Origin of the sequence: Methanobrevibacter thaueri (assembly GCF_003111625.1) — an archaeon.
Taxonomy (GTDB): Archaea; Methanobacteriota; Methanobacteria; order Methanobacteriales; family Methanobacteriaceae; genus Methanocatella; species Methanocatella thaueri.
In genome coordinates this window covers 1-101,776 of the sequence record NZ_MZGS01000006.1, presented here as the reverse complement: position 1 = coordinate 101,776, position 101,776 = coordinate 1, and the positions used below count along the sequence as shown (strand labels likewise).

The window sequence follows — 101,776 nt, the reverse complement described above, 5'->3', positions numbered from 1 at the left end:
ATAAATGAAATTTGCATAATTGATGTTTTACTCCTATTTCATCTGCTACGTTACGATACATTGGGAATAAGTCTGTTGTTAAGCAAATAAATGGTTTATTTGCCGTTGAATCTAGAATAAATTTTTTCGTGTTTTTCGGTATTCTGTGACGTACAATTCGTTCTGAGACTGGAATATTGAGTATTGCATCATATAAAGTTAATCTGTAGTGTCTGACTCCATTTAGCCTTAAAAATTGCTCATCATATAAATAATAGCCAGAATATTCGAATTCTTTGTTGATGATTGTTTCTTCGTGATTTTGATTTGACCAATTCTTGATTGTTTGGTGAGATATTCGAATTCCAAGGAATATTTCAAAGTATTTGCTTATTTTACGAAGTGATTGATATCCAATTTTCATTATTCCAGGAATTTTATCCATGATTTCTTGTAAATATTGTTTATTTTTACCAATTAATGGATTATTAGATATTCCGAATTTTTTATTGCATTTTTTGCATTGATATTGCTGTTCTCTAAATTCTGTGGTTTTTCCATTGATATTTTGTTTGTTTTTTGTTATTGTGCCTTTTTTAATTATTTTATGGCTTCCACAAACTGGACAAATTGGATTATCATATTTAAAAGTGTTATTTTCATCTAAAAATAGTTTTGAATTAGTATTTTCAAAATTTGGTACTTTATTTAATCTTTCTGAAATGATTTTTTCTTGATCAATTTTTTCATCAGAAAAATCGTAAAGTTTAAGTTGTATGAAGTTTAAATTACTATTGAGGACAGATTTATTTATATTAGGCATAAAATATTATTTGTCCTCACTTATTTAAGTAATTTACTATTTTTTAATTGTTTATTTTGAAATTAAAGAAAAATTAGAACGAATTTTTATCGAAGTGAAATTTCAAGTGTAAAAAAAATAAAATTTGAAAGAATCCTATAAAATTTTACAGACTCTATTTTTTTAAAAATGATTATGAACAAGTGTTAATTAAGTTATAATTCTCTGCATAGTATTCTTGTTTTAAATAAATTTTGTATAGGAATAATATTAAATTTTACACTTGTTGTAAAGGAAAAATCTTATTGGTTGGGGGGATTGTATAAATACTATAATTTAATAACATATAACTAACTAGGTGAAAACAATGCCGATTCCAAAATTTGATGAATTATTCAATGATGTATTAGAGTTTTTATCTGATAAAAAAGAATATAAAACTCGTGATGTTAAAGAAGAACTTTCTAAGAAATTAGACTTAACTGATGAAGAACGCCATGAATTATTACCTTCAGGTTCTGAACCAATAATTAATAATAGAATTGGTTGGTCAATAACAACTCTTAAAAAAGCAGGTTATGTTGAATCTCAAAAGTGGGGATCAATCAACATCACTGAAGAAGGTTTTAAACAACATAATAAAAACCCTGATATTACTATTGATGATTTAATGGAAATAGATGATGTTTATAATTGGTTTAATCCAGGAAAACTTAAAGGACCAGATGGTGAATCAACTCCTGAAGAAGAAATTGAAAAATCTCTAAAACAAATTAATGATTCACTAGCGGATTCAATTATTGAAAATATTTTAAACAATGATCCATTCTTTTTTGAAAAATTGGTGGTTGATTTACTTCTAAAAATGGGTTATGGTGAATTTGGTAGAGTTACCTCACCCACAAATGATGGGGGAATTGATGGAATCATTAATGAAGATAGATTAGGAATTAATAAAATTGCAATTCAAGCAAAAAGATTTGCTAAAGGAAATGTGATTGGAAGACCTGAAATTCATAAATTTGCAGGAGCATTAAATGAAAAAGGTTTATCAAAAGGAGTGTTCATTACAACTTCTTCTTTTACACGTGAAGCAATCAGCTCTGCAAAACATCAATCAATTGTATTAATTGATGGTGAAAAATTAGCTAATTTGATGATTGAATATAATGTTGGAACTTTTACAAGCCATATCTATGAGATAAAACGTATTGATAGTGATTATTTTAATAGTGGTGAATAAAGGATTATATTAACATTATAGTTTTGGTGAAAAAATGACAAATATGTGGATGGTAAGAGCTGGAGAAAATGCATTTTTAATAGATGATTTTGAAAGATTAAATGTTGTAGCTATTGGTTGGGGTTTGGGAGATTTAACAAATAAAAGTCCTAATGAAATTAGAGAGTTAGTTGATGAAAATTATCCAAATAATCCGAAGATAAGAAATGGGAAAATTGCTTCTAATGAAACTAAATTTCTTTATGAGATTAAAGTAGGAGATTATGTTTTATCATATGGTCCTTTCACCCGAAGTTATCTTTTTGGAAAGATTACTTCAGATTATATTTATTCAGATATTATATCTAAAGATTTAGAGAATGATGATTATTCAGATGTAAGAAAGGTTGAATGGTTAGGGAAAATTTCCAGAGATGACCTTAAAAAATCTACTCAGGATGTATTAAATAAGCGTCTTACAGTTTTTGATATTAATGAAAATGCTCAAAGAGATATTTTAAGTTTCTATCAAAATGATGATATAAAACAAATTAGGACTGTTACTTTAGCTAACACCAATTCTGACTGCTTAACATATGATGATGCAATTAATTTCCTATCAAATGTGTTGATTAACGAAAGGGATGGTCATTACCATTATATTAGAAAAAATATTAATTTGATTGGAAGAACATTGGTTTTATTTAAATATGAAGGAAAATTGATTGGTAAGGGGATTTTCTGTGATGAATTTGAAAAACAAGTTGTAATAAATAGTGAACATTATAATGGGTATTATTTGACTGAAAAAGATTCAATAGGTATTTTTAAAGAACCTGTTGGTTTAGATGATTTAAGAAAATATGTTCCGGATGTAAAAAGTTTGAATAGAGATCAAAAAATTGATTTAAAATATTTAGATAATGTTAATCAAATGATAAATGAGTATATTGAGGATGATTCGATGATTGTTGAATATGATGAATCCGCAAAAATCATTAGAGATTATTTAGATGAAAATAGTTTAGGAAACTTTGAAAATGAAGAATATGAACATAATTATATTAAATTTAAGGAAGATTTTGCACCAAACATTTTAGAAAATTTAAAAGGTATTGATATTTTAAATACAATTTTTATTCATGATGGTGATAAAAACACTTTATGTTCTCAATTAGAGTTTTTTGATGATTATAAGTTTGCAGGAAGTATTTCAGGAGGTTCAGCACATAAATATTCTTTATTTAAACATAGTGTAACACAAGAATGGACTGCAGGCCCAGCAAGAAATTCAGAGAATGTAAGTGAAAATGAAGCTATTGAAATAGCTAAAAAAATACGTGATGCATTAGTTGATGGAGCTCGTTTAATTGAGCAAAGTGTGTTAACTAATGTAGATGATTATATTCAATTAGAGAATGATTTAGGAGATATTTTTTCTAATTGCAGTGCGTCACATACTAATATGTGGATTCATAAATATTATGCATTGATTTTTCCAGACAAATTCCCTGTTGTTCATTGGGATAAAATGAAAAAAGAATTTCTAGAAACTTTTAATATTGTTCCTGAAGAGTGGTATTATGCTCTTGATGGACAATTGGTGTTATTAGCTAGAAAAGCAGGTATTAAAAGTTACTCTTTATATAATGAAGAAATTTTAAATTTATTTGAAGATAAACCTCCTTTAGAAAGTAATCTAAAAAGAAACATAATCTACTTTGGAGCTCCTGGAACCGGTAAAAGTTACAATTTGAATCAAGATAAATATGATTTATTAGAAGATAATGAAGAAAATTATGAAAGAGTAACATTCCATCCAGATTACTCTTATGCAAACTTTGTTGGAACTTATAAACCTGTGCCGGAAGGTAATTCAATAACATACAAGTATGTTCCAGGACCATTTATGAGAATACTTAAAAAAGCAATTAATAATCCAAGTGAACCTTATCTTTTAATCATTGAAGAAATCAACCGTGCCAATGTAGCAGCTGTTTTTGGTGATGTATTCCAATTATTGGATAGAACTGAAGAATTTGAATCTGAATATCCAATTGAAGCTTCTGAAGACATGAAGACATATCTAAATGAAACTAAAATTAAACTCCCTCAAAACTTATTTATTTGGGCAAGCATGAACTCAGCAGATCAAGGTGTTTTTCCAATGGACACTGCATTCAAACGTAGATGGGATTTTAAATATTTCAGCATAAATCACAATGAAGATTTAATCAAAGACACTCATTTTATCATCAATCAAAAACCACTCAATTGGAACGACCTCAGAAAACGCATAAACGATGAATTATTGTCATACAACATCAATGAAGATAAACTTATTGGTCCGTTCTTTGCATTTACTGAATACATGAATCAAGAAATTGAAATAAAAACTTTTAAAGATATATTCAAAAACAAAATTATCATGTATTTGTTTGAAGATGCAGCTCGCTCAAGAAGAAATCAGCTTTTCAGTGGTGCATGCAACATTAAAGATACAAAAAACATTACCTACTTTGAAATCTGTGAGTTAATAGATGATAATAAAATAACTGAAATATTCTCCAATGACTTTCTAGATGATGAGGAAGAGGATAATGAATGAAATTTACATTAAAGAGTTAAAGGAATATTCAAGAGAGAATATTTTAAAACTAATGAATAAGGATTCATTCTATAAACTCATGGAAAATGATTATATCAAAAAAGTGGATAGCAATCATTTTAAGTTTAACTTTGTAGGTGTGATAATAGTTGATAATTTCATTATCAAGTGCTATCCCAAATATATTCCCAACAAGGACAATATCAAAAGTGATTTTGCCCAAGTCATGAAGGTCATTAAGAAATATAAAAATCTTTATGAGGATTTCAGCTTTGAAAATGAAAATATAGAGGATATTTCATTCAATAAACTGTCCATGATGATTTATTTTCTGGAAGATTATTATGAAAATGGTGTTTACACTAAAATCCAGAAAACTCATGAAATTAACGGAAACGGTGAGATTGATTGGGACAGGACAATCAACAATTTCGATCCTATCATAAAAGATAATAAACCTTATTATGGCGAATTATACACTAAATATAAGATAAATGATTTATATGATTATTTCAGATTGCTTCATGAATATATAATCACTGAATGCTCAAAGTTTTTGGAAAAAAATGAGATACTTGAACTGTTTGACTTGACTCCTGTTGAATTGTCAGATAAGACTCGATTTGACTTTGGAGAAGATGATTATATTTTAGAGAGATTGAAAAAGCAGTTACGTGTTGAGTTTAACTCACACAAGCAAAAATTACTAAAAGCAATGCATACATTTGTCTCAGAGATTAATTCGTTTACCCAGGAAGATTATTTGACACTTTATGGGACTGGCAGTTATCATGTGATTTGGGAAGATATCTGTTCACAGGTATTTTCAAACAAGTTGAATAGAGTAAAGCATGTCATTAATAAGCCAAAATGGATTACTCGTGATGGATTTACTCATTATACTTCAAAAACCTTTGAACCTGATATTGTTACTTCTTTTGGAGATACTTTCATTATTTTAGATGCAAAATATTATAATTTGACTTTTAATAATGATAAATTGGAAGGGGAGCCTGGATTAGGAGATATTACTAAACAATATTTGTATCAACGTTCATTAGAAGAGTATAGGAAAGATAAATTTGATTGTGTTAAAAATTCATTGTTGTTTCCGAAATATAATGGCGAAATTGAAAATTTGGGATATGTTGATTTAGAGATATTATCTAGTTTAGATCTTGAAAAGATTCAAATTATTAAGATTCCTGCAGGGGATATGAATGAATATTATTTGAATAATCAAAATAAATTAAATTTACTGGTTGATTTATTATAGAAATCATTGGTGAATACTATGAGTAACAAATCGTTATGGGCACTATTTTTTATTTTACTTCTTGCGATAGGCGGTTTTGTGTATTATATGAATATACCTTCAATTGATGGGGATAGTCTCTATGTTGAAAAACACGTGGAAACTATTAAATATACAAGTGGCAAAGTAGAAAAGGATTATATTATTGATTACAGTTGTATTGAGTAATATAAATATTGAATCAGAGAGAATTTGGGCAGTAATCTATAAGTAAATTATATGAGGATTAATGAGTGTTGATAACTATAAAATAAAAATTTTATACAGGTCAGAAGTTTACTCTATGAATCTTTGTTTTTTAAGAGAAAAATATTTTTCAAAAGCGATTTAATCAAGCATTCGTGGTGATAATTATTAAGTCATGATATAATCATTGTATTAATAGTAAGATTATAATTTATAATTAACTTTTATTTTTTTGGATTTTTGTGGCAACCTCCATTATTTTTTAGATTTTAAAATTTTCAAAATTTTAATAACTTAAAGTAATAAAAAATTATTTGGATTTTTATCTGAAGTTATATGTTTTATTTTGTTTTCATCCATTTAAATCAAGTATTAAGAGTTATTTTTCTGTTTAGATTTTATATAAAATTCAAATCTTTTAAAAAATTATTTATATTAAATGTGTGAATCTTTATATATGGAGGATTAAATTTTAGATTCCCACATCAACGTTGTAAATCACAGGCTTTTGAGCAAGTTATAGTGTAAAATAAGAAAATTTTTCCGCTATTGCAAAGGAGTTTCCACTAAAACAAGGATTGTGACATTATGCAAGTTAAATAATGAAATACTTTTAAAATCATTGCAAAGGAGTTTCCACTAAAACAAGGATTGTGACTCCTCCCATACAGCCATAATATATTTTTTATTAGGATTGCAAAGGAGTTTCCACTAAAACAAGGATTGTGACACTTTTTCCGACCATTTCTTCTGCTAAATCAATGATATTGCAAAGGAGTTTCCACTAAAACAAGGATTGTGACATTTCAAAATCATCACTATCAATATATTTCCTTATGATTGCAAAGGAGTTTCCACTAAAACAAGGATTGTGACTGATATAAAAAGCTCATGTTGTATTTGTTTGCTTTCATTGCAAAGGAGTTTCCACTAAAACAAGGATTGTGACCTTTCTTTAGGGAAATACGCATTTTTCATTAAGTTTATTGCAAAGGAGTTTCCACTAAAACAAGGATTGTGACTCCAACTGTGGATTGAGTGGATCTACCATCTCTTTTATTGCAAAGGAGTTTCCACTAAAACAAGGATTGTGACTGATTACTGGAAACAGATTGTATTGAAATGTTTAGATTGCAAAGGAGTTTCTACTAAAACAAGGATTGTGACCGATAAACAAGCATTCATCGTGGATTTCATCAAAATATTGCAAAGGAGTTTCCACTAAAACAAGGATTGTGACTGATGGTGACTTTTCCTAAAGAAATCATTTGTTCTAATTGCAAAGGAGTTTCCACTAAAACAAGGATTGTGACTTAATGTTTTGCTTTTTCATAATATCACATCTTATATTGCAAAGGAGTTTCCACTAAAACAAGGATTGTGACTCAATCTCTGTTTCGCTGTATACTTTTACTTTTTGCATTGCAAAGGAGTTTCCACTAAAACAAGGATTGTGACTCATTACCAACCATATCTTTTAAAGGTTGACATTCTATTGCAAAGGAGTTTCCACTAAAACAAGGATTGTGACCATTGATTCTCATCTCATAACGAAATGGCTTATTAGATTGCAAAGGAGTTTCCACTAAAACAAGGATTGTGACTGGTATTTGCCGCCTCTTTGGTTACTACATATTAAATTGCAAAGGAGTTTCCACTAAAACAAGGATTTTGACATTTATATGATTTTCAATTTCAGAATACATTTTTAAATTGCAAAGGAGTTTCCACTAAAACAAGGATTGTGACTTTGTCTGTTACTTCTGAGTTTAACCATGACTTTCTATTGCAAAGGAGTTTCCACTAAAACAAGGATTGTGACACAGATGAGATGCTACCATAGTCATAACCAAATGAATTGCAAAGGAGTTTCCACTAAAACAAGGATTGTGACTCTTGTATGTCGTAGTGACTGCAAGCGGCTATATAGATTGCAAAGGAGTTTCCACTAAAACAAGGATTGTGACGACGGCAGGAGATTACTACTTCACCGATTATTTTTATTGCAAAGGAGTTTCCACTAAAACAAGGATTGTGACTTGAACTCCACTGATTTATAAGCACTGAAACACTGGATTGCAAAGGAGTTTCCACTAAAACAAGGATTGTGACACCACCTGTGCAGTGGTGCTAAATTCTGTGTATGCATTGCAAAGGAGTTTCCACTAAAACAAGGATTGTGACCAATCAACAACAATACAACAATAAGGAATAATATTATTGCAAAGGAGTTTCCACTAAAACAAGGATTGTGACAATATTCCTGAAAATTCGACTTCAATGAAGTACTTTTATTGTAAAGGAGTTTCCACTAAAACAAGGATTGTGACCAATCAACAACAATACAACAATAAGGAATAATATTATTGCAAAGGAGTTTCCACTAAAACAAGGATTGTGACTTGTATAAAATCCTGTTACTTTTGCAAGTGTAACTGGATTGCAAAGGAGTTTCCACTAAAACAAGGATTGTGACACTTGATTTAACTTAGTCTTAGTAATTGGTATTTGAATTGCAAAGGAGTTTCCATTAAAACAAGGATTGTGACGTTTTTATTTTAGTTTCTATTTGATTGTAAATATCAATTGCAAAGGAGTTTCACTAAAATAAGGATTGAAACTTCCAAACATACCACATGCCAGTGAAGTTTCCTTCAATTGCAAAACGATTCTATTAAAACAGGGATTTAATGTACATATTTAGGTAACTTTAAATATTTTTTAAACACAATGTATTATTATCAATATAATGGAGGTTACCTCTAAATGGATGATTATACTAATTTGAAATTTGCTAGTCTATTCCACGATATTGGTAAATTTTACCAAAGAGCGGACAATCTGGGTAAATCTAATCATGCATATGATTCAAAATATGAGAAATTGGATGCAAGTGATTACGGTTCCTCAGGGGCTCATTCTAAATGGTCAGCAGATTTTGTAAAGGATTATTTTGATGATATGGTTGAGGATTTAGTTTTATACCATCACAATCCTTCAAAGTCCAGTTTTCCGGATTTATGTAAGATCCTTAAGAAGGCTGACGAGCATTCATCAAAGGAACGTATAGACGCTGATGAGAAAGGTGACGTTCTAGCCACTCCATTGACTTCTGTCTTTTCAAGGATTTCCTTAAGTGACGAGGACCATGATGAATATTATGTTCCTTTAGTTGAGCTGGATTTTACAAAAGGATTACATCCTCAGGATAAAAAGACAATGAGCGGTTGGAATCTTGTTCCTGAATATCAGCAGTTATGGGCTAAATTTGTAAATGAATTCAAGATTTTAAGTAATATAAACATTGAAAGTGTTCTTGCAATATTGAAGAAATACTCTTCAACTGTGCCGTCAGCGGCGTATTACTCCGAAAGTGACATTTCCCTATATGACCACTTGAAGACAACGCTTGCTATTGCAAATTGCAGATATTTATTCTCAAAAGAGGATAATTTAAAACAGACTGATGACCAACCGGTTTACAGGATTATTAATGGGGACATTTCAGGCATCCAAAATTTCATTTATCGTGTTCAAACACCTGAAGATGCTCAAAGCGGTATGAGTAAGCGACTGCGTGGACGTTCACTTTACTTAACACTTTTATGCGAGGCAATCGCATCGAAAATCATCAATGATTTGGATCTTGACTCTTCAAACATTCTTTTCTGTGGCGGTGGCCGATTTACAATTATTGCACCGGATACTGCGGGAACTAATGAAATAATTAAAAAAATTGACCTGGAAGTTAATCAAACTTTTATAGATAAATTCAATGCTGAATTATTCTTAAATATTGTTTCAACCCCTGCTTGCGGTGATGATTTAGCTAATTTTGATAAGGTTTTAGCCAATCTTGCCTTATTGTTAAATGAAAATAAAAAACATAAATTCATTAATCACTTAGAGGATATTTTTGAAAGTGATTCAAGGGCAGTCTATGATTTATGTCCGGTATGTGGAAATGAATCTAAGGGAGATTTATGTGATGATTGCCATGAGCATGAAAAGTTGGGAGGAGCTGTTGCAAACGCAAAATATCTAATTAAGTATATTTCACAGGATAAAATAACTGATGCATTGTACTTTGATAGCTTAAATATTGGTTATATCTTTAAAAAATCTAAAAAAGATGTTATTGATTTAGTCAATGAAAATGCTGATGTTAACTTCACAGTTTATAGATTAAATGATGCTGATTTTTTAGATTTTGTCGGTGAAATTGATAACGAAAACGTTTCATTTGACTTTAAGGTTCTTGGAAACAGCATTCCAAATATTCATGGAAAACCATTATACTTCAATCATCTTGCCGAAATCTCAAAAGGAGCTAATAAGCTTGGAGTATTAAAAATGGATGTTGATAATCTCGGTTTGATATTTTCACAAGGGTTTAAACACTTAAACGATGGTGAAGGTGGCGCAAGTATTTCTAGGATTTCCTCGTTAAGTTTCTATTTGGATTTATTCTTCTCCGGTCGTATTAATCAAATTGTTGATAAATTCTCATTTACAACAGGCCTTGTTGATGATGTAGAGTCTGCAATGGTTGAACTTGATTTTGAAGATAAAAAAGAAATTGTTTACAAGCCAAGAAGCGAAATTCCAAAAGGAACAGGCACTTCAACAATCCATATTAACTATTCCGGTGGAGATGACTTATTAGTTGTTGGTCCTTATGATGATATAATTGAATTTGCACAGGAATTTAGGAGTAGATTTAAAAAATGGACAGCAAATAATAAGGATATAAATATATCAGCAGGCATATCAATTGTTTCACCGAAATTTCCGATAGGAAAAGCTGCAGTTATGGCTGATGATGAACTTGAAAAATCAAAAGACTGCGGAAGAGATAAAATCACGGTATTTGGTGAAACTCTCAATTGGGAAAGTAATGGACTTGAAAAGGGTTTTGATGAAATATTTGATTTTGCTAAATATTTAGAGGAGAAGAATGAATCAAAAGAAATTTCTAGAGGTTTTACTCACTCATTACTAAATATTTGGAAGAATAATTTCACAAAAAACAATAATATTTCTAATGAAACAGAATGGAACAGGGATATTCAAAAAAGACTATCAACAAAATCATATATTCCATTATTTAAATATAAATTAAGATTAATTCATAATCGTGAAATACGAGACGAAATTGATAAAAACGGAATTAAATTCATGCCATGGATAAAAACTCCTGTGTCATGGGTTAGTTTAAGATTAAGGTGATTAAATGTCAGATATTAATGATGTAATAGGAAAAATTAATGCTTGTGGTACATTAAGTGAAATCCCAACAAAGGATTTCCTTGATGCGGAAACAGGTTATGCGCATATTGTTGCAAAAAATTCTAAAAAATTAAACACAACTCAACTTAGAAAATTCTTTGCGGCATTAAAAAAATTAGAACAAAAGGACACTTGGGATGAAATTGAAACAGAATTTTATTTATTAAAACCAAGAATGGCAGTTTCAGTCGGTCGTAAAAACTTGCCGAAACCATTTTATGATGTAATTTTAGCAGCAATGGCTAAAGTAGATAATGTAAGTGATGAAGAGGTCATAGTGAAAAATTTTGATATTTTTGTTAAATTTTTCGAAGCAATCGTTGCATATCATAAATATGAAGAAGAAGTATCTAAAAGTCAAAGAAGGAGGTATTAGGGATGTTTCGTGAAAATTATATAATTCAAGGTAAAATTGTTTGTAAAACTGGTCTTCACATTGGTGGATCAAGTGATGCAATAGATATTGGTGGAAGTGACAATGTTGTTATTAGGGATTCAGTAACAGGAAACCCATTCATCCCTGGTTCATCTTTAAAAGGTAAACTTAGATTCTTAACAGAATTAAATGATAAAGATTCCGCTCAAAGTGTCATTGATAATGATGGTAAACCTGCTGATGATCCTAACTGTATTGCTTCTAAATTATTTGGTGTTTCAGCTGATGAAAGTCAAAATGAATTAAAATTCCCAACAAGAACCATTGTAAGGGATTCATATCCTGATGAGGAAACCTTGGAATTGTGGAATAATGAATCATTAATCAGTGGTGCTGAATTAAAATATGAAAACACCATTAATAGAATTAACTCCTCTGCAAATCCAAGAAACATTGAAAGAATCCCGAAAGGGTCCAAATTTGATTTTGAGATTATATTCTCTGTATATGAAGATGATGACGAAAACATTTCCTATCTTTTAGATGCAATGAGACTATTAGAAGATAACTATCTTGGAGGAAGTGGTTCAAGAGGTTTTGGTCAAATTAAATTTGAAAATATTAAATTATCAAAAAGAACAAGTGACTATTACAAAGAAAACAACGATGAAGAAGTAATTGTCGAATCAGATGATATAACTGAAGTAATCAATGCATTAAAATAGGTGGTAAATAATGTTGATTTATATTAAACCTTTATCAACATTTCCAAAATTACACTCTGATACTTTATTTGGAGCGTTAACATATGCAATAAGCGAGTTATATCCTAATTTAGTTGATGAGATGATTAATGAATTTGAAGAGAATAAACCACCATTTTTAATATCTTCAACATTTCCTGTAATTTTCAATGAAGGGGATAAAGTTAAATTTTATCCAAAATTAATTATTGGAAGTGATTTATCAGGTATTGATTCACAAATAATTAAAGATTATAAGAAAGTTGATTATATTGAAGAGAAACTTTTTTATGCCCTAATTAATGGAGAATTATCTGAAAAAGATATTTTAAATAATTATGATGATTATTACAGGTTTTCAAATTTATTAATGGGTGAAAAAATAGATGTTGACATTGGTTTTGGTGAAAATATACTTCCAAACAACAGCGTAAACAGATTAATCCACGAAACCAAGATATTTTATACACAAGGAGACAGTTATAAGAACTTGGGTTTATTTTTCCTTGTTCAAATATTTAATGAGGATTATTCAAGTATTCTCAAATCTGCAATTAAATTCTTAAAAGATCGTGGTTTTGGAAGGGATATCTCAACTGGAAAAGGTCATTTTGATTTTGAAATTGATGAAACGGTCACATTCGATGATGGTTCTGATAAAAACATGTTCGTTACACTTTCAAGATTCATTCCAACTGAGGATGATTTAAAAAGAATCAATGAATATTCTTACTATGAAATAGGCTCTAAAAGAGGTAGGGATAAAACCGGTGAAATTAGAAAGCAGGTAAGATTTTTCAAAGAAGGTTCAATATTCCCTAATTATCAAATGAATTATGGTAATATTGTTAAATCTGGTGAAATCAATCCTGCAGTTGAATATGGTTATGCTTTTCCATTAAGATTTAATAAGGAGATGAAATAATGAATTCAAGTTATAAATGCAATCTTAAAGTTTTATCTCCGGTTCATGTGGGCTCTGGTGAAAAATACACCGCTTCTGAATATGTGAAATCAAAAGCTAAAACTAAAAAAGGCAATGTTTTAAATATTATTAAAAGGATGGATGTTTCTAATTACTTTTTATCTCTTGATGATGATAAAAAAGAAGAATTTTTAAGAGATTTATCAAATCCTAACTTCAATTTAAAAGATTTTGATAGTAAAATTCCTAATACTTATATGAAGTATAGGGCAATTAACAAATCTAAAAAAGAAATCTCTCCAACACAAGAAATTAGTGAAGCTATTAAAACCTTAAATGAATTATATATTCCGGGGACATCTATTAAAGGCGCAATTAAATCTGCAATTTTATATTATGAAATTGATGATGATTTAATTCAAGACATTTCTAATAATGTTTTAAGAAATAACGGTAGAGTTGATAACAGAAGTTACACTAATTTCATGAATAGGATTTTCTCATCCAGAAAAGCTCCAACTCCTGCCCAAGGGGATATAATGAAATTTTTACAAGTTTCTGATTCAAGCACTATTAAATCACCAACTATTTATGATGTTGCCACAGTTATGGCCTCTTTCAGATTGGGACATAATGAGTTTTATACTAGAAATAAGCATTCTCGTGAACCGACTTTAAGTTTCCTTGAGTGTATTGCCAGAGGCAATAATCTTTCTTTTGAAATTAAGAACAATTATGATTATGATATTTTCAAAAGATTAGGTTTGGACGGTAAAAAGCATCTAATTGATATGGATAATATTAAAAAAGCAATTTATGTCTTTTCAAGGGCTTTAATTAATTTTGAAAAGGAATTTGCTGAGGATTATAATATTGATTATTTGTATAAATTCTACTCTAATTTAGAAAAACAAAACTCCTTAGACAATCCTGTTTTAAAATTGGGTGCAGGTTCTGGATTTTTATCTACAACCATTGGTTTAAAAATTAAAAAATACGACGAAAACTTATTTGATAAAATTAAAAATGGAACTAGAGGAAAAACATATGATTATTCATTCCCTAAATCCAGGAAAATCACTCAAGTTGGTGGTCTTCCTTTAGGTTGGGTCCAATTTTCATTTGAAGAGGTTTAGATATGAAAGCTTTAATCTTAAGTTGCGGTGGTTCTCCCGAACCACTTATTTTTTGTATTGAAAATTTCAATCCTGACTTCACATACTTTTTGTGCTCAAATGATTCAATTGGTATAGCTCAAGACATTGCAATAGTTTCCGGTTTAAGTGAGGATCAATTTAAATTAAAAATCGTACAAAATCATGAAAGCTTAGAGGATGCTTTTGCAAAATCTAGGGAGATAATTCTTGAATTACGTAAGGAATATGATGAGATTCATGTTGATTTCACTGGCGGAACAAAACCTATGGTTTCAGGATTGGTCTTAGCTGCTATAGGTGAAGAATGCACATACTCTTATGTGGGAACTGAAAATTTAGCGGGCCGTGACAAAAACGGATTGGGCATCGTCCAAACGGGTTTTGAAAAAATAAAAGACCAAAGGGATCCCTATGATGTTTTTGCGGTAATGGAATTTAATCGTGGAATGGATTTCTTCAATAAGTATCAATTTGAGGCGGCTAAAACAAATTTTATGAAAGCAATTGAAAAGCTTGAATCAGAAAATCTTAAAGAGTTAGTGGAAATTTATTTGGAAATAGTCAATGTTTATGATTTATGGGATAAATTTAAAAATGTAGGAGAAGAAAAAAAGACACTAAATAGTATCTTATCAAAAATTATAGATGAAATTAATTCTTCTCAATATGTTAAGGAGTATTTAAATGAAAATTTTCCTGAATTTATACCGCAAATTCAAGAAAATATTGAATTTCTAAAGTTAAAGATTTCAAGGCGTGGTGTTCTTAAGTTGACTGATGTTCCATATTATTTGCCTGATTTATTGAATAATTCCTATAGAAGAATTGAGGAAGGCAAATATGATGATGCAGTTGCAAGATTATATCGCTGTATTGAGTTAATAGCTCAGGTAACATTAACCGAAGAAAAAATCATTGATGAAAATATTTTAAAATCGAATGCTGAATTTAAAATTAATAAAAATGATTTAAAAGCCAAATACAATGCTGATGCCGATTTTCTTGTTCAGGATTGGAATGAATATGTTAACTCTGGAAAAACATTTGGTGTTGGTCTGAAGAAAAGTTATGAACTTTTATCAGCATTAGGGTCCCAGTATGCAAAAAATTATTTAGCCGATGAAGATATAAAGAACAATCTCAGTTCAAGAAATAGGTCTATACTGGCGCATGGTCTTCAACCAATTGATAAGGAAAAAGCAGAAAAGTTATATTCTCAGGTTGTAACTTATGCAAAAAGGGCATTTCCTGATTTAATAAAATATATGGATATGGCCGAATTCCCAAAATTTGAATGATATTATGAAATACAATATGGTAAATTTAATATTAAAAACAGATTTAAAGTTAACTGCAAGTCCAACAAAGGTAAGAGGATTTATTGGAAATAATTTCAAGGAATACCCAATTCTCCATAACCATTATGCTAATGATAAATTCTTATATTCATATCCTTATGTGCAGTATAAAATTATCAATGGAGACATCGTCATTGTTGGAATTGATGAGGGGGCGGATTTAATTAAAAAGATCGCTCCTGAATTATCTACTTTGAGTTTAGATAAGGAATATAAAATCACGGAAAAACTTATTCATGAAAAGGAAGTTGATATCAAGCCAAGCTCAGAGGAAAAGCACTATAAATTCATAACTCCATGGTTAGGTCTCAACCAAAACAATTATCAAAAATACACTAATGTTAAAGACTGGAAAGAAAAAAAGGAAATTCTAAACAGGGTTCTCGTTGGCAATTTGCTTTCAATGTCAAAGGGTCTCGGAATAATAGTAAATAAACGTTTATATGCTAAAACTCACTTTGAAGAAAAGATTGTTGAATACAAGGGGGTTAAAATGAATGCGTTTATAGGAGAGTTTAAAGTTCACTATGACATTCCGGATTACTTTGGACTTGGTAAAGGGGTTTCACAGGGTTTTGGTTGCGTTAAGCAAATCTTTGATGAGGAATAAATGTTAACATTAGTTGTTTATGATATATCAGATACTGCTTCAAGGTCTAATCTAATTAAAAGACTCCAATACTATGGACTTAAGAGGATTCAAAAATCGGTTTTCATTGGATACCTTGAATTAAATGAAAGGTTAGATTTGGCGGAGGAGATTGAAGTCTATTTATCTAATGAAACTGACAGCATTATAATTTTTCCAATGTGTGGAAGTTGCAAAGAATCGATTTTAATTTCTGGCGATGCAGATATTCCACAAGATGACTTAACTTATAGATTTTTATGAGATTAATAATTGATGGATTTAATAAGACAATTAATAAACGTGATAATCAGATTGTTATTAAAGAAGATGGTCAAGAAATTGATTACTTTTTGCCAAAGGATTTAAAACAAATTGTTATTTTAGGCAAGGGGGCAATAACATTTGATGCAATTGCACTACTTGCGGAAGCTAATGTTGATTTGATAGCAGTTAATTGGAGAGGTGAAATCAAATACAGATTGGCTTCAAAGGAACATAACAATGTTCAGATTAGAAAACAGCAGTACCAATCGTTAAACGATTCAAGAAGTGGTTATTTAGCTAAAAAATTCATTGAATCCAAAATCAAAAATCAAAAATCCCTTTTAGGCGCATTATCCAGAAATAGAGGAGGAGTTAATTTTTTAGATTTTCAGAAAAATAAGTTAGATAATCTATCAAAGGCTTTGGCTGAAATAAAAAATAGACCCTCCGATAAAATACGTTCCGAAATATTTGGCATAGAGGGTATGGCTTCGCAGGTGTACTGGCAGGGAATTAGATACGTCATTGCTGATGACTTCAATTTTACTCATCGAAGCGGTAAGGGAGCACAGGATTTATTTAATTCAATGTTAAATTACTCATATGCAATTTTAGCATCTGAAGTTTTAAAATCGCTTCATATGTCTGGTCTTGATCCTTATGCTGGATTTTTACATGCTGATTTGTATGGAAGAACAAGTCTGGTTTTTGATGTCATGGAAGAGTTCAGGCAACAGGTCGTTGATCGGTCATTACTTCGACTGTTAAATTTGGGTCAAGTTGATAAGGATGATTTTGATGTGAAAGATGGTTTCGTATACATTGGTGAAGAGTGTAGAAAATTACTTGTCAAAACGGTCTTGGATAAATTAAATGGTAACGTTACATTTGATGGAATTCAAAAAACTTATTCTGATTTTATTGAAGTTGAATCTAAAAATATTGTGAACTTTTTGATGTATCAAACCCCTTATAAAACATTTTATATTAGATGGTAAAATGTGGCAACCTCCACTTTTTTGACTATTTTTAGATAATAACCTAATTTTTGTTAAAAATTTATTTTAATTTATTTTTGGATAAACCTAAAATAAAGATAAGGAAAGTGCTTTAATTTTAAGATTTAGTAACTCAGCTGTTCTTATCCTTTTTTAATTATTATTCATTTGAGGATTAATTAATAAAGTATTTATATTAAGTGTGCGAATCTTTATATATGATGGTTTAAATTTTAGATTCCCACATTAAGGTTGAAAATCACAGGCTTCTGAGCAAGTTATAGTGTAAAATAAGAAAATTTTTCCGCTATTGCAAAGGAGTTTCCACTAAAACAAGGATTGTGACTTATTTTGATTACACTAAAAGAACTATTTTTTTAAAATTGCAAAGGAGTTTCCACTAAAACAAGGATTGTGACTTATTTTGATTACACTAAAAGAACTATTTTTTTAAAATTGCAAAGGAGTTTCCACTAAAACAAGGATTGTGACAATTTTTCCAGAACTCATAATACATATCGAATTCAATTGCAAAGGAGTTTCCACTAAAACAAGGATTGTGACTTTTTAGCCTTGTAATCAATAGCCTCAATCTTGAAGATTGCAAAGGAGTTTCCACTAAAACAAGGATTGTGACTTAATTCCACTCATAATAATCACCTTATCATCTCTTATTGCAAAGGAGTTTCCACTAAAACAAGGATTGTGACGTTACTTTTATGTTTATGCAGTTGCTCATTTTTTTATTGCAAAGGAGTTTCCACTAAAACAAGGATTGTGACTTGTAGTCATACCATATTTCACCATTGCTTATAAAATTGCAAAGGAGTTTCCACTAAAACAAGGATTGTGACTCCGCCAGCCTGTCAGCTGTGTATTCGTATGCATGGATTGCAAAGGAGTTTCCACTAAAACAAGGATTGTGACTCTATTTCCTCTATTACACCGTCTGAGACACCCATATTGCAAAGGAGTTTCCACTAAAACAAGGATTGTGACGTATCCCATTCCACAATCTGGGGTCACAAATTCGTCTATTGCAAAGGAGTTTCCACTAAAACAAGGATTGTGACCATACTAAGTTCTCCGTTCTTATTTTTTAATAATATTGCAAAGGAGTTTCCACTAAAACAAGGATTGTGACTCGGTGAAAGAATCGTCAACGATTTTGTTTTGCAAATTGCAAAGGAGTTTCCACTAAAACAAGGATTGTGACTATATAAAGGTTTTGGTAAATTACTACAAAAAAATATTGCAAAGGAGTTTCCACTAAAACAAGGATTGTGACCAAGTTTAGCAACAGATTTATTCAAGAATACTTGGAATTGCAAAGGAGTTTCCACTAAAACAAGGATTGTGACTTTAAAAAGTCATTGTTGTATCCTTTATTTATATTGTCATTGCAAAGGAGTTTCCACTAAAACAAGGATTGTGACACCAAAACATTGCTTTTTTATTGTCTTTTTCAATTCATTGCAAAGGAGTTTCCACTAAAACAAGGATTGTGACCTAATTCCAACTACTTTGTTATGTCTTTCGCTCCAACTTATTGCAAAGGAGTTTCCACTAAAACAAGGATTGTGACCCCTTCTTTCTTTCATTGCAGGGGTAACTGTTGCATCAATTGCAAAGGAGTTTCCACTAAAACAAGGATTGTGACATTAGTTAAAACAGTATCTCCATGTTGTTTTTCTTTAAATTGCAAAGGAGTTTCCACTAAAACAAGGATTGTGACTTAAGCAGATACTATTCTTTCCAATTCCTACAACTTCTATTGCAAAGGAGTTTCCACTAAAACAAGGATTGTGACTCGAAATCAACATCGTGTTGCGCTTCGTATTCTAACTGCAATTGCAAAGGAGTTTCCACTAAAACAAGGATTGTGACATTTTAGTTTTATTATTCATAAATACCACATCTTATATTGCAAAGGAGTTTCCACTAAAACAAGGATTGTGACCTTTTTTAAGTCAAAACGGGACACGTACGCTATTTTAAATTGCAAAGGAGTTTCCACTAAAACAAGGATTGTGACTTTTCAATATTCTCAAATAATTTATCCATAGTTTGTATTGCAAAGGAGTTTCCACTAAAACAAGGATTGTGACATTGTTTAACTGTTTTGTTTACAAATTTTTTATTGTATTGCAAAGGAGTTTCCACTAAAACAAGGATTGTGACTCTTCACGAAACTTGGCTTTTGCCTCATTCTCCTTAAATTGCAAAGGAGTTTCCACTAAAACAAGGATTGTGACTCTCTCCATGTCGTTTTTATAGTCGTGCCAAATTTCCATTGCAAAGGAGTTTCCACTAAAACAAGGATTGTGACTCTTTCGATTCTTGCTAATTTTCTGTAGGAGATTTTAACTATTGCAAAGGAGTTTCCACTAAAACAAGGATTGTGACTTAGAACGCTTATTTCACTTTTTAGCGCTTTTTTAGCATTGCAAAGGAGTTTCCACTAAAACAAGGATTGTGACAAATTTTCCCCCCTACAAATTCTTTTTCTTTTTTTTATTGCAAAGGAGTTTCCACTAAAACAAGGATTGTGACCTTTTTCTTCTTTCAACTGAAACATTGAGACATACTTCCATTGCAAAGGAGTTTCCACTAAAACAAGGATTGTGACTGCATTTGCTCTTGTAGCAACTCTTTTTCTAATGAGATTGCAAAGGAGTTTCCACTAAAACATGGATTATGGCCTTTGAACAGTCAAGATATAGATTAAAATGGATATTCCAAAAGATTTTCCACTAAACTATTGAAAAATTTATAATATATTAAAACATAAATAAACACAAGTTATATTTCTGGTGATAAAATGGATGATAAAGAGCTATACACTACTATTGTTGGATTAAAAAACTATGAAGGTAATAAGGTTTTTAAAATTGGGTCTATTGTAAGATTAGTTAAAGAACCTGATAATGATTATGACCTTGAGGCTATTGCATGTGAGAATAAATATATTGGTAAAACCGGATACATTGCTAATAGTGCTAACACAGTGACTAAGGGGACTATGAGCGCCGGCAGAATTTATGACAAAATAGGTGATGTCAGCTACTGTGAGGTTAAGTTTGTCTCTAAGGATTCAGTTATTGCTAAAGTTTTAAGCGATGATAAAATCGAGGAACTTAAAAAAGAAAATGTTGAGGATACATTTTTCAATCCGCAACTTGATTAATAGTGTTTTAAGTGAAATTACATTTTTCATATTGCTTATGCTTTTTATAAACATTCAAAGGAGTTAATATGTCATATATAATCAAAAAACAAAAGTTATTCGGATCATACAAACAGATTAAAGAGACTTGCGCCAGAAATGGATATGAATTGCCCTCCCTATTAAAGAATTACCCGATTCCTAATGAACTCGACATAACAATTGAGGATTATTCGCCAAAAACTAAATTCAATGGCAATACTGATCAGGAAGAGCTCAAGGAATTCCTAAAAATGTATCCGGAGTTCTCGGATATTGCCATTGATTTGAATGATGAGCAACTGGAAGTTGTAACATATGACGGAGATAAATTTTTAAGTGTTGAGGCAGGTCCTGGTGCAGGTAAAACCAGAGTATTGATTGAAAAAGTCAATTACATGGTAAATGAACTTGGAGTTGATCCAGAAACATTATTAATCATTACTTTTTCAACCAAAGCTGCTGAAGAGCTTCAGGAAAGATTGGCCGAAGGAGATTTGCTTAAAAGTGATGTTCAAAAAATGCACATCTCAACAATTCATGCATTCTGTGGTAGGATCTTAGAGGAAAATGGTAAAGTTGGTTTAAATTTAATTTCAGATGATGCGGGTGAGAAAAACCTTCTATTTATTGGAAAACACATGGAAGAATTAGGCTTTGTCAAGGAAGCTTACATGTCAAACAGTGAAATTCCAAATATTGCTGATAAATATAACGAGTATTGTTCTTTTGATGTTGATATTGATAAATTAATTGATTATATTGAAAAAACAAGACCAATCAGTGAGGAATATGTAACATTTGTAAGAGATTATATGGAGAAAAACGACGGAAAATATCCATATGATGAAGTTAAAGAAAATGATGAGTTTAAAAAATCAAAATATAATGCTAAATATCTGCAAATTGCAAAATCCTATCCAATTTATGAGGAAATTCTAAAACGTGAAAAAGCAATTGATTTTGCCCATATGCAAAAGAATGCCCTGGAAATTGCTCAACAGGAAGATTTTAAAACACAATTTACTAATATTTTAATTGACGAGTTTCAAGACACTGATCCAATGCAGATGGCATTGTTTGAAGAGTTAATGAAAACTGCTGAAACATTTACTGTTGTGGGAGACATCAACCAGAGTATTTATGGTTTTAGAGGTTCAAATACAAATCCATTCACTTATCTAGCAAAAAAATACGATGATAAGTTTGAATTTAAAAGTTTACCGACTAATTACCGTTCAACTCATGAAATCATTGATATTTCAGAAGACTTTATCAAACATCAAAGACCAGAGGAATCTGCATTAGGTAAAGCCAAATGTGGCCGCCAAATCCATAATAACACTTATTATATGGTGAATAATTTTAATACTGCTAGAGGTAAGGGTAAAGAGTCAGTTGCAGTTGAAGCGGAAAATATTTTAAGAATTATCAAATATTTAATAGATAAAAAGAAAATTAATAAGTTATCTGACATTGGTATTCTGTTCCGTTCAGTTAAACCAAGCAGCTCAAAATGTGTTGGGCCTTTGCTTGAAAAATTAGAGGAAAACAATATTGATGTTGAAATAAAAACTAATGATTTACTTGACAAAGATGAAATCAAATCCGTTTTAACATTGTTCTATCATTTAGTTTCCGATGATGATCCTCACAAAATCTTCTTTAATAGCTGGGAAAGGGATTGGTTGAATTTAAGAGCATATGCTGACCAAATCCTATTTAAATTATCCGAGGAGACTAAAGAAATCTTATATAATTTACAGAGTAAATTTGAAGAGGAAGTCGTTAAAACCGAAAATCAGATATGGTTAAGAGATCATAAATCTGGAGGCAAGCAATCATTTGAAAAAGTTGTACAGGACCGTCCTGAGGAAATGTTAATTGAGATATTTGACTCAGTGACAAGGCCGATTTTATCAAATGAAAACCTACTTGAATATGGAATTACAAATGAAGATGATTTGGAATTCTTTAGAAAGTTAAATGATTTAAAAGATTCATTATATGCTGAGGATGTTAAGTATTATGAAAGACCAACAGTTTCAGAAGTCTATTTAAAATTGTTAACTGATGTTACTGGATTTTTAACAGAAGATGAGGTTTTAAGTAATGAGGAGGAGATAAATAATCTCTCACAAATCACCAGTTCTCTTCAGACTTTTGTTGATGTAAGATATGAACGTGATATTAGGGGAGCATTCTGGTTTATTTACCGTGTGATCGGCAATCATTCGGCATTTAAAGAGGATAAAAAGGATGCAATTCAGATAATGACAATTCATGGTTCAAAAGGTCTGGAATTTCCGGTGGTTATCATCCCATCATTTAAAAAAGATACTTTCCCTAAAAAATTCATTAATCCTGAAGAAAAAGATTGGATTAATATGGGTCCGGTTTATTTCACACCATATGACTGTTTATCTTATCCTAAATATGATGAGGAATTTGGTCTGGAGTTATCTCATGATATGGAAGAGGAAAGGGTTATTTATGTTGGAATGACTCGTGCTGAGGATGTTTTAATCTTATCTTCACTGGTTGATAATGTTAATCCTGAATTAGTCTCAGCACTTGAAAGTGGAGAATTTGAAAACCTTCCAAAAGGACCTGCAAGAATAGAAAGCGCAATTAATGAAAACCTGGATGCTTGCAGATTCATTGATATAGATGACATTCATATTGATGCAATACCAAGAAAGCCTGATGAGGAAGATAATTCCTACTGTATTGATTTAAGCTTTACTGCACTAGAAAACTATAATAACTGTCCGTTTAGGTATAAATTAGCAAATCAGATTGGTTTTAGCATCACCGAAAAGCAAGAAATCGATGAAGGAATATTTGTTCACAAAGCATTGGAAATAATTAACAAGGAAATCATAAACAATGATAATGTATTCATCGGCAATGATACAGTTGTAGAAATCATAACTGACTTATTTGAAAAATCAAATGAGGAATTGCATGAAGAAGACCCAGTTGAATATGAAAAACAGCTAAATGAAATCATAGAAAATGTAGTTTATTACTATGATAATTATGGTAGAGATTTAAAAATACTTGACAGTGAATATCCATTCTACCTTAAAGATAAAAATTATGCTCTTAAAGGTGTGGTTGATTTAATCTATGAAATAGATGGCAATTTGGGAATAATAGATTATAAAAACACACGCTTAGAAGATAAATATGAAGACAAGTTTAAAAAACAATTGCATTTGTATGTTTTAGCTCTAAGAGATCAAAATCAGGAATATGAAGGAAAAGAAATTTCTAAACTTCAGGTATATGCAATTAAATCTCAAAAAATGAAAGATATTGATATTGATGAGGCATACATTGAAGAGTTAAAATGTGAATTGGAACGTGTTGCCAAAAATATTCATGATGATAATTTCGAATCTTGCAAATGTGATGATTGCAAGTACTGTAAATACAAAAATATCTGTAAACAACAATTCTAATAGGGGATTATATGGATTTGGAAATAAATGATTTTAGACAAATAAATAATGCTAAAATCAATATTAAACGGATAAATGTTGTTGGTGGAGTCAACTCCAGTGGCAAATCAACAGTATCTAAAATATTATACTGTTATCTGAAATCAGAAATCAACGATGAATCAATAGATTATCTGCTTGACAGTGAAGAACTATCAGATTTAAATGATTCAAATATTAAATTCGAAACTGATTTTATCCCATCTGATATTTTCTATATTGATAATATTTCTGTTTTCGATTTAAAGGATTTGGAAATACTGAGATTGGACCATATAGTTCATATTAAGGAAGCTTTAGAAGAAGATATTTTAAATAATGACTCTGTCATTCTATCAAAAATCCAGAACATTATTAAAAGCGATTGTCTGATGTCACAGGAAAATTCATCAGGAATCAAAGAAATTGGAATTATACAACTTTTACTTCAAAACAATAAATTAAAAGAAGACGCATTTTTAATCATAGATGAACCTGAATCCAGCCTTCATCCTGAATGGGAAATCAAATATGCGGAAGTATTAGTTTTACTTGCAAAAGAGTTAAACATTCATATATATCTAAACTCTCATAGTCCAATGTTTATTGAAGCAATTTCACTTTACTCACAATATTATGATCTGTTAAATGAAACAAATTTTTACCTAACTGAAAAACAAAGCAATGGCAAGTACAACTTCAAGAAAATCAACCCAAAAAACATGGGGGAAGTCTATGAGAATCTGACCAGGCCATATGATGAACTTGACAAGCTCAAAGCCAAAATACTGTTCAAGGAGTAAAAATGACATTAACAGCTGATGAAACTAAATTTGTGGAATTCTTGGATTCATTCCCCCAGTTTTACAAAAAGGCTCATGAAATAGCCAAAAATACAAAGGGAATTTCAATCCTGCCTATGGAAGACGGCAAAAACGAGTTTAAAATGTATGCGTTAGATGACATCTGCCATTCCTGTAAAATATTCAGGGAAGGAAATTTGATGATTACTCCAAAGACAACAGATGCCATATGGTACAAAAAAGTCGGAGAGAACTTCTTCATTTTCCTGATAGAGTTTAAGGGAGACCTGTTATGCAGAAACTCAAGCAAGTGCACATTGGTGGAAGTCATTGACAATTTAAACAATAAAAACTATAATGACGAGCTTGAACATGAACTGTTCTTATTAGATAAGATTCTATTAAAATACTCAGATAGAATGCTCAATGGTCTTGCAGCTAAACCTTTAGAGACAGTAACAATAGCATTACCGTTAATCTATGAGGAATATTATGAGAAAAATAAGGGTGATGTTGAATACTTAGATATTCGTAACTTTTTAAAGAATTGCAGAATCGTTTATCGTGTGGTTTCAATTTCAGAGGATTATGAGCCTAACCGCCAAAGGACACGCTCAAGATCTTATAGATGTTCTAATATCATTCCCTCAGTCTGCAAAAAACTTGCACGTGAAAAACACGACCGTGAACTGGATTCATCCTATGAATCAAGCCTTCAGACTTATCACAGAAGATATGAAAGAGCGGGTATTGTTTATAGTGCAGGTTTTGTAGATAATATGGCTTTTAATAATTTCATTGAGAATTATTTGAAATAATAATTGATGTTTATTCATTAGTATTACACTTCACATTCAACGATTTTTATTTCCGATTTAATTTCTCTCCAATGTAATAAATACCTTATATATAAAGCATTTCGTTTATTTGAGTTATATCCCATTAAAGAAATAAAATAGTATAGAGAATTCTTGAATTCTTAAAAGATTTAAAGGTGATATCATTTCATTAAGGGATGACATAGAGGACTACAGTGAGAAGCTGCTTTATGCGGGAAGGTGGATTCTATCCCCTATTTACATTATCCTGGTTTTCGTGCTCTTCCTGATTCTCTGCAAGTTCGTCATGAACGTCGTTGACTTTGTCATGATAATGTCAACGCTGGACTATGACGAGTGGATCATTCAGATTCTGGAGCTGCTTGACCTGTCCCTGCTTGCCAATCTTGTTCTTCTCGTTGCCTTTTCAGGCTATGAGAACTTCGTTTCCAAGATTGATGTTGCGCAGGACCATGTTGACCGTCCTTCATGGATGGGAAGCCTTGACTTTTCAGGTCTTAAGCTGAAAATCATCGGTTCAATCGTTGCAATCTCTCTGGTGGAGCTTTTGCAGGACTTTCTGCATGCGGGTTCGCTGGATCCTCATATGGAATTTTGGAGAATCGCCCTTCACTTGACATTTGTCTTTACGGGCCTTGTCTTTGCCGGAATGGAGGTTTTGGCAGATAAGCGTCATGAGGGCGGGGATTTGGATTAAATTTTTTTAATCCTTTTTTCTTTTTTTACGTATATTATGTAAGGGAATAAACGTTCTTTTTGCTTATTTTTTATAATATTCAATTTAAATAACTTATTTTTATTATTTTAAATAGTAAAATTTATATATGATGTTTTAATCGTAACAATTTTTCACAATGGCTTCAATAAGCTTTAAATAGAAATAAAACCAATATTTAACTATCTAAAACCATCGAATAAATCAATGGAGTGATAAAATATGAATTATTTTATTTTTCATATTTTTTTATTTCTACCACTGTTTGAAATAAATGTTGTAAATCTATAAATAGTTAAATATATTATCAAAAAATAGTTAAATATATTATCAAAAAATAGTTAAATATATTATCAAAAAATAGTTAAATGGGTGCTTCTATGAAATATATAGCCAGATATTTGGATGATGAATTAAATCAATGGATGAATGTTATTGGTGCAGTACTTATTGTTGGCCCTAAATGGAGTGGTAAGACAACTACTGCGGAACGATACTCAAAAAGTGTTTTAAAACTTCAGGATATTGATAAACAAGAGCAATATCAAATGTGGTTAGATATTAGGCCTTCTAAATTATTGGAAGGTGAGAAGCCTAGATTGATTGATGAATGGCAAATGGCACCAATTTTATGGGATGGGGTTAGGAATGCTGTTGATGAACTTCAAGGTGAGGGATTATATATATTAACTGGCTCTACTGTAGTTGATGAATCAAAAATTATGCATTCAGGAACTGGTAGAATTCACAGGCTACTTATGAGGCCTATGAGTTTATATGAAAGCGGTGAATCAAATGGGAAAATTTCTATTGAGGAATTATTTGACAATCCTAAAATGGAAATTGATGGTATTGAATCTGATTTAACAATGGATGATTTAATTTTTGCAGCATGTCGTGGAGGTTGGCCCGATTCTATAAACAAAAAGAACGATAAAGATAAATTATTAATTGCATATAATTATTTAGATAACATATCTGAAAGTGATATTTCTAAAATTGATGGTGTTAAACGTGATTCAGATAGAGTTAAACTCATTTTAAAAGCTATTGCTAGAAATAATTCCACTTTAGCTAAAGACACAACAATTATGGCAGATATTTCCGCAAACTTTGGGGATATTAGCAAACCTACATATTATTCATATGTCGATTCTTTGAAACGTTTATTTGTTATTGAGGATTTAAGCGGATGGGCTCCAAACATTAGGTCAAAATCATCAATGAGGTCTGGAAATAAAAAAGTATTTATTGACCCTTCTATTGCGGTAGCTGCATTAAATATGAGTCCAAAAGCTTTTAATACAATTGATGGTTTAAAAACTTTCGGTTTTATTTTTGAAAATCTATGCATTCGCGATTTAAGTGTATACACTTCTAAATTTGGAGGTTCAATATCCTATTATCATGACAATTCAGATACTGAGGTTGATTGTGTTGTACACCTCAATGATGGAAGATATGCTTTAATAGAATGTAAATTAGGAAAAACTAAAATAGAAGAAGGCGCTCAAAATCTACTAAAGGTAAATAAATTAATCGAAGCTAATGATGAAATTAGAAATCCTAGTTTTTTAGCTGTTTTGACTGGGGGAGAAATAGCGTATACTAGAAAAGATGGAGTTAAAGTTATTCCAATTGGATGTTTAAAATAAAGTTCTCTACTCGACAAAAAATTTTCACCAAATATCAAAACCTTAATATACTACCTAATAACAACTTGTGTATAACAGGTAGTGATAACATGATTACATGCAACGTATGCGGACACTTGAACAGCCCCGAAAGGGCAACATGTGAAAATTGCGGCTCTGACTTGTCAGACAGCCCGGACTGGGATATATTTGAGATTGACGATTTCGGTGATGACATGCTTGATTTTGACGATGCGGAAGAGCTGGGATATGTGGATCCCGACGACTATGAGTGAGGTGAGAAGATGTGGGAATGCGATTACTGCGGCGAGATGAACGACGACGACACCGATGTCTGCGAGTACTGCGGAGCCGTGAACGGCGTCAACATGGGTTGGGTCGGCGAGACCTACGGATGATTTTTCAAAGCAATGTAAATTATACATTGCATCTTTTTTTCATTTTCTAAATATTTATAAATTTCAAAGTCATAGATATTAGTGTATGGAACTTAAGAACTTTTTCAGGAATTCCTCAAATGAAATCTATAATCAGAATATGGATTTGCTGGAAGACTATGATTTGATAACACCATTAGGTTCCCCTAACAAACTCTTTTTAAAATTTCTGAACTCCAAAAGCCTTGAAATAAAAAATGATGAAATCACCGCTGAGCTGATTGAGGAGTTTGAAAGCTCGCTTGATTCAATAAACCTCCGTCTTGCCAAAAACCAGAGGGAAAAGGAGAACATCTTCAGGCAGGAAAGGGTCTGGATCAACATACTCCAGAACGGCGAATGGATCGGAACAGACCTGCTTTTAGAGCATGACGGCGTGGTGATTGAAAAGACCAAGGAGAAGTTATTGTACTCTGAAATGTCTGAAATCAACATTTCCGAAGGTGGATGGTCCAAAAACAAGATCACAATTGACACCTATGATGATGAGTTCACCTTTGAAATCAATGAAAGCAAGGCCGTGCCCCTAATGGAGATTCTTGAGGACAACATCGAGAATCAGAACCGTGACGAGATTGATGATCTGATGGATTTGTACGCACTCTTTGAGGAGGGAAAGATTTCCGAGGAGGAGCTTGAAATCAGAAAGGCCTTGATTTACAGTGATGACAGGTACTGCACCAATTGCGGTGAGAAACTGGATGCGGATGCGCAATTCTGCTCCAATTGCGGTCAGGCTGTTGAGGACTAGGCTTGAGTGACGGTCGGTTCACTTTTCAAGAATCTTTAGGACGGCAGAGCCCAGTTCGGTGTTCTGATATATCCTGCCCTTGCTTGCTTCCTCGTTTTTGCATTCGACAAGATTCTTTTCCTTCAGGTCATGAAGTGAGTTTGATATTTGGGTGACCCTGATGTTTGTCTTCTTGGCGATTTCGCTCGGTATCAGGAAATTGTCTTCAAGTGCCTTCAATGTGGCGTATCTGGTTTGTGAGACCTTGATAAAGCCTATTATGGCCCACATTTCATCTTCATTAAGTTTTTCCATGTTATTATCATTTCTATTAGGTTAAATAATAGGTTTTTTACAGTATTGTTAACAGTTTTTAATGAGATTGTATAAATATTGCCCTTATTGCTAACAATTTATATATATAATAAATACCTTACATTTTATCAAGTGATAATTATGCAGAGAAGTTACGTGACTAACAATCATTTGGTAAGCAAGTTCAATGAAATCGGAGGCTACTTCGAGGATGGAAATGAAGTGCCTGAATATCTTTTTATCCAATTCGTGCAGGAGTTGGGCGTTTCTAATTTACTTATTCCGGGAATAATTGAGGATGATACACTGAGTTTTGATATATTGACATCTGATGATGAATCAATCGACGTCCTGCCGCTTTTCAGCGATGATGAGGCATTCATCGAATGCTACGGTGAGGACAGCGAATTCAGCCCCATTGCAAATGACATCAGGATCTACATTGACCTTTTAAACGACAGCGAGCTTGACGGAATACTCTTCAATCCCGATAGCGTTGATTTCCTTCTGGAAAGGGACATATTGGTGAACCTGCCGCTGCCTCCGGTTATTGAGACAGACGATGAGTTTGAAGGATACGATGGCGAAAGGCTCCTGAACATAGCCCAAGAAGCCTCAAACGATTCATTGATTGAGTTTTTAAAAAGCGATGACGACAGCTTTGAGGCGCTTATGCTTGAGCTTCAGAAATCCACACTGCTCAATGCCGTCGTAAGCGAGGAGGACCTATCAGTCTATGCCAAAAACGGAGTGATATCCAGTGAGGATGCGGGGGAATTTCTCCTGTGCACAACAGGCGATGAGGAAACCCAATTTGGAGTTCTTTTCACAAGCGCAGACGCAATAAGGCAAGGTCTCGATGAGGAATCCGAGATGAACTGCTACTGCCAGGTTGCATTGCTTGGCGAGTTTCTTGAATTTGTCCTCAAAAGTGACATGGACGGCATAATAATTAATCCAGGTTCCGATGACTATTTAATAGGCAGAGAGGCATTGCTTGAGGCATATGGCGGATTGGCACTTGACAATCCCGCATTCAAAAATGCGAGGGATTATGCTTTCATGCTGTGAATACCCACAAATTTATAACTTATTCTAAATATACTATTGTACATGTTAGAGTGGACAGTTTGCAACAATTGTGGAAAAATCCTTGACAACTCACAGACCGCATGCCCGACATGCGGTTCTCAAGTCGACAAGATAGACATAGGCTATCTGAGCAATGAACTAGCCAAATTGAAGTTTCTGGTGAACACCTTAAACGTTTTCAGGCCATACTGCGAATCCTTGAATGACCTGGACGTATCCCTGGAAAGCGTCATCCTTGACGATCTCTTCCAGTGGTTTGCCTATCTCGGATTGGGCGATGAGGTGATTACCGACAACGAGCTTGAGTTCATAAACACCCTGCTTGGCTCCACATATACGAAGGATGATATTTATAACCTCTCAGATTTGAAACTGGACTCCACTCAACTGCTGTCATTCAAGTGCCTGAGCGAACTGGATTCATTCGGCCAGGGCTTTGACATGCATAACCTAAACTCAGCAAACGAGCTCTACGAGTGCTTCAAGCTTTTCGGCAAGTTCTTCATAACCGTGGACAACCGGCTGGATGAGAAGGTGCTTGGCGACTACAATGAATGCATAGGATTTTTAAAGGACAAGTACGCAAACATCACCGAAAGGCCAATCACTCTGAATATCCCTGACGCTGAGGAGGAAATCGAAGAGGAAGAGGAGTCACTTGAGGACTATCTGGCCGAACTGAACAAGCTGATAGGTCTTGAAAACGTTAAAAAGGATGTAAATTCACTGATCAATCTAGTCCAAATAAGGAAAATACGCGAATCCCGTGGAATAAAGCAGCCCGCCATGAGCCTGCATCTGGTGTTCAGCGGAAACCCTGGAACCGGAAAGACCACTGTTGCACGCCTTCTTGCCAAAATCTACAGGCAGATTGGCGTTTTGAGCAAGGGACATCTGGTTGAAACCGACAGGTCAGGTCTTGTTGGAGGATATGTCGGCCAGACCGCCATAAAGACACAGGAGGTAATCCAGTCAGCGTTGGGCGGAATACTCTTTATAGATGAGGCATACAGCCTTGCATCCACCAGCGAGAACGACTACGGAAGGGAAGCGATTGACACGATTCTCAAGGCCATGGAGGACAACAGGGACGATTTCATAGTGATTGTCGCCGGATATACTGAACTGATGGACAGGTTCCTACACTCAAATCCCGGCCTCGAGTCACGTTTCAACAAGTTCCTGGAGTTCAGGGACTACACTGCCGAAGAGCTCTACGACATATTCATACTCATGGCCGATGAGGCCAACCTGTGGGTCGATAAGGCCGGCTGCAAGTATCTTGAGGAATACTTTGACAGGCTGGTTGAAAACAAGCCCGCCAACTTTGCAAACGGCCGTGCCGTGCGCAACCTCTTCGAGGAGGTGCTGACCGCACAGGCAAACAGGCTCGCTCCTCAAAAGGAGATTACCGATGAAGAACTTAACACATTAACATTTGAGGATTTCCTGGTTGATGAAAATGAAGACTAAAACTTGTAAGAAATGCGGAAACACAGTGGAAGTCACTGCAAAATACTGTCAGAAATGCGGCAGCAACGAATTCATACAGAAAGCGGAGGTCGTGGTGCAAAGGTCACAGCCTTCAACAGTGCATAAACTGTTCTATTGGGATTATGACGGCCAATACATCTTGTCCAAGTCAAAACTGGCCGGAATTTCAGCTTTCCTTCTCTTGGCATCAATGTGTGTACTTTCAAACGCTCCGGTTGCGATAATCATCATTGGAGCAATAATCGGCGCCCTGATATTTTTCCTGGGTTTTGCCATTCATAACCTGAGGTCAAATCCATCAAAAAGCAAACTGGACTATAACGATTATGGAGTTCTGCAGGACTTATACCATTTGCTGTTCTTTTGGCAGAACAAGAAGACAGGCCAGTTTGTGCTTTCAAAGACAAAGATAATTTCACATCTCATCTTTCTGCTTTTCGCAGCCATCGCATGTTTCCTGCCAACTGCCAAAAGCTTATTTGCGGTGATTCTCTTCGGAATGTTCTTTGAAGTTCCTGCATTCCTCATAGGATACGGAATTCATAAGCTGACCAATCCATATCCCGTCAATCCGAAAAGGGAAATTCCAAAGCCGAAGGAGATGCCGAAACCAAAACCTGAAATTAAAAGGCCGGTTGAAACTCCAGGATCCGTGCCGGAATACATGGGATACAAAACCCAGATTGAGGACATGATAAGGGAATATGAAGTTAAGGAGGCGCATACCCGTGATTTGATTGAAAAGCGCTTCGAACCGCCTCAACTGACCTATTCCAGATTCATCGGCGTGGTGGACAAGTCAACAAAAATGTTCAACCACCAATCCGATTCCGCACTGACAATGATCAACCTGGCCAACGACTACTCCCCTAAAATCGAAAACGAAATCAAAAGCAAAATCAGCGTCCTAAGGCAAATCATCTCAAAGCTTGACGATTTGACAAACGAGCTGGTCCTGACAATGGAAAAGTCAGATGACAATGAAATCAACAGCCTCTTTGATGACATGTCAAACCTGATTAATTCCGTCAACGATTACGATTAGTTTCCAAGCGCTCTCGGTTAAACCATTTAAATATTGAGGATTAAAATTAGTCATAATAATGATTATCTTGTGATTTGATGGATTGGCAGTACAGTTACTATTCAGAAATAGACCCGGAAGCGGTCCGCAATTTCCCATTCGAAAGGCCCAGGGACGCCCAGTTGGAAACCATTTCAGAAATCCGCAAAGCCATTGCCAAGGGATACCGCTACATCGTGCTGGAAGCGGGTACGGGAACCGGAAAATCAGCAATAGCAGCAACACTGGCCAACATGAGCGAATCATCATACATACTGACCGTCACCAAACAGCTTCAGGACCAATACCTTAAGGATTTCAAAAACTTCAAACTCGTAAAGGGAAGGTCCAACTTTCAATGCAGAAGCTATCTTGAGGAGAATGTGCACCAGTCCTGCGAGGAGGGCAAATGCATCGTTGAGGGATTCAACTGTCCATACTCAATAAAAAACGAGAATCCTCCGACATGCCATTACTACGCCCAGAAATACGATGCATTGAACGCAAAGAACGTCATTGCCAATTACCATTACATGTTTTTGGAACTCAATTACGTTGAGGATTTCACAAAAAGGGAACTGCTCATATGTGATGAGGCACATAACCTCGAGTCAATGCTTATGAGTCAGCTGAAGCTTGAATTTGCCAAAAGCGACCTTAAGGAATACATCCGCTATGAGCTGACGGACGATACGATAGATGACCTGAATAACGGCAGCTATAACGACTGGATCATATTCATCGAGGAGATAAAGTCAGCATACATCACTGAGCTGTCAAAAATCGAGAACCTAAACAAGCCGGTCCTGCTTGAAAAGATCTCTGCCCTAAAGCAGAAGATCAGCGACTGCAACAGGTTCGTTGAAAACATCAACTATGACCCCGACAGCTGGATAATTGATTATGATGAGGAGTTCGAAACCCTGGAGTTCAAGCCGGTTAAGGTGGACAGCTATGCGGTAAACACGCTCTTTGACTTTGCCGACGTTTCGCTTTTCATGAGCGCCACCATACTGGATTATGAGCTCTTTGCAAAATGGCTTGGAATTGACCCCTCTGAGATATATGCAATCAGGCGAAGAACTCCATTTGACAATGCACGAAACCCAATAATAGTTTCAAACGAGTATAATCTATCAAAATCCTATATCAGGCTGAATGCTCCAAAGACAATTGAATTATTGGAGGACATCCTGTCCAGTCATGAAAACGAGAAGGGAATAATCCACACCGTAAGCAGCGAATGCATGTGCTTCATAATGGACAATGTCAGAAGCGACAGGCTGATTGCCCACAACACCAAAAACCGCTCTGAAATATTGGAGGAGTTCAAAAGAAGCGATGAAGCATTGGTTCTGGTTTCCCCTTCAATGGATGAGGGCGTGGACCTGCCGGGCGACGAGTGCAGGTTTCAGATAGTCTACAAGATTCCCTATCCTGATTTGGGAAGCAAGCAGGTCAAGTCACGCATTGCCCTTGACGGCGAGTGGTATGACTACAAGACAAGCCTGAGGCTTGTTCAGACTCACGGAAGGGGAATGAGGTTTGTGGAGGACTACTGCAAGACATATTTCATCGACAACCGGTTGAAAAACTATGTCCTCACAAGCAAGTTCATCCCCGAGGACCTAAAGGATTTTGTAAGGTCAAAGGCTGACATTAAGGAGGGTTTGGATTATCTCAACGACAGCGACTATGAAAATGCAATCAGGTTCTTCAAGGGACTTGTTAAAGAGGATGCCGATGATTTCAGAGTGTATCTATACCTGTCCAGGGCATATCATGAAAGCGACCTATATGAGGAGGAACTGCAGGTCATTTTCAGGTATCTTTCCAAATATCCGAAGGACTACGGTCATTTCAAATCCAGCCTTGAAGTGCTGGACTCAATGGGATATTTCGATTTGGGCCAATATCAAAAATTCTAAATATTACCCGTGACATAAATAGGTATGATGAGCAACCATAAGCATTTGAGAGTAGTAATTGAGGACATTTATGCCAATGGAAACAGGCTGAATGAAAACCTGGCGCTGAAACTGGTCAATGAGTTCAGGTATTCCAATCTGTATATTGCGGCTAAAAAGGAGAACGATACGCTGAATTTCATCACCTACGAGTACAATGACATGAAGCTGACAGCGCTCTTCACCGACCATGACGAGTTCCGCAAGTTTCACCATGAGGATGACATCCAGCTTCTGCAGAATTCCTTCGAACTGTACCAGAACATCCTGAAAACCACTGATTTCGACGGATACATCCTGAATCCGGCCTCTGAAAAGTATCTCTTTACAAAGGAATTCATTTTGACAATAACCAACATCCCAAAGACCAACTTCTACACCACTGATGCATATTCAGCAGGTGAGCTCCTTGACATCTACCGGAATGTCGACAATAGATATCTGGAGGAGTACATTTCCAATCCCAAAAACGTCGGCGATTATGAGATGCTCTTTGAAAGGTTGGCAAATTCCACAATACTGACGCTGATGGTGAGCGATATGGAATTCGATAACGACATTATTGACTTGAGGGAAATAGGCCCTGTTGCCGGAATGTACACCGATAAGGTCGGAGGCATTTACGTGACCATATTCTCGTCAACAGACAGAATCAGGCATGTCAACACCTCCAAGTTCAAGTACGCCCAGCTTGTGAATCTTGCAATGCTTGTCAATTATGTTCTTGTTGAGGATTTGGACGGTATAGTGCTTAATCCGGACAGCGACAATGTGCTGATTCCAAGATCGGTTCTCTTGAGGTATTCCCTTGGTTTTGAAAGGTATGCCAATGATGCGAGATTGTGCGAAGCCCTCTATTACATGTTCGCCTTGGATTAAAAAATTTTAATACTTACTTTTTTTATATTAATTATCATGTCTGAATTATCCGAGTTAATCAAAATTAACAAAAACATTGAAAATCAAAACAAGGAGATCATTCGCCTACTGAAAAAGATTGCAGGCGAGGACGAGGATGACAATCAGGTTTCATTCGAATACGTGACCCTGGACTCACCATATGATGATGTCGAGTTCTGCGAGGCTGATGATATGCCTCAGGTTCTTGACGATTCACTTGATGTCGGTGAGGTATTCTTCATAGAGGAAGACGTCTTCAAACTATCTATCAAAAATAATGAAATATGCCTCGATAATTTAACAGGCAGTGACGAATGTATTGATTATTCTTTAGCGGAAATCATAGCAAATGAATCCATCAATCAAAACCAAAGTTTGGAAGGCTCTACAGTTATACTCACCGAGACAACTAATGGAAAGTTGCCGCAAACCATTAAAAAGTGCATTGATGCAGGGGCGAAAAAGGCATACCTTCCATGGAAACAGTCAATGGAACTTCTGGGAGCGCCGCCACAGCTCCAGGAAATGATAGAGATAGACCTCTACAGGACAAGCGAGCACCTGATTGAAAAGCTTTTTGAATAATTAATTATTTAAAACACTAAAAATAATATAATATTATGTCTAAATTCTGTCCAAAATGTGGTGAAAAGCTGGTTGACAGTGCAATGTTCTGTAAAAATTGCGGGGCAAGCCTGGAAGGAATTCCAAACCCGCACCAAACAACAGCCGGTGAATATCGCGTGCCTGTAGTGGAAGATGACCACAAGATTGCAGTCATCGCCGGTTATGTCCTGGCAATACTGTTGCCGCTTTTCGGATTTATAGTCGGAATTTACCTTTTGACAAGAAACTCGCAAAACGCAAGGAAGCACGGCAAGTACGTGATGATTGTGGCTGCGGTCCTATGGATCATATCATTTTTATTGTAGTGGGTGTTTGAATGCTAAACGGTCTTACAAAGTATTTGGAATCGGATAAGGAAAAGCAGGCTTTAATAGACGATTTGATAAATCCGAAAGTGGTCTTTTATGAGAAGGCCCTTAAATCAGAAATGCGTTATAGCGAAGCGTCTTATGACCTGCGCGAAATGGACACTCCTGCAAGGCTTTTAAGTCTCACCAAGTTCTGCCCGAAATGCCAACGCAGATACCCTGAAGAGGAAAATGCCTGTTATGACTGTCTTGTAACATTGAAGCACGTATCGGATAAGGTTCCCGTGCACGACATCGAGTCAAGACCGACATTCGAGTTTGACGGTAAAACTATCTATGATGATTTTCAAGGCATTCTGACAGAGGAAAACATCACCAAAATCAATGATTTCGACTTCAAAAGCGCTGATTTTAAACATATCATCAATAACCTCAAGAGGACATCACTTGAAAACCTGGATGAGGTGATTGAGAAAAACTATGTCGATATGGATGAGCTGACCACATTGGAAAGCGTTCTTCTGTTTGCCAAGACATTTGTCAATGTGGACTACAAGTCATACGGCCAGGAGCTCGGTTATTTCGAGTTCGGAACAATAACAATCGATGACAGGCAATCAGACTCATTCCAGATAACCACGCTCATACATGAACTGGCGCATTTTCTCTTGAAGGAGATTCTTGTTGGAGTGCTGTGCGATTTGCTTGACTGCAAGAGCAGCAGCCTTGTTGATGTCATAGTCACATATATATTGTCCTACAGCAATTTCACACGCCTGATTGATGAGTATTCAGCACACTGCTGTGAGGGACGCTTCACCGTCTACGGATATCAGGACTACTCCTCATTCCTGCAGATCATAGCCCAGATGGACGGGGAAATGTCAAAAGAGGAGATTGAGATAACAAAATCCATAGGCAACACCTTCGCAAATTCAATCAAGGACATACTTGAAATCTTCATTGACCATGAGCTGCTGCGCCAGATAAAGAGAGAATTCCTGATGTATCATCATGAGAAGCCGAATTACGAGATGCTCAAGCTTGAAAACTGTGAAAAGCTGACAGAAGAGGGATTCCTCAAGGCTATATGGCTGGTTGTAAGTGACGGATTTATAGTGGCAAGCGAAAATATGGATAAATTGGAAGAATACTTGAAAGAGGTTAAACAATGAACATTAAGGAAAGAGTAATCAATTTGAATAAGGAACATTCCGGAAAGGATATTGAAATTGAAGAATTGTTATTGACAATCATCACAAAATTCCAGCTGTTTGAGCCATGCAATTACCTCTCAGAGGACGAGGAATGGCTGAATGTTGCAATCATATCACTTGAGGACAACAGTGTCTCACAGCCCCTGTCCATCCGCAAGAGCGAAATAACAACATTCGGCGTATTCAACAGGGAAGAGGTTGAAGTTAACTTAAACCCGCAACAGGGATCCGAGGACCTGTATCAATGAAGGAACTTGTTTTTTATGAGGATTTTGACGTTGACGAGGTTAGCGAAAGCATTAACGATGTCATGTCAAAATGGTCCATTCACTTTTTAGATATCAACGGCCCGAACTGGATAATATACGACTATGAGATGGAAGTGAAATGCATTTTCCAGTTCAGGGTGGACTTCTATGACCTTGAAAGTCGGATAAAGCTTGAGGACTTGAAATTGAATGTCATCCATCACATCGAATCCTTAAGGGATGAGACAACATATAGGGATAATCTGACAAATTCAGTGTTTTTTGACTAAAAAAAGAAAAAGAGAATTAAATTTGTTTATTTAATTCTTGTATTGTAATATCTTACACCATCGGTATCGTAGGTGTACCATCTGTCCACCTCATCGTCATATCCTTCACCGATTACAGTAACATAGGAATCGGATTGAGGGTTGTAGACTCTGTAGGTAGCGTTGCTTGTGTTGGTGTCATTTCTTGTTGAATTATCTCCAACAACGGTGTCATTGGTAACATTACCGTTTTCATCAATCATGATGACATCTGTAGTGTCGTTTGCAGTGTCATTGGATAGATCTATTCCGGTATCGTTACTGCCGGTGGCGATAATGTAGGCACCAACTGCAACAAGAGCAACCACGAGGATTGCTATAGCGATTAGAATAATATTTCTTTTATCATACATTTAATCACCTTGATACAATATCTGTTTTTCATAGTATATAATTAATCACTTACGTCAAAATCGTCAATCATTGCATAATTGAATTCCGGATGTTTGTCCTTGATTTCCTTTAGGATTTTGCCCTTGACCGCCTCACGGTCAGCATCAAAGTCAACGATTATGTCGAATGTGACCAGCTTTTCGGCCTCATAAACCATGAATGCATGTATCTCAAGAACTTCATCATATTTTGAGGCTATTTCATACAGGTCGTCACGTATTTCGGAGTGTCCGTTGTTATGGGCATATATTCCGATTGTCAGGGCTATTGAGAATTCCTCATATATCTTTAGCGCAATCTGTCTTGACAGCTTGTGGATGTCCAATGCGCTTAAATCGTCATCCACCTCAATATGCACTGACCCCTGCATTTCCTCAGGTCCGTAATTGTGCAGGCTCAAGTCATATGCTCCGTAAACTCCAGGAACTTCACGGATTGATGCCTTGATTTTCTGGGAGAGTTCAGAATCGACCCTTGCGCCGATCATGCTGTCCAGGGTTTCCCTAAGCATGTCGATACTTGCCTTGATGATCACTATTGAGATTATCACTCCAAGTATTCCCTCAAGTGATATGTGGAAGAATATTGAGATTATCGCCGCAACAAGTGTTGATAAGGACAGTATCGCATCGAAAAACGCATCGCTTCCTGAAGCGACAAGCGCCTGTGAGTTGATGTCCTCGCCGACACGCTTGACGTATTGGCCTAAAACGAACTTGACGACAACGGCAACCGCAACGATTATGAGGGAAACGGTCGTATAGTTTGTAACGTCCGGATTGAATATTTTCGGCCAGGATTCCATCAGTGCGGTGATGCCCGCCCACAATACTATGGCTGCAATGATTACTGATGAGAAATATTCAATACGCCCGTAACCGTAAGGGTGGTCCTTGTCAGGAGCCTTGCCTGCAAGCTTTGCCCCAATGATTGTAATGATTGATGACAATGCATCAGTTAAGTTGTTTACTGCATCCAGGGTGATTGCAATGGAATTGGTGGCAATACCTACCACTGCCTTGAATGCAACCAGTATGAGGTTGACAACAATGCCTATTATGCTTGTCTTCACAATTTTCTCTTGTCGTGTCATAATATGATATTGGTATTACACATTAATTATAATTTTTCGAATATTGTTCAATCGATTAAAATTAACTTGAATAGGATAAGATTATTAACTAATAGCAACAAATATTTTATTACATATAAATTAGGTGCAGTTATGTATAAAAAGATTTTATTACCAACAGATGGTTCAACATATGCGACTCAGGAAGTGAAAAGAGTTACTAATTTAATTGATGATGATGGTGAAATCATTATCCTATCCGTTGCTGGTAAATTAACATCTAGCGCATTTCAAAGTCGTAAAAAAGTTAGAAAAGTAAATGAAAGAATGAAAAGGGAAGCTGAGGAAGCGGTAAAGAATATGGTTGCCGAATTTGACGATGACTTGAACGTTACACCTATGGTAAGGACAGGTTTTGCGGCAGAAACAATCAATAAAGTGGCATCTGAGGAAGGCGTTGACCTGATTGTAATCTCATCCTCAGGTAAAAGCGGACTTCACAGGTTTATCCTCGGCAGCGTAACTGAAAAAGTCTTGAAAACAGCAGATGTAGATGTATTATTAGTTCACAACGATTAGGTGATGGGAATGGTAAATGCAAAGACACTGGTTGTTCCGATTATATTGATTCTAATCATTGTAATTGGCGCTTTTGTGTTCATTCAGTCAAATTCACACAATACCAAAGTTGAGGTAATCAGCAATTCGACCTTGATGAATGGTGATTCGGTGGTTATTGTCCTGAAGGATGAATACAGAAACGTTTATCCGGATGAAAAGGTTCACATAAAGATTCTAGACGATTCCGGATGGGCAGACAATTATGATGTGGTAACTGACGCTAACGGTCAGGCATCAGTTCAATTGTCAGCGTTTGAGAATGGAAACTACACCATTCACACCAATTATAATGGAACATTGTTCAATAAGCCATATCATGGTGTTGATTCATTAGTTATCGATGATGGATATTAATTCCATCAATATTTATTTTTTGTGATTGTTATGGGTTTTAAATCTAAATTGCTTAATCTTAAAGAGTGTGCTGTAAATTCAATGATTTACAAGGAATATTATAATAAGGATTTAGATGAGAAACTCGTTTATTTAGAATCCCGTGACGGTCTGGATTTCACGGGAAACATTTTCAGGATAGTTGAGGAGCTTTCAACAGGCAAATACGGCGACCTTAAGATTCATGTTCACGCAAAGCCACAGGTTGTCGACAGGATTAAAGCCTTCAAGAGAAACTATAATTTAAAAATTGACAAAATCATTACAAAGGAAGCCCTTGCAACAAAAACCCTTGAAAAGGCCAAGTACATATTCACCGATTCGGGAATCCGGCCGAAGTATGTGAAAAGGGAAGGCCAGATATTTGTCAACACATGGCACGGAACCCCATTGAAGGCGATGGGAAAGGACAATGTTGCCGAGGAGCATCGTTTGGGCAATGTTCAGCATCCACTTCTTTCAAGCGATTATCTGCTTTATCCGAATCATTACATGAAGGAAAAGATGCTCAATGCATACATGATAGAAAAGATTTTTCCTGGAAAAATCCTGATGGAAGGATATCCAAGAAACAGCGTATTTTTAAAGGAATCCTGGCTAAAGGATAAATTGGGATTGGAGGATAAGGAAATATTCGTTTATATGCCCACATTCAGGGGAATATTTATGGACCGTGATGATGAGGGGCAAAAAAATGAAGTTGAAGAAATATTGTCCCAATTGGATTTGCGGCTAAAGGATAATCAGATATTGTATGTCAAATTGCATGTCCTGAACGAATCCCAAATAGATTTCGATAAGTTCACTAATGTAAGGCCATTTCCACAGGGCTATGAGATATATGATGTTTTGAATATGGCTGATGTATTGATTACTGACTATTCAAGCGTATTCTATGATTTTGCAAACACCAAAAGAAAGATTATACTGTTCAACTATGATGAAGAGGAATATATGTCATATCGTGGTTTTTATGTACCATTGAAGCATATTCCTTTTCCAAAGGTTCGCAATGTTGATGGATTGGTGGAGGAGATGAATTCGCCAATCAATTACAAGTCAGATAATTTCCTCAACAAGTTTTGCCAATTCGACAATGTGGATGCGGCAGAAAGGATATGCAGACACATATTTTTAAATGAGCATGTCTGTGTTGAAGAGGAGATTGAAAATGACAATCCGAACATCCTGATATTTGCAGGGGCATTGTATAAGTTCGGAATAGCTTCAGCATTGTTTAACTTACTTAACAATGTTGACAGGACAAAATACAACTTTTTCATAACATTCAAGCAATGGGAGGAAAATATCCTTCAAAATCATGAGGAAATCTTCAAGATCATTCCTGATGATGTGGAGGTCCTGCCAATCAGATTTAATTTAATCCCAACAGTCAAGGAGAAGCTGGCCTACAATAAGTTTTATCTGTCAAACGATAGGATGGACTGTCCGAGTGAGCTGCGCAATCTTTTCAAAAGGTCCTTCGACAAGCAGTTCGGCAGTGTCAAATGGGACATGGTGATTGACTTTGATGGATATAACCATGACGAAACTCTAATGTTTACCTCAAGCGACTTTAAAAGCGGCGTTTGGGTTCACAATGATATGGTATCTGAAATGAAAGCCAAGCACAATCAAAATCCAAACGTTTTAAGAGAGGCTTATTCTCAAGCCGATAACGTTTGTGTGGTGTCTCCAAGTCTGGTGGAACCGACCAAATCGATAAGCGGCCGCAAGGACAACGTTCGTGTCATCCATAACCTGAACGACTACGAATCAATCTTGAAACGGTCAAATGAGGAGGTTCATTTGGATGAAAACACCATTGTCTACAATAATGAGATTGAATGTGTTTTGGCAAAAGACTCAATTAAGTTCATCACGATAGGCAGATTTTCACCTGAAAAGGGTCATGAAAGATTGATACTTGCATTCAATGAGTTCTGCAGTGATTTCCCTGATGCCCAACTAATCATCATTGGAGGATATGGAGTAGAATATGAAAAGACCTGTGAATTAGTCGATTCGGTTGAATACGGAGACAATATAACGTTGATAAACAACATTTCAAACCCAATGCCTATTTTAAAGGAATGTGACTTGTTCATACTCTCTTCCTATCATGAGGGATGGCCAATGGTGTTGATGGAAGCGGATACGTTATGCGTTCCAATAATATCAACGGATATAGCATCCACTCGTGCGATGGGCCATTATGCAGGACAACTGGTTGAAAATTCACAGGAAGGAATCCTTAAGGGAATGCATGATTTTGTCGACGGAAATGTTTTATGCTGCAATTCTGATTTTGAAAAGTACAATGATGTTGCAGTAGATGAATTTTACAGTTTATTGCAGTAGGTGAAATGAATGTTTTTTGACAAATCCAACGATAAGATAAGCAAGGACGATTTGATACCTCGTAAGGATTTCGAAAAGCTACAGAGCGTTGTTGATGTTCACCAGGATTACATAAACAATCTTTACGTTTTTTATAAGTTAAGGCCAACACCGTTTCTGGAAAGTGTCAGGGATTTATCCTATGAGTTGCTGCGCTTCTTTGATGAGCTTTGTGAGGAGTATGATTTGACCTACTGGATGGATTATGGAACCCTTTTGGGGTCTGTCAGGCATGACGATTTCATTCCATGGGATGACGATCTGGATGTTGGAATGATGAGAAGGGACTATCTTGAGCTGATTGAAATATTGGATACCCAAATCGGCAAGTTTGAAAACATTCACTTTGACAAGTCCGGAAATTGGATAAAGCTTATCTATCAAATCGATGAAATAGGTGAATGCCTCATGAGCATTAATGTATTTCCATATGACTATATAGATGGCGAGCCTATGGATGGTTTTGAGGAAAGATACACTCAGATAAGGGAAAACCTCAATAGCATTGACATTGATGAGATGTATGGGGAGTTAAGTCTCACATTTGATGAAAGCGAATATTACATTGCAGGTGTTGAGGGAATCAGGGGAAAAAGCAAAATGCACTCGTTCAAGATACTTGAAAGTGAGGGATTGTTCCCGCTTCAAAAATCAAGGTTCGGAAAGTATGAGTTTCCCTCACCAAACGATTCATTATCATATGCCAGGGACATATATGGCAAAAGGTTCATCAAGATTCCTAAAAAGAAGCCTAAGCAGACAAGATTGGCACGTTTAAGAGGAATTGAAAACATTGAAGAGATTTTGAAAAGGTCCTGCGAGGACTTAAAAAAGATTAATGATAATTATGATTTTTGATAGATTCGGCAATAATGAGAATGAGGAAATAATTTCAGATGAGGAGTTTATTTCCAGAAAGGAATTTAAAAAGCTAAAAAGACTTATAAATGCTCATCAGTATCACATTGATAATGTCCACATGTTCTATAACCTGGAACCGACTCCCATTTTAAGGGATATGCTGAATTTATCATATGAACTGTTATCTTTCTTTGATAATGTGTGTCGTAAGCATGGAATCATCTATTGGATTGATGATGACACTCTTCTAAATGCGGTAAGAAATGGACAGCTGATGGCCTTCAGCGAAGAGATTAGTGTTGCTGTCATGAAGTCTGATTTGGATAAGATAAACGATGCAATTCAATTGGAAATCGGCCAGACGGGCATGAGTGACCTTGAATATGACCTGAATGCATTGGAGATATCATTGATGTGTTCTCAAATCGGTGCCCAACTGCTCTGTGTTGCAATTTCCGCATATGATGATATAGATGGAAACGTTGTTAAATCCCCACAGAATCGGAAAACAGAACGGAATAATGTATTTCCGATTAATGAAATACAATTAGGAGACTATTCATTCAGCATTCCGTCTCATCCGAATGATTATCTAAAGCAGATGAATGGTGAAAACTATATCAGAAAAATATCCAAACTTCATGATTCAAGCAAGCTGAACCGGCTCAAAATGAATGAAGATATATTGAAGAGACATATCAGGATTTTAGAAAAAGCCAATGAAAATTTTGAATAGTGTGATACTCATGTTTAACAGATTTAAGAAGAAAAGCTCAAAGAAGAATTCGTATCCAACTAAGAAGGAATTCAATGAACTTCAACAGTTGGTGGATAGGCAGCATGATTATTTAAACAACATTTTCGTTTTCCATGAGCTGGAATTTACTCCTTATATGGAACTCATGAGAACAATCTCCTATGAGCTTTTGAAATATTTCGACAATATCTGCACAAAATACGATTTGGAATATTGGCTTGATTTTGGAACATTGCTCGGTGCGGTCAGACATGAAGGGTTCATCCCATGGGATGACGATTTGGATGTCGGAATGTTGAGAGAGGATTATTACAGATTTTTAGAGGTTTTTCCATCCGAACTTGAAAAAAGCGGCATGAAGAATGTTGCCGCATGGTTCAAGGAGCCCTCATGGGACGTAGGTTCAATAAGATGGTATCAAATCAACTGCAAATATCCGGATTTCAACGGAAAATATGTTGGCATTGACGTTTTTCCATATGACTATATAACCGACTTTGATGATGACTATATACCAAGGTTCCATAAGCTGCGCCCTGAATTCTTCAAGACATGGGACGGGGAGATTGACCACCTGAAGGATGCAATCGATTCAAGCTGCGGTCATTTGAACCTTAGCTTGTCCAGGACAGACCACTTCATTGCGGGCGTTGACGGGGGCCGTTTCAGAACAGGTTCTGTCTTCAAGATCCTAAAAACTGAGGATCTGCAGCCTTTAAAAAGAATCAAGTTCGGCAAATATGACTTTTTGGTTCCAAACAACACAGACAACTATTTAAGCGAGATATACGGCAAGAACTATATGGAAATCGGAAGGTCCAGCAAGGACCATGGCCGTCTGACCAGATATAAGAAATATCCGAATATCATGGAAAGGCTAACTGAAGCGAAAGATGAATTGATCAAAGTTAATGAGAATTTTGATTATATTCCCTAAATTATTTTAAATTGCTTATTTTTTTAATTAATTCCTTAAAAACTTAATTTAACCCTAACTTTTATATAACTTATTTAATAAATAATTAAATGAATAAATAAAAATTTTCATGGGTGTTTAAAGTGGTTAAGGATAAGATTAAAAGAAAAATATATAATGGATTGGGAGTATCTAAAGATGACTTTGTAACACGTAGAGAATTCAATAAGGTTCAAAGGCTTGTTAATACTCACCAAGATTATTTGAATAACATCTATGCTTTCCATGATCTCCAGCCAAATAAATATTTGACATTAATGCAGGATTTATGCTATGAGTTCATGCTGTTTTTTGATAATGTTTGCAAAAAGCACGGCATTGAATACTGGATGGATTATGGGACCTTGCTTGGAGCTTACCGTCATGAGGGATTGATTCCATGGGATGACGATTTGGATGTTGGAATGATGAGAGCTGATTATATCAGGTTCATAGACATAATACAGGATGAGCTTGACAGGTGTGACCTTCCAGAAGTCAAGGCCGCCTTAAAAATAGATAAGCATAACGACAAGTCAGTCAGATGGTATCAAATCTCTTACTACTATCCTGGATATAACGGCAAGTTCATCGGACTTGACATTTATCCATATGAATATCTCAAGGATTACGATGGCAGGGACTTGGAAAATGATTATATGATATTTTCAAAGGAATATTACCACAATCCTGATGACCATGATTTGGAAGAGACAGTTTATGAGTTCTATGAAAAGTTCAACTGCACTCTTGAAAGGGACACCCATATGATTCCAGGTGTGGAGGATTCCAGAAACAACCTAAGGAAATTTTCCGTGTACAAGTTTGACGTTGTGGAAACCGATCAGGTTTTCCCTTTAATCCGGCTTCCGTTCGGCCATTATGAATTTTTGGCCCCCGCTGATTCAAGACAATATCTGATTGACATTTACGGTAAGAATTTCCTTCAGATTCCTAAAAAAATCAGAGACCATGATAGGCTTAACAAGTTCAGGCGCAGAGAGGGAATCATGGAAAAACTGGAGGAATCCGTGGAAAATCTCAAAAGGGCAAATGAAAAATTTTAATTGATAAACATGACATTTTTAAGCATTATTATTCCATTCGACACTGTCGAGAGATATCTCAAGGACTGTCTTGACAGCATATCTGAGCAAAACATTGATGATTATGAAATCATCCTGGTATTGAATGGGGAAAAAGAGAATGTAAATGATTTAATCAATAGTTATGACAATTTAAACATCATTGTCAAGTCATTTGATGAGCGTTTAGGAGTAGCCCGTGCCAGAAATGAAGGGTTGAAAATGGCTGGCGGGGAATATGTCTACTTTATCGACAGCGATGATTACCTGTATAAGAATGCATTGGAAAAATTGGTAAACACCGCAAAAGCCACTCATGCAGATTTCATTAACGGAGAAAGGATGGCGACTCCTTTCATACGTGAAAGATTTGAAGAGAGATTCACCAAAAAAAGCAAATATCCGATGAAAAAAGGCAAACTGTCTGATATGGAATTTTCAATGAGGCAGTTGGTCGGTACAAAAACAAATAAAAAGGAAATATTGTCTGTCCTTCATTCATTGATAAAAAGAGACATTATAGCAGACACTCTTTTTGATGAAAATGACAGGTTCTATTCAGATTATTTCTTCATGACTTCAATCTTCCCAAGATTAAATACCTTCGTCGGTGTAGAGGAGGCAGTTTATGCGAAAAGAAACAGGGATGATCCGATCAATCTGACTTCCCTAAACCAGGAAGACCATGGGGATGCGTTCCTAAGCTATGCGACTGCATATAGGGATGTCTTGGAAATTGTCAATGCTCTCTATGATAAAACCCATGATGAAAAATATAAACTGCTGAAGGATGAGATGGCATTCACATTCTTTGATTATTACTACAAGGTATTCGGGCCTAATTTCCTATACAGTGATGATGAAAACTGGAGAGGCCATGTTTTTAAGATTATGCAGGAGATTTCCTATGAGTTCAACATGAACTATTTGTCATTTATTCAGAAAAGGGAAATCAAGGCTTTTCAGGAAAACAACATTAGGAAATTGACCAGATTCATCAAGATTAGGGTCAATTTCAAGAAGACCATACGCGTTTTCAAAAGCAGATGGAGATTCAAGACATTCATCTACTTCAGGTATTACAATAGAAAGCCTATAAATAAAAACCAATTCATGTTCGCTAGCTTTTTGGGCAAATTTTACTCAGACAGCCCTAAATACCTTTATGAATATATGTATAACAAATATGGCGATGAGCTGGATTACGTATGGGTAATCAATGACAAGAACGTTGAAATCCCTGGAAACCCAAAGAAGGTCAAAAGATTCTCCCTTGCTTATTATAAGGAACTGGCAAGGTCCAAGTATTGGGTCATCAACGGCCGTCAGGCTTCAAGACTTCATAAGAGGGATTCTCAGAAAATCATTTCAACATGGCATGGTACTCCACTCAAGAAGCTTGGTTTGGATATTGGAAATGTCCATACAAGAGACCCGAACATCAAGAAATCCTACATCAAGGTGGCCAAGGAATGGGATTACTTGATATCACCTAATCATTACACCACAGAAATCCTTCGCAGCTGCTTTGCATATGATGGGGACATTCTTGAAACAGGTTATCCTCGTAATGACATTCTCTACAATGCAACTCCTGAGCAAGTTCAAAAGATCAAGGATGACTTGAATTTACCTTCAGATAAGAAAATTGTATTATATGCTCCTACATGGAGGGATGACGAGTATTTTGATGCTGGTAAAATGCATTTTACATTAAAGCTTGAATTGGACAAGCTGCAAAAGGCAATCGGTGATGAATACATCGTGCTTGTGAGGACCCATTACTTCGTTGCCGACAAGCTTGACCTCTCCCCATATAAGGGATTTGCGTATGACGTTTGCAAATATGACGATATCGCTGAATTATATCTCATCAGCGACATATTGATTACAGACTATTCCAGTGTTTTCTTTGACTATGCAAACCTTAGAAGACCTATTTTATACTACACATATGACCTGGAAAAATACGAAAACATATTGAGGGGATTCTACATTGACATTCACTCAGAGGTTCCGGGGCCATTGCTTAAGACCACTGAAGAGGTTATTGATGCAATAGTGAATATTGAAGATTTAAAGAAAGAGTATGCAGACAAGTATGATGAGTTCTATGAAAGGTTCTGCAGTTTCGAGGACGGTAACGCCTCAAAAAGAATTGATGATGCAATAAGGAAATAGGTGAATTATGGTTAAGATTTCTGTTATTATGCCGGTTTTCAATGTAGAGGGATACATTGAGGAAGCGCTTGATTCTCTTCTCAATCAAACTATGATTGACGATATTGAAGTGATAATGGTAGATGACGGCTCAACAGACAGTTCCAGATTCATCATAGACGAGTATTCTGATAAGTATGAGAATTTCCATGCATACCATAAGGCAAATGAGGGTCCTGGAATAGCACGTAACTACGGTTTGGAATTTGCCAAGGGGGAATATGTCCATTTCATGGATTCCGACGATTATATGCCTCCTCAGGCTTATGAAAATTTGTATGACTTTAATCATGACAATGATTTCATTGTTGGAAATATCCTGAAGTTCGGGGAATTCAACATATGGGAAAACATTTTATTTAAGAAGGCATTCAAGGATTTCGAAGGCAGCGTAAAATCATTCAGGCTGGAGGAATATCCTAACTTATTGTGGGACACCATCACATGTAACAAGCTTTTCAAAAGGGAATTTTTAGACAGGTTCAACATTCGATTCATCAATGAGAACACCTATTATGAGGATCTGCTCTTCTCATTCGAAGCATACATTAACGCCGAGTCCATAGGCTTTTCACAAAAAATCTTCTATTTCTGGAGACTTAGAAAAAACAAGTCCTCAATCACTCAAAAGCAGGATGATGTCAAAAACTTCACTGACCGCATAAAAGTATTAAAGATTTACCATTCGCTTATGGTCGAGAGAGGATTGGATGACAGGCTTTCCGACATCATATATGAGAAATGGCTTATGCATGACCTGAAGACCTCCCTTAAGAAACTCAACAACTACTCCGGAAAGTATTATGATGAGTTGATTGAGGGTGTTTGTGAAATGCTGGACATAATTCCGGATTACTTGAGGGACAATCTGAACTGCTATTTGAAGATATTATATCGAATGGTTGAAAATCATGACATCAATGCCCTATTGAAGTTTGCGCATTTGGAAGATGAGTTTTTAATGAATCCTCAAATGGAATTGGATATCGGTGAGGATTACCTTAAGATGGTAAGTTTTGATTGTGATACGGACGACAGGCAATTTAATGCCGTTGTCAGTGATGTTTATAATGATGGCGAAAACCTGTTCATGGAGTTCACTGAAAATTTATCCCTAACTCCAAAAGATTATCCTCATGAAATTCTTGTTTCCATGATTCATCAAAATGATGAGTTTCCACTAACCTTGCATAATAATAAGATTACCATTCCATTAAATTTAATTAAGGATTTTGACCATTCAAAAATTAAAGTGACATATAAGTCAAGTGAATTTTTTTATGAAGTTCTTTTAAAAAATTATAAGCGACACTCAATAAGATACGCAAATTACGACATTGACCTTGGAATAGGAATCAACAATGTACTCTACCTTGACGTCAAGAAGAAAACATACAATGAGATTGTTATAGAGGACATTGCCCTTGAAGATGAGATATTCAGATTCCATTGCAAATCCCTTAAGGAAACAAAAAGCATGGTCCTTACAAATTTTGTCACATACTATCAAGTTACATTTCCGGTCGATTACGATGCCCTTTCTTCCAGATTCACTTTCACAATACCATATGATGAGTTTACAAGATTTATCATAAAGAAATATGAATTGAATTCTCCAGAGTCATTTAATTCCATTAGCGTCAAAAGGGAATTTAAATTCATCCATAACAATACCGTCGTGAAGTTCAAGAACAAGAGAAACAAGATCTACATTTCAAACAAGTCAGTTCATGATTCATCCGGAGATGTAGAAACCCTAATCAGGAATAATGAAAAGCTAATAAATGAAAACAATAGGCTGAAATCAAAAAATAAAGAGTTGAACAAAAGGATAGAAGAGTTCAAATCCCGAAAGGCCGTCAGGCTGATTGATGATTTTAAAGACAAATTAAGATAAATGGTGATTTCATTGACTAAAATATCCATCATCATACCTGTTTACAACACTTCAGAATACCTGGACGAGTGTTTGGAAAGCGTATTGAATCAGAAGTTTCAGGATATTGAGATAATTTGCGTTAATGACGGGTCAACCGACAATTCCCTTGAAATACTTCAGAAGTATCCCGTTAAAATAATCAACCAAACCAACCAGGGACTATCAGCTTCACGTAACAATGCTTTAAAGGAAGCAAGCGGGGAATATATTCTATTTTTGGATTCAGATGATTACATTTCGGAAAATGCATTGGAGGAGATATATGAAATAATGGAATCGAAGGATCTTGACCTGCTGATATTCAAGATAATCGAATTTGACGCAAAAACAAGGGAGAAGTCAAAATATTCCTATTTTGAAATGGATTTGCTTAAAAGCCATGTTAACGGCAATGTATTCAATTACAGTGATGTGAAGGAACTGCTGTTTAGAATCTCAGTCACGGCGCCGGGCAAGTTATATCGAAGGGATTTGATTGGAGACATGAAATTCAATGAAGGGCTGATATTTGAGGACAATCCATTCTTCATCGAGCTTTTCCTTAAAGCCAAAAGGGTTTACTTTGATGACAACTATTATTATTTCAGAAGAGTCCACAACGACTCAATAACCCAATCCAACTTTGAAAAGTTCCCTGACGTAATTCCAATATACAACATCATAAATGATATTGTAATTCGCTCAGGGGAGTACGACACAGTTAAACATAAGCTATTCAACCGCCAATGCCGTGATATCTATTTAAGATTTTCCCAAGTTCCTGATGAAATGAAGCAGGACTTCTTTTTAAAAATTCAGGATGATTTTAAATCTAAAAAGGAAAGGTATGAAAGCGATGGCACATGGGAATTGGCCAACAAAAGAAGCCGAAAGATTTTCTCCAACGCTTTGAAGTTCAATTATTACAGGGATTTCGAATCATCCATAAATGAATATGATATTAAAAGGAAAAATAAAAAGTTCAAAAGAAAAAATAAAAAAACTGATAAAAAAATACCTAAATCAATCAATCGCTTAAAAAAACTTTTTAAACATTAAAATAAAAATATCTAATTATGAAAGAACACTACGATGAGTTAGTCATTTCATTTCTGTTCCCTCCATCAGATAACGTTTCAGGAATAACCGTTGCCAAAAGGGTAATTGAAAATAATAAAATGGTTGACGTATTGCATGTTAATGACGATTCGCAAGGTAGTGACCTTAACGACCATGTTCACGATTTAATAAATGATGAAATCATAATTGACATGCCTTGTAATGTTGACTGGTGGGAATGCATATCAAAATTCATAAAAAAGGGAATGAAAGCCATCAATAAGGATTATAATCGCATCTATTCAAGGTCATGGTTGATGTCCAATCATTTTTTGGCTAGCGAGTATAAGTTCAAAAACCAGCCAGTCTTTTGGACAGCAGAGTTTTCAGACCCTCTGATTTATGATTTGTCAAACAATGAAAAATCATATAAGCAGATGATTGTGGATGATGATGCATACATAGATAGGCTAAACAAGGAGATTGCTGGATTGAATGGTGATTTCCCGCTAATTGAGCATAATTCATCCGCTTATTTCATTGCTGAATATTTGGTTTATCTCTTTGCGGATAAGGTCATTTTCACTAATGAAAATCAAAGGCAGATAATGCTTGAACAGTTTCCCGTTGATGTCATGGACCTTGTTTTTGCCAAAAGTGAAATAATGGCTCATCCCACATTGCCTGATGATTACTATCAAATCAAAAAATCAAAATTGAAATTGAATGATGATTACATTAATATTGCCTATTTTGGTGGAGACTATTACGGCAAGCGTCATTTTGAAGGATTATTCTATGCGTTGGAATCACTCAACCATAAATATAGGGATAAAATAAGACTCCACATATTCATCAAGGACAGGAAATTAATCAAAAGGTTGGTTTCAACACTTGATGTGAAGGACAACATTAAGGTTAAAAAGCCCTTGGAATATCTGGAATTCCTGAATGCCACAACAAAATTTGATGTCCTGGTCGTTAATGACGTGCACACAAAGGGCAGTTTCCCAATAAATCCATATTTGCCGTCCAAGCTGTCTGATTATCTTGGCTCATCAGCGGACATTTGGGCAATCTGTGAGGATGGAAGTGCGCTGTCCAAATCAAACGTCAAATACAAATCCGACATTTCAGATTATTCGACCTCATGTGATGCTTTGGTTCAGATTCTTAATGACAATGGCCATATTGATGAGGACTGCTCTTTCAGTGAAGATTATTATCAAAAAAGACTTACAAGTCTGAATGAACTGTTTGAAAGTGAGTTTCGAAAAAACCAAAAGCTAAAAAAGCAATTAAAGGAAAAGCCTAATAAGAGATTCAAGTTATTTTAGTGATGTTTATGGTTGGCATATCAGTGATAATTCCTGTTTATAATGTTGAAGACTATCTGAGCCAGTGTTTGGACAGCATCTGCAATCAAACCTTTAAGGATATTGAAATAATATGCGTCAATGACGGATCAATAGACAATTCCCTTGACATATTGAATGAATATGCCGAAAGTGATAGAAGGATAAAAATCATTAATCAGCATAATCAGGGCCTTGCCGCATCTCGAAACCAGGGATTGAAAGAGGCAAAGGGGGATTATGTTTACTTCATTGATTCGGACGATTACATAGAATTGGATGCCCTTGAAAAGCTACATGAAAATATCGTTACAAACTCTTCGGACATGGTGCTGTTCAAGTTCCAGAAAGTTGATGACTATCGAAACGTTCACAAGAGGGGTGTTGAATTCAAGATAGACAAGATTTTTGGCGATATTGACTATGGCAACTTCACATTCACATATAAGGACGTCAAAAGACATGTGATGAATTCGGCATTTTCCGCCTGTCTGAAGTTATACAGAAGAGATTTCATTGAGGACATCTCATTTCCTATTGGACTGAATTTTGAGGATGTTCCGGTTCATGTAAAGCTTATGCTTGAAGCGGAATCGCTCTCATTTGTTCCAGAATTCCTCTACAATTACAGGTCCAATCCGGATTCAATATTGAACTCATCAGCCAATGGATTTGATATATTCAAGGTGATTGACATGGTTGAGGAGTATCTTAAAGAAAATGGTCATTATGAGGAGCTTGAAAATGAATTCATATTCTTCAAGATAGCCCAGATATTGGTTTATCTTAAAAGCGAAAGATCAGATGAATACTTTAAAAGGGCAAAAGATGAATTTGAAAAAATCACCATTAAGGATGAAAAGACACTTAAGAAATATGCCCTGAAGGGATATAATCGTGTGTTAAGCTACAATAATTATTCAAGTTATGAAAGAAAAAATAAAAAACCTAAAGGAAATAAAAAATCAAAAACTTTTAGTAAGAAAGTTTTTGATGTAATAAATAGAATAATATAATTTTATTTCATGTATTCTTTAGGTATGCACAGAACACTTGTATCGGATATAAATGACCATGGAGATTCTCTTAAAATCTTAAATTCGTATCCTAAATCTAAATTAGCAATCCATGGGATAATTTCAACAAAATCTTTTAGTCTATGATATATGCTTATTGTTAAAATTGGTTTTTGTGTCATGATAGTATTCTTTGCACCATCTAATAAATCCAATTCCGCCCCTTCGATGTCAACGATAATAAATCCAACATTCAAATCATTTTCTTCAACGAATGTGTCCACTTTTGTTTCGTTAACTTTGAACTCAACGTCATATTCTCTGAAATCTGCATCACTGGTAATTCCCTGCACCTTGTTGCCACTTAGATATAAACTTCTTATTCCATCAATGTTACCAAGTGATTTCTTTACAGGAATAATGTTTGTTATGTTATTATTTTTTATATTTTGATTTAACACTTCAAAAGATTCATCAAATGGTTCAAATGCATATACATTGGCATTGGTTAATTTGGATAATGGTAAAGATGTATCTCCGGTGAATGCTCCAGCATCAATAATGTCTTTGTCTTTTAAAAATTCCAAACTTGCATCGTCTAAACAAAAACCCAGGAAGGGATGTAAATTGTAGTCTCCTGTAAATTCAAATTCTCCAATTTCATTGCCGTCAATGTGGTTTTTTCTAAATTCAGTGAACTCATTTTGCAATTCAACTTCTTTTTCAGTATAATAATTATCTCTTCTAATAAAATTAACAAAAAGGCTTCTTAAATAGAGAAATTTAAAGGCATATCTCTCTTCTGGATCTAGATATTGTGTAACTTCTTTTAGGTTGTCCTCAAAGTTATCATCTAAGTAATAATCAAGTTGTTCCGGTCTGCAGAAGTAGCTAAAACTTGTATACTCTTTGTCAAATTTCTCCTTTAAAGTCAGGTTTGCTTGGGATTGTGCAAAATCAAGTTCTTTTTCTTTTTTTCGTAGATTTTTATTTAATTTTGCTATCTTTTTTTCTTTTTTCTTATTCTTTTTTTCTAGTTTTTTTGCCTTTTTTTCAAGTTTCTTATTCTTTTTTGATAATGATTTGTAACTATTCTTATAAAAGTTATAGGAATCACTTTTTGATAATATTTTTTCTTTTAAATTCAATTTATTCACTTCTATATATTCATTTAATCTATTCTTAATGGTTAACTGAAATTTCAAGGGTTAATTGCGAATTTCTTGATATAAAGTATGTTGTTTATGGTATATATATTAAAGACATTCTTAAGTCATTTTATCTTGTATTTAAATGAAACCTACTTTTTTAAAGATATTAATATGCAATAGCATATTTATTGTATTAATGTCCCTTTTAAATTAATAAAAAATAAATAGTATCATTTCAATAAAATAATTTATGGCCAATAGATTGGAGTATATTGATTTATTAAAAGTTTTTTCAATTTTAGCTATCATTACCATCCATGCGTTTATGGTATGGCAGTCAGCTGAAATATTAAACGGAGTACTTATTTACTCATTTTGTGAGGTTGTTAGATTTGGCGTTCCTGTCTTTTTAATGGTCAGTGGTGCATTATTGCTTAATAGAGAGATTAACATAGTTGATTTTTTTAAAAAGAAGGTTAATCGTATTGTTGTTCCTTTTGTATTTTATTATATTTTAACCGCTTTTGTAATAGTTGTGTTATTAAATACCTCTCATAATCAAGTTGAGAATATTTTCGCTTTTAGATGGTATTTTTGGATGATTTTGGGTGTTTATTTAAGTTTACCTGTAATTAATAAATATGTTCAAAATTCTTCCTTGAATGAGTTAAGGTATTTTATATTACTATTTGTTCTTGCAGCGATATTTTACCAAATAACCTATTATTTCAAAATAGAGCAATATCTTTATTTAACATTGTTCCTATCTCCATTAGGATATCTTATTTTAGGATATTATTTATCTAAAAAAACTTTTAACATGAGTGCAAATAAAATCGTCATGCTTGCCCTTGTTATTTTTATTGTTTCAACCGTTATAAAAGTCTTCGGCCACCAATTTAATTATATGATGATTACTGACGACTATGTTGCTAATACTTCTCCAATTTTATCCTCATGGCTTGATGTGAGCATTTTTCAGATAATGCAGGCATCTTCTTTCTTTTTAATGTGCAAATATATTTATGAAACTGACGCAATTCCATTCAAATCAATTAAAAAAGTATTGCAAACTAATGTAATCTCAAAATTTGTATTGTCTGTTAGTAGATCCAGTTACGGAATGTATTTAATAAATTTAATTCCAACTTTCATGTTTTATTATTACATACAACCCCTTGATTTCACCGGAACTCAAGTGTGCTTATTGATTATTGCATTATCATTGTCCACATTTTTCATTACTTGGATTATTGTTGTAATCTTGGGCAGAATTCCTTTTATTAAAAATCTGTCTGGATATTATTAATTATTTTTTAAAATTTTAATATGTAATCTAATTTTAACAATCTTTATTATATAACAATTTTAATTTTTCTTTTAAAAGATGTTCAAATAATAATAAATAAATATCTTGATTTATAAAAATAGTTGTAAGTAGAATTTATTTCTACTTAAATATAGTTATAACTATTTGGTGTGTTTTAAATGAATAAAAAGATAGGTTTAATATTAGCTTTAGTATTAGTGGCTTTCTTAGTCATGGGTACTGCAAGCGCTGGTTTATTTGACTTTTTAGGAGGGAATGATTCAGGAAATGCAACCACCAACGATGAAAACACTTTCATTGTAGGTTTTGATGCTGAGTTCCCACCATATGGATTTAAGGACGACAGTGGAAACTACACTGGTTTCGACTTAGACTTAGCAAAAGAAGTATGTGAAAGAAACAATTGGACATTTGTACCTCAACCTATTGATTGGGATGCAAAAGATGCTGAAATCGATTCTGGTTCCATCGACTGTATTTGGAACGGATTTACCATTGACGGTAGGGAAAATGATTACACCTGGTCTGACCCTTACTTTGACAACAAACAAGTTTTCATCGTAAAAACCGATTCTGGTATTAACACTATCGATGACTTAAAAGGAAAAACCGTTGAAACACAAAAAGATTCATCAGCATTAGCTGCTCTCCAAGGAGACAACAAAACTATAGCTGATACTTTCGGAACTTTAACTGAAGTGGCTGATTATAATACTGCATTCATGGACTTAGAATCAGGTGCATGTGATGCTATCGCAATGGATATCGGTGTTGGAGAATATGACATCAAAAACAAAGATAATCCAGACGATTACCAAGTATTAGATCAATTTATCACTACCGAAAAATACGGTATTGGATTCAAAAAAGGTAACGATGACTTGAAAAACCAAGTACAAGACACCTTAAACGAAATGTTTAAAGATGGTACCGTTGCAAAAATCGCTGAAAAATACGGTATTTCTCAAGATGCATTAATCCAACCGTAAAAACATTTTAAGTTAAGAGGGGAGAATTATTAAATGATTTTAAGTAATGTAATTTCACAACTGCTCGGAGGTATGGTTACCTCTATTGAGATATTTTTACTTACACTTTTATTCGCTCTTCCTCTCGGTTTACTTGTAGCCGGCGGAAGAATGAGTAATTTCGGACCAATCCGATGGTTAATGAAGATTTATATCTCAATCATGAGGGGAACACCATTAATGCTTCAGTTGATTATTGTTTTCTTTGCACCATATTACGTATTCGGTATGAGTCTATCAGCGGATTACCGTTTCATTGCAGTTATTATAGCGTTTACAATAAACTACGCTGCGTACTTTGCTGAGATATATCGTGGTGGTATCGAGTCAATCAATAGCGGTCAATATGAAGCGGCTCAGGTTCTTGGTTATTCAAAATTAGAAACATTTTTCATAATCATCATGCCTCAAGTGTTTAAGGTAATTCTTCCTTCTGTAACTAATGAAGTTATAACACTCGTAAAGGACACTTCACTTTCATTTGTTATTGCTATACCTGAAATGTTCACAGTTGCAAAACAGATTGCTGCTGCAGATGCGTCCATTGCAGCATTGCTTGTAGCAGGTATATTCTATTATTTATTCAACATTATTGTTGCGTTCTTCATGGAATATCTCGAAAAAAGAATGGACTATTATGAATAGGGGGAAATATTATGAGTTTGCTTGAAATTAAAAATCTCAAGAAGAGTTTCGGTGATAATGTAGTTTTAAAGGATATTTCTCTTAGCGTTGAAAAAGGTGAAGTTCTCGCAATTATCGGACCGTCAGGTTCAGGTAAATCAACATTATTAAGATGCATTACTGATTTGGAAACTGAAGACAGTGGAGAAATCAAATTTGACGGAACCTTTGGACTTGTGTTCCAAAACTTCAACCTGTTTCCGCATCATTCAGTAATGAAAAACATTACAAACGCACCATTGAGAGTTCAGAAAAGAGACAAAACAGAAGTCTTTGCACATGCAAGGGACTTGCTTAAGAAAATGGGTCTGGAAGATAAGGAAGACGCTTACCCTTGTGAACTGTCTGGGGGTCAGCAACAACGTGTGTCCATTGCAAGGGCACTTGCGATGAATCCCGACATATTGTTCTTCGATGAACCTACTTCAGCATTGGATCCGGAGCTTACCGGAGAAATTCTCACTGTAATTAAGGAATTGGCCGCTGAACACATGACAATGGTTATTGTAACTCACGAAATGGCCTTCGCTCGTAATGTAGCTGATACAATTATCTTTATGGATGGCGGCGTTATTGTTGAGGAAGGTTCTCCTGATGAAGTATTCTCATCAGACAACCCAAGAATGAAAGAATTCCTAGGAAAATTTTATGATTAAATACTTTCATTTAATCTTTTAACTTTTTTTTATTTATTTAATTAATCATTACCTATATAATTTATATTCTTTTTTTAGATATATGGCATGTTAATAACAATACTTAAATAATATCTCATTAAAATGTATTTAATAGAATAATTCTATTAATTGGGAAATTATGGCTGAAGTAACTGTTAAAACAAGAATAAATAAGTTTGATAACTTAAAGGGATTGGCAATTTTTCTGATAGTGTTGGGGCACTTGACTTTATTTAGAAAAGTTGACAGCATGGCATTTATCAGAGGAATTGTTTTTCTGTTCCATTTGCCAGTGTTTTTCTTTGTGGCAGGCTACTTTTCAAAAATTGGTCCTGACGAACCTATTAAAGCCTTTAAAAGATTGTTCATTCCATATATCCTGTTTTGCATTATCTGGGAAATATTCAAGGTTTATTATTTGGGTGAAAGCCCCACATCTATTCTGTTTATCCATCCGGGATACATGCTATGGTTTTTGATGTCTCTGTTTTTCATGAAGCTGGCGCTTCCGATAATGGACAGGTTCAAGTATCCCTTATTGATAGCGATTTTCGGATCCTTGGTTATTGGTTTTATTGACTGTAACATTTTAGGCATTTCACGTACATTCATCTACATGCCGATATTCCTGCTTGGATTTTATTATAACGATTACAAACAGAAATTGACTGAAAAGTTTCCTTTAATAGAAAACAATAGGTTTGCAATTATCATTGCACTCTTATCTTTATTGGTTTCAGCCATTATCGCATTGACAGTTCCATTTGATGTTATTATAATGAAACATGCATACAGTAATGCTTTTGTAATGGATATATTGGTAAGGGGACTGCTGATTCTTGTCTCAACACTTAACGTGTTGGTATTGACTAGATTCATGACAAATGAAAAGATAGTTCTCACCCAGTTCGGAATAAACTCATTGACTGTTTATTTGTTCCATCCCTATGCCATTAAGATATGCAAGGCACTTGCAAAACCTTATTTGAAGGGCCATCATAAGATGTTAGTGGTTTTTGTATTTGTTATGGCATTCGTTATCGTGTTTATCCTATCAAGGGATGTTGTAACCAAAGCCCTGAACGGATTATTGAATTTAGTTTATAAGGTGTTATGTATAGAATAAGAATATTATGTAAAATTTATATGATATTTGGACAATATGTAATATTTTTTTATTTTTTAATGAATTTGATTAAAATATTGTTAAAAAGAAAAATGTTTTATATAATTGTCATTTTTTAAATTAAACTTAATGAGATTAAATAATAGAATATTTTTAGACCCTCAAAAGACTTATTTCTTTTATTTAACAATCAATAATGAAAAAAGACTCTTCAAAAAGAACATTTAACTGTCTATCAAATATATGAATGAATTTAATTAAATTAAAGATTCATTAAGTAATTTTTATAATGTGAAAAATCACTGAAAATAGAAAACTACACATTATTCTAAAATCATGTAAAAATTAATTATGTAAAAAAAAATCAGATACTCTTATTTTAACATCTTAAGGGCTTTATTTTTATTTAAATAAGTTATTTAATTTAATTTCATGATTTATAGGTTTTTTATTTCATATACGATTATTTAAATACTATTATTCACATATAAATAATTAACTTAAACATTTAATAATTAAAATTTAAAGAGAATTTGAATGAAGACCAGAGTTAGCGTTATTATTCCAGTATATAATGTTCAGGAATTTCTAAAAGAATGTGTTGATTCCGTTTTGGCACAAACCTTAATAAACAAAGAATTGACCGACGGATATGAGAGGAATCTCCAGATTATCTTAATTGATGACGGATCCACAGATGACAGCGGCAAAATAGCTAAGGAATATGCTGATTCTTTTGATAACATTGATTATATTTATGAGGAAAATCAAGGGTTGGGGCATGCCCGAAACTATGGCTGCGAATTTGCAGAAGGGGATTACATTATCTTTTTGGACTCCGATGACATTGTTCCTCCAAAGGCATATGAAAGGATGTATGATTCCGCAGTGAAAAATGATGTTGATTTTACAATTGGAAATGTGACACGATTCAATTCTAAAAAAACAAGACGTAATAAAATCCATTTAATAGCCTTTTCAACAACAAAAGAAGTTACACACATTACAGAAACCCCCGAGCTGTTTTATGATACGACAGCATGGAATAAATTAATTAAAAAAACTTTTTGGAAAAAACATGATTTTAAATTCCCTGAAGGAATATTATATGAAGACATACCTGTTTCCATGCCTATGCATTACTTGGCTGACAAGGTGTCCATAATCTATGAAACCTGTTACCTGTGGAGGATTCGTGAAGGTATGTCCAAATCAATCACCCAAACGACTGATGATACTAAAAACCTAAAGGATAGGCTTGCCGTATTGAGGATGGTTGATGATTTTTATAATAAAAATGTTAATGAAAAAGATTTACATTTAACTAAAACTATTAAGTGGCTGAAAATAGACCTGAAAATGTATGTTGAAACTCTTATTAAACAGACAGAAGAGGAGTCAATACCCTACAGGGATCTTTTAATTGATTACATTAAGGAAAATATTGATTTAAATGAGTTAAACTACTTGAATGAGATTGATAAGTTAAAATATGAGTATCTGTTGAATGACGAATTTGATAAGCTTGTCAATTTAATTAATTTTGAGAAAAAAGACTTAAAGTTCACAAAAGTTTACCCAAATGGGTCGCATATGGTGATCGATGTAGATGAGAATATTTTTGGAACTTCTCCATTTATTGTCGACCAATTCCTAAAAGAGGATTTTAAAATTAAAAACATTCAAAATATTGCATTGAAGAAAAATGAGTTGATTGTAAAGGCATTCACAATCATTCCTGGGATTGAAATTAAGGATTTTAAGGATAGGGAATATTCATTTAATTTAGTCAACAGTGATTCTCATAAGAAACTTCCTCTCGAGTTTGATAATGTCAAATCTAAGAATTTGCCATCTGAATTTAATATACAATATGGAAATAATTTATCCTATGATGCAGCTAGTTTTCAAGTTCATGTTCCATATTCCAAACTTATTGATGATCCTGAGTTTAATGGTGAAAACAGAATAGAAGTTAATTTCAAACAGGATGATGTTGTTTATAATTATTTCTTATCAAAACCTAAAAAAAGATCTTTCACAGCAAGTAACTTAAAAGCAAGGATATATGAAAATACCTATATTTACATTGCCTATGATGAATATAAGGAATTGATTCTTAATATTAATCCTATTAAATACTGCTATGATGAGGTCATGATTAAAGAGGACAAACTTTGCATTAATAGCCCAGAACATAATGGAGATTTGTATTTATGCTACGATGAGAATCTGTTAAATGATGAATATAATGTTCCTCTTGATTATAATAGTGAAAAGCAATTTTATTTCATTGATTTAGATAAAATAGCTAACGTTCCTGGTCAAATTAGATATGAAAATGGCGAACCTATTGTATATAAGGATAAAAAGCAATTGTATTTACATTCAAATGAGGGTCAAATTATTATAAATGCACTGAGAGACTATCATTTTGACATTCAAAGAGAGGATAATCTTTCATTGATTTCAAAGATATCCAGCAATAATCAAACAGTTGATATGGATGTCGATTTATATTCAATCAATAATCTTGATAATTTGAATTCAGCAGTTTTATACTTGAAGGATAATGTTAACTTTGAAGATGCACCTATCGCTTCTGCTAACATTAATAATGGAAAAATAAACTTCAATTTTAATTTTTCAAATGAAAATATTCTTAAAAACCTTTATAATGGCGTTCATGATGTGTATGTAAAATATGATGTTGATGGAATTGTTTTTACAACACCATTATACTTACTGAATCAGTTTAGCCATGAATATTCCGCAGAATTGCATGATTATAAGCTTTATCGTAGCGGAAAAAGTACATTAAGAATAAGGTCAACTTCCAAATGGCCGGAAAGTGAAAATACTAAAATGAAAAGAAAAGAACTTTCCAGAACCAAATATGAACTGTTTAGAAAATTGCCGGTCAATCCAAAACGCATAATGTTCGAATCGATGTGGGGCAGGCAGTTCAGTTGCAATCCAAGATATTTATATGAGTACATTAATGAAAACTACCCTGATTATGAATGCATTTGGTCATTTATTGATGAGCAAAAGAGAATAACAGGAAACGCTAAGCGTGTTAGAAAGAATTCTTTGAAGTATTATTACTATTTAGCAACTTCTAAATTCTTTTGTGACAATGTCAATTTTGATAATGAGTTCATAAAAAGAGATGAACAGGTTTATATCCAAACAATGCATGGAACTCCTCTAAAAACTTTAGGTTTAGATGTAAAGCATGATTTTAAATCAAAAGAAAATGAAAAACAGTATATTGATCGTTGCAAACGTTGGGATTATCTTTTAGTTCAAAGTGATTATGTTGCAGGACTTTCAAAAAGATGCTTTGATTATGATGAGGAAATTTTGAAATTCGGATATCCTAGAAACGATATACTATATTCAAATGATAATCCTGATGAAATAAATAAATTAAAGGAAAAATTAGGAATTCCATTGGATAAAAAAGTGATTCTCTATGCTCCGACATGGCGTATGAAAAATGATTTTGATTTAATGTTGGATTTAAAATCCTTTAAAAAATCCTTATCTGACGAATATGTTTTGATTTTAAGAATGCATCATTTAGCAAGCAATAAATTGAACCAATTGGAAAAAGATGATTTTATTTTTGATTTATCCAAATATGGATCAATTGAAGAGTTGTATCTGGTTTCAGATATATTAATTACTGACTATTCCTCTGCGATGTTTGACTATGCTATTTTAGATAGGCCAATACTACTTTTCGCCTATGATATGGAAGAGTATGTTAACAGTATCAGGGGAACATATTTCGATTTGGAGGAATATCATCCTGGACCTATATTATATACTTCAAAAGAGGTTGAAAATGCCATTATTAATCTTGAGGATATTGAAGAGGAATATAAGGAAGATAGGTATAAATTCAAAGAGAAATTCCTCCAATATGAGTGTGAAAAATCCTCTGAGCTAATATTCAATAAGGTCTTCAATAATAATAAAAGTAATTCAATTAAAGATTCTTTTAATAAAATAGTTTCAAAAATAGGATTTGAGGTTATTAAGTAATTGTATGCATAACCTGAAATTTTACCAATTATTTTTCAAATATCATGTTTAATTTTATCAAGGTATAATATTTTTAACATTTTTTCATATTTTAATCATGATTTTTTAAGTTAAATACCTAATTGGCAATTTATTTGATTTTAAAATAATTTAACGTTCATTAATAGAAAAAAAATGTTAGAATATAAATCATTGCTTTAATAGAAAAATTTAAATCCTTTTTTTTTAAATTTAAATACTATTACTCACATAAATTAATATAATACATTTTGGCAAATAAATTTTAATGTGTGAATCTATAATGAAAACTAGAGTTAGTGTAATTATTCCTGTTTATAATGTTCAAGAATTTTTAGAGGAATGTATTGAATCTGTTTTAGCACAAACATTAATAAATAAAGAATTAAATGATGGTTATGAGAGAAATCTCCAGATTATATTAGTAGATGACGGATCCACAGATAAAAGTGGCAAAATAGCTAAAGAATATGCCGATTCATTTGATAACATTGATTATATCTATGAAGAAAATCAAGGTTTAGGACATGCAAGAAATTACGGATGCGAATTTGCTGAAGGAGATTACATTATTTTCTTGGATTCAGATGATATGGTTAGACCTTACGCCTATGAAAGAATGTATGACCTTGCAATCAAGAATGATTCTGATATGGTAATTGGTGGTGTTTGGCGTTTTAATTCAAAGCATTATTGGGATTCTGATATTCATAAAATAGCCATGTCCGGAATAAAAGAAGTTACACACATCAATGAAAGTCCAGAATTACTTTACGATACAACAGCATGGAATAAGCTAATTAAGCATTCCTTTTGGAAAAAATATGGATTCAGATTTCCTGAAGATATCCTATATGAAGATATTCCAGTGACTTTTCCATTACATTATCACGCTAACAACGTTTCAATTATTTATGAGAATTGTTATCTATGGAGAGTGAGGGAAAGTTCAAAATCCATTACTCAAAAGACAAAAGAGACAGTTAATTTAGAGCACAGAATTCAAGTAATGAAAATGGTTGACGATTTCTTTAAGGAAAACGTTAAAAATGAAAATTTATTAAAAATGAAAATTTATAAATGGCTTTCTAAAGATTTAATGATTTTTATAAATAAATTAAATGACACCTCCATTGAAACATCTAAAGAGATTATCACTTTAATCAGTGATTATATTAAAGAAAATATAAATTTAAAAGATATAGGCCAATTAAATGAAGTGGATCGCCTTAAATATAAATATTTACTAGAAAATAATTTAGACAAATTAGTATCAGTTATTAATTTCCAAGTTTATGATACACGTCACACAAAAGCTTATTCAAATAATGGTCATGTTATGGTTAATGTTGATAAGGAAGTGTTTGGTGAATCTACTCTGTGTATAGATAAATTCCTAGGGGATATGACTTCATATGTCAAGTATATTGATAATATTTCAATAAGAAAAAAACAAATCATTATTAAAGGGTTCACTGTCATTCCGGGTCTAGAAGATAATGATTTTAACGATAGGAAGTACTCTTTTTATTTGGTAAATAGTGAATCCCATAAAAAAATGCCCTTAAAATTTAAGGATCGAAAGGTAACTGATTTATCTACATACAACCTCAAATATGGTAATAATATTTCTTATGAGGCTGCAGGATATGAAGTTAATATTCCTTTGACTGCAATTGCAGGCAATGATGATTTTCTGGGTGAAAATAAATTATTAGTTTGTTTTAAACAGGAGGACATTGTTTATAATTATTTTGCTAAACTTAAATGGACTTTGAGAAAAAATAAGTCTAAAGCAAAATTACACAAAAATAATTATTTCTTTTTTGATTATGATTTTAATGATGAGTTAATAATCAATTATAAGTCAATAAATCATGTTTTTGAGGATAGTTTCATTGATAATAATCAACTATGCATTCCATGCCAGGAAAACATTGGTCCATTATTCTTAGGCAATGATAATCTATTTAATGAGGAAATACCTTTAGTTTATAATAATCAAAATGGATGTTATTCAATAAATATTGAGGAAATTCTAGATAAAAAGGGTCAGATTAGAGATGAAAACGGAGAACCTATAGTTAACAGAAGAAAAAAACTGGAATATTTATCATCTCCCTATGGTCAAGTTATCATTAATCACTTAAGAGACTATTATTTTGACATATCCACAACCGAAAATATATCCTTGGTTTCTAAATGTAAAGGAAATAATGAAAAAGTTTTGATTGAAGTTAATTTGTTTTCCCTGAATAAATGTAATATATTAAATGCCAGCCTTTTCTGTAAAAATGATAAAAGTTATGAGGAAATTTTCATCTCAAAAGGCGAATTGGATAACAATAATAACGTTAAGTTCAAATTTAGCTTTTTAGATAAGTTTGTAGATAAATTATATAATACAAATTTTGATATTTATATTAAATATGAATGTGAGGGACATAGTTTCATAACTCCAATATACATAAAAGAGTCATTTAAACATGTTTACTCAACTAAATCAACCGAGTATAATCTTTATCGTAGCGGAAAGGGTAATTTAAGAATAAGATTTAAATCTAAATGGATTAAAGAAGCGGATTCCCACAGCAATAGAAAGGATATAATTAACACTAAATATGTTAAATTTACAAAATTGCCAATCAATCCAAAACGCATAATGTTCGAATCGATGTGGGGTAAGCAGTTCAGTTGCAATCCAAGATATTTATATGAATATATTAATGAAAACTACCCTGATTATGAATGCATTTGGTCTTTTAATAATGAACAGGAGTATTATACTGGGAATGCAATTCCAGTTAAAAAACATTCTTTAAAGTATTATTACTACTTAGCAACCTCTAAATTTGTATGTGATAATGTTGGTTTTGAAAATGATTTCATTAAAAGAGACGATCAGGTTTATATCCAAACAATGCATGGGACACCCCTAAAAACTTTAGGTTTGGATGTAGAAAACGACTTTAAGTCCCAAAAAGACATTGATGACTTTATTTATGAGTGTCAACGTTGGGATTATCTTATTGTCCAAAGCGATTATGTTTATAACCTTCGTGAAAAATGCTTTAAATATGACGGAGAAGTATTGAAGTGCGGTTATCCAAGGACTGATATTTTATATTCCAAAAATAATCAAAGGGATATAGATAATTTAAAAATCAAATTTGGCTTACCATTGGATAAAAAGGTAATATTATATGCTCCAACATGGCGTTATAAAAATCAGTTCGAATTAATGTTAGATTTAAAATCATTAAGAGATTCATTATCCGATGAATATATCTTTATCTTTAGATTGCATCATTACGCAAAGGAAAATATAGAAAATCTTGTTGATGATACATTTATATATGATTTTTCTGATTATAATACCATTGAAGAGCTGTATTTGGTTTCAGATATTTTAATAACCGATTATTCCTCTGCAATGTTTGATTATTCAATTTTAGATAGGCCAATTTTATTATTTGCATATGATATGGAAGACTATGTTAAAGATATCCGGGGAACATATTTTGATCTTGAGGAATTTAACCCTGGTCCGATATTATTCACTTCAAAAGAAGTTGAAGATGCTATTGTCCATATTGATGAAACTGAGGAGAAATACAGAAAGGATAGAAGTTTATTTAGAGAAAAGTTTAACCAATATGAAAATGGAAGCTCTTCAGAAACAGTTTTCAATCAGGTTATAAAAAATGAAAAAGGCAACCCTGTTTCAAATTTAATCAAGAATACATATTCCAAACTTGCTTATTGGTTTATAAAAAAATTTTAAAAATATTTTGATGGTATAAGTATGGCAGTTCCAAAAATTTCAGTTATTGTTCCGGTTTATGATGTAGAAGATTATCTAGTAGACGCTTTAGATAGCTTAGCGAATCAATCATTAACAGATATTGAAGTTTTAATGATAGATGACGGATCTAATGATAACTCTCGACATATGGTAGAGAAATATGCTCTTGATTATGATAATTTCCATGCATTCCATAAGGAGAATGAAGGATTGTCAGTAACCCGGAATTATGGTTTAAAATATGCGAAGGGAGAATATATCTTTTTTATAGATTCAGATGACTATCTGTTGCATGATGCATTAGAAAAATTGTACAACTGTGCCGTAAAATATGATAGTGATATAGTAACAGCCAACTTTTTCAGATACAATGACAAAAAGTCATGGCAACATATTATTTCTGATTATGTCTTCAATAGCCTTGAAAATGATTTGTATAACACAAATTTATTCGAATACCCAAATTTGATTTGGGATATGCCAGTGTGGAATAAACTGTATAAAAAGGAATTCCTTGACGATAATAACTTAAGATTTTTTGATGGAAGGGTTATTTTTGAGGATAACATCTTCTCCACTGAGTCATATGCAAAGGCTAAAAAAGTGTCTGTTTTAAAAGATGGATTTTACTGTTGGAGAATGCGTGCTCCAAACACTTCCCTTTCACAGTCCCATGACACAAACCGTGGTGATGAGTTATATAAAATGGCTAAGATGGTTAACGATATCGTAAATGAGAATATAGACGATTATGAGATTTTATCCAGAAAGTACATGAAATGGCTGACATTGGATATTCCGTTTTATATGAGTAAAATCAAAACTTATCCTAAAGAGGACCACATTTATATTTTTGAAGGGGCTCACAAACTAATAAACCTCATTCCTGATGAATATTTCAACGAATTAAATACATATTATCAAGTTTTTTACAAGATGGTTCAGGATAAAAAATGGGATGAACTTTCCGAATTGTTTTTCAACGATTTGAAAAGCAATCCTAATGCACCTGTAAAAATCAGCGATGAATATTATAGCATGTTCGATTTTGACAGGGATGCTGAAACTGAAAACTTAAAGGCATATATAAAAAGCATCACTGTAGAGGATAATGATTTAGTTGTTCAATTCAATCTTAAACTTCCTTTTAAGGAAACTATACAAAAAAGGGAAATCAGATTTTCAATAAACAGCCCTAACTATAGTGAAGTAGTTATTGCCAGCAATTTTATCAATAAAGATAAGTTGTTTATCCCATTAGACGAAATAAAGTACGGTGAAAATCAGATTAAAGCTCTTTATGTTTCAGATTTTAAAAAGGAATGTTTTATCGAGACGGATGTTCATAAAACTATTGTATTTGATGAATATGTCATTGACATTTCCCGTAACAAATACGGTTTTTTAAAGCTGGTTAAAAAGGAAAGAACAAATTATGATTTCGTCATCGAGTCCATTGAGCTAAATGACGGTAAGTTTCAATTCATCGGCCATTCTAATTTTGACTTTGAAAGAATTTGTATAGATGATTATATGAACTTCACTAGTTTTGAGTATCCAATCGAATATGAATCTGAGATGTTTTTCTTTGAAATTGACTATAACGATTTTCTCAAATCCCCTATAAAGAAATGGGAGTTCAACTTTAAGGACAAGTATAATAAAATCATCTTAATCAAATCGTTTAAAAAGAATGATGACAATTACCAGATTAAAATTAAAGAATCAAAAAACAAAATAAAAATAATATTCAAACCTTACAGGCCAATTGAAAAAATTAATGACCTTGAGAAAAAATTAAAAAAAGTGAAAAAGGAAAACAAACGTTTGAAAAAAAAGAATAAAACTTTAAAAAAGAAATCCAAAAAATCTAAAAGGAGTAAGATATCTAAAAAATTAAGAAATTACTTATAGGATGGTACTATGGGATTATTTGATTAGTGTTATTATTCCGGTTTTCAATGGTGAAAAGTACATTCAGGAATGTTTTGACTCGATAATTAACCAGACTCTGGGAATTGAAAATATTGAAGTCATTGTAGTTGATGATTCAAGTACTGATAACAGTGTGGAAATAATCAATCAGTATGTTGAAAAATATGAATCTTTTAAATTAATCAAACAAGAACCTAATCAGGGATCTGGACCCGCACGTAATTTAGGTTTGAAATATGTGACCAGTGATTATGTAACATATATGGATTGTGATGATTATATTTCTTTAGATGCATATGAAAAGGCTTTGGAAATATTCAAAAATGATTCTGATGTAGATTTAATAATGTATAAATGGGAAGAGTTTGATGATAACGGTTTACTTAATCGTTATGACATCGCCAAAGAGTCCCTGAAGAAGCATAAGATTCTTACAGATATAAATGAGTCACCGGAACTAATTTTTGCCACTTACGTATATATTAAAGTTTATGCTAAAAGATTATTCCCATATCTCGTATTTCCACCTCTTTCTTATCAGGACAACATTGCATCCGCAAGAATAATGATAAATGCCAATAAAATTTACATTACAGAAGATATTTGCTGTTATTATCGTCAAAGAAATGATTCTGTTTCAAAAGAGGTTTCTGCAAGAAATTACCTGAATATATTAATTGCAGCCAAACAGGTTCTTGATTTAAGGGACAGTTCATCTGATAAGTTTTATAATGTTCTTTCATTTTTAGCTTTAAAATTAACGTATCATTCGATTTATTACATATGTCAAAAGCTAGGTTTCACTTTAAAAGAGGGTGAAGTTGTTTACGCAGAATTAAAAAATTATCCGAAGTTTTTTTCTAGAGAAATTCTTAAAGAGTATCAGGAGATATTTCCTAATTATCTACAATGTAGTGAACAAACCTTATGGGATATTGATGATTTGGATTACTATGAGTATGTGGTGAAAAATAGATGTCAAAAAACAATAAGCGATTTGAATAATCAAAAAAATACATTGGTCAATAAAAATACTGAATTGTCTAGACAGAATGATGCCAAGGTTAACAAAATTAATAAATTAAAAAATAAAAATTTAAATTTAGCTGCAAAGAAAAAAAAGCTATCCAAAAAGAATAAAAAAATTAAAAGAAAAGAATAAGAAACTCAAGAAAAAATTATCAAAACAAAAGAAAGTGAATGATGAGATTATGAATTCAAGAAGCTGGAAATTGACTTCTTTTTTTAGAAAAATTAAAAATATCTTCAAATGATTTTTTCTTATTGGGAAGTGCCGTTTAAAATTTACGGAGCTATGATTAAATCATATGTATTACTATTTTCATGCATTTAATCTTTCTTGTTTGATAAAATTAAGTAAGATATCTCAAATATCAAATTTATAAATTAATATATCTATGTGGTTAAAAATAAACACTTGTGAGGAATTTTTTGATGGGAATAATTAAAAAGACATTAATATTAACCGTATTTTTAATTTTAATGCTATCATCACTAAATGTTATTTATGCTGAAAACGCTGCCAGTGCCAATTCAGACTTGCAAAATTCAACTGCCAAAACATACACAGATTTATCAGCGAAAATAAATGAAAATCCTTATTCTGACTCAATTGACTTGACAGAAAGCTACCGATTTGATGATGACAAGGATTTTAATCTTTCAGATGGAGTGGTAATCTCAAAAAACATTACAATTACAGGTTACAATAATGCATCTATAGATGGAAACAATAAGGCAAGAGGATTATTCATTGATTACAATTGCACTGTCACATTGAAAAATCTAATTTTTAAAAATGGATTCAGCGAATCTGACGGCGGTGCAATCATTCTTAATGCAAATTCAACATTGACTCTTTTAAATTGCACATTTCTTAACAATAATGTGTATAATTCCAATGGCGGAGCTATTGCAGTCTATAAAAATACGACATTAAATGTTTACAAGTCCACATTTACAAACAATACTGCCATCCGCGCCAGTGATTTGGAATGGAAACAGTTCAAGCAGGGAATGGGAAGTTCAATAGCCTCATCAACTGGTGCCTATGTGAACTTACAGGATACACGTTTTATTGACAATCATGGATATCTGACAACCATTTTAGTGGTCAGCTATGATGATATCGATTATAGAGTAAGCACACTGATTGTAAACAACTGTCTGTTTGAAAACAACACTTCAAACAGCAGCGGTGTGATTTATCTGGATGAATTGGGACAAGGTGAGATCAGAAATTCGATTTTCAGGAATAATTATGTGTCTACAAGCGGAGGAACAATAGTTCTTGATGCATGCCACTCTGCAGTCGTTGACAGGTGTAGTTTTGAATCAAACCATGCAGTTAAAGGTGGAGCAATTCAGATTAAGGTATTCGAATATGACTACAGGTCCAATGTCACCATAATCAATTGCAACTTTACAAATAACAGAGCTTCAGAGCATGGTGGAGCCGTTTATTCAAAATACGGCTTGACTAAGATTTATAATTGTATTTTTGAGAACAACTACTGTGATAAGGGCGGTGCAATATACGCTAAATTTGCAACACTCACAATATCCGATTCCGAGTTCAACAGGAATTCGGCCCTGTATGGTGGAGCGTTATTCCTAAGAACAGATAATAATTACATTGACGATACAATATTCAAAAACAATAGGGCATCCGTAAAAGGAGGGGCTGTGTACACTAAAATGGAAGGAATATCCAGCAATAACTGTCAATATATCGGCAATCACGCACATAAGGGAAATGATGTATATGGAGTGTTTTACGCTCAAATAACCCAAACCAGTTCAATCTTCAGTGATGTGCAATTGAAAATAAGGATAACCTCCCCTTGGAAACTGTCCATTCCACAAAAGATCAAATTAACATTCAAGGGAAGTAAAAACTACAAAACCGGTTGGATATATACTGCTTCTAATGGATATTTGTACTACAATCTTCCTTTGGATTTGGATGTTGGCAAATACTCTTTGACAATAAGCATGGAATCAGGAATCTGCAATGCAAATCCTACAATAAATGTCGTTAAGGCTCCTGCAAAACTGGCCATTAAAAAATGCACAACCAGATATAAGTCAGATAAGTCCTTTAAATTCTACGTTAAAAATGCCAAAACCGGCAAGGCAATTCGCAATGCCAAACTAAACTTAAAAGTTTATACAGGCAAACATTATAATGTATATAATGTTAAAAGCGATTCCAACGGATTGGTTAAGTTTGATACATCAAAATTGTCCATAGGAAAACACATAGTTGAAGTAACATCACAAAACAAGAACATCAAATTGTCAAAAACAAAATCTTCAATTAAAATCAAGAAAGCTAAAGCTAAAATTATCGCTCCTAAAGTTGTTAAAAGGCATTCAAAATTAAAAGTCACAGTAAAGAATAAGGCAAGCGGAAAGGCAATATCAAAAACAAAATTCAAGGTTAAAATTTCACATGGAAAAACTCTTAATGTTAAGACCAATTCCAAGGGTATTTTTAAAATAAGTGCTAAAAACTTGACTAAAAATTCATATAAATGCACAATTTATCTTGAAAATAAAAATTATAACATTAAAAATAAGTTTTCATTTAAAGTTAAATAATATGGTTTTAAAATCAATTTTGTTTTTATCCAATAATCTTATTTAATATTGTATACAAAATATTATTAACTAGTATTTTGGAAGGTGTAATTTAATGCGATGTCCAAATTGTGATAGTGAAAATAATGAAGGAGCGAAATTTTGCAAGAAATGCGGAACTCCCTTAAAGGAAAAAACAATAAGTCATGAATCAATGATTAATTCAATGAACAAGAATAAATCAAGTGACAATACAACCAAATACATAATTGTGGCTTTAATTATAGTGGCAATAGTACTTGCTGGTGTGTTTGTATATATCTATGGTTTTGGAAACAATAATGGTTCACAGGATACCTCTGCACCTGTAATTGAAAATGATAACAAAACCGCAAGTGTTGATAATTCACAACCTGCCCAAACCACTCAAACCCCTGCTACAACTTCAATGTCTATTTTGGGAGGAAGCTTCTCGACTGGAGGGGGATTGGCAGACAAGACCTATGCTTCCATATATGTAGGTCCTGAGCATTCCGGTGAAAAGGTAAAAATTCAAATATACTACTCTCGTGACGGATCCACTTTAAATAATGGAAATATGGTTCCTAAAACAGTTGATTCAAACGGTTATATTGAAGTTGCAAGTGCAGATGCCTACAAATATTTCCCTGATTTTGCTGAAATTAACTTATATGACAATTCAGGAAACTTGCTCGATACACAAAGTGTATCATTAACCCCTGAAAAAGGTACTCAAACCTTTTAGTTGAGTACCTACCTATTATTTTTTTAAAATTTAAATTAGCTATTTTTTTCTATTTCCATCATGTCTAATTTTACTGATTATACGGAACACATAATATATCATCCAAAACATGTCAATTTGATGTGGAATATCTCTCATCCTGAATTGGTGGACAAGGAGGAATATGAGACTTATGATGGCATTGACGATTTGAAGGATAAGATAGAATATTATCTGAGAAATCCTTCCTAAAGGGAAAATTAGGCAAAAAAGGCAGAGAACTTATCTTAAATAACCATATATTTGATAAATCACGTTGATTTTATAATAAATGTTTAAGATGAATTATAATATCTAATTTATTAGAAAAACTTATTTTCATAAACAAACTATAATTAATTGATGAAGATTTCAGTGATATTACCAGTTTACAACGGAGAAAAATATATTCAAAAAGCCATCGAATCAGTTTTAAATCAAACCTTTCATGATTTCGAATTAATAGTGGTTAATGATGGTTCGACAGACAATACGTTAAATATTATTGAATCTTTTGATGACAACAGAATCAAAATAATCAACCAAACCAATCATGGCCCCGGAGCTGCTCGAAACAATGCATTGAAAATAGCTCAGGGCCAATATGTGATGTATCTGGACTGCGATGACTGGTATCATGAAAGGGCATTGGAGATATCCTATAATGAGATTACAAAATATGATGCTGACATGACATTTTTCCAGATGATCAACTACAACAATGGCGAAATCTATGAGAATGACTGGTTTGACCTGAAGACATTCGACGAGTCATTTGAAGGCAGGGCGTTCTCACCTGAGGAGACTCCAGGTTCAATCTTTGATTTATCCGTAGGAGTTTGCCAAAAAATATACTCAAGAGAATTTCTAGAGGAAATCGATGCAAAGTTTCCCGAAGGAATATTTTTTGAGGACATGCCCTTCTTTTATTACGTGTACCTTAAGGCCCGAAGGATTTCCATCATCAAGAGGCATCTGTACTACAGAAGAAAGCATGATGAGTCCATTACCCATGTTGTGGATGAGAAATTCCTCGACACCGTTGCTGCGGGACAAGTATTAATGAGGATTTTCATTGAAAATGAATGGTATGATGCATATAAGTTCGACCTGCTTGCCTATAAAATAAACGGTCCTCGTTTTGCTTTAAGAGACCTTCCATTAAAATGCAAAAGCAAGATGTTTATGTTAATTAAAGAAGACTATATGCAAATAAAAGATAGTGAATATTACCAGGACTTTTTGGATAATCTTGGCCCCATAAAAAGGAAGTTTTTCCTGGATGTAATTGATGCAGATGATTATGAGGAGTTCATGGAACTGAACTCACAACAGGCACAATAACATACATGTAAAATATAACTTCATACAAGATGAGCTTGACTTCACTGAATATTTGCCAAAAAAAACTTAAAATACTAATTTTCATGTTTAAATATAGCAGATAAATCAAAGGTACCCTATTTTATATAATATCATCAACAAAAATATATGCAAATAATTATGGAGGTTTATCATGGATAAGAAATTCATTATTATTCTAATGCTGGTCGCTTTCATATTCAGCATCGGCTTTGTATCAGCGGAAGATGATGCCATAAACGGCACTTTTGATGACATACAAAGCGAAGTGAATGCTGCCGGTGAAAGTGGCGTAATCGAGCTTGACGGCTATTATACCGGAGACAAGCCAATCAGCATTTCCAAATCAGTCACCATTCAAGGACCCGACAAGGGAGCAACATTGGATGGTAAAAACAAGACAAGGGCAATCACCGTCAGCAATGGTGATGTCACATTCAAGAATCTGATTTTTAAAAACTGCATTGCAAACAAGGGCGGAGCTGTCTACTCACAGGGAAACCTGATATTCATAAACTGTACATTTATAGACAATTACGCAGTTGACGGCGGTGCAATTTACTCACAGGGAAACCTGACAGTCAAGAAAACCACATTCACCAATAACGGTGCTGGAAATATAGGGGGTGCAATCAACATAAACCTTCCTTTATATAAAACCGGATCAAAGTCCAAATATGGTAACGTCAATATTGAGGACTCCACATTCACAGGCAATTCCGCCGATAACGGAGGAGCAATAAACGTTGATTTGTCAGGCAATAAGGCATCATCAAAATTCGGAAATGTGAATATCAACAATTGCCAGTTCACTCAAAACTTTGCAAAGAGTTACGGCGGAGCAATCTATTTCTATGGAGATAAAGAATATGGAAAGCTGACAGTCAAAAAATCTAACTTCAAGAATAACACTGCAGCTGATCAAGGTGCCGCCATTGAGGCCGTTTCAATCGATTCATTAATATCCGAATGTGATTTTACTAACAACAACGCTGAGGCAGGAACATTGTATTTCTGTTTCAACGATAATGCTGTGGTTGAAAAGTCCAATTTCATAGCCAACAACGCAAGCAAGATCAGTGCTGTAATGATATACTCATGTGCCCTATCATTAAAAGACTGCACATTCCAGTCAAACTCATTGGGCGTTGTCAACTGTGAATATGACTCAAAGCTGACAATCACAAGCGGCAAGTCAAAAACAACCTATACAAAAAATGTTGTCTTGGACAATTCAATGAAAAAGGTCGTGCCAATTGTTGTAAGTGCAAAGGACTTGACATACACTTATGACAGCGAAGGAATATTCACATTGACCTTGAAAAACAAGTACAATACACAACCAGTACGTTTCTTTGGAATATATACCAAATGCAGTGGCAAAAAGACAAAGCAGTTCTACAAGCAGACCAATAAGAACGGAGTGCTAAACCTCAAGATGAACACCCGTTTGCCAGTCGGAACCTACAAGGTGTCCTTCATAAGTGATGACTGGGGTACAGTCAGCGGAACTGCAGTTACAATTACAGTCAAAAAAGCAAAAACCATAATTAAGGCACCTAAGGCAACTGCAAAGTACAAGAAATCCAACATATATAAAATAAAAGTCACTCATAAGAAGACCAAAAATCCTGTCTCATATACCAAGGTAAAGGTAAAGGTCTACACAGGCAAGAAGGCAAAGACATACATAAAAAAGACAAACGGCAACGGTAATGTCAAAATCAACACCAAGAAACTCTCAAGGGGAACACATAAAATTGTAGTGTCCTCAGGAAACAGCAACTACAAGATGAGTGCAAAAACCAAAATCAAAATCAGGTGAGGTTAGGTCATGAACAAGAAAATTATAGGAATATTGTCATTATTGCTCATATTCCTTACGATGTCAGTGGTTTGTGCTGAGGAAAACCAAACCTCAGCCAATTTAACCTCCTCATCACCCATTGCAGTGACAGGGGACTCATTTGATGATGTAAATGAAGCAATTAAAAGTGCCCAAAGCGATGATGTGATTGAACTTGAAGGAAATTATAATGGAAATAAAAATGGAAATCCAATAAGCATAGACAAAGGCGTTACAATTCAAGGATCAAGCAATGGTGCTGTTTTAGATGCAAAAATGTTAAGCAAAGTTTTTGTCATCAAGGCAAACAATGTGATATTAAAAGATTTGACAATTCAGAATTCCTATGGAAGCGCCATATTGAATGAATACGGCGATAAAAAATTTGATTTGACAATAATTAACTGTTCATTTATAAACAACTATGAATCAATTGACGGTGGAGCAATCCTCCATACAAATATGGGAACCTTGACTGTCATCAATTCAACATTCGAAAGCAACAATGCCGATTTCGGTGGAGCGATATATATCTCTTCTGAAAATTTCAAGGTAATCAACTCAAACTTCACAGATAATGTTGCGACTTACCTTGGGGGAGCGATACACTGTTTATCTGATTCAATGAGCATTTCAGGTTGTCAATTTAACGGAAATCGTGCTTCAAAGGACAGCAGTGGAGGAGCCATCTTTTCATTTTATGCTAATGGAATCATTGAGGATTCAAAATTCAACAACAATCGTGCAGATTCCGGTGGAGCGATATACGCCAAAGACAATCTGACTGTGAAAAACTCAAGCTTCACATCAAATGTCGTAAATAAACAGGCAGGAGCAATATCAGTATTTAGCCAACTGGATGAAAAGGGGAATTTCGACTCAAAATTATCCATTTTTGACTCAAACTTCACTTCCAATACTGCAACAGATGTTTCATGTATATATGTTGAATTATGTGATGTTGATATTTCCAATTCGAAGTTTGATGACAACCAGGAAGTTTACATTAGATTGGGCAGCTTTAAAAATACCAACAACACTTTAAAGAATGTAAAAGTTGATAACACTGTGCAAATGATTGTCAGCCCTGAAAAATATTCCGTATCTTACGATTCTGGAAAAAGCCTGAAAGTTAGGCTCCACGCGGGAGAGGGCAGATATATAGAAAATGCAAGAATCAAGGTTGTGGTCACCGTAGGCAAGAAGACAAAAACCTTTTACGGATATACCGACCCTGATTACTATGATGCATGTATAGAATTATCTAAGCTTCCTGCTGGAAAATACTCCATCAAGGTTTCACTAGACAGCAAGGGTATCAAATCCGACCCTGTCAAAAAGACAATAACAATTAAAAAGGCAGAAACAATCGTGAAAGCACCTAAGGTAACAGCAAAATACAAGAAATCCAAAAAGTTCACCATAAAAGTGAAACACAAATCAACACACTACAAGGTTAAAAGCCTAAAGCTTAAGGTAAAGGTGTACACAGGCAAAAAGTTCAAGAAATACATAGTTAAAACAAATAAGAAGGGAATTGCAACAATCAACACCAAAAATCTCAAAAGAGGATCACACAAGGTTGCAATAACTTCCAAGAATAATAACTATATTGTCAACAAAAAGTCAACAATCATAATCAAATAAGGACATCAATCCTTATTCTTTTTTCTTTTTTTATTATCTCTAATTCAATACGTCATACCATACAAAATCAGGACCAGCATAACAGCTTATCAATATTGCAGTCAGGCTCACCACCAGAAATACGATAAACACGTTGAAGGGAGTGAAAGCCAAAAACAATACCAAAGCGATTATTTCAAGAAGGATGAACATTACTCTTGACCTGTTTGTATAGCTTAATATTCCTAAAATGGATGGTGTTGCAATGATTGCTAAAATATATAGGATTGAATCATATAGGCTGACTATATCTCCCAATGGAAGACTTAAAATGAAGCTGAAAAGATACATTTCCAAAACTGTAAGGAAATATCCCTGAACCCCACCTGCAATAGCCTGTGCCAATGTGTGCTTTTTAAGAAGCACCCTTGACCAGATTATTATTGGATATAGGATACCAATCAATGCCCCAAATGGTCCCAAAAGCAAGATCAATGCGCCGTTCGGACCTGACAAACCTGTTGTATGAACGCTGATTTTCCATTTTGTTGTAATCAGAAGCACAACGCCTGTGTTGACTGAATAGCATAAAAGCAGGCATGTGAGGAAATTATCCAAGTTGAAAATCAGACAAATTAAAAAGCCGATGAAATATGACACGATTCCCACAATCAGGGGCATGTACCTGTCTGACCTGTTGGAAATGTCCTTATCGGTGTTGAGTTTCTTGGCCCAGAAAAGAATGATTGCCATAGGCAGGATTGAAGCGAAGATTAGTGAAACTATTTCCAATGTTGTGAATTTTGAAATGTCAAATCCATCACCTGTAAATGACAATGTTAAACAAATGACTAAAAATAACGGTATGCATATGATTGGCGGATTAGTCAATGTTGAAATATTTTCGGCTATTTTTAATTTTTCCATATGATTATTTAAACCTTTTAAACTAATAAGCGTTATGTAAATTATTTAAATGATATTTTAAATATATATTAATTAGATAAAAATTGAGGGTATTATTATGAGAATGGAAATTGAATTTACTGACGAGCAAGCTAAAAAAGTTGATATCTTAAAGGAAAACGGCATTGGAGTCGGTGATGCCATTGACATGCTTTTTGACTTGAAAGAAACCTTTGCAGACACTAAACTCAATCAAGCACAAGACAAAAAGGATAAGCTTGAAGAGGAACTTGCTAAGATTGATAAAGAAATCTCAATGTATAACCAAATGAAAGAAGGTTCCCTTGATCCTTCCTTGAAAGTCAAAATCATTGAAAAAGAGTATGGTACCGTCGAAAAAACCTATGACGAAAGCGTTCAGGACGCCAAACATAAGTTCAAATGGACAAATATCTTAAAGGTATAAACATTTTCCATCACTTTTTTCTATTTTTTTAATAAACATGACAATTGTTGTAATGTCAATAGTTGTCAATGCAACAGTTTATATACTATAACAATGTAATATTACTCTATGAAATCTTTAGTAACTTATTATTCAAGAACAAACATTACAAAAAAACTGGCAGAAAATATAGCCAATGAAATTAACGCTGATATCGATGAAATCACTCCCAAAGTAAACTATCAAGGAAAAATGGGATATGCACGTGGAGGAAAACATGCTATCCAAGAAAAGATTGTTGACTTGGAAGGCCTGAAATTCGACCCGTCAGACTATGATGTGGTTTACGTTGGAGGACCAATTTGGGCAGGAAAAGCCGCAAATCCAGTGATTTCATACCTAAAACAGAATGAAGGAAAATTCAACAATGTGAAATTCTTCCTAACCGCTGGAGCAAGTGGTTTTGAAGGAGGTTTCTCTCAAATGGAGAAATATTCCAAAAAGCCTCTCAAGACTCTAGCATTAACTACTAAAGAAGTCAAAAAAGATGACTATGACTTATCATCATTCATTGAGTGAAAACAATGTCGCTTGAAGAGTTTAAAAAGATAGACGCAACAGAACTTCCTATCGGAAAACTAATATCAATCATTGCAAAAAATCAGTCATTGTATCTGAATCACAATCTAGAGGAATTCAAAATTAACGCATCACAGCTGCATTTCCTCTTTGAAATATCACATCAAAAGGAAATAAACCAGGACAAGATTGCCTCAAGATGCAGCATTGACAAGGGATCAGTGGCAAGGTCCATTAAAAAGCTTGAGGATAACGGTCTGGTTGTAAGAAAAGTGGATGACAACAACAGACGCCAAAACAAGGTTTCACTAACTCCAAAAGGTGAAAAGACATTAACCGAATCAAAAAAGAAACTTGAGGAATGGGAAGAGTATTTGTTTGCAAACAATACAATTGAAAAAGAGGATTTACAAATGCTTTTAAAAGAGATTGCAGTTAAATCCATAGAATTAAACGAAAAAGAGGAGGAGCAAAATGCCTAAGAAAAGTAAAAATATTGAAATGATTACAGGTGACCCTAAAAAGGCCATCGTCAGATTGGCTCTTCCGATGATGCTTTCAATGCTATTAATCATGCTTTATAACATTGCAGACAGTATATGGGTGGCAGGTCTCGGTGCAGACGCATTGGCTGCAGTAGGATTCATCACACCATTATTCATGGTTTTGGTAGGACTTGGAAACGGTATCGGAGCGGGAGCAAACTCACTTATCGCAAGATTTATCGGTGCAGGCAACATCAAGCAGGCAAACAATGCTGGATTGCATGGTATACTGCTGGCAGTGGTTGTGTCACTGATATTTACCATAATAATTGAAACATTCATGGTCCCTATCCTTCAGATGATGGGTGCGGGTTCCACAATCCAATATGCAATGGACTACAGTTACATCATATTCGGATTCCTGTTCATATTCGTATATTCCGGTGTTGCATCAGCAATATTCAGGTCTGAAGGGGACATGAGAAGAGCCACCATTGCAATTGCGGTTACAGCAGTAATGAACATCATTCTAGACCCGGTTTTCATTTATGTTCTTAACTTTGGAATTGCCGGTGCAGCATGGGCAACCGTAATATCCGCAACACTTTCATGTCTTGTCATGAGCTATTGGATTTGGGGTAAAAAAGACATGTTCCTTGATTTGACTCCTAAAAACTTCAATTACTCAACTAAAATGATTACAGACAACCTGCAGGTCGCTATTCCATCAACACTTGAAAGTCTGGTATTTTCAATACTTGCGATTATCATCAACAGTCTTCTTGTGCTTGCTGCAGACACAACCGCAGTGGCGGTTTATACCGCTTCAATGAGGATTGTCCAATTGTCCATGATTCCATTGATTGGTCTTGGAACAGCAGTATTGACAGTGGCAGGTGTTGCATATGGAGCACGTAACTATACAAACCTGAAAACAGCCCACTCATACTCAATCAAGCTGGGTTTTGCAATATCCATATTGCTTGGAGCCATAATGTTCATATTTTCAGCACAGCTAGCGGCAATGTTTTCATACACAGAGGCAAGCGCACAATTGTCTCCGCAAATCGCTCATGCGATTTCCGTACTCAGCATATTCGTTCTTGCGATTCCACACGGTATGATGTCATCAATGCTATTTCAGGGTGTCGGAAAAGGATTCTATTCCCTACTGATCACACTTCTCAGGTCATTGATACTTGAATCAGTGTTTGCATACATATTCTGCTTCATATTCGGATGGGGAGTTACAGGAATCTATGCAGGTGTGGTTTTCGGTTGTTTCGTTGGAGGAACTGTCGGATACATCTGGGCGAAAATCTTCATTTCAAGATTCAAGAAATTTGCCAAAAAAGAAACAATACCACAAGAAAGCTAGTTATTCTATAACTAGTTTTTTATACTTTTTTTAACAATTATTAATTATGGAATTCATCCTCAACAACAAGAAATACTCAATCATTAACCATGAATTGTATATAAACTACCTTATGGTAGACTCTTATTTTAAAGACCATTCCCTGTATGACTATGACATACACTTTGAATTTCTCGATTCGATTTATGAAAAGGAAAAGGTGGAATTCGAGGATATTCTAGAGGGTACAGAGATTCTTGAAGAGCTTATTGAAAAAAATGAAATCAATTTCCTGCCGTATGGCCTTCGAATTGATGAGCATATCAATGGGAATTTCATGATAACCTATCAGGATTTGGAATTCAAAAACGTGACAGTTGGTGAGGCAATTCCCCTATTGATTGCCCTAACCAGTCTTTTGGATGCAAAACCGATTGTGACTCTCTACCAGATAGAAGAGGAGCTGAATCATTTCCTTGAACAGTTCAAGCATTACCGTGATGATCAATAGAATTCAGGGTTGCAGCTTCTTATGTGACATGTGCTTGTCTTTTTCCAGTAGCAGTTATTGCAGGTTATGCAGTGGCTGACACCATTTCCCTCGATTTGCCAATCAACAAGGAAACTCGGGTCCTTTACGAATGGCCTTTGCATTGATATGAAGTCAATGTCGGTTTCATTCAGGATGTCATTGATTTGGTTTTGGCTGTTTGCGCCACCACCGAGGATTACAGGTATTGAAACGTTCTTGATTATCTTTTCTGTTGCCTCAATCAATGGGTTCTTTTCCTTGTTTTCCTGTGTGAAGAACTGTGGTGAGCGTGGACGGGTGATCTGAAGTGAATCAGCACCATATTTTTCAAGTAGTTGACATATCTCAATGGTCTCCCCAATGTCCATTCCCATGTTGGTTCCGTCAAATGCGTTCAGACGGCAGTTTATATGAAGGTTTGTGTTTTCCTTTATTACTTTAATTATCTCCAAAACTATTCTAAGGCGATTGATGGTGCTTCCGCCATACTTGTCTGTGCGTGTGTTGAAGTTTGGATTTATAAAACGAGCAAGGAAATAGTAATTTCCAAGACCTAGTTGAATTCCATCAAATCCAGCATAGTCGAACTTTTGAGCGGCAATTATGATGTCTGTTTGAATCTTACGAATGTCCTCAATGCTGACCTTGTCAACAGGCATGTTCTGTTCGGTTCTTTTGTTGTACTGCACAAAACCCAATTGGGCGAAAATAGGCACGTCATAGAGATGAACAAGGTCGGTAAGGTCACGCGCTTCACGGACGAATTGCTTGTAATTTGTTGTGGCGGTGTATTTTGAAAAGACGTCACGGGGATATAGGGAGTATACCTCGGAAATAATCAGTCCGACACCACTGGCGGCAAGGTTTTCGTATCGGTCATATATTTCAGGAGTGAAATTGCCTGTCTTTTCCCTTTGAGATTCCCACAATCCGGTTCTCACAATTCTACTGTTTAATCTTAAATCTCCAAGTTCAACATTATCAAATAGGTCTTTCATAGTTATAAATATAACATAAATACTATAAATATCTTAAATTCGTAATAAATCATTATATATAAAACAAATTACAATATATTATCTAATGTCATTTAATCTGATTTCAACTTTTCTAATAGCGGTAGCTCTTGCAATGGACGCATTTAGCGTATCCATGACAAAAGGTTTCACTCAAAAACACCTGACAAAAGCGCAAATTTTCTATTATGGACTGTTTTTCGGCGGTTTTCAGTTTATCATGCCAATATTCGGATACGTCTGCGGCAGTGTTATCGCATCAATTGTCGAATCGCTGGCACCGATAGTGGGTTTCATACTGCTTCTTGCAATCGGACTGAACATGATACGTGAAAGCCTGTCAGGAGATGATGAGGAGATTACGGATAACTTTTCCTTCAAGGAGGTTACATTGCTTGCGATAGCTACAAGCATAGACGCATTTGCAGTTGGAATTACAATTGCGCTTCTAAAAGATCCCCTTCTGATATCCTGTGCAATAATCGGAATTGTGGCATTCGCCTTCAGCATAGTTGGAATATACATAGGCAAGAAACTTGGCGATTATGTCGGCGACAAGTTCCAGATATTGGGTGGAGTGATTTTGATATTGATAGGTTTCAAGATACTTCTTGGATTTTGATCTTGAAAACAATTCATATTACTTTTTTTTAAAAAATAACTTTGAATCATTAATTGTGCCATATTGTAATATTGCTTTGATATTGAAAAATTGTACCCATTAATAACTGCTTATTTTAAATATAATGTATTATTAAAAGGTATTATGAGAAATGACTGATAGTTGTTTCCGTATAGTGGATACTGTGCAAAATTAGAATAACAAAATATTTTTAATTTAAAAACAGACACAAAAGGTGCACGGTAATTCACCGGTATTCATCCTCCATTGATTGATTTAACGGGAGTGATAGTTTGATTACAATTGTAATCCTTTTAAATATGAGTATAACTATAAAAATAATCATTTTATATTATCTCATTAAAAAAAAAAAGTACACTGTCGTTGAATACCGATAGATGATGAATCTATAATGAAAGGGAGGTTTAGAGAATTTTACTCTCGCCGTCTGTTTTTACCCTTTCTAGATTCATCACCAATTTTATTAAAAAAAATTCATTTTAATAAAATTAATTATAATTATATTTTCATTATTTATAAAGGTTTGCATATGAGGCGATTAGATGGGATTGACTGCACAACAAAGTTTAATTAAAAAATATGAGTATTATGAGGTGTTTGATGAAAATAAACAAATTAGATATGGAATTACATCTAAAAAAGAAAAAGAAATCATTGAAAAAAAATATCCTGACAAGTTTATTTTTGAAAAATTTGACTTGTATGACAATTACATTTGGTTAGAAAGACTGGAGAAAATGGTTAAAATTCACCATTAAAGTTATATGGTGTGGTTGAGATAGGCACTTTTTGTAAATCAGAAAATTAACGGATCTTAAAAAATTAAGAAATTTCATAAAAATTAATAAATCTTATAAAAACCAGGAACGCAGAGAGTTCATTTTTCTTCATGTTCAATGATAAATTTATATTATTCCAATAACTAATATATTATACATTTAATTTAGGAAAACAAGAATAGAACAGTTATTATTAGGCTAAATAACTGTTTAAAATCGTTATTTTTACTGTGAATTCCGTTAGTGTAATATTACAGTAGTCGGAAGAGTATTTCCGTATATAAGATGTAAATATGTATTAATAGGTATTATACTATAAACAATTATAATAGCATAATATATACTATAACTATTAATAGTAATAGTACATATTTACTTATAGTAGACATATTAGTATAATATGGTTTTCCATATTTCTGTAAATATGGATAATACATACTTATCTATATTCTGTAAATACAGATAATATATAATATACATATTTTACCACTTATACTCAAGTAATATTAAGAAAATGCTATAAATCAACTCTGCCATATATATCAAGTTGTTGAGATATAATATTTTCTTCAAATTTACTCTTTTTTAATAAATTTCATGAATTTTATTAAAATCTACGACGGATTTTATAGTGAATAGATCTTACAAATTTCAGGATAATGAAGAACAGCAATGCAACGAAGACAACAAACGCAATAATTACCATTAACACTATACTTTTGTTTGCAGTTGTAAGCTCATTTGGAAACTCAATATCTCCAATATGCATATAGCTTGGTCCGATAGGAATATCTGACCCTTTGATAACGGTGTTGTTAAAATGAATGTCATCTATGCAGTCTATATAATTAGCGCCAACATGGGACCCATCCTCATTTGCAACATAAATCTCCGTAACGTTGCCATTTTCAGTAGTTTGGAAGTCATAGGTAACGATTTCCCTTCTATCCAAACCATATTTGTCGGTTTGGGATAAGTTAGTCATTTCACCAACCAAATCAGGGGAATCAAGAGAAACGTTTCCAGATCGGGATAACATGTAATCATTTGGAATGGAAATGTATTGGCCTGGCTGTAATGTCCCTGTTTTCAGCTTATTTACATTGGCAAAACCATAATTACCATTCGGAGCCTTGATTACAACATGTCCACGTCCATATGGCTGTTTTATCTGCTGTATCTTGGACAAACCGTATTCTGAAATACTATTGTCCTCGGAGATCATACTAGCAGTGATATTTTCACATATTTCACTATCAATACCATCATCAATTCCTCCTAATCCGATAACCCAGCCGTCATGGGTGATGATTACATGATTGAAGTATCCGCCTTCGGTCTTGTACTGTTTGATAGCAGGAATGCCATGCCATAAGCCTTCTTCGATGTATACATCCGCTGTTAAGTTGGAATCACGCCTATATGACATCATTGTATGATTTCCATCCAGCTGCAAAACTATAGAACAGCAACCAAAAACATCACTTTGATTGGTCAAATCTGCTGTAACATGCAAATCATCATTTTTTTGAATATCAGATGCATTAAATGTTCCGCATGCGAAAATAAAAATAATAAAAATACTTAATATTAAAATATGTTTCCTTAAATTCATATAAAATCCTAATAAAGTTTCTATTATTATATTAGACAATATGATATTTAAATTTATTAATTTTAATATTAAGTGCTAAAATCAGTTAAATTTCTGAGAATTGCCTCTTAATTTTTGTTTCATTTGCTCACGGTCAATGTGGATATATTTATCGGTTGTTTGTGAGTTGGAATGGCCTGCAATTGACTGAACCTCAGCAACTGTCAGGATTTCAGCATAATGGGACAGTGCGGTGTGTCTTAGAATGTGGACACTTACATTTTTAGAGTAATTTACAGAACAGTCTATGCCTTCTGACTCTATTCTTTCATCACATTCGCGAGCATGTTTTTTGATGATGTCCTGGACACCACGTTTACCAATTCTGTTTCCCTTGATATTGGTGAACAACTCTTCACGGTTCACTTCTTCTGCAGCCTTATTTCTCTGAATCACCGGCCTGTAGACATTGCTGGTGTTTTTTCTAAGCTTTGTGATGCGATCCATCATCATATCATTCAAACTTACAAGAGTATCATAGGTAATGAATGTTGTACGGTCCTTGGATTCTCCTTTTGTTGTCTCTGCACGCAGATAAACATCAATGAACTCATGTGTGTCTTTCGGAAGGATATAAAATCCCTTCTCATCGAGTGGAACTTGAATATCTGTCTTGTTAAGAAGGACCAGTTCCTTAAGCCTCATTCCAGAATCAATGAATGTCCTGCAAATTGCGTAATCACGAACATTTCCGCTTTTCTGGATTGTATCAAGGAAGAAATTGGATTGTTGCCATGTTAGAGAGATTTTCTCGATTCTTTTTTTGGCAGTTTCAGGATCTTCGGTTTTAACTTCAATAATATCCTTCATTTTGATGGTTTCGTGCTGGATTTCCTCTTGAACATCCTCTGAGTTTATGAATTCCAGAATGTTCATCATATATGTTTTGACTGTGGTTCTTTTGTTTCCACGTTGTTTTAAACAATGTCTACGGTATTGCCTTAATTGCTTTTTAACGTTCTTGTCATTTAACTCATCTATTCCGCTATCTTCAAGGAATTCGATGAATTTGGATATATTGAATGTTTGTTTCTTGATGGTTTCTTCAGTTAAGTTTTTTACCTCTTGCTTTTCTTCCAAGTATTCATCTAGGTAGTCCGTTAGCTCATCGACTTCGATCATAAGCTTTTTGCCTCCTAAATTTCTTTACTCAAACCCTTGTTATACTATTGATTTTTTTAGTATATAAAGACTTCGTATCTTTTCACTTTTACTGTATATTATTACATAAAATATACGTTTTCTTTATATATAAAATTTGGATAATTTGGGAGTTTGTGAGGGAATGTTGTAAGTGAAGCAAGACATATACCTCAACTGGTTTCAAAATGGTGATTTCTTCAAATTTTAATTTTGTAATAAAAAAGTATGTGAAAAGTATTAATCTGATTTTTTGAAAATTCAAAAATTAAAATTTCAAAACAATTTGTGAAAATAAAAAAAATATTTTAGGATGATGAAATCTAATGCAATCTAATAATTATTATTAGTTATTTATAAAGACTACTATTTTTAATCATAGTAGTTATATATAAAGACTATTACTTTTAATAGTAATACATAATTCACATATATTTCTCCAAAATTTTTCTTTAATTTCAAATAACGGAATTGAAATTCCCTTTAAATTAATATATTGTATTATTTTTATCCTATTTAAGCTTAATCAAATTTTAGTAACTTTAAAAAATTGTTGCGACTTTATAAAATTGTTTTCAGTGAAACATAGTGTTTATAGCTACTTATAAAATAAATGAAATAATTTAAACATTGAAAAATAAAACTTAACTCATGTACATGATAGCAAGTCTTGACTGCAGGTTCAAGACAAACCAGAATAATATTGAAAATGTCCTCCAGCATTATGGACTTCGAAAGATTCAAAGCTCATTATATGCAGGGGATTTGAGCAATGGTGAAAGAAAAGATCTCAGTGAAAACATCTCAAAAATCACTAGGGAAAACGACAGCGTTGTGATTATTCCAATCTGTGAAAACTGCTATAGCAAAAAGTTAACTGCAGGGCGGGAAATGAAATTCAAGAATGATTTGTATAGGGTGTATTAGGATGAAACTGGTAATAGACGGATACGCAAAGTCAATACATAAGAAAGACAACCGGATAGTTATACATGAAAAAAATCAAATCGTCGATTCTATCAGAGCAAGTGAAATAAATGACATAACAATTATCGGAAAGGGATACCTTACATTCGATGCCCTTAATTTGATGGCCGAAAACAACATTAAACTGATAGCAATCAATCCCCGGGGGCAACTCACATACACATTGGAATCACCTGACTGGCGAAACGTGAAACTTAAAAAAGAGCAGTATAGGTTAAGTGAAAATAGGCTAGGTCTTGAAATATCAAAGGAACTCATAATGTCAAAGATGAAAAACCAAAAGGCCACACTGACAACATTGAACAAGAATAGACATCTAAAAAGTGTGTATAATAATAGACAGAAAATTGAAGAGATTATAATTCAATTGAATCAACTGCCCCTAAATGGAGACAATGAAACAGTGCGAATGAAGATTATGGGCCTTGAAGGAAAGGCATCAAATGAATACTGGAAAGGTGTGAAGTATTTCGTTCCAAAAGAAATTAATTTTAAGTCAAGAACAAAAAAACCATCAGATTTGCTTAATTCAATGCTTAACTACGGATATGCTATACTCGCAAGCGAGATAACCAAAAGCTTACTTGTAAATGGGTTGGATCCATACTGCGGACTGCTTCACTTTGACATGGACAATAGGACAAGCCTGACTTTTGACCTGATAGAGCCATTCAGGCAGCAGATAGTGGACAAGACAGTCATCAGCCTAGTCAACAGAAAGCAGGTCACCATTGATGATATGGACAAAAGAAACAACACGATTAAATTGGAAGCTAGAAAATTAATCGTTGAAAAGATTCTCTCAAAAGTATACTCCACAATAACATATGGAGATGAAACTGTAAGCTATTCAGATTTGATTGTAAAACAAAGCGAGAACCTAGTGAATTCACTGTTGTATGGTGAAAAATTCAAGGGATTCTACTTGAGGTGGTGAGGAAACCTAAGGGATTTTTTGCCTGAAAAATGATGTCCTCAAAATTATTGAAAAATAACATTAGAATAATGATAATTTTCATTGATTTTGAGGAAACCTTATCCATAATTAAGTGTAAATAATGATGTCCTCACAAAGTTTTTTAAAGAGAAGATATAAACCTTTTAAATAGATATTTAAAGAAAAATTAAGTAGTGTTTAAATTGAATGTTTTCTAAGCAAATATTCAAAACTAAAATATCATCAAAAATTAAAAAAAAAAAGTTTAGAGGAATTAAAATCCTCTATACAACAGCAATTTTATATTTATAGACGTAATAATATCCCTGTGTATAATGGTAATGTGTACTGGTCTTGCCACAGAGGCATTTGAATTTGGAAGTTACCTTAACGGTTTTTTTGCTGGCCTTATATTTGTGTGATTTAGGTATGTATTTAATTTTAACCTTGGCAGTTTTTGACTTTTTGTAAGTTTCACCATTTTTGGTAAAGCCTTTGAAATGTTTCATGATATTAAAACCGGAAACAATTGCTATGGCTTTTCCATTTTTCACAGGCCCATATGTGGTTTCACCATGGGATGTTATTTTAATCTTGCCGTTTTTAACTTTTTTGCCGCTTTTAGTTAAAACTTTTATGGTGACTTTTTTAGAGCTGCCTGTATAAACAGATTGGTCTTTAATAACGATTTTAGTTTTAACACGTTTTTTCATGACGGCTTTAGCTTTGACCTTTTTGGAATCCTTATAGTTGCTGCCTTTGAATTTAGATGTGTATTTATATGTTTTCACTTTACTTAATTTGACTTTTTTGGTGGCAATACCGTTTTTAACAGCAGCAGTGTATGTTTTACCGTTGATTTTAAAGGTTACTTTTCCTTCGTTGACCTTTTTACCTCCGCTAGTCACTTTTGCTTTAAGTTTGATTTTGAAACCTTTATATTCTGTGACTTTAAATGCTTTGATTTTGACAGCAGGTTTTGTGATGGTGGCTGTCTTTTGAACAACATTTGCATTTATATCTGCATCAGCTGATGAATATTCGACTGTCCAGGTTCCGGCACCTACAGGCGGTGTGAATGAAGCCTGACCGTTTGAATTCATAAGATAGGTCTTAGTTACTGTTTTTTTAGTCTTTTTGTTGGTGAATTTAACAGTGATATAACTGGAAGTAATAGGTTTTCCAGTTGCCTGATCTGTCATTTTGACAGTCATCTTTGCACCGGAATTATAATATGAGTTATAATCGTTGGCGTTGATTACTGCTGTTCCGCTAACTCTTAAAACAGCGGTGTCCATAACCACATTGTCATCATAATTCACAGCCCCTAAAACATAAGTGCCCGGAGCAAAAGTATTTTTTTCAAAGGAAGGACGATAATCCCTTGCAGTTCTTTCAGTACCTTTTAATTCCTTATTAAAAACTATATTTCCGTTCAAATCCACAACACGCAAATAAAAATGAAAAGATTCAGAACCGTAAGTATAAGGTTCCATATAGTATGAAATTGTCTCTTTTTTAGTGGATGAGATTTCATAGTAATCCTATAAATCAATTGTATACCAGCTTGAATATACAACTGATAATGTTTCATCAGATGCGTCCATGGTTAAAATGGAGCTATCTTCTGATACGGCTAAATTTTCCTCCTCGCTTGACTTTTCCAAGATGTTTTCCTCAATATCGTCCAATTCGGTTGAAGTTTCTTCAAGATTTGCATCATCTGCAGATAAAACATCAACATCATCAGCCGCACTTGCGGTCGACACTGCACAGATGCCAATTATCAGCAATAGCAATATCAAAATTCGTCTTTTTCTTTGCATTTTATCTCCCTTTATCAATGATTTAAATAGTTTTCGTTAATAGCATATATGTTTTGTAGATTATTTAAAGGGATAGTAAAAAATAATTTCCAGTATTTTGCACAACAGTGAAAAAATTTTGGTTTAAAACAAATGTTTTGAGTGGAACCACTCAAAACCTAAAAATAAATTATCAAAAATATGATTTATAGCTGGAGATACATTATCATTTTTAACTTCAAAAGATAATGTTCAATTACTCCATTTCCTACTGAGTTCTTTATCAGAGAATTCACTATACTCTTTACAAACCTTATACTTCTCTGATACATTTTCCTCGAAGAATTTTAAACAATAATCCTTTTTAGGACTGTAATTCTCACAATTTTCATGTATGTTGCTCATAGTATCACCTGGAAATAATTAAAAAACTGAAAACTTAAATTAAGTTTTCACCGAGATCTCTTGCTTTTTGCAATTGTTCTTCTTTATCATTAATCGCTCCAGGAACATTATTGTCATCTAAATTAATAATGTCGCCTGTTTTAAATCCTAAAACTTCAAAAGCTGCCATTTGAGTATTTAATGAACCTTCAAATGCTTCCAAAGGAGCAGCGCCGTTGGTTGCAATTATTGAAACCTTTTTATTAGAAAACAATTCTGCATATTTAGGGTTCATGAAATAAGAATATAATCTGTCGATTACGAGTTTTGCCTGAGCATTCACGTCACAGAAGTATATTGGGCTTGCTAAGATGATTCCATCAGCTTCCTCAATTTTTTGATAGATGTCTTGCATATCATCATTTAAAGCGCATTCGGAATCATGCTCTTTACAGTAGTTGTCGCCTTGACATGGTGTGATTGTTAATTTGTTAACATCCACAATCTCAGTTTCAGCACCTTTTGCGGAAGCGGCATCCAAAGCAGCTTCCAAAGCGATTTTTACATTACTTAATTCTCTTGGACTTGTATTAATTCCTAAAACGTTCATAAAAATATCTCCAAAATGTACTAATATATATTTCAGTATTAATATTAATATTTTATTCTGTTAACGCAAATATTCTGATTTAAAGCATTGTTGAGTGGAATTATCCCATAATGAGGAATTACATTGTGTTATATTTTAGTAAATTATATTTATAAATCAAAAATATATTATCTATTGGAGGTTTATTATTATGAATAAAAAGATATTATTGGCACTATCTGTTGTGCTTATAGCAATCGCTGCTGTTGGAACCGTATCTGCATTTGAACTTCCCGATTTAGGTTCATTGTTTGGAGGTCCGGCAGATCAGCATATAACCATTGACGGAGAAAATTTCACCATTCCTGGAACATTAGAAGAAAATTTAGATAATAGCAATAATGGAACCGTTACTGACTACACTTTTTTCACATGCACTCAATATGGAAAAGGATACATTAATGGTACTGATTACATTAACATTATGATTAACGATTACGATACATCAGACATTAGTGACAAACAAGTTAATTTCATGAACGGCACAGCTAAAGAGATTTCTGGACAAAACGGTTATCTCCATCATGATAATGTTGGATATACCTACACATTTTCCAAAGAAAATAAAGTGATTGTCATCCAATCAAATGACGAAAGCCTTATTGCTCCTGTAATAGCTTAATCCTTAAGCTATTATTTTTTTTACACTCATTCAAGTTTTAAATGATAAGGAAGATCAAATTCTTCCCTATTTTTTTAACAGTCAAAACCTGCTTCATATACCTCTTTTAATAATTCAGGTTGAGATTTTGCATCTCCAATTACGGTGAATACAGCCTTTTCTGTTGGGTTTTTGGAAAAGCTGATAAAGTCCCTGATTCCAATTAAAGCATTGCCGTTGGATGAGCCTGCAGATGTTATAATATAATACTCCTTGTCCTCCAAATGATTGAAAATAGGATAGCATCTATCAAAGAACCTTTTAAGGGTTCCGCACATTGAATAGTAGTAAATTGGAGTTGCATACACAATCACATCAGCTTCCATCATCTTATCCAAGACTTCGGCAAGACCATCTTCCTGGAAACACTTCATCTCAGGGGTTTTGCATTTCATGCAAGCCTTACATGCGTGGAATCTTATTTCTTCCAGATTGTACTTGACAACAGCATTATCGCCGTCTAATGCTCCTCTAACAAATTCGTCGCATAATGTGTCTGAATTTCCACCAATTCTTGGTGATGAACTTATAACAATAACCTTTTTTGACATGATATCAACTTTATTGCTTAAAGTACTTATTACTTTTCAATCCAATACTTTGCATCATTCCCTTTGCGAAATTGAGTTCATGATAAGTAATTGCCAAATCATTGTAGGTGAGGTATACATTACCGGAAAACCAATTACAAATGTATCAAATTCGCTTAGGTCAAAGGCCTGAATGATTTCTCATTAATTAAAAAAGAAATTAAAACAATTCAGTAAATTATATTAAATTCAAAAATATATAACTAATTGGAGGTGTATTATGAACAAGAAAATTCTTGCAATACTTGCATTGTTAATTGTTGCAACAAGCATTGGTGCAGTTTCAGCTTTTGACTTAGCAGACCTTTTCGGCGGCGCTCAAAATGAAACAGTCACCATTGATGGAGTGGATTTCAATATTCCGGATGGTTTTGAAGTAGATCCTACAAATACCACTCAAAAAGCTGTTGAGTCACTTATAGAAGATGGGGCACAAATTGAATCCAAAGGTTATGTCAAAGGTGATACTGCAATAGGTCTCTTTGTAGTTAACATTACCAACGGATTAACTAATGAACAAGCTTTAAAAGTTATGGGCGGAGATAACACTACAATTAATAATGTAACCGGTTACCTTAAAAAAGATGGTGATATTACCCTGTTCAATTTTGAAAAAAATGATCGTATTGTGGTAATTTCATCAAGTGATGAAAAGATAATTGGCGACTTTTTAATAGCTTAATCTTAAGCTATTTTTTTCTTTTTTTTAATTAATTCGGTTAAAGGTTGTAATCAAAAGTATTACAACAATAAAAAAAATCAAATTAAGGATAATTCAATAGAATTATCCTGTTTTAAGAGTTATCCGTAAGTTTCAATTAATGTCAGGCTTTTGCCCACAACAAAAAGGGCTACTCCTTCTATAATTAACAATACTCCAATAAGGATTGCTATTAGGACAGGCTGTGATGCCGCAAATACTGCCAGTGCAACGGTTATAATACCTAAAATTAATCCAATAATTGAAAGAATAGTTAATTTTTTGTCCTTTAAGTATATAATTCCTAATATTCCATATACCATAAGTACGAATCCGACAATGTAGAATTGTAATGATACAAGGAACGGTAAGGCATTTAAGAAGAACATGAATATTAATCCAAAGAGCAATGCAATTACCCCAATAGATAGGGACAGATATGAATAGATGGGAGCTTCTGAAAAAATAATTCCATTAAATATTGCTGATATACCGAAACATACCATAGCAAATCCAATTGCCAAAGATATGAGTGCAGATGAAAATATTGGACAAATTACTAAAAATAAACCAAGAATGATATACAGTAATCCTAAAATTTTTTCCATGTTCACATTATCACCTCCAAATAGTTCAATGATTATCTATTTGGAAAAAACATTATTTATAAATATCCTTTAATCAAATGGGAACTTTTGAAGGATATTATGTAGGCAATCAAAAATCACCATTCCGCTGAAATATTCAAATTTCAACAATTATCAGATAATTGGTTTTTTTGAATTCGCCTAATGGGAATCCGCCGGTGAATGCAATCAGATCCCCCTTGCTTAAATTGAATTCCCTTTTAGCTATTTTCTTAGCATTGCTAATCATTTTATCGGTGCTTTCATATATGTCGGTCACAACAGGTTTGACTCCGAAGTTTAAAATGACCTTCTCGGCGATGTGATTGGATGGACAACATGCCATTATAATGGAGTTTGGACGGAAATTACTGATTCTGCGAGCGGTAAATCCAGTCAATGTGGATGTGACTATCAGTTTAATGTCTGAGAATTCTACAGCATCAACAACAAGCTTTGCAATGGTGTCACTGGTGCCTCTGCTACCCTTGTATGAGACATGTTTCGTATAATCGATTGTTGATTCCACATATTTGCATATTTTGCTCATTATTTCAACGGATTCTATAGGATGTTTTCCAATGGTGGTTTCACCTGACAGCATGACACAATCTGTTCCATCCAGTATTGCATTGGCAACGTCTGAAACCTCCGCCCTTGTAGGCCTTGGACTTTCATACATGGAGGCCAGCATTTCAGTGGCCACAATAGCGAACTTGCCCTTTTGGCGACATTTTCTTATAATGTCCTTTTGAAGCATCGGCAACTTCTCCAGCGCAACTTCAACTCCCAAATCACCACGGGCCACCATGATGCCATCGGATTCATCAATTATATCATCTATATTCTCGATTCCAATTCGGCTTTCAATTTTTGAGATGATGAGAGCGTCCCCTCCCGCCTCTTCAATTATCTTGCGGGCGGCCATGACGTCTTCCCTTGTATTTACGAATGATAATGCCAGATAATCACAGGCATGCTTTGCGGCAAATGCAATGTCTCTTTTATCAACATCGCTCATGAATTTCAGGTTTAAATCAACGCCTGGAACGTTGACGGTTTTGTTGTCCTGAATTTTGCAATCTCCCAAAGCTTTCAATAGCACATGATCATCATCCTTATCGATGACCTCCAATTCGAACAATGCATTGTCAATGAGAACAGTGTCGCCTATTTTAATGAAGTCAATCGCATTGCTGTGGTTGACACCGAATTCCTTCTCATCTCCAAGAATGCAGGTCTTGCTCATCCTTATGGTATCATCCTTCTTGAGAGACACTCCGCCGTCCTTGAATTTCAAGGTTCTGAATTCAGGTCCCTTGGTGTCGTACATTATGGCTACAGGCTGATTGCACTCTTTGCGCACCTGTCTGATGACCTCTATTGTTTTCAGTATGCCTTCAGGTGTGGCATGACTAAGGTTAATGCGTGCGCAGTCCATTCCATTGTTAACCATTTCACTCATGACCTCTACGCAATCAGATGCCGGACCTATACTGCAAATTACTTTTGTTTTTTTCATCTCTATTCCCCATAGCGATTCTTGTTAAAATCCCACCAAATATATTTAATTGTATTAAAAAGCAAATTGATATAACTTTTGCATAAACGGCTTTTACATGTTTCCTCTCTTTAAGTTAATATTGTGATTTAGAGGCTAACTAATTAAAAAAAAAGAAAAATAAATGATATGAATCATTTATTTATACTCGTAGAATCCTTTGCCCGCATTGATACCTGTTTCACCGGCATCTATTTTTTCCTTAAGCTTTAAGGCGATTTTACCTTGAGTTGTCTCAGGGTCTTGGGACCTAGGGTCCATAATGACGATATTATATGCGGTTACAAGGCCCACAACATCCAAGATTTGGAACGGTCCGTTTGGTGCACCTGTAGCAAGCCTCCAGGTCAGGTCGATTGTTTCAGGGTCTGCAACTTCTTCAGCCCATAAAGCCTGTCCTGCGGATAGGAACGGTACAAGCAGTGAGTTGAGCACATATCCCGGTTGTTCCTTCAATACTTTAATAGGCACCATGTTGATGTCCTCTGCGAATTGGACAATGGTATCAAAGTATTCTTGTTCAGTTCCAGGGTGCGGCATTACCTCAGCTGTGTTTTGAGCCCAAATGTTGTTTGCAAAGTGGAATGCGAGATATTTCTCAGGCCTTCCGGTGTGTTCAGCAAACTGGCTTGGAAGCAAGGTTGATGAGTTTGTAACGACAACTGTCTTTTCCGGAAGATATTTTGCCAATTCCTCATAGAATGCAATTTTCTGTTCAGGATCTTCTGCAATCGCTTCAATTATAAGGTCTGCATCATCTGCTGCCTCTTCATAGCTTGTGGTTAAGGTCAAGCTGTCAAATGCCTTTTGAGCCTGTTCTTTTAAGGCGTCAATTTCATCATCATTTAGGTCAGGTGTTTTGCTGAATCCTCTGCAATAAGCTGCCTTATCGGTTTTCATCTTTTCAAGTGTGGCCAAATAGATGTTTAACAGTCTTTCAAATTTAGGTTTGGCCCTTTCGATTGAGCCTTCGCTTCTCAGCCAAACTGTTACGTCAAATCCACAGAATGCGGATTGATAAGCAATTTGACTACCTAAAACTCCTCCTCCAGCTACTACTACTTTTTTGATATCCATTTTAATCACCTAAAATCTATAAACTATATTTTACATCAAATTTAAGAAGATAAAATATAATTCATTATTGGATATTTTATTAATTTATATATTTAAAATTTGTTAAAATCAGTTTTTTAGAGGATTTCTTAGTCAAATGTCAAATATATCAGATATTGAACAGTGCTTTTGCATTTTCAGCGGTTATTTCAATGACATCAGACTCTTCCATATCCAATTCCTCGGCTATTTTTCTGCTTACGTACCTAATGTTAAGAGGAGTGTTCATCTCTCCCATTTTCTCCTGGGGACTCAAATATGGAGAATCTGTTTCAAGGAGCATATGATTAATGTCAGTATTTTCAAGCATCCTTCTTGCCTTCTTATTGTTTTTGTGGGTAATAGTGCCACCGACTCCAATGTAAAATCCTAATCTGATGAATTGCTGTGCCATTTCGGCAGAGCCCTGATAGGAGTGCATGGATCCAACCACGTCATGCTCTTTCAATATGTCAAATGTGTCCTGCATTGCCTTTCTCGAATGCACTATCACGGGCAAATCATGCTTTTCTGCCAGAACTAACATATTCTCAAACAGTTCAATCTGCTTGTCCCTGTTGTCCTTTGTATGATAGTAATCAAGACCTATCTCGCCAACGGCAACCACATTATCACTGCCCAGTTGCATATCCAGCAATTCAATTTCCTCATCGGTTATCTCATCGGCAAGTGTATAAAAATAGCCCAATGCGGCATGCACGTTATCATATTTGTCAGATAATTCCAGCACTTCCCTGTTGCTTGATGGGTCTGTGCCGTTCAATACCATATGTATGTCATTGTCTGCAGCCTCCATTATTATCTCCTCTGCGTTTTCCATTTCACTGGCATAAATATGGCAATGAGTATCTATTATCATGAAATTCCCCACTTAAAAAAATATTTATTGATATAATGTCTAATAATTATATAATTAACTAAATTAAATTAAACTTTTTGGTGAACGGCTATGGAAGAGAGGTTTTCAAGAACTGAAATGCTGATTGGAAATGAGGGAATGGAAAAATTAGGCAATGCCAAAGTTGCAGTTTTCGGTCTTGGAGGTGTTGGCTCATTTGTCTGCGAAGGGCTTGCAAGAAGCGGAATAGGCAATTTCATTCTGATTGACTTCGACAAGGTGGATGAAAGCAACATCAACAGGCAGCTGATTGCAACGGAAAGCACCATTGGAAAATATAAAGTTGACCTTATGATGGAAAGAATTCTTGAAATCAATCCCCATGCTAATGTTGAGGTGCATAAGGAATTCTACATGGCCGATTCAACAACAGACATCATTACAAGCGACCTTTCATATGCCGTGGACTGCGTTGACACCATTATGGCCAAGATTGCAATTATATGCAAATGCGATGAACTTGAGGTTCCTGTCATCTCATCAATGGGAACCGGAAACAAGCTGGATCCAACAATGTTTGAAGTGGCCGACATATATGAGACATCAGTCTGCCCGCTTGCCAAGATAATGAAAAAGGACCTTAGGAAAAGGAATATAGATAAATTGAAAGTGGTCTATTCCCAGGAACATGCAATAAACACCAACGATTGTCCAATCAATAAAGACAGAAAGTTTAAAGTGAAAGGCAGCGTTTCTTTTGTGCCGTCCGTTGCGGGACTTATAATTGCCGGTGAAGTGATAAAGGATATCGCCGGAAAATGATTTGTTTTTGAAAATGAAAAAAGAGGCTGACTCATAATTTTTGTGTTTAAATTTTTTTCTTTTTTTATTATCCTTTAATTTTATATACTAGGAAGTACAATCTATTATTAGAGTTAATTAACTTTTTGGTTGTGTTTTTTATGGTTTTA

At 34.0% G+C, this 101,776-nt stretch carries 89 protein-coding genes and 2 CRISPR repeat arrays; of the genes, 71 read left to right on the top strand and 18 right to left on the bottom strand.

Going from position 1 to position 101,776, the window contains the following annotated elements:
• A partial coding sequence (locus MBBTH_RS00560) for a hypothetical protein (RefSeq protein ID WP_116591106.1) occupies positions 1–802 on the bottom strand: 802 nt, incomplete at its 3' end.
• 346 nt (positions 803–1,148) lie between these two features.
• Between MBBTH_RS00560 and MBBTH_RS00555 the strand changes: the two genes are divergently transcribed.
• The 22 genes from MBBTH_RS00555 (at position 1,149) to MBBTH_RS00455 (ending at position 29,743) form a co-directional block, all read left to right on the top strand.
• Positions 1,149–2,024 carry a restriction endonuclease gene (locus tag MBBTH_RS00555; protein WP_116591105.1) on the top strand — a complete coding sequence of 292 codons (876 nt, stop codon included), beginning with the start codon at positions 1,149–1,151 and terminating at the stop codon, positions 2,022–2,024.
• Between the two features lie 34 nt (positions 2,025–2,058).
• The gene (locus tag MBBTH_RS00550) at positions 2,059–4,611 is read left to right on the top strand and encodes an AAA family ATPase (protein ID WP_116591104.1); all 2,553 of its coding nucleotides are present in this window, start codon (positions 2,059–2,061) and stop codon (positions 4,609–4,611) included.
• Positions 4,604–5,887, top strand: coding sequence for an LlaJI family restriction endonuclease (locus MBBTH_RS00545; protein ID WP_165813991.1), 1,284 nt, complete (start codon positions 4,604–4,606; stop codon positions 5,885–5,887). Before MBBTH_RS00550 ends, MBBTH_RS00545 begins: the two co-directional genes overlap by 8 nt.
• Before the next feature lie 18 nt (positions 5,888–5,905).
• A complete protein-coding gene (locus tag MBBTH_RS00540; RefSeq protein ID WP_116591102.1) occupies positions 5,906–6,094 on the top strand; it encodes a hypothetical protein in 189 nt (62 codons plus the stop codon).
• 566 nt (positions 6,095–6,660) lie between these two features.
• Positions 6,661–8,661: a CRISPR direct-repeat array (repeat unit 37 nt; unit sequence ATTGCAAAGGAGTTTCCACTAAAACAAGGATTGTGAC).
• Positions 8,662–8,878: 217 nt separating this feature from the next.
• Positions 8,879–11,341, top strand: coding sequence for a type III-A CRISPR-associated protein Cas10/Csm1 (gene cas10, locus MBBTH_RS00535; RefSeq protein ID WP_116591101.1), 2,463 nt, complete (start codon positions 8,879–8,881; stop codon positions 11,339–11,341).
• Between the two features lie 4 nt (positions 11,342–11,345).
• Positions 11,346–11,777, top strand: a complete 432-nt coding sequence (gene csm2, locus MBBTH_RS00530) for a type III-A CRISPR-associated protein Csm2 (protein WP_116591100.1) — start codon at positions 11,346–11,348, stop codon at positions 11,775–11,777.
• 2 nt (positions 11,778–11,779) lie between these two features.
• Positions 11,780–12,502: a type III-A CRISPR-associated RAMP protein Csm3 gene (gene csm3, locus MBBTH_RS00525; protein WP_116591099.1), complete on the top strand. Its 723-nt coding sequence runs from the start codon at positions 11,780–11,782 to the stop codon at positions 12,500–12,502.
• Between the two features lie 10 nt (positions 12,503–12,512).
• On the top strand, positions 12,513–13,445 hold the full coding sequence (gene csm4 / locus MBBTH_RS00520; protein ID WP_116591098.1) for a type III-A CRISPR-associated RAMP protein Csm4: 933 nt from the start codon (positions 12,513–12,515) through the stop codon (positions 13,443–13,445).
• Positions 13,445–14,581: a type III-A CRISPR-associated RAMP protein Csm5 gene (gene csm5, locus MBBTH_RS00515; protein ID WP_116591097.1), complete on the top strand. Its 1,137-nt coding sequence runs from the start codon at positions 13,445–13,447 to the stop codon at positions 14,579–14,581. Before csm4 ends, csm5 begins: the two co-directional genes overlap by 1 nt.
• Before the next feature lie 2 nt (positions 14,582–14,583).
• Entirely contained in the window at positions 14,584–15,900 is a 1,317-nt protein-coding gene (locus MBBTH_RS00510; RefSeq protein WP_116591096.1) for a TIGR02710 family CRISPR-associated CARF protein, read from the top strand.
• Positions 15,901–15,904: 4 nt separating this feature from the next.
• A complete protein-coding gene (locus tag MBBTH_RS00505) occupies positions 15,905–16,570 on the top strand; it encodes a CRISPR-associated endonuclease Cas6 (RefSeq protein ID WP_116591095.1) in 666 nt (221 codons plus the stop codon).
• Complete coding sequence (gene cas2 / locus MBBTH_RS00500) at positions 16,571–16,852, top strand: CRISPR-associated endonuclease Cas2 (RefSeq protein WP_116591094.1); 282 nt, start codon at positions 16,571–16,573, stop codon at positions 16,850–16,852.
• Positions 16,849–17,853, top strand: a complete 1,005-nt coding sequence (cas1, locus tag MBBTH_RS00495; RefSeq protein WP_116591093.1) for a CRISPR-associated endonuclease Cas1 — start codon at positions 16,849–16,851, stop codon at positions 17,851–17,853. Before cas2 (MBBTH_RS00500) ends, cas1 (MBBTH_RS00495) begins: the two co-directional genes overlap by 4 nt.
• A gap of 309 nt (positions 17,854–18,162) precedes the next feature.
• Positions 18,163–20,555: direct repeats of the CRISPR family, unit length 37 nt; unit sequence ATTGCAAAGGAGTTTCCACTAAAACAAGGATTGTGAC.
• A gap of 119 nt (positions 20,556–20,674) precedes the next feature.
• Positions 20,675–21,040 (top strand): HIRAN domain-containing protein, encoded by a 366-nt coding sequence (locus MBBTH_RS00490; protein ID WP_116591092.1) that lies wholly within the window; start codon positions 20,675–20,677, stop codon positions 21,038–21,040.
• Between the two features lie 68 nt (positions 21,041–21,108).
• On the top strand, positions 21,109–24,525 hold the full coding sequence (locus MBBTH_RS00485; protein WP_116591091.1) for an ATP-dependent helicase: 3,417 nt from the start codon (positions 21,109–21,111) through the stop codon (positions 24,523–24,525).
• Between the two features lie 11 nt (positions 24,526–24,536).
• Positions 24,537–25,346, top strand: coding sequence for an AAA family ATPase (locus MBBTH_RS00480; protein WP_116591090.1), 810 nt, complete (start codon positions 24,537–24,539; stop codon positions 25,344–25,346).
• 2 nt (positions 25,347–25,348) lie between these two features.
• Positions 25,349–26,164: a hypothetical protein gene (locus tag MBBTH_RS00475; RefSeq protein ID WP_116591089.1), complete on the top strand. Its 816-nt coding sequence runs from the start codon at positions 25,349–25,351 to the stop codon at positions 26,162–26,164.
• A gap of 157 nt (positions 26,165–26,321) precedes the next feature.
• On the top strand, positions 26,322–26,882 hold the full coding sequence (locus MBBTH_RS00470) for a YqhA family protein (RefSeq protein WP_207773296.1): 561 nt from the start codon (positions 26,322–26,324) through the stop codon (positions 26,880–26,882).
• A 398-nt stretch (positions 26,883–27,280) separates the two neighbouring features.
• The gene (locus MBBTH_RS00465) at positions 27,281–28,555 is read left to right on the top strand and encodes an ATP-binding protein (RefSeq protein WP_116591087.1); all 1,275 of its coding nucleotides are present in this window, start codon (positions 27,281–27,283) and stop codon (positions 28,553–28,555) included.
• 89 nt (positions 28,556–28,644) lie between these two features.
• Positions 28,645–28,830 (top strand): hypothetical protein, encoded by a 186-nt coding sequence (locus MBBTH_RS00460; protein ID WP_116591086.1) that lies wholly within the window; start codon positions 28,645–28,647, stop codon positions 28,828–28,830.
• 9 nt (positions 28,831–28,839) lie between these two features.
• Complete coding sequence (locus MBBTH_RS11230) at positions 28,840–28,953, top strand: zinc ribbon domain-containing protein (RefSeq protein ID WP_394340193.1); 114 nt, start codon at positions 28,840–28,842, stop codon at positions 28,951–28,953.
• Between the two features lie 85 nt (positions 28,954–29,038).
• A complete protein-coding gene (locus MBBTH_RS00455; RefSeq protein WP_116591085.1) occupies positions 29,039–29,743 on the top strand; it encodes a zinc ribbon domain-containing protein in 705 nt (234 codons plus the stop codon).
• An 18-nt stretch (positions 29,744–29,761) separates the two neighbouring features.
• On the opposite strand, the gene MBBTH_RS00450 is transcribed toward MBBTH_RS00455, so the two are convergent.
• Positions 29,762–30,037, bottom strand: coding sequence for a helix-turn-helix domain-containing protein (locus MBBTH_RS00450; protein WP_116591084.1), 276 nt, complete (start codon positions 30,035–30,037; stop codon positions 29,762–29,764).
• A 141-nt stretch (positions 30,038–30,178) separates the two neighbouring features.
• On the opposite strand from MBBTH_RS00450, the gene MBBTH_RS00445 reads away from it, so the two are divergent.
• The 10 genes from MBBTH_RS00445 to MBBTH_RS00400 all read left to right on the top strand — a co-directional run bounded on the left by MBBTH_RS00445 (position 30,179) and on the right by MBBTH_RS00400 (position 39,243).
• Positions 30,179–31,108, top strand: a complete 930-nt coding sequence (locus MBBTH_RS00445; protein WP_116591083.1) for an SseB family protein — start codon at positions 30,179–30,181, stop codon at positions 31,106–31,108.
• Positions 31,109–31,150: 42 nt separating this feature from the next.
• The gene (locus tag MBBTH_RS00440) at positions 31,151–32,602 is read left to right on the top strand and encodes an AAA family ATPase (RefSeq protein WP_116591082.1); all 1,452 of its coding nucleotides are present in this window, start codon (positions 31,151–31,153) and stop codon (positions 32,600–32,602) included.
• A complete protein-coding gene (locus tag MBBTH_RS00435; protein ID WP_133241916.1) occupies positions 32,592–33,668 on the top strand; it encodes a zinc ribbon domain-containing protein in 1,077 nt (358 codons plus the stop codon). Before MBBTH_RS00440 ends, MBBTH_RS00435 begins: the two co-directional genes overlap by 11 nt.
• Before the next feature lie 77 nt (positions 33,669–33,745).
• Positions 33,746–35,614 carry a helicase C-terminal domain-containing protein gene (locus tag MBBTH_RS00430; RefSeq protein ID WP_116591080.1) on the top strand — a complete coding sequence of 623 codons (1,869 nt, stop codon included), beginning with the start codon at positions 33,746–33,748 and terminating at the stop codon, positions 35,612–35,614.
• A 45-nt stretch (positions 35,615–35,659) separates the two neighbouring features.
• Positions 35,660–36,532: an SseB family protein gene (locus MBBTH_RS00425; protein WP_165813990.1), complete on the top strand. Its 873-nt coding sequence runs from the start codon at positions 35,660–35,662 to the stop codon at positions 36,530–36,532.
• Between the two features lie 36 nt (positions 36,533–36,568).
• Positions 36,569–37,138 (top strand): hypothetical protein, encoded by a 570-nt coding sequence (locus tag MBBTH_RS00420; protein ID WP_116591078.1) that lies wholly within the window; start codon positions 36,569–36,571, stop codon positions 37,136–37,138.
• A gap of 35 nt (positions 37,139–37,173) precedes the next feature.
• Positions 37,174–37,485, top strand: coding sequence for a zinc-ribbon domain-containing protein (locus MBBTH_RS00415; RefSeq protein ID WP_116591077.1), 312 nt, complete (start codon positions 37,174–37,176; stop codon positions 37,483–37,485).
• An 11-nt stretch (positions 37,486–37,496) separates the two neighbouring features.
• Positions 37,497–38,663 carry a hypothetical protein gene (locus tag MBBTH_RS00410; RefSeq protein WP_116591076.1) on the top strand — a complete coding sequence of 389 codons (1,167 nt, stop codon included), beginning with the start codon at positions 37,497–37,499 and terminating at the stop codon, positions 38,661–38,663.
• Positions 38,660–38,953 (top strand): hypothetical protein, encoded by a 294-nt coding sequence (locus tag MBBTH_RS00405; RefSeq protein ID WP_116591075.1) that lies wholly within the window; start codon positions 38,660–38,662, stop codon positions 38,951–38,953. The genes MBBTH_RS00410 and MBBTH_RS00405 overlap by 4 nt, the downstream gene beginning before the upstream one ends.
• Positions 38,950–39,243, top strand: coding sequence for a hypothetical protein (locus tag MBBTH_RS00400; RefSeq protein ID WP_116591074.1), 294 nt, complete (start codon positions 38,950–38,952; stop codon positions 39,241–39,243). Before MBBTH_RS00405 ends, MBBTH_RS00400 begins: the two co-directional genes overlap by 4 nt.
• 26 nt (positions 39,244–39,269) lie before the next feature.
• Here MBBTH_RS00400 and MBBTH_RS00395 read toward each other — a convergent pair whose 3' ends face one another.
• Together MBBTH_RS00395 and MBBTH_RS00390 are read right to left on the bottom strand one after the other, a co-directional pair.
• On the bottom strand, positions 39,270–39,635 hold the full coding sequence (locus MBBTH_RS00395; RefSeq protein WP_116591073.1) for a hypothetical protein: 366 nt from the start codon (positions 39,633–39,635) through the stop codon (positions 39,270–39,272).
• Between the two features lie 41 nt (positions 39,636–39,676).
• The gene (locus MBBTH_RS00390) at positions 39,677–40,768 is read right to left on the bottom strand and encodes a cation diffusion facilitator family transporter (protein ID WP_116591072.1); all 1,092 of its coding nucleotides are present in this window, start codon (positions 40,766–40,768) and stop codon (positions 39,677–39,679) included.
• A 132-nt stretch (positions 40,769–40,900) separates the two neighbouring features.
• On the opposite strand from MBBTH_RS00390, the gene MBBTH_RS00385 reads away from it, so the two are divergent.
• The 12 genes from MBBTH_RS00385 to MBBTH_RS00330 all read left to right on the top strand — a co-directional run bounded on the left by MBBTH_RS00385 (position 40,901) and on the right by MBBTH_RS00330 (position 55,387).
• Positions 40,901–41,326 (top strand): universal stress protein, encoded by a 426-nt coding sequence (locus tag MBBTH_RS00385; protein WP_116591071.1) that lies wholly within the window; start codon positions 40,901–40,903, stop codon positions 41,324–41,326.
• 9 nt (positions 41,327–41,335) lie between these two features.
• Entirely contained in the window at positions 41,336–41,722 is a 387-nt protein-coding gene (locus MBBTH_RS00380) for a hypothetical protein (RefSeq protein ID WP_116591070.1), read from the top strand.
• Between the two features lie 30 nt (positions 41,723–41,752).
• A complete protein-coding gene (locus tag MBBTH_RS00375) occupies positions 41,753–44,122 on the top strand; it encodes a CDP-glycerol glycerophosphotransferase family protein (RefSeq protein ID WP_116591069.1) in 2,370 nt (789 codons plus the stop codon).
• A 9-nt stretch (positions 44,123–44,131) separates the two neighbouring features.
• Positions 44,132–45,019 carry a LicD family protein gene (locus MBBTH_RS00370; protein ID WP_116591068.1) on the top strand — a complete coding sequence of 296 codons (888 nt, stop codon included), beginning with the start codon at positions 44,132–44,134 and terminating at the stop codon, positions 45,017–45,019.
• Positions 45,009–45,758: a hypothetical protein gene (locus MBBTH_RS00365; protein WP_116591067.1), complete on the top strand. Its 750-nt coding sequence runs from the start codon at positions 45,009–45,011 to the stop codon at positions 45,756–45,758. Before MBBTH_RS00370 ends, MBBTH_RS00365 begins: the two co-directional genes overlap by 11 nt.
• A gap of 10 nt (positions 45,759–45,768) precedes the next feature.
• Complete coding sequence (locus tag MBBTH_RS00360) at positions 45,769–46,716, top strand: LicD family protein (protein WP_116591066.1); 948 nt, start codon at positions 45,769–45,771, stop codon at positions 46,714–46,716.
• 122 nt (positions 46,717–46,838) lie between these two features.
• Positions 46,839–47,801: a LicD family protein gene (locus MBBTH_RS00355; RefSeq protein ID WP_116591065.1), complete on the top strand. Its 963-nt coding sequence runs from the start codon at positions 46,839–46,841 to the stop codon at positions 47,799–47,801.
• A gap of 9 nt (positions 47,802–47,810) precedes the next feature.
• Entirely contained in the window at positions 47,811–50,000 is a 2,190-nt protein-coding gene (locus tag MBBTH_RS00350; protein ID WP_133241915.1) for a bifunctional glycosyltransferase/CDP-glycerol:glycerophosphate glycerophosphotransferase, read from the top strand.
• A gap of 7 nt (positions 50,001–50,007) precedes the next feature.
• Positions 50,008–51,936, top strand: coding sequence for a glycosyltransferase family 2 protein (locus MBBTH_RS00345; protein ID WP_116591063.1), 1,929 nt, complete (start codon positions 50,008–50,010; stop codon positions 51,934–51,936).
• Between the two features lie 12 nt (positions 51,937–51,948).
• Positions 51,949–53,016 carry a glycosyltransferase family 2 protein gene (locus MBBTH_RS00340; RefSeq protein ID WP_165813989.1) on the top strand — a complete coding sequence of 356 codons (1,068 nt, stop codon included), beginning with the start codon at positions 51,949–51,951 and terminating at the stop codon, positions 53,014–53,016.
• Between the two features lie 17 nt (positions 53,017–53,033).
• Positions 53,034–54,353 (top strand): glycosyltransferase family protein, encoded by a 1,320-nt coding sequence (locus tag MBBTH_RS00335; protein ID WP_116591061.1) that lies wholly within the window; start codon positions 53,034–53,036, stop codon positions 54,351–54,353.
• 8 nt (positions 54,354–54,361) lie between these two features.
• Entirely contained in the window at positions 54,362–55,387 is a 1,026-nt protein-coding gene (locus MBBTH_RS00330) for a glycosyltransferase family 2 protein (protein WP_165813988.1), read from the top strand.
• 2 nt (positions 55,388–55,389) lie between these two features.
• On the opposite strand, the gene MBBTH_RS00325 is transcribed toward MBBTH_RS00330, so the two are convergent.
• Positions 55,390–56,535, bottom strand: a complete 1,146-nt coding sequence (locus tag MBBTH_RS00325; RefSeq protein ID WP_243409591.1) for an FkbM family methyltransferase — start codon at positions 56,533–56,535, stop codon at positions 55,390–55,392.
• A gap of 253 nt (positions 56,536–56,788) precedes the next feature.
• On the opposite strand from MBBTH_RS00325, the gene MBBTH_RS00320 reads away from it, so the two are divergent.
• The 15 genes from MBBTH_RS00320 to MBBTH_RS00255 all read left to right on the top strand — a co-directional run bounded on the left by MBBTH_RS00320 (position 56,789) and on the right by MBBTH_RS00255 (position 80,436).
• The gene (locus MBBTH_RS00320; protein ID WP_116591059.1) at positions 56,789–57,847 is read left to right on the top strand and encodes an acyltransferase; all 1,059 of its coding nucleotides are present in this window, start codon (positions 56,789–56,791) and stop codon (positions 57,845–57,847) included.
• A gap of 179 nt (positions 57,848–58,026) precedes the next feature.
• Complete coding sequence (locus tag MBBTH_RS00315) at positions 58,027–58,857, top strand: amino acid ABC transporter substrate-binding protein (RefSeq protein WP_116591058.1); 831 nt, start codon at positions 58,027–58,029, stop codon at positions 58,855–58,857.
• Between the two features lie 33 nt (positions 58,858–58,890).
• Entirely contained in the window at positions 58,891–59,541 is a 651-nt protein-coding gene (locus MBBTH_RS00310) for an amino acid ABC transporter permease (RefSeq protein ID WP_116591057.1), read from the top strand.
• 11 nt (positions 59,542–59,552) lie between these two features.
• Positions 59,553–60,236, top strand: a complete 684-nt coding sequence (locus MBBTH_RS00305; protein WP_116591056.1) for an amino acid ABC transporter ATP-binding protein — start codon at positions 59,553–59,555, stop codon at positions 60,234–60,236.
• A 160-nt stretch (positions 60,237–60,396) separates the two neighbouring features.
• Entirely contained in the window at positions 60,397–61,383 is a 987-nt protein-coding gene (locus MBBTH_RS00300; RefSeq protein ID WP_116591055.1) for an acyltransferase family protein, read from the top strand.
• A gap of 537 nt (positions 61,384–61,920) precedes the next feature.
• Positions 61,921–65,436, top strand: coding sequence for a bifunctional glycosyltransferase/CDP-glycerol:glycerophosphate glycerophosphotransferase (locus tag MBBTH_RS00295; protein WP_116591054.1), 3,516 nt, complete (start codon positions 61,921–61,923; stop codon positions 65,434–65,436).
• A gap of 301 nt (positions 65,437–65,737) precedes the next feature.
• Positions 65,738–69,238, top strand: coding sequence for a bifunctional glycosyltransferase/CDP-glycerol:glycerophosphate glycerophosphotransferase (locus tag MBBTH_RS00290; protein WP_116591053.1), 3,501 nt, complete (start codon positions 65,738–65,740; stop codon positions 69,236–69,238).
• Between the two features lie 21 nt (positions 69,239–69,259).
• Positions 69,260–71,173 carry a glycosyltransferase family 2 protein gene (locus MBBTH_RS00285; RefSeq protein ID WP_116591052.1) on the top strand — a complete coding sequence of 638 codons (1,914 nt, stop codon included), beginning with the start codon at positions 69,260–69,262 and terminating at the stop codon, positions 71,171–71,173.
• Between the two features lie 19 nt (positions 71,174–71,192).
• Complete coding sequence (locus MBBTH_RS00280) at positions 71,193–72,356, top strand: glycosyltransferase family 2 protein (protein ID WP_165813987.1); 1,164 nt, start codon at positions 71,193–71,195, stop codon at positions 72,354–72,356.
• Between the two features lie 293 nt (positions 72,357–72,649).
• Positions 72,650–74,818, top strand: a complete 2,169-nt coding sequence (locus MBBTH_RS00275) for a right-handed parallel beta-helix repeat-containing protein (protein WP_116591050.1) — start codon at positions 72,650–72,652, stop codon at positions 74,816–74,818.
• 94 nt (positions 74,819–74,912) lie between these two features.
• A complete protein-coding gene (locus tag MBBTH_RS00270; RefSeq protein WP_116591049.1) occupies positions 74,913–75,563 on the top strand; it encodes a zinc ribbon domain-containing protein in 651 nt (216 codons plus the stop codon).
• A gap of 120 nt (positions 75,564–75,683) precedes the next feature.
• Positions 75,684–75,794: a glycosyltransferase gene (locus tag MBBTH_RS11050; RefSeq protein WP_165813986.1), complete on the top strand. Its 111-nt coding sequence runs from the start codon at positions 75,684–75,686 to the stop codon at positions 75,792–75,794.
• A gap of 162 nt (positions 75,795–75,956) precedes the next feature.
• A complete protein-coding gene (locus MBBTH_RS00265; protein ID WP_165813985.1) occupies positions 75,957–76,925 on the top strand; it encodes a glycosyltransferase family 2 protein in 969 nt (322 codons plus the stop codon).
• A gap of 172 nt (positions 76,926–77,097) precedes the next feature.
• The gene (locus tag MBBTH_RS00260; RefSeq protein WP_116591047.1) at positions 77,098–78,768 is read left to right on the top strand and encodes a right-handed parallel beta-helix repeat-containing protein; all 1,671 of its coding nucleotides are present in this window, start codon (positions 77,098–77,100) and stop codon (positions 78,766–78,768) included.
• Positions 78,769–78,777: 9 nt separating this feature from the next.
• Positions 78,778–80,436 (top strand): right-handed parallel beta-helix repeat-containing protein, encoded by a 1,659-nt coding sequence (locus MBBTH_RS00255; RefSeq protein WP_116591046.1) that lies wholly within the window; start codon positions 78,778–78,780, stop codon positions 80,434–80,436.
• 39 nt (positions 80,437–80,475) lie between these two features.
• Here MBBTH_RS00255 and MBBTH_RS00250 read toward each other — a convergent pair whose 3' ends face one another.
• The gene (locus MBBTH_RS00250) at positions 80,476–81,342 is read right to left on the bottom strand and encodes a hypothetical protein (protein ID WP_116591045.1); all 867 of its coding nucleotides are present in this window, start codon (positions 81,340–81,342) and stop codon (positions 80,476–80,478) included.
• A 97-nt stretch (positions 81,343–81,439) separates the two neighbouring features.
• Between MBBTH_RS00250 and MBBTH_RS00245 the strand changes: the two genes are divergently transcribed.
• The 5 genes from MBBTH_RS00245 to MBBTH_RS00225 all read left to right on the top strand — a co-directional run bounded on the left by MBBTH_RS00245 (position 81,440) and on the right by MBBTH_RS00225 (position 84,698).
• The gene (locus MBBTH_RS00245) at positions 81,440–81,787 is read left to right on the top strand and encodes a hypothetical protein (RefSeq protein WP_116591044.1); all 348 of its coding nucleotides are present in this window, start codon (positions 81,440–81,442) and stop codon (positions 81,785–81,787) included.
• Positions 81,788–81,895: 108 nt separating this feature from the next.
• On the top strand, positions 81,896–82,345 hold the full coding sequence (locus tag MBBTH_RS00240; RefSeq protein WP_116591043.1) for a flavodoxin: 450 nt from the start codon (positions 81,896–81,898) through the stop codon (positions 82,343–82,345).
• Between the two features lie 5 nt (positions 82,346–82,350).
• Positions 82,351–82,827: a MarR family winged helix-turn-helix transcriptional regulator gene (locus MBBTH_RS00235; RefSeq protein ID WP_116591042.1), complete on the top strand. Its 477-nt coding sequence runs from the start codon at positions 82,351–82,353 to the stop codon at positions 82,825–82,827.
• Entirely contained in the window at positions 82,820–84,208 is a 1,389-nt protein-coding gene (locus tag MBBTH_RS00230) for an MATE family efflux transporter (protein WP_116591041.1), read from the top strand. The genes MBBTH_RS00235 and MBBTH_RS00230 overlap by 8 nt, the downstream gene beginning before the upstream one ends.
• Before the next feature lie 46 nt (positions 84,209–84,254).
• A complete protein-coding gene (locus MBBTH_RS00225; protein ID WP_116591040.1) occupies positions 84,255–84,698 on the top strand; it encodes a hypothetical protein in 444 nt (147 codons plus the stop codon).
• On the opposite strand, the gene MBBTH_RS00220 is transcribed toward MBBTH_RS00225, so the two are convergent.
• Complete coding sequence (locus MBBTH_RS00220; protein WP_116591039.1) at positions 84,692–85,717, bottom strand: oxidoreductase; 1,026 nt, start codon at positions 85,715–85,717, stop codon at positions 84,692–84,694. The two genes, MBBTH_RS00225 and MBBTH_RS00220, sit on opposite strands and share 7 nt — an antisense overlap.
• A gap of 85 nt (positions 85,718–85,802) precedes the next feature.
• On the opposite strand from MBBTH_RS00220, the gene MBBTH_RS00215 reads away from it, so the two are divergent.
• Together MBBTH_RS00215 and MBBTH_RS00210 are read left to right on the top strand one after the other, a co-directional pair.
• Positions 85,803–86,357, top strand: coding sequence for a manganese efflux pump MntP (locus MBBTH_RS00215; protein WP_116591038.1), 555 nt, complete (start codon positions 85,803–85,805; stop codon positions 86,355–86,357).
• Positions 86,358–86,920: 563 nt separating this feature from the next.
• Positions 86,921–87,136 (top strand): hypothetical protein, encoded by a 216-nt coding sequence (locus MBBTH_RS00210; protein ID WP_116591037.1) that lies wholly within the window; start codon positions 86,921–86,923, stop codon positions 87,134–87,136.
• Positions 87,137–87,764: 628 nt separating this feature from the next.
• On the opposite strand, the gene MBBTH_RS00205 is transcribed toward MBBTH_RS00210, so the two are convergent.
• A complete protein-coding gene (locus tag MBBTH_RS00205) occupies positions 87,765–88,772 on the bottom strand; it encodes a hypothetical protein (protein ID WP_116591036.1) in 1,008 nt (335 codons plus the stop codon).
• 81 nt (positions 88,773–88,853) lie between these two features.
• Complete coding sequence (locus MBBTH_RS00200) at positions 88,854–89,933, bottom strand: tyrosine-type recombinase/integrase (protein WP_116591035.1); 1,080 nt, start codon at positions 89,931–89,933, stop codon at positions 88,854–88,856.
• 669 nt (positions 89,934–90,602) lie between these two features.
• Between MBBTH_RS00200 and cas2 (MBBTH_RS00195) the strand changes: the two genes are divergently transcribed.
• A complete protein-coding gene (gene cas2 / locus MBBTH_RS00195) occupies positions 90,603–90,878 on the top strand; it encodes a CRISPR-associated endonuclease Cas2 (RefSeq protein WP_116591034.1) in 276 nt (91 codons plus the stop codon).
• A 1-nt stretch (position 90,879) separates the two neighbouring features.
• Entirely contained in the window at positions 90,880–91,875 is a 996-nt protein-coding gene (gene cas1, locus MBBTH_RS00190; RefSeq protein ID WP_116591033.1) for a CRISPR-associated endonuclease Cas1, read from the top strand.
• Between the two features lie 284 nt (positions 91,876–92,159).
• On the opposite strand, the gene MBBTH_RS00185 is transcribed toward cas1 (MBBTH_RS00190), so the two are convergent.
• From MBBTH_RS00185 to MBBTH_RS00175, 4 genes are all read right to left on the bottom strand, one after another.
• Positions 92,160–93,314, bottom strand: coding sequence for an Ig-like domain-containing protein (locus MBBTH_RS00185; RefSeq protein ID WP_165813984.1), 1,155 nt, complete (start codon positions 93,312–93,314; stop codon positions 92,160–92,162).
• A 105-nt stretch (positions 93,315–93,419) separates the two neighbouring features.
• On the bottom strand, positions 93,420–93,701 hold the full coding sequence (locus MBBTH_RS00180; protein ID WP_116591031.1) for a hypothetical protein: 282 nt from the start codon (positions 93,699–93,701) through the stop codon (positions 93,420–93,422).
• Between the two features lie 231 nt (positions 93,702–93,932).
• A complete protein-coding gene (locus tag MBBTH_RS10835) occupies positions 93,933–94,085 on the bottom strand; it encodes a hypothetical protein (RefSeq protein WP_165813983.1) in 153 nt (50 codons plus the stop codon).
• 34 nt (positions 94,086–94,119) lie between these two features.
• Complete coding sequence (locus tag MBBTH_RS00175) at positions 94,120–94,674, bottom strand: flavodoxin family protein (RefSeq protein ID WP_116591030.1); 555 nt, start codon at positions 94,672–94,674, stop codon at positions 94,120–94,122.
• A 190-nt stretch (positions 94,675–94,864) separates the two neighbouring features.
• Between MBBTH_RS00175 and MBBTH_RS00170 the strand changes: the two genes are divergently transcribed.
• Positions 94,865–95,335, top strand: a complete 471-nt coding sequence (locus MBBTH_RS00170; RefSeq protein ID WP_116591029.1) for a hypothetical protein — start codon at positions 94,865–94,867, stop codon at positions 95,333–95,335.
• Positions 95,336–95,409: 74 nt separating this feature from the next.
• Here MBBTH_RS00170 and MBBTH_RS00165 read toward each other — a convergent pair whose 3' ends face one another.
• A complete protein-coding gene (locus tag MBBTH_RS00165) occupies positions 95,410–95,925 on the bottom strand; it encodes a flavodoxin family protein (RefSeq protein WP_116591028.1) in 516 nt (171 codons plus the stop codon).
• Between the two features lie 259 nt (positions 95,926–96,184).
• Here MBBTH_RS00165 and MBBTH_RS00160 point away from each other — a divergent pair, with 259 nt between their 5' ends.
• The gene (locus MBBTH_RS00160; protein WP_116591027.1) at positions 96,185–96,646 is read left to right on the top strand and encodes a hypothetical protein; all 462 of its coding nucleotides are present in this window, start codon (positions 96,185–96,187) and stop codon (positions 96,644–96,646) included.
• A 119-nt stretch (positions 96,647–96,765) separates the two neighbouring features.
• Here MBBTH_RS00160 and MBBTH_RS00155 read toward each other — a convergent pair whose 3' ends face one another.
• From MBBTH_RS00155 to MBBTH_RS00140, 4 genes are all read right to left on the bottom strand, one after another.
• Positions 96,766–97,272: a DUF308 domain-containing protein gene (locus MBBTH_RS00155; RefSeq protein ID WP_116591026.1), complete on the bottom strand. Its 507-nt coding sequence runs from the start codon at positions 97,270–97,272 to the stop codon at positions 96,766–96,768.
• A 136-nt stretch (positions 97,273–97,408) separates the two neighbouring features.
• Entirely contained in the window at positions 97,409–98,812 is a 1,404-nt protein-coding gene (gene pyk, locus MBBTH_RS00150; RefSeq protein WP_116591025.1) for a pyruvate kinase, read from the bottom strand.
• Between the two features lie 177 nt (positions 98,813–98,989).
• Positions 98,990–99,928, bottom strand: a complete 939-nt coding sequence (locus tag MBBTH_RS00145; protein ID WP_116591024.1) for a 3-hydroxyacyl-CoA dehydrogenase — start codon at positions 99,926–99,928, stop codon at positions 98,990–98,992.
• Between the two features lie 148 nt (positions 99,929–100,076).
• Positions 100,077–100,826 carry a TatD family hydrolase gene (locus tag MBBTH_RS00140; protein WP_116591023.1) on the bottom strand — a complete coding sequence of 250 codons (750 nt, stop codon included), beginning with the start codon at positions 100,824–100,826 and terminating at the stop codon, positions 100,077–100,079.
• Positions 100,827–100,916: 90 nt separating this feature from the next.
• Between MBBTH_RS00140 and MBBTH_RS00135 the strand changes: the two genes are divergently transcribed.
• Positions 100,917–101,627 (top strand): tRNA threonylcarbamoyladenosine dehydratase, encoded by a 711-nt coding sequence (locus tag MBBTH_RS00135; RefSeq protein ID WP_116591022.1) that lies wholly within the window; start codon positions 100,917–100,919, stop codon positions 101,625–101,627.
• The last annotated feature ends 149 nt before the right edge of the window (positions 101,628–101,776 follow it).

Coding starts and splice junctions, on each gene's coding strand:
- MBBTH_RS00555 (WP_116591105.1), top strand. CDS start 1,149: ATGCCGATTCCAAAATTTGATGAATTATTCAATGATGTATTAGAGTTT.
- MBBTH_RS00550 (WP_116591104.1), top strand. CDS start 2,059: ATGACAAATATGTGGATGGTAAGAGCTGGAGAAAATGCATTTTTAATA.
- MBBTH_RS00545 (WP_165813991.1), top strand. CDS start 4,604: ATGAATGAAATTTACATTAAAGAGTTAAAGGAATATTCAAGAGAGAAT.
- MBBTH_RS00540 (WP_116591102.1), top strand. CDS start 5,906: ATGAGTAACAAATCGTTATGGGCACTATTTTTTATTTTACTTCTTGCG.
- cas10 (WP_116591101.1), top strand. CDS start 8,879: ATGGATGATTATACTAATTTGAAATTTGCTAGTCTATTCCACGATATT.
- csm2 (WP_116591100.1), top strand. CDS start 11,346: ATGTCAGATATTAATGATGTAATAGGAAAAATTAATGCTTGTGGTACA.
- csm3 (WP_116591099.1), top strand. CDS start 11,780: ATGTTTCGTGAAAATTATATAATTCAAGGTAAAATTGTTTGTAAAACT.
- csm4 (WP_116591098.1), top strand. CDS start 12,513: ATGTTGATTTATATTAAACCTTTATCAACATTTCCAAAATTACACTCT.
- csm5 (WP_116591097.1), top strand. CDS start 13,445: ATGAATTCAAGTTATAAATGCAATCTTAAAGTTTTATCTCCGGTTCAT.
- MBBTH_RS00510 (WP_116591096.1), top strand. CDS start 14,584: ATGAAAGCTTTAATCTTAAGTTGCGGTGGTTCTCCCGAACCACTTATT.
- MBBTH_RS00505 (WP_116591095.1), top strand. CDS start 15,905: ATGAAATACAATATGGTAAATTTAATATTAAAAACAGATTTAAAGTTA.
- cas2 (WP_116591094.1), top strand. CDS start 16,571: ATGTTAACATTAGTTGTTTATGATATATCAGATACTGCTTCAAGGTCT.
- cas1 (WP_116591093.1), top strand. CDS start 16,849: ATGAGATTAATAATTGATGGATTTAATAAGACAATTAATAAACGTGAT.
- MBBTH_RS00490 (WP_116591092.1), top strand. CDS start 20,675: ATGGATGATAAAGAGCTATACACTACTATTGTTGGATTAAAAAACTAT.
- MBBTH_RS00485 (WP_116591091.1), top strand. CDS start 21,109: ATGTCATATATAATCAAAAAACAAAAGTTATTCGGATCATACAAACAG.
- MBBTH_RS00480 (WP_116591090.1), top strand. CDS start 24,537: ATGGATTTGGAAATAAATGATTTTAGACAAATAAATAATGCTAAAATC.
- MBBTH_RS00475 (WP_116591089.1), top strand. CDS start 25,349: ATGACATTAACAGCTGATGAAACTAAATTTGTGGAATTCTTGGATTCA.
- MBBTH_RS00465 (WP_116591087.1), top strand. CDS start 27,281: ATGAAATATATAGCCAGATATTTGGATGATGAATTAAATCAATGGATG.
- MBBTH_RS00460 (WP_116591086.1), top strand. CDS start 28,645: ATGATTACATGCAACGTATGCGGACACTTGAACAGCCCCGAAAGGGCA.
- MBBTH_RS11230 (WP_394340193.1), top strand. CDS start 28,840: ATGTGGGAATGCGATTACTGCGGCGAGATGAACGACGACGACACCGAT.
- MBBTH_RS00455 (WP_116591085.1), top strand. CDS start 29,039: ATGGAACTTAAGAACTTTTTCAGGAATTCCTCAAATGAAATCTATAAT.
- MBBTH_RS00450 (WP_116591084.1), bottom strand. CDS start 30,037: ATGGAAAAACTTAATGAAGATGAAATGTGGGCCATAATAGGCTTTATC.
- MBBTH_RS00445 (WP_116591083.1), top strand. CDS start 30,179: ATGCAGAGAAGTTACGTGACTAACAATCATTTGGTAAGCAAGTTCAAT.
- MBBTH_RS00440 (WP_116591082.1), top strand. CDS start 31,151: ATGTTAGAGTGGACAGTTTGCAACAATTGTGGAAAAATCCTTGACAAC.
- MBBTH_RS00435 (WP_133241916.1), top strand. CDS start 32,592: ATGAAGACTAAAACTTGTAAGAAATGCGGAAACACAGTGGAAGTCACT.
- MBBTH_RS00430 (WP_116591080.1), top strand. CDS start 33,746: ATGGATTGGCAGTACAGTTACTATTCAGAAATAGACCCGGAAGCGGTC.
- MBBTH_RS00420 (WP_116591078.1), top strand. CDS start 36,569: ATGTCTGAATTATCCGAGTTAATCAAAATTAACAAAAACATTGAAAAT.
- MBBTH_RS00415 (WP_116591077.1), top strand. CDS start 37,174: ATGTCTAAATTCTGTCCAAAATGTGGTGAAAAGCTGGTTGACAGTGCA.
- MBBTH_RS00410 (WP_116591076.1), top strand. CDS start 37,497: ATGCTAAACGGTCTTACAAAGTATTTGGAATCGGATAAGGAAAAGCAG.
- MBBTH_RS00405 (WP_116591075.1), top strand. CDS start 38,660: ATGAACATTAAGGAAAGAGTAATCAATTTGAATAAGGAACATTCCGGA.
- MBBTH_RS00400 (WP_116591074.1), top strand. CDS start 38,950: ATGAAGGAACTTGTTTTTTATGAGGATTTTGACGTTGACGAGGTTAGC.
- MBBTH_RS00395 (WP_116591073.1), bottom strand. CDS start 39,635: ATGTATGATAAAAGAAATATTATTCTAATCGCTATAGCAATCCTCGTG.
- MBBTH_RS00390 (WP_116591072.1), bottom strand. CDS start 40,768: ATGACACGACAAGAGAAAATTGTGAAGACAAGCATAATAGGCATTGTT.
- MBBTH_RS00385 (WP_116591071.1), top strand. CDS start 40,901: ATGTATAAAAAGATTTTATTACCAACAGATGGTTCAACATATGCGACT.
- MBBTH_RS00380 (WP_116591070.1), top strand. CDS start 41,336: ATGGTAAATGCAAAGACACTGGTTGTTCCGATTATATTGATTCTAATC.
- MBBTH_RS00375 (WP_116591069.1), top strand. CDS start 41,753: ATGGGTTTTAAATCTAAATTGCTTAATCTTAAAGAGTGTGCTGTAAAT.
- MBBTH_RS00370 (WP_116591068.1), top strand. CDS start 44,132: ATGTTTTTTGACAAATCCAACGATAAGATAAGCAAGGACGATTTGATA.
- MBBTH_RS00365 (WP_116591067.1), top strand. CDS start 45,009: ATGATTTTTGATAGATTCGGCAATAATGAGAATGAGGAAATAATTTCA.
- MBBTH_RS00360 (WP_116591066.1), top strand. CDS start 45,769: ATGTTTAACAGATTTAAGAAGAAAAGCTCAAAGAAGAATTCGTATCCA.
- MBBTH_RS00350 (WP_133241915.1), top strand. CDS start 47,811: ATGACATTTTTAAGCATTATTATTCCATTCGACACTGTCGAGAGATAT.
- MBBTH_RS00345 (WP_116591063.1), top strand. CDS start 50,008: ATGGTTAAGATTTCTGTTATTATGCCGGTTTTCAATGTAGAGGGATAC.
- MBBTH_RS00335 (WP_116591061.1), top strand. CDS start 53,034: ATGAAAGAACACTACGATGAGTTAGTCATTTCATTTCTGTTCCCTCCA.
- MBBTH_RS00330 (WP_165813988.1), top strand. CDS start 54,362: ATGGTTGGCATATCAGTGATAATTCCTGTTTATAATGTTGAAGACTAT.
- MBBTH_RS00320 (WP_116591059.1), top strand. CDS start 56,789: ATGGCCAATAGATTGGAGTATATTGATTTATTAAAAGTTTTTTCAATT.
- MBBTH_RS00315 (WP_116591058.1), top strand. CDS start 58,027: ATGAATAAAAAGATAGGTTTAATATTAGCTTTAGTATTAGTGGCTTTC.
- MBBTH_RS00310 (WP_116591057.1), top strand. CDS start 58,891: ATGATTTTAAGTAATGTAATTTCACAACTGCTCGGAGGTATGGTTACC.
- MBBTH_RS00305 (WP_116591056.1), top strand. CDS start 59,553: ATGAGTTTGCTTGAAATTAAAAATCTCAAGAAGAGTTTCGGTGATAAT.
- MBBTH_RS00300 (WP_116591055.1), top strand. CDS start 60,397: ATGGCTGAAGTAACTGTTAAAACAAGAATAAATAAGTTTGATAACTTA.
- MBBTH_RS00295 (WP_116591054.1), top strand. CDS start 61,921: ATGAAGACCAGAGTTAGCGTTATTATTCCAGTATATAATGTTCAGGAA.
- MBBTH_RS00290 (WP_116591053.1), top strand. CDS start 65,738: ATGAAAACTAGAGTTAGTGTAATTATTCCTGTTTATAATGTTCAAGAA.
- MBBTH_RS00285 (WP_116591052.1), top strand. CDS start 69,260: ATGGCAGTTCCAAAAATTTCAGTTATTGTTCCGGTTTATGATGTAGAA.
- MBBTH_RS00275 (WP_116591050.1), top strand. CDS start 72,650: ATGGGAATAATTAAAAAGACATTAATATTAACCGTATTTTTAATTTTA.
- MBBTH_RS00270 (WP_116591049.1), top strand. CDS start 74,913: ATGCGATGTCCAAATTGTGATAGTGAAAATAATGAAGGAGCGAAATTT.
- MBBTH_RS11050 (WP_165813986.1), top strand. CDS start 75,684: ATGTGGAATATCTCTCATCCTGAATTGGTGGACAAGGAGGAATATGAG.
- MBBTH_RS00260 (WP_116591047.1), top strand. CDS start 77,098: ATGGATAAGAAATTCATTATTATTCTAATGCTGGTCGCTTTCATATTC.
- MBBTH_RS00255 (WP_116591046.1), top strand. CDS start 78,778: ATGAACAAGAAAATTATAGGAATATTGTCATTATTGCTCATATTCCTT.
- MBBTH_RS00250 (WP_116591045.1), bottom strand. CDS start 81,342: ATGGAAAAATTAAAAATAGCCGAAAATATTTCAACATTGACTAATCCG.
- MBBTH_RS00245 (WP_116591044.1), top strand. CDS start 81,440: ATGAGAATGGAAATTGAATTTACTGACGAGCAAGCTAAAAAAGTTGAT.
- MBBTH_RS00240 (WP_116591043.1), top strand. CDS start 81,896: ATGAAATCTTTAGTAACTTATTATTCAAGAACAAACATTACAAAAAAA.
- MBBTH_RS00235 (WP_116591042.1), top strand. CDS start 82,351: ATGTCGCTTGAAGAGTTTAAAAAGATAGACGCAACAGAACTTCCTATC.
- MBBTH_RS00230 (WP_116591041.1), top strand. CDS start 82,820: ATGCCTAAGAAAAGTAAAAATATTGAAATGATTACAGGTGACCCTAAA.
- MBBTH_RS00225 (WP_116591040.1), top strand. CDS start 84,255: ATGGAATTCATCCTCAACAACAAGAAATACTCAATCATTAACCATGAA.
- MBBTH_RS00220 (WP_116591039.1), bottom strand. CDS start 85,717: ATGAAAGACCTATTTGATAATGTTGAACTTGGAGATTTAAGATTAAAC.
- MBBTH_RS00215 (WP_116591038.1), top strand. CDS start 85,803: ATGTCATTTAATCTGATTTCAACTTTTCTAATAGCGGTAGCTCTTGCA.
- MBBTH_RS00210 (WP_116591037.1), top strand. CDS start 86,921: ATGGGATTGACTGCACAACAAAGTTTAATTAAAAAATATGAGTATTAT.
- MBBTH_RS00205 (WP_116591036.1), bottom strand. CDS start 88,772: ATGAATTTAAGGAAACATATTTTAATATTAAGTATTTTTATTATTTTT.
- MBBTH_RS00200 (WP_116591035.1), bottom strand. CDS start 89,933: ATGATCGAAGTCGATGAGCTAACGGACTACCTAGATGAATACTTGGAA.
- cas2 (WP_116591034.1), top strand. CDS start 90,603: ATGTACATGATAGCAAGTCTTGACTGCAGGTTCAAGACAAACCAGAAT.
- cas1 (WP_116591033.1), top strand. CDS start 90,880: ATGAAACTGGTAATAGACGGATACGCAAAGTCAATACATAAGAAAGAC.
- MBBTH_RS00180 (WP_116591031.1), bottom strand. CDS start 93,701: ATGCAAAGAAAAAGACGAATTTTGATATTGCTATTGCTGATAATTGGC.
- MBBTH_RS10835 (WP_165813983.1), bottom strand. CDS start 94,085: ATGAGCAACATACATGAAAATTGTGAGAATTACAGTCCTAAAAAGGAT.
- MBBTH_RS00175 (WP_116591030.1), bottom strand. CDS start 94,674: ATGAACGTTTTAGGAATTAATACAAGTCCAAGAGAATTAAGTAATGTA.
- MBBTH_RS00170 (WP_116591029.1), top strand. CDS start 94,865: ATGAATAAAAAGATATTATTGGCACTATCTGTTGTGCTTATAGCAATC.
- MBBTH_RS00165 (WP_116591028.1), bottom strand. CDS start 95,925: ATGTCAAAAAAGGTTATTGTTATAAGTTCATCACCAAGAATTGGTGGA.
- MBBTH_RS00160 (WP_116591027.1), top strand. CDS start 96,185: ATGAACAAGAAAATTCTTGCAATACTTGCATTGTTAATTGTTGCAACA.
- MBBTH_RS00155 (WP_116591026.1), bottom strand. CDS start 97,272: ATGGAAAAAATTTTAGGATTACTGTATATCATTCTTGGTTTATTTTTA.
- pyk (WP_116591025.1), bottom strand. CDS start 98,812: ATGAAAAAAACAAAAGTAATTTGCAGTATAGGTCCGGCATCTGATTGC.
- MBBTH_RS00145 (WP_116591024.1), bottom strand. CDS start 99,928: ATGGATATCAAAAAAGTAGTAGTAGCTGGAGGAGGAGTTTTAGGTAGT.
- MBBTH_RS00140 (WP_116591023.1), bottom strand. CDS start 100,826: ATGATAATAGATACTCATTGCCATATTTATGCCAGTGAAATGGAAAAC.
- MBBTH_RS00135 (WP_116591022.1), top strand. CDS start 100,917: ATGGAAGAGAGGTTTTCAAGAACTGAAATGCTGATTGGAAATGAGGGA.